We start from the raw sequence: 113191 nt of genomic DNA on the forward strand, positions 1-113191 counted from the left end.
GGCGGCGATCGTCTTGCCGCCGACGTGGTCGACGGCCAGGTGACCCGCTTCAGCGTGGACGGCCTGGCCGCGATCATGGTGTTCCAGCGGCAGCCGGGCTGGGTGTCGCTGCTGGTGCCGCTGGCGGTCGCGTCGTTGCTCGCGTTGCTGCTCACGGTGCTGGCGTGGCCGGTGTCCGCGCTGGTGCGTCGCCACTACGGCGTGCGCTACGCACTGACGGGCGGCGATGCGCGCAGCCATCGTGCGGTCCGCATCGCCGCGCTGCTGGTGCTGGCGTCGGTGTTGTCGATCCTGTGGCTGGTGGTGTCGATGATGTCCGACCTCAACATGATGACGCCGGACATGGACGGCACCGTCATCGGCCTGCGCCTGTTCGCGCTGGTGATGCTGCCCGTGGGTACGCTGGTCGGCCTGTGGAATGCGAAGAACGTGCTGGCCAGCCATCGCTCCAGGTGGGCCAAGCTGTGGAGCATCGTGCTGGCCATCGCCTTCCTGTCGCTGCTGTGGATCGGCCTGCGCCATCACCTGATGGGCTTCAGCGCCTTCTACTGACCCCTGGTGGCGACGCCGTGCCATGCGGCGTCGCCTCTTTTTTTTCGCGGAGTCCCTCATGTCGTCCCAGCCACGCCTGCGGCTTTCGCTGCGCAACGAGCCGTTGCCGCTCGCCCACCCGTTCCGCATTTCCGGTTACGTGTTCGAGGCGATGCCGGCCACCGTGGTGACGCTGGACGACGGCACCCATGACGGTCGCGGCGAAGCCGCCGGCGTCTATTACCTCGACGACGTGCCGGAGCGCATGCTGGCCACGCTGGAGTCGCATCGCGAGGCGATCGAAGCCGGGCTGTCGCGCGAGGACGCGCGCACGTTGCTGCCGGCGGGTGGCGCGCGCAACGCGCTGGACTGCGCGCTGTGGGAACTGGAATCGCGGCGTGCCGGCGTGCCGGTGTGGAAACTCGCGGGGCTGGACGGCGTGGGTCCGTTGTTGACCACGTTCACTGTCGGTGCCGATGAGCCGTCGGCGATGGCCACTGCTGCCGTCGCGTATGCGCAGGCGCGTGCGATCAAGTTGAAGCTCACCGGCGATGCCGACCTCGATGCTGCGCGCATCGCTGCGGTGCGCGCCGCGCGACCGGAGGTGTGGCTGGGCGTGGATGCCAACCAGGGCTACGTGCCCGACACGCTGCAGCGACTGTTGCCGGCGCTGGTGGCGCAGCGGGTGTCGCTGCTGGAACAGCCCTGCCGACGCGGCTTCGAGACCGATCTCGACGGCATCGACCACGTGGTGCCGATCGCCGCCGACGAAAGCATCCTCGATCTCGCCGAGCTGGAGCAGCGTCACCACCATTTCGACGTGATCAACATCAAGCTGGACAAGTGCGGCGGCCTGACCGAAGGCCTGATGATCGCGCGGCGCGCACGCGAACTCGGCAAGCAGGTGATGGTCGGCAACATGTGCGGCACCAGCCTGGCTGCCGCGCCGGCGTTCGTGCTGGGCCAGTGTTGCGACGTTGTCGACCTGGACGGGCCGATCTTCCTCGCGCGCGACCGCACGCCGTCGGTGCGTTACGACGACGGCATGGTCAGCTGCAGCGACGAGGTCTGGGGTCCGGCGGCAGCCGCATGACCCCGTCGCCCTCCAGCACGCTGATCCCCGCCGACAACGCGTTCGCGCTGCTCGCGGCCTTCTTCGCGATCGCGGTGATCGGCGCATCGCTGGAAAAGACCAGGGTCGGGCGGCGCGTTTCCGGGGTGATGTTCGTCATCGCCATCGCGATCGCGCTGGCGCATTTCGATGTCATCCCGGCCGCGGCGCCCGCCTACGGCCTCATCTGGACCTATCTCGTCCCTCTGGCGATCGCGCTGTTCCTGCTGCGCGCCGACCTCTTCAGCATCGTCATCGAGGGCGGTCGCACGCTGATCGCGTTCTTGTTCGGCGCGGTGGGCGTGGTGGTGGGTGCGTGGCTGGGCGCGAAACTGCTGGACCTGGGCCCGTTCGGCGCACAGTACGCCGCCGTGTTCAGCGCGACCTACGTCGGTGGCTCGATCAACTTCGCCGCGGTAGCCGAAGCCATCGGCTTCCGCGATCCCACGGCGCTGGCGGCGGGCGTGGCGATCGACAACGTGATCGGCCTGTCCTACCTGGTGATGGCCGGTGCCGCGGCATCGTGGGCGCTGTTCACCCGCCGCTTCGCGTGGCGCGCGGATGCCCTGGTCGACGCCGTAGCCGGGGCCGACGAGGCGCAACGCATGCCGACGGTGATCGACCTCGCGCTGGCGCTGGGGCTGGCGTCGCTGGCCTGCGCGGCCGGCAATGCGATCGCCGCCGCGCTGGGGCATTCGAGCTACGCGATCCTCTACATCACGCTGCTGATGGTGGCGATCGCCACGCTGGGGCGCCGTTGGCTGAAGTCGGTCGCGGGGCCGGAGCTGGTGGCCACGCTGTTCATGTACCTGTTCTTCGCGCTGCTCGGCGCGGGCGCGGACATCGGCGCGATGCTCGGCGCGGCGCCGGCGCTGTTCGGCTACGTGTTGATCATCTTCGCCACGCACGTGCTCTTCATCCTGGTGGGTGCACGCCTGTGCAAGCTCAATTACGCCGAGGTCATCATCGCGTCCACCGCCTGCATCGGCGGGCCGCCGATCTCGATCGCCTACGCCGTGCTGTTCGGCTGGCGGAAGCTGGCGGTGCCCGCGGTGGCCACCGGCGTGCTTGGCTATGCCCTGGGGAACTTCGTGGGGATCGGAGTCTTCGAGCTGCTCGCGCCTTGACGGGGCCTGCGCCCGCCTGCAATCGCCCGGGCGATCCGGATGCATCGATTTCCCGGGATCGGGCACGCCGCGTTTTTCCTGCTGCTGGCGGGGCTGGCGGTGATCGTTGCGGGCTTGCTGTGGCGGCTGGATGCGCCAATCAACCGGCACATCTGAATTTTCGTTGATTCTCCATTCAAGTTGACATTTCTCTGATCAGGATCAATATTCCCGATCAGGATCAATCCGGCATGCCCGATACATGGTTCCAAGAGGCCGGGCAGCCACCACGTCGCAGTTTGTTCGGGGAGAACACCATGCACGCATCCACGTCCAACCGCCCGGCGCATCGCACGCCGCTGTCCATCGCCATCGCCGCTGTGCTGGCCTTCGCGGCCGTGCCTGCGTTCGCGCAGGAGGCCGCCGCGGACAGCGCGTCGAATGCGGACGCCGACGCGAAGAAGACCACCGAGTTGCAGTCGGTGGTGGTGACCGCGAACAAGCGGCCGGAGGATGTGCTCAACGTGGCGTCCTCGATCAGCGTGGTCGGCGAGGAGCAGATGCAGAGTCTGGGCGCTGCGCAACTCACCGATTACGCCGCCTACGTGCCCGGCTTGCAGGTGGCCTCCGACGGCACGCCCGGACAGACCAGGGTCAGCCTGCGCGGCATCGCGCCGCTGTCGTCCGGTGCCACCGTGGGCACCTACATCGACGACAGCCCGGTCGGCTCCAACGGCATCTACCAGGCGGCGACGATCTTCATGCTCGACCTGCTGCCCTACGACATCGAGCGGGTGGAAATCCTGCGTGGCCCGCAGGGCACGCTGTATGGCGCGGGTTCGATGGGCGGCCTGATCAAGTACGTGACCAAGGCCCCCGATCTCGTCGAGAGCGAATTCCGCATCGGTGGCGGTGTGTCCTCGGTGGCGGACGGCGGCACCGGCAACAACCTGCGCTTCGGCGCGAACGTGCCGCTGCTGGCCGACCGCCTGGGCATGCGCGTGAGTTATTCGCGCAACAACCAGCCGGGCTACGTCGACAATTCGATCACCGGCGAAGACGACATCAACGAGGTCAGCCAGACCAGCGCGCGCCTGGCGCTGCTGTGGCAGGGCGATGCGTTCAACCTCAAGCTGACCGCGATGCGCCAGGGCATCGACAGCGACAACAACGGTACGGTGTCGCTGGATCCGGCGGATTACTCGCCGCTCGATGGCGAGTCCGATCATCTGGTGTACGTGGACGCGCCGTTCCAAAAGGATGTCGATTACTACGCGGCCACCCTGAGCTGGGACCTTGGTTGGGGCGATTTCACCTCGGCCACCGGCTACTCGAAGATCGACACCCGCGTGCGTCAGGACGTGACCGTCGACTACGGTCGCTTCACCGACCTCGGCCTGGGTCTGCCGTTTCCGGGTGCCTCGTACTTCGACACCCGTCTCGACTTCACCCAGCTGACCCAGGAATTCCGCCTGGCCTCCAAGGCGGGCCAGCGCTTCGACTGGCTGGTCGGCGCGTTCTACAGCAAGGAAAGCGGCGACAACCGCCAGCACATCCAGTTGACCCAGCTCGACGGCAGCGCACTGCCGGATCCGTTCGAGGCGATCGCCGGCGACCTGGCCACGCTCAACTTGCCGACCCGCTACAAGGAACTGTCGTTCTTCGCCAATGCGTCCTACCAGTTCAGCGAGCGCTTCAAGCTGGGCGGCGGCGTGCGCTATGCGAAGAACGACCAGACCTTCAGCCAGGACGTGACCTCGGGCCTGCTGTTGCCCATCGGCAGCAGCCCCAATGGCTCGAAGGAGAACGTGTTCACCTGGAGCCTGGCTCCGCAATTCCAGCTGTCCAAGGACACCCTGCTGTATGCGCGTGTGGCTACCGGCTACCAGCCGGGCGGACCGAACGTGAAGCTGCCGGGCGTGCCGGACCAGGTCGATTCCTCCACGCTGGCCAACTACGAGTTGGGCCTGAAGTCGCTGTTCGCCGACAACCGCGTGCAGGTCGAGTTGGCGGTGTTCCGGATCGACTGGGAAGACATCCAGGTGATCTCGACCTTCGATGGCGCCAGCGGCCTGGTCAACGGCGGCACCGCCACCAGCCAGGGCATCGAGTTCTCCTCGCTGTTCCAGCCAACCGCGAATCTTCGACTTGGCTTCAATGCGGCCTGGACCGATGCCGAATTGACCGAGGACTTCCCGACCCTCGTTGTTCCCTCGGACCCCTACATCGTCAATCTGCTGAGCGGACTGGGCGGCGACCGCATGCCGTACACGCCGAAGCTCTCTTTCTCGGCGACCGCGGACTATTTCATTCCGCTGGGCGGCAACGGCTGGGAAGCGCATATCGGCGGGGGCTACCGCTGGGTCGGCGACCGCGTCAATGGCACCACCGAGCGCGAAGTCATCCTCGATGGCGCGACCATGACCCCGGTGCAGACCACGGTCACCGCGCCGCTCAAGCTGGACAGCTACGGCGCGTTCGACCTGTATGCCGGTGTGTCCAACGACCACTGGTCGATCCGCGCGTTCCTGAAGAATGCCGGCGATCGTCGCGCCTACAGCACCGTCGCCGCGCACGAAAACCAGTTGACCGGCGTCACCGAGGAACTGGTGGCCGCACCGATCCAGCCGCGCACGTTCGGCATCGAGGTCGACTACCGGTTCTGACTCGTCGTTCCCGACGCGCATGCCCTCCGCCCACGCCGCCCGAGCCGACATGACCGAGCCACGTCCATTCCCGGCACAGGCGCTGGCCTTGCCTGGGCCGTACCTGCTGTTCCTGGGCGACACCGTCGAACCGGGCTATGCCAAGACCGCGTTCGGCCTGCGCGACTGGGCACCGGAACGCTGCTTGGGCGAGTTCGCCATCGATGGCGCGACGGTCAGCACCGGCCTTCCATCGATGACCCCCGCCGAAGCGCGCGCGGCCGGCGCACGCGCGCTGGTGATCGGCGTGGCCAATGCCGGCGGCTTCATTCCGCAGGCCTGGCAGGCCGCGCTGGTGCAGGCGATGGAAGCCGGCCTGGATATCGTCAGCGGCATGCACATGCGCCTGCGCGATATCGCGGCGGTTCGCGATGCCGCGGATCGGCTCGGTCGTCGACTCGTCGACATCCGCCAGCCACCGCCGGGCATTCCGGTGGGCAGCGGCCGCAAGCGCAGCGGACAACGTGTACTGACCGTCGGCACCGACTGCGCGCTGGGCAAGAAATACACCGCACTCGCACTCGCGCGTGCATTCAAGGCACGCGGCCTAGACGCCGATTTCCGCGCCACTGGCCAGACCGGGATCCTGATCGCCGGTGGCGGCATGCCGTTGGACGCCGTGGTCGCCGACTTCGCCGCCGGTGCCGCGGAGTTGCTGTCGCCGGATGCCGATGCGGCGCACTGGGACGTCATCGAAGGGCAGGGCTCGCTGTTCCATCCGGCCTACGCCGGGGTGTCGCTGGCCTTGCTGCATGGCAGTCAGCCCGATGTCATCGTGGTCTGCCACCAACCCGGGCGATGCGGCATGCTGGGGCATCCGGGGTATGCGCTGCCCAGCATCGAGGACGCCATCGAGATGACACTGGCGCTGGGCCGACGCACCAATCCCGGCATCCGCTGCGGCGGAGTGAGCCTCAACACCTCGCGCCTCGACGCCACCGACGCGGCCGCGCTGCTGGCATCGGAAAGCGCGCGTCTTGGTTGCGTGGTGGCGGATCCGATCCGCGGCGGCGCAGCGTTCGAGCGACTGGTCGACGCCTGCCTGGCATGAACGCCAAGCCGCCGGGCTGGTTCCAGCGCTACCTGTTGCCGGGCCTCGCTTTCAAGGCGGTGGTGATCGGCGGCGGTTACGCCACCGGCCGCGAGCTCGCCGAATTCTTCCTGCCCAGCGGCCCGCGCGGCGGCGTGATGGGCATGCTGCTGGCGATGCTGATCTGGAGCGCGGTGTGTGCGGCCACCTTCGCGCTGGCGCACGCGGCGCGCGCCTACGACTACCGCAGCTTCTTCCGCCTGTTGCTTGGCCCGGCATGGCCGGCGTTTGAAGTCGCGTACATGGTGTTCATGGTGTTGCTGCTGGCGGTGTTCGGCGCGGCAGCGGGCAATGTCGCCAACGCGATGTTCGGCTGGCCGCTGCTGGCGGGCACGCTCGGCCTGATGCTGGCGGTCGGCGTGACCACTGCCTTCGGCAGCCAGTCGGTGGAACGGTTGTTCAAGTGGGCGTCGGTGCTGCTCTACGCCGTGTATGCGGTGTTCCTGGTGCTGGCGTTGTCGTCTTTCGGCGGGCAGGTGGTGGAACGCTTCGGCACGGTGCAGGACACCAAGGGCTGGGCGATGGCCGGCATCACCTACGCCAGTTACAACGTGATCGGCGCTGTGGTGATCCTGCCGGTGGCGCGCCATTTCCTGCGCCGGCGCGATGCGGTGGTCGCAGGGGTCATCGCCGGCCCGCTGGCGATGCTGCCGGCCTTGCTCTTCTTCGTCTGCATGGCCGCCTGGTATCCGACGATCGGCAACGAAGCGCTGCCTTCCGATTTCATGCTGCGCAAGCTGGACATGCCGGTGTTCCACCTGCTGTTCCAGGCGATGATCTTCGTCGCCCTGCTGGAAAGCGGAGTGGGCGTGGTGCATGCGCTGAATGAACGCGTGGCCGTTGCGTGGGAAGCGCGTCGCGGCGTGGTCATGCCGCACGCCGCGCGCTTCGCGCTGGCGGCGGTGCTGTTGACCGGCTCGATCTTCGTCGCCGACTACTTCGGCCTGGTGGCGCTGATCGCGAATGGCTATCGCGCTCTCGCCTGGACCTTGCTGGCCTTGTTCGTGCTGCCGTTGTTCACCGTGGGCCTGCGTACCCTGCACCGGGTCGGCCCGCATCCCCGCATGACGCAAGAGGACGCTTCACCATGACTGTCTGGCGCCGTTTCCCGCAGGCCGCAGCACTTGCCTTGCTGCTGATCATTCCCGCCGCGGTGCTGGCGGAAGTCCCCGCGAACTTCGATGCGCGTGTGCTCGAAGCGATGCGCACGCATGACGTGCCGGGCATGGCGATCTCGATCGTGCAGGACGGCAAAGTCGTGCATGCCCGCGGCTACGGCGTGCGCATGTTCGGTGGCAGCGAACCGGTGGATGCCGACACCATCTTCCCCACCGGCTCCACCGGCAAGGCGGTAACCGCCGCGGCGCTGGCGATCCTGGTGGATGAAGGCAAGTTGGGCTGGGACGACAAGGTCATCGACCACCTGCCCGATTTCCGCATGCACGACCCGTGGGTGACCCGCGAGATGACCGTGCGCGACCTGCTGATCCATCGCAGCGGCTTGGGACTCGGTGCCGGCGATCTGCTGTTCATCCCGCGCACCTCGCGCAGCCGCGCCGACATCGTGCGCGCGCTGCGGCACATCAAGCCCGCCACCAGCTTCCGCAGCGGCTACGCGTACGACAACATCCTCTACATCGTCGCCGGCGAAGTGGTGGCTTCGGCGAGTGGGCAGTCCTGGGAATCCTTCGTCCGCGAACGCATATTCAAGCCGCTGGGCATGCGCACCGCGGTCAGCGACGAGGCCGATCGCTTCGCCACCGCCAATCGCGCGCAGCCGCATGCGCGGCTGGATCCGCGCCTGCGCGGGCTGGGCAAGCAACAGGTACTGCCGGAGCGCGAAGGACTGGGCCAGGTCGGTGCCGCAGCCGGCGGACTGTCGTGGAGCGCGAATGACGCCGCACGCTGGCTGCAGGTGCAGCTGGCGTTGGGCGCGTCGCCTGAGGGCAAGCGTGTGTGGAGCGAGGCGTCCGCGCGGGCGATGTGGACGCCGCAGGTGCCCATCGCGATCCAGCCGTATCCGACGCCGATCACCGACATCACCCCGCAGTTCTCGAACTACGCGCTGGGCTGGAATGTGCAGGACTATCGCGGCGTGAAAGTGGTGCAGCACGGCGGCGCGGTGTTCGGCGTGCTCGCCTTCGTGGTGCTGGTGCCGGAGCGCAACCTGGGCATCTCGCTGATGATGAATGCCGAAGACGTGGGCGTGATGCGCGGCCTGGGTTACGAACTGCTCGACCACGCGTTGGGCATGGAGCCGCGCGACTGGGTGGCGGCATTCGATGCCTGGAACAAGCAGCGACTCGCCGGTGGACTGGCTGCACTCGAGGCGGTGGGTACGCAGGCGCGCAAGGATTCGCGTCCCTCGCTGCCTCTCAGCGGTTATGCCGGTCGCTACGTCGATGCCTGGTACGGATCGATCGTGGTCGATACGCGGGCTGGCGCGCTGCGGATGGACTTCACGCATACGCCGAACATGGCCGGCACCTTGCGCCACTGGCAGTACGACACGTTCCGGGTGGACTGGGAGGATGCCTCCTTGGAGCCGGCCTACGCCACCTTCGCGCTGGACGCCGAGGGCAAGGTGGCGCGGATCACGATGAAGGCGGTCTCGCCGCTTGCCGATTTCAGCTACGACTACCACGACCTGCTGTTCACCCCGATGGCGGCCAAACCGTGAGTCATCGCCGCTGAAACGACAACGCCCCGCGGACGGGGGCGTCATTGGTGACGTCGAAGATTCCGCTTACTGCAACAGCGAGCGGAGCATCCAGGCGTACTTTTCGTGGGTCTGCAGGCGCTGCGTGAGCAGATCCTCGGTCGGTGCGTCGTCGGCGTCATCGGCGATGTCCAGCACCTTGCGCGCGGTACGGCACACCGCCTCGTTGCCGACCACGAGCTGGCGAACCATCTCGCGCCAGTCGGCGGTGTCGGTCAGGCCGGGTTCCTCGGGGATCGAACTCAGCTTGATGAACTCGGCGTAGGAACCGGGGCGTTGAAGCCCAGCGCGCGGATGCGCTCGGCGACATCGTCAAGCGCGTTCCATTGCTCGGTGTACTGCGCCTCGAACATGTTGTGCAGGGCGTTGAACATCGACCCGGTGACGTTCCAGTGGAAGTTGTGGGTCTTCAGGTAGAGGGTGAAGGCATCCGACAGGAAGCGCGCCAGGCCATCCGCGATTTCGCTGCGGTCGGCCTTGGTGATGCCGATGTCGATGCGCGGCGCGCCATCGGCGTGGGGCGCAGTGGAAACGGGTTTGGCGATTTTCTCGGCCTTCGCGGGTTTGGTGGCCTTTTCGGCTTTGGCGAGCTTCACGGGCTTTGCGGCCTTCGCACTCTTGGGGGCGTTCTCGGCCTTCTGGCTGTGGGTCTTCTTGGACATGGCGAATCCTTCGTAGAGGCGTGGTTGGGGGCGTTGCGGCGACAATAGCGGCTCCGGGGTTCCCGGATCATGAAAATTCGTACTGCAATCGATCAATGGCGTCCATCCAGCCCGATTCCAAGCACGCCTCCACCCCGTCCCCGGCACAGGCCCGGCGCGCCATCGATGGCGCACTGAGCCGCGACCGCGGGCGCCTGCTGGGGCTGTGGGCGAAATGGAACGCGAAGGCAGCCGACGACGCGCTGCGCCAGGCCTTCAGCGCGAAGCTGCAGGCCTCGGTCGCCGAGCGCGAACGCCGTGCAGCGGCATTGCCTGCGGCCACCGTGGATGCGTCCCTGCCGATCGCCGCGCATGCGGACGATATCGTCGCCCTGATCCGCAAGCACCAGGTCGTGGTGCTGGCCGGCGAGACCGGATCCGGCAAGACCACCCAACTGCCGAAGATCTGCCTGCTCGCCGGTCGTGGGGCCGCCGGCATGATCGGCTGCACCCAGCCACGGCGGATCGCGGCGCGCTCGGTGGCGCGGCGGGTGGCCGAAGAACTACAGGTGCAGCTCGGTGGCGCGGTCGGCTTCCAGGTGCGCTTCAACGATGCGGTCGGCGACACCACCGCGATCAAGTTCATGACCGACGGCATCCTGCTGGCGGAGATCCAGACCGATCGTTGGCTGTCGAAGTACGACACGATCATCGTCGACGAGGCCCACGAGCGCAGCCTCAACATCGACTTCCTGCTGGGCTATCTCAAGCAGTTGCTGCCCAAGCGCCCCGACCTGAAGTTGATCGTGACCTCGGCGACCATCGACACCGAACGCTTCTCCGCGCACTTCGCAGGCGCGCCGGTGGTCAATGTCGAAGGGCGCGGCTATCCGGTGGAGATGAGGTATCGCCCGCTCGGTGAGAAACCGGGGTCAGAGTCGACTTTCTCCCAGGATGCCGTTTCGCCGATTCCCGCGAAAGGGAAAGTCGACTCTGACCCCGGTTTCTCCGGGCACTCGATGCTGGACGGCATCGTCGCTGCCTGCGATGAAATCCAGCGCGACAAGGGCATCGGCGACACGTTGATCTTCCTGCCGGGCGAGCGCGAGATACGTGAAGCCCACCGGGCACTGGAGAAGCGCAAGTACCGCCACACCGAAGTGCTGCCGCTGTACGCGCGGCTGTCGGCGAAAGACCAGGATCGCGTGTTTCATCCCGGTTCGCAGCGGCGGATCGTGCTGGCCACCAACGTCGCCGAGACCTCGCTGACGGTGCCGCGGATCCATTACGTAGTCGATCCGGGCGTGGCGCGCGTCAAGCGCTACAGCCCGCGGCAGAAACTCGATCGCCTGCACATCGAGGCGATCAGCCAGGCGAGCGCCAACCAGCGTGCCGGCCGTTGCGGCCGCATCGCGCCGGGCACCTGCATCCGCTTGTATTCCGAGGCCGATTTCCAGTCGCGCGCGGAGTTCACCGATCCGGAAATCCGCCGCGCCGCGTTGGCCGGGGTGATCCTGCGCATGTTGTCGCTTGGGCTTGGCGACATCGAGGCGTTCCCGTTCCTGGAGCCGCCGGATTCGCGTGCAGTGGCGGACGGTTGGCAGCAGTTGAACGAACTCGGCGCGGTCGACGCGCAGCGCAAGCTGACCGCGATCGGCCGCACGATGTCGAAGCTGCCGGTCGACGTGAAGCTGGCGCGCATGCTGGTCGCCGCGACCACGCATGGCGTGTTGCGCGAGATGATCGTGATCGCAAGTTTTCTGGGCATTTCCGATCCGCGCGAGCGCCCGGCCGATGCCCGCGCCGCTGCGGATGCCGCGCACGCGCAGTTCGCCGATCCGAAGTCGGAATTCGTCGGCATCCTCAAGCTGTGGCAGGCCTATCGCGAAGCGCACGAGGAGTTGACCCAGTCGCAGTTGCGCAAGTGGGCCGACAAGCAGTTCCTGGGCTTCCTGCGCCTGCGCGAATGGTGGGAGCTGCATCGGCAGTTGAAGCTGCAGTGCCAGGAGTTGGGTTGGGAAACGGGTGAAAAACCCGGGTCAGAGTCGACTTTCCCCGAAAAAACTCATGGTTCCAAGGTGAGTGAGCGGAAAGTCGACTCTGACCCGGGTTTTTCTTCCTTCGCAGCGCTGCATCGCGCCCTGATCGCCGGCCTGCCGACCCACTTGGGCAACCGCGGCGATCGCGGCCTCTACGACGGCCCGCGCGGGCGCAAGTTCCAGTTGTTCCCGGGCTCCAACCTGGCCAGCAAGCCGCCGCCGTGGGTGCTGTCGGCGACTTTGCTGGATACCGAGAAAGTCTGGTCGTTGACCAACGCCGCGATCGAGCCCGACTGGGTCATCGCCGAGCTACCGCACCTGCTGGCGCGTCGCTACCACGAGCCGCACTGGTCGCGTGCGCAGGGACGCGTGCTCGGCAGCGAGCAGATCTCGCTGTTCGGGCTGGTGCTGGCGCCGAAGAAGCCGGTGCACTACGGCGGGCTGTTCCCGGAGGAATCGCGGGTGATCTTCGTGCGCGAGGCCTTGCTCACCGGCGAGATCAATACCCGCAGCCCGTTCCTGCAACGCAACCTGCGCACGCTGGAAGAGGCGAAGCAGGAAGAAGCGAAATTGCGCCGCGTCGGCCTGGTGGTGGACGAGGACTGGCAGGCGCGCTGGTACCTGGACCGGCTGCCGCCGCACGTGCACAACGCGCAGGCCCTGGATGCGTGGGTTGCGAAGTTGCCGAAGGAACAGAAGGGCCTGCTGGAATGGTCGCGCGATGACCTGCTGGTGGTCGACCAGACCGATGCGGCGCTGTATCCGGCGTACATCGCATTGGGCACCGCGCGCCTGGCCGTGCAGTACCGCTTCGATCCCGGCGCGATCGACGATGGCATGACGGTGGCGGTGCCGTTGCACCTGCTGAACGCGCTCGACGATGCGCGACTGTCGTGGCTAGCGCCCGGCTTCGTCGCCGACAAGGCGACCGCGCTGATCAAGTCGCTGCCGAAGGCGCTGCGCCGCAATTTCGTGCCGGCGCCGGATTTCGGTCGGGCCTTCGCGGAAGCGTATTCGCAGCCTGAAGCCGACTCCATCGAAGGCGCGCTCGCCCGTTTCCTCAAGAAGCTGTCCGGGGTCGATGTCACTGCACTGGATTTCGACGCGGCCGGCATCGACGCGCACCTGCTTGCGAACCTTCGCGTGTTCGACAGCGACGGCAAGCACGTGCTCGCCGAATCGCGCGACGTGCCCGAGTTGCGCACGCGCTTTGGCCGGCGTGCTGCCGAGGCCTTCGCCCGCCATGCCGCGCAGGGCATGGCGCAGGCCGGCCTGATCGATTTCCCGATCCAGCCGGTGCCGCTCAGCGTGGCCGGCGCGGGCGGGGTGCCGGCGTGGCCGGCGCTGCAGGACGATGGCGATGCGGCATCTCTCGCCGTGCATGCGCAACGCGAGGTCGCCGAACGCCTGCACCCGCAGGGCGTGCGCCGGTTGCTGGCGATCGCGCTCTCGGACAAGCTGAAGCAGGCGCGCCGACAGTTGCCGGTGCCGCCGAAGACTTCGTTGCTGTACGCCGCGATCGAGTCCGCATCGCCGCGGCGGGATGGCCTGAAGGATGCCGATCGCCTGCGCGCCGATCTTGTCGATGGGGCGTTCGCCGCGCTCGCGGCCGATGGCCTGCTCGCGATCCGCGATGCCGATGCGTTCGCGCAGCGTCGCGACGTCGTTGGCAAGGGCGTGTTCGCCGAAGCGATGCGCCGGCTGCAGCAGGCCGAAGCGATCCTGGGCCTGGTCGCCGAGGTGCGGGCGAAGCTGGAATCGAAGCTGATCGGCTGGGCGCGCGCGAACCTGGACGACCTGCAGGCACAACTGGACGGACTGGTGCCGCCCGGCTTCCTGCGCGACGTGCCGGCCGACGTGCTGGCCGATTATCCGCGCTATCTCAAGGCAATGTCGCTGCGTGCCGAACGCGCGCAACGCGACCCCGTGCGCGACCAGCAGCGGATGCTGGAACTGGCGCCCTTCGTTTCCGCGCTGGCGACGGCCGATGCGACGCATCCGGAAGCCGTGGCCTTGCGCTGGGATCTGGAGGAACTGCGCGTGCAATTGTTCGCGCAGGAACTCGGTGCCAAGGGCGGGGTATCGCCGAAGCGCTTGGCGGCGCGGCTGGAACGCCTGCAAAGAACCGGATGAAGGACCCGATGAGCGCTGGCCGCTTCATGGCGCGCTCGCTAAGGTACGCGCATGCACGCCGTCGCCCCCACCACGACGTCCCATGCCGCGGCCCTGGCGCGGCTACCCGCGGGCGCGCTGCCGGTGCCGTTGGCGGCATTCTGGCGCGAACATGCCGAGGCCGGCGCGCCGATGCGCGACCGCGCCGACGTCTTGCTCGACACGCTCGCGATCCTGGGCACGCTCAACGCCGATGCCGAGGTGATGGCGGCGGCGATGCTGGATGCGCTGGTCGACATCGAGCCACTCGCGGCGGCGGCCAAGGTGGAGATCCCCGAACGCCTGCAGGTGTTGCTGGAAGGCCAGCGCGCGTCCAGCCGGGTGTGGGCGCTGCATCGCGACCACGGTGGCGGGCGCAACCCGGAAGGCATGCGCCGGCTGCTGCTGGCGCTGGTGCGCGACCTGCGCGTGGTCACTATCGTGCTGGCGCGGCAGTTGTCGCGGATGCGCGCGGCCTGGCGGTTGCCGGCGGAAGAACAGCGCGCATTGGCGCAGCTCACCCGTGACATCCATGCGCCGCTGGCCAACCGGCTGGGCATCTGGCAGCTGAAGTGGGAACTGGAAGACCTCGCGTTCCGCGTGCTCGAAGCCGACACCTACGTGCGCATCGCCCGCCTGCTGGACGACAACCGCAGCGGCCGCGAGCGCTTCATCCAGTCGGCACTGGCGCAGTTGCGCGAGGTGCTGGCCGACAACGGCATCGCCGCCGACATCGCCGGCCGGCCCAAGCACATCTACAGCATCTGGAAGAAGATGCGGAAGAAGGATGCGCCGATCGGCGAGTTGTACGACCTGCGCGCGTTGCGCGTGCTGGTCGATGACGTGCCGAACTGCTACGCCGTGCTCGGGCTCGTGCACGCATTGTGGGTGCCGGTTCCGAGCGAGTTCGACGACTACATCGCAAGGCCGAAGCCCAACGGCTATCGCTCGCTGCACACCGCCGTGCTGGGGCCGGAAGGCAAGACCCTGGAAGTGCAGATCCGCACCCGCGAGATGCATGCGCAGGCCGAGCTCGGCGTGGCCGCGCACTGGCGTTACAAGGAAGGCAGCGCGGCCGGCGGTGCGGCGATGGACAAGCGCATCGCGTGGATGCGCAAGCTGCTGGAACAGGCTGCCGATGCCGCCAGGGACGGCGAGGCCTCGCCGTTGCAGGGCATGGACGCGGACCTGGCCGAGGAACGCGTGTATGCGCTCACGCCGAATGGCGACGTGGTAGACCTGCCGCAGGGCGGCACCGTGCTCGACTTCGCCTACCAGGTGCACACCATGGTCGGGCACCGCTGCCGCGGGGCGAAGGTCGATGGCCGCATCGTCCCGCTGGGTACGCAACTGCACAGTGGCCAGCGCGTGGAGATCCTCACCGGCAAGACCGCGGAACCGCGTCGCGACTGGTTGCAGGCGGGCTCCGGGTTCCTGGCCAGCAGCCGTTCGCGCGACAAGGTGCGGGCTTGGTTCAACAAGCTCGATCGTGCACGCAACCTGCAGGCCGGGCGCGAATTGCTCGACCGCGACCTCCGTCGGATGGGCCTGTTGCACGCCGACCTGCAGCCGGTCCTGGCCAAGTTCAACGCGTCGACGGTGGACGAGCTGCTGGTGCTGGTGGCGCTGGGCGATGTCGGCCCGAACCAGGTGGGGCGCGCCCTGCTGGAACTCGAACGTGCCGCGCAGGAAGCGGCGTCGCCAGCCGCATCGACATCGATCGTGCCGCCTAAATCGCATGCGTCGGCTTCGGCATCGAAGGCGAGTACGGTCACCGTGCAGGGCGTGGACAACCTGTTGGCGCAGGTCGCGCGCTGCTGCCAGCCGCTGCCGGGCGAAGCGATCGTCGGCTACCTCACCCGCGCGCGCGGGGTCAGCGTGCATCGCCCGGACTGCGCGGCGTTCCTGCGCTTGGCCGGGATCCAGCCGGCGCGCGTGTTGCCGGTGGAATGGGGCGCGCAGCGCGGTGGCCAGCAGGTCGCGATCCGGATCGAGGGGATCGACCGCAAGTGGCTGTTGAAGGACATCACCACCTTGGTCGCACAACTCGGCCTGCACGTGGCCAGCCTGCATGCCGAACCGGTGCGCGGCGGCCACGGTCAGATCCGCGTGCAACTGCAAGCGCGCGTGCCCGACTTCGGCCAACTCGGTTTGTTGCTGGCGCGGCTGGAATCGCTGCCCGGCATCGAATCCGCGCGGCGCGGATGAACCGCTTCGCCACGCTGCGTCGCAAGCGAGAAGCCTGGCTTGCGCGCTGGGGCACGCTGCCGCTGGGGTGGCGAGGCGGCATTCTTGCGGTGTTCGCGGGCCTGCTCCTGGCCTTCGTGGTGGCGATCGTGTTCCGCCAGCGCATCGGTGACTGGATCTGGCCGGATCCGCGCGCCGAGGCCCTGCGCACGCAAGCAGGCGTGGCGTTGGCTGCAGGTCGTTTGTCGGTGGCCGATGGCAGCGGCGCACGCGAGTTGTACGAAGCGGCATTGGCGCTGCAACCGGATCAGGTCGAAGCGCGCGAAGGATTGTCGCGAGTCGCCTTGGCCGCGCTGGCGCAGGCGGAGGCGCATGCACGCGCCGGCCGCGAGGCGCAGGCGCGGATCGCGTTGCGGCTGGCGCGCGAACTCGATGCGCCGAAGGCCCGCATCGATGCCGCCGAAGCCTTGCTGCGGATGGACGATGCCGCGCAGGCCGGGATCGGTGCGCTGCTTGCAGAAGCGGAATCCGCGCATGCAGCAGGCCATCTGCTGGAGGGCACTAACGCGGCCCTGCCGCTGTACCAGCGCGTGCTGGCCCTGCAGCCGCGCAACCAGCGCGCGGTGGAAGGTCGCGAGGATGCGCTGTCCGACCTGCTGCAGCCGGTGACGGGTCTGCTGACCCGCGGCGACCTGGCCGGCGCGGCATCGCGCATCCAGGCCGCCGAACGCTTCGATGCCGGTCACGTCGACCTGCCCGCATTGCATGCCGGTCTTGCCCAGGCCGTGCAGCAACGCAGTGCGCGCATCCGGCAATCGTTGCTGCGTGGTCGGCATGCAGCTGCCGCCGATGCGTGCGTGGCGTTGCGCGAGGTTGCGGCCTCGGCAGTGCCGGGCGAGTGCAGTGGTGCGGTGGTCGATGGCCTGCTCCGCGATGCCGCGGCAGCGACCGCCGATTTCCGCTTCGACGAAACGATACGGTTGCTGGCGCTGCTCGAACAGCTCGATGGCGATGCCGTGCGCGTGCAGGCCGCGCGTCGCCACCTGCAGGAGGCGCGCGCGGGTGCCGCACACCTGCCGCGCCCGCTCATGTCGCCACGGGTGACGGCGCAGGTGCGCGATTTGCTGGCCCAAGCGGAAGCGGCGCGCACCCGTGGCGACTGGCTGAGTCCGCCCGGCGACAGCGCCTGGGATCGCCTGCGCGAGGCGCGTGCGCTGGCTCCAGCCGATCCGGCGGTGCAGCGCGCCCTGCAGGCCATGCTGCCGGCGGCGCGCGACTGCAACGCCACCGCGCTGCGCGACAACGACCTCGGGCGAGCGCAGGTGTGCCTGGAAGCCTGGCGACAACTGGCCCCGGCCGATGCCGCAATCGCTGCCGCGCAACGGCGACTGGGCGAGCGCTGGCTGGCGATCGGCGAAGAACGCCTGGGGGCCGGCGAACTCGAAGCGACCGCGCGTGCATTGGCGCGTGCACGTGCGCTGGATGCCGCGACGCCCGGCTTGCAGGAATTGCAACTACGGCTGGAGCGGGCCCGTTCCGGCGCGAACTGAAACCGCGCCTCGGTCAGTCGAAGAACAGGTCGCGCACCACGTCGCGCGCGGCATCCAGCGAGAAATGCGCGGCGACATTCGCGCGCCCGTTCGCGGCCAGCCGCGACCACAACGCGTCGTCGTCGTGCAGGCGGAGCACCGCTTCGGCGAAGCCGGCGGCATCGTCGGCGACCAGCACGTCCTCGCCGTCGCGCAGGTGCATCCCTTCCACCGCGCAGGTGGTCGCCACCACCGGCAGGCCGTGCGCCATCGCCTGGTTGACCTTGCCCTTGACCCCGGCCCCGTAACGCAGCGGCGCGATCGACACGCGTACCGCATCCAGCAGTGGCTGCAAGTCCGGGACATGGCCGTGGATGCGCACGCCGGGCAACTCGGCGAGGCGCGCGATCTCTCCCGGCACATCACCGCCGACGCAATGGAATTCAAGTGCGGGTCGCGCGGCGCGAATGAGCGGGAACACTCCGCGTGCGAACCACTGCACGGCATCGACATTCGGCGGATGGCGGAAGCCACCGACGAACATCAGGCCCTCGCGTTGCGACCATGCCGGCCCCGGCACCGCTTCGCGATGCAGGTTGGACAGCACGCGCACATCCGTGCCTGGCGCGTCGATGGCCAGCAGCTCGCGCTCGACCTCGCTGACGACAAGCGTGGCGTGGGCGTCGCGGATCAAGGCCAGTTCGAGATCGCGTGTGCGCATTGCGGCGCGCAGCGCAGTGGCATCGCCAGTCAGTTCCGCGGCGCGGCGTTCGCGCAGGTAGTGCAGGTCGACGGTATCGAACAGCAGCGTCGCTTGCGGCGCGTGCTTGCGCAGCAGCGGCAGCATCTCGCTGGCGATGTAGTGGCGGCTGACCATCGCCACGTCGAAGCGCTGACCGTGTTCGCGCAACCACGCCGGGAAGCGCGCCATGCTCGGCGCATGCCAGCACTCCACGCCGAGCGCCTGCAACGCCTGCGTGTAAGCGCCGTCGGCGCTGCGATTGGCCGGCACGAACACCACGTGCGCGCCTTCCTGCATCAGCAGGCGCATGAGGTTCACCAGCCGCAGCGAACCGGAATCGCGATCCGGCTGCGGGGTGAGCGCGTCGATGACCAGCACCTGTCGTTGCCGGCGATGCAGCAGGGCAGGCGTGGGGATGCTGCCTGCAGGCAGTTGCGATGCGAGTGCGTCGCGCCAGGTGTCGGTGAAGGTCGCCTGGTTGCGCACCTGGGCGGCTTTCGGGCCCGCGTTGATGTCGGTGCCCGAAGTCGTGCCCTCGTCGTGCACGACCACGGCGGCCGGCTGGTAGAGCACGCGCAGGCCAGCGGCGCGCACCTTGAAGGCGAGGTCGGTGTCTTCGTAGTACGCGGGTGCATAACGCGCATCGAAACCGCCGAGTCGCGCGAACAAATCGCGCGGGATCGCGATCGCCGCGCCGCTGACGTAGTCGGCATCGCGGAGGTAGTTGAAGCGGCTGTCGCCGGGATCCTCGAAGCGGCCGTAGTTCCAGCCGCTGCCGTCGGCGAACACCACGCCGCCGGCTTCCTGCAGGCGACCATCCGGATACACCAGCTTTGCGCCGACCAGGCCGGCGTCCGACTGGGCCTCGAAAGTATCGAGCAGCGCGTCCAGCCAGCCCGGCTGCGGCACGGTGTCGTTGTTGAGGAAGACCAGCAGCTCGCCGCGCGCCAGTACCGCACCGTCGTTGCAGGCAGCGATGAAACCGCCGTTGCTGGCACGTGCGTGCACGCGAATGCCGTCGATCGCGCGCAGTTGGGTCAGCGAATCGTCGGGCGAAGCGTCATCGACCACGATCACTTCGAATGCGACCGTCGGCGGATGCGCGGCGATGGCGCGCAGGCAGGCGAGCGTGTGTGGGAATGCGCCGTACACCGGGATGATGATGCTGGCGCGAGGCATCGGGGAGGTCGGCACTGCGAACGGTGAAAACGCCGTCGCAGCAGGTGCATACAGCGCGTGCGCAGGGATCGGCGCGCGACGGAACTGCCGCAGCAACCGCGCCCAGCTGGCCGCCAATCCGCGTGTGCGCAGGCTGGCCCAGCCGCGCCGCCACAGGCCGAGCGCGCGCGCGATCCAGAAGCGCGCTTCGGCGGGGAGGGGCATGCGGCGGAACTCCGGCGGATTAATTCTGACTGACGACGAGGCATCGGCCTACGGCGGGCCGCGCAAACCCTGCGCTAGACTCGCCGCAACCGTACCCGGCATTGTCGCATTCCGCGAAACCGCCGCCAGCCAGGCCGCCCATGCCCCGCATCGAAGACGAAGACGACCTGCACGACGATGGCGACGGCACCGATTCGGAAGGCCCTGTTTGGCGCAACCGGCTGCTGACCTGGGGGCTCGCCGCCGCGGCTTTGCTGCTGGGCTTCCTGATCCCGTACATGCTCTATCTGAACCACCAGGTAGGCGAGCGCTTCGGCAAGTTGCGCTGGCAGGTGCCGACCCGCGTGTACGCGCGGCCATTGGTGCTGCGCTCGGGGTTGGCGATGGACGCGCAGACCCTGAAGACCGAGCTCGATGCCGCCTCCTATCGAGACGGCGACGGCAAGCGGCCCGGCACCTACGACCGCAACGGTGCGCGATGGCGGATTTCCAGCCGAGGCTATGACGATGTCGATGGCCGAGTCGCGCCCGCCATCCTGGAAGTCACCCTGTCCGGCGGCGACGTGGCGGCGATCCGCGATGTCGCCGGGAAGCGCGCGCTGCGCAGCGCGCGCCTCGACCCGGCACGCATGGCCACGCTGTATGGCCAGCAGCAGGAAGAGCGCCGGCTGGTGCGCATGGAGGAAGTGCCGGAACTGCTGGTGACCGGCTTGCAGGCGGTCGAGGATCGCGATTTCAACCGGCACATGGGCATCGACATTGGCGGCATGCTGCGCGCGGCTTTCGTCACCGTGAAATCCGGCGGCGACACCAAGCAGGGGGCCAGCACGCTGACCCAGCAGCTGGCGCGCAGCGGCTTGCTGGGCATCGGCAAGGAACAGACGGTCACCCGCAAGGTCAAGGAAATCCTGTTCGCCCTGCTGCTGGAGGCGCGCTACGACAAACGCACGATCCTGGAGGCCTATTTCAACCAGGTCGACTTGGGCCAGCGCGGCGCGCAGTCGATCCGCGGCGTTGCGGCGGCGTCCGAATTCTGGTTCGGCAAGGAACTGCAGGACCTGTCCACCGAGCAGATCGCGCTGATGATCGGCCTGGTCAAGGGGCCGTCCTGGTACAACCCGCGGCGCAATCCCGAGCGCGCGACCGAGCGGCGCAACTTCGTACTCGGCGAGATGCACGAGACCGGCCTGATCGACGACAAGGAATTCCAGCGCGCGACGAAGGCGCCACTGGGCGTGACCGAGAACGCAGGCAGCCTGGCTGCGAACCGGTTCCCCGCCTACGTCGATCTGGTGCGCAAGCAGCTGGCGCGCGATTACCCGGCAGACAAACTCTCCGGTGCCGGCCTGTCGGTGATGACCGGGATGTCGCCGGCCGCGCAGGGTTATGCCGAAGGCGCGGTGGCGCGCACGCTCAAGTCGTTGTCGACCAAGGGTCGCCCGACGCTGCAGGCCGGGGTGGTGATGACCGACGTGCACAACGGCGACGTGGTGGCGGTGGTCGGCAGCCGCGAATTCACCGAACAGGGTTTCAACCGCGCGGTTGATGCGAAGCGGCCGGTCGGCTCGCTGCTCAAGCCCTTCGTGTATCTGCTTGCGTTGGCGCAGCCGGACAAATGGTCGCTGGCCAGCACCATCAGCGATGCGCCGGTCACCGTCAGCCTGGGTCGTTCGCGCAACTGGAAGCCGGGCAATTCCGATGGTCGCAGCCATGGCACCGTGCGCCTGCTCGATGCGCTGGCGCAAAGCTACAACCAGGCCACGGTCCGGCTGGGCATGGACATGCAGCCGCAGCGGTTGGCGGAGTTGACCCGCACCCTGGCCGGGATCGAATCCGAAGGCCAGCCCTCGCTGATCCTCGGCGCGGTGGATCAGAGCCCGTACGCGATGGCGCAGCTGTACCAGTTCCTCGCGTCAGGCGGCGAGATCCAGCCGCTGCACGCGGTGCGTGGCGTGCTGGATCCGCAGGGCAAGGCGATCAAGCGCTATGACAGCGTGGCGCCGCCGGCGCAAAAGGGCGATGCGGTGGCCGCGCGGCTGGTCGGCGTGGCCCTGCAGTACGCGGTCAGTTCCGGGACCGGTCGTCCACTGGTGCGCGACGGTCTGGGCAGGCTGGCCGCCGCCGGCAAGACCGGTACCAGCAACGATGGCCGCGACAGCTGGTTCGCCGGCTACACCGGTGACCATCTCGGCGTGGTCTGGGTCGGCAACGACCAGAACAAGGAAACCGGCCTGTACGGCGCGACCGGCGGGATGCGGGTGTGGTCGGACGTGTTCGCGCGGCTGCCCAGCGCACCGCTGCGGTTGAGCGACGAGGGCCTGGACTGGCGCTGGGTCGAGGGCGGCCACAGCACCGATCCCGGCTGCCCTGGCGCGCGTCGCTTCGCGTTCGTGGCGGGCTATGCGCCGGGCTACCAGGCTTGCGTGTACGTGCCTCCGCCGGCCCTGGACGAATACGGCAACCCGATCCCCGCAGACTCCGCGCTCGACGGCGAACCCGGTGCGCTGCAACGCGCCGGACAGGCGATCCGCGGTTGGTTCGGCGGCGACGATCCTGCCAAGCAGGTACCGGTTCCCGCCGACGCGCCACCGGCCGCGCCGGTGCCGCAGCCCTGATTCCGGAGGCATCGCGATGTCGCGCCTGAGCCAGGCCGTCGGCGAGGCGCTCGGCGCCGATGCGCCGCTCGCGCAACGGATTCCCGGCTTCGTGACGCGCCCCGCGCAGCAACGCCTGGCGATGGCGGTGGCGGACGCCTTCGAGCAACGCGGCGTGCTGCTGGCCGAGGCCGGCACCGGCACCGGCAAGACCTTCGCCTACCTCGTGCCCGCGCTGTTGTCCGGGATGAAGACGATCGTGTCCACCGGCACGCGCGCGCTGCAGGACCAGCTGTATTTCCGCGACCTCCCGCGGGTGCGCGACGCCTTGGGCACAGGCATCAAGAGCGCGTTGCTCAAGGGTCGTTCGAACTACCTGTGCCTGTACCGAATGGAGCAGGCCAAGGGCGATCCGCAGCTGTTCAAGGGCGGGTTTTCCTCGCGCGAACAGGTCTCGCAGTTCCAGCGCGTGGTCGCGTGGAGCGGGCGCACGAAGATGGGCGACCTGGCCGAACTGGAATCGCTGCCGGAAGATTCGCCGCTGCTGGCGCAGGTCACATCGACCGCGGACAACTGCCTGGGCACCGACTGCCCGAGGTGGGGCGACTGCTTCGTGGTGCAGGCGCGCCAGCGCGCGCAGACTGCAGACCTGGTCGTCGTCAACCACCACCTGCTGCTGGCCGATCTTGCGCTCAAGCAGGAGGGCTTCGGCGAAATCCTGCCGGGCGCGCAGGCCTTCGTGGTCGACGAGGCCCACCAACTGCCGGAGCTCGCCGCGCAGTTCTTCGGCGAAGGGCTCGGCGCACGGCCTCTGGTCGAGTTGGCGCGCGATGCGCTGGGCGAATGCAAGGAGGTCGCGGGCTCGCTGGCCAGCGTGCAGGAACCCGCGCGCGAGCTGGAACAGGCTGCGCGTGCCTTGCGCGCGAGCATGGACAACCTGCCGGTGCGCGGCACGGCGTGGCGCGCGCTGGACGAGGTCGACATCGAGCCTGCATTCCAGACATTGGCCGCTGCGCTGCAGCGCATGCAGGACACGTTGGAACCGTTGCGCGAGGCCGCGCCGGGATTCGATGCCTGCCACCTGCGTGCGCGCGACCAGCTTGGCCGCCTGCGCCGCTGGCTGGGCGAAAAAGTGGGGTCAGAGTCGCCTTTCGAAACGAAAGGCGACTCTGACCCCACTTTTGACGACGAAGCACCACCCGACACCAGCGTGCACTGGTACGAACTCACCCCGCGCGGCTTCCGCCTGCAACGCACGCCGCTGGACGTATCCGCGCCGTTGCGCCGGCATCGCGAGGAATCGCGCGCGGCCTGGGTGTTCACGTCGGCCACGCTGGCCGTGTCCGGCGGGTTCTCGCATATCGCCCAGCGGCTCGGGATCAACGAAGCAGTCGAATTGCTCGAGCCCAGCCCGTTCGACTGGGACCGGCAGGCGCTGTGCTTCCTGCCGCCGCGTCTGCCCGAACCGGCCTCGCGCGATTACGGCACCGCGCTGATCGCGACCTTGCTGCCGGTGCTGCAGGCGTCGGGCGGGCGCGCGTTCCTGCTGTTCGCCTCGCACCGCGCGCTGCGCGAGGCCGCCGAGTTGCTGCGCGACGCGCCGTGGCCGTTGTTCGTGCAGGGCAGCGAGCCGCGTCACGTGCTGCTGCAACGGTTCCGCGAGTCCGGCAACGGCGTGCTGCTGGGTACCGCGAGTTTCCGCGAAGGCGTGGATGTGGCCGGCGATGCGCTGTCGGTGGTCGTCATCGACAAGCTGCCGTTCGCGGCACCGGACGATCCGGTGTTCGAGGCACGGCTGGACGCGATCCGCCGCGCCGGCGGCAACCCGTTCCGCGACGAACAATTGCCGCAGGCGGTGATCGCGCTCAAGCAGGGCGCCGGTCGCCTGATCCGCACCGAAACCGACCGCGGCGTGCTGGTCCTGTGCGATCCGCGCCTGACCCAGAAAAGCTACGGCAAGGTGTTCATGGATTCGTTGCCGCCGCTGCCGATCACCCGCGAGGTCGGCGACGTGCAGGCGTTCTTCGGGTCACAATCCGGCCCATGAAACTGCTCGCGTTCGAAACCGCCACCGAAGCCTGTTCCGTCGCCGTCTATATCGATGGCGAAGTGCGCGAACGCTTCGGGCTGGCGCCGCGCCGGCATGCGGAACTGGCGTTGCCGTGGGCGGAGGAGATGCTGGCCGAGGCCGGTATCGCCAAGTCGCAGCTCGACGCGATCGCGGTCGGGCGTGGTCCCGGTGCGTTCACTGGTGTGCGCTTGGCCATTGCCATCGCCCAGGGCATCGCGCTGGCGCTGGACCGGCCGGTGCTGCCGGTGTCCACGCTCGCAGCGCTGGCAATGCGCGCCGCTGTTCCCCCTCTCCCGCTGGCGGGAGAGGGTCGGGGTGAGGGTGGGCAAAACATCCTCGCCGCGATCGACGCACGCATGGGCGAGATCTACCTGGGGGCGTTCGCGCGTCGTGGCGATGACATCGTCGCCCTCGCTAGCGAAGTCGTGGTCAAGCCCGATATTGCCAATATTCCTGCAGGTGACGACTGGCGTGGCGTCGGCACCGGCTTTTCCGCTGCAGATGGTGCGTTGCCCCTGCGCCTGCAATGCAGGCTGGCCACGGTCGATGCCAGCGCCCTGCCGCATGCAGCAGACTTGGCCCGCTTGGCCGCACTCGCGTTCGCGCGCGGCGAAGCGGTCGCGGCGGAACGCATCGAGCCCGCCTACCTGCGCAACAACGTCGCCCTGACCCTTGCCGAGCAACAGGCCTTGCGCACCAAAGGTTGACGGGCGTCGCTTGTCGCCCTTGGCATTCTGGTTATGCTGCAAAGCAGCAGTCCAGAAGTGGGGTGTGGCATGGCAAACAGGAACTGGGTGTTGGCCGGCATGCTGGTGGCGCTGCCGGCAATCGCCGAAGACGTGGCCTTCGAGGGCCACACGCTGGAGGTGGATGCCAGCCGCGAAGCGCGTCCGATCATGGGCATGCGCGGCACCCGCTATTCCATCCCGGGATCGGCATCGCAGATCGTCGGCAGGGTCCAGTACTGCGCCGCGCAGCAGCCGGCGGCGATCACGATCGAATCGGTGGATGCCGAGGCCGGACGGTTGGTGGCGGGAAGTCGCGCCGCCTATCGGCAGAAAGGCCGGCGAAGCGTGCGCGCGCGGATGACGGTCGAGACCGGCGAGGGCAATTTCCTGGTCGTCTTCACTGATCTGGCGACGGCATCGGCCGATACCGGCGGCTTTGCACCGCTGATCCAGCAGGATGGCGCGGGCTGGGAAAGCGCACTGGAGGCGGTGATCGGCATCGAGCAGCCATTGCTCGACTGCATGTTCCGCTGAGCGGTCTTTCGCCGGGTTTCTAACGGTCGATCAGCTCGCCGCCGGGCAGAAACTGCCAGGTGCGTGTGACGTGCAGCACGTCGGGATCTTCCTGGGTCTTCGGCAGCGGCGAGAACGGCTGCGACAGCCTGACGATGCGGCTGGCGGCCTCGTCCAGCATCGGCACGTGGCTGGACTGGACGATGCGGATGCTTTCCACGCTGCCATCGCGGCGCACGCCCACGCTGATCACCACCAGTCCGCCGATGCGGCGGCGGCGCGCTTCGTCCGGATAGTTGAGGTTGCCGACGCGTTCGACCCGATCCACCCAGCCGCGCAGGTAATCGGCCCAGGCGTATTCCTTGGTGCTGGCGGAAACGAACTTGCGCTTCGGCCGCTTGGCATATTCCTGCGAGCGCAGCTGGATCTCCGCGGCCAGCCGCGCCATTTCGATGTCGCGGTCGATTTTTTCGCGGCCTTGCGGCGCCTGGTTGGCGTCGACCTGCTGCAACGGTTGCGGCATCGGCAGGCTCTGGGTGGCATTCGCTGAAGCCACCACCCGCGCATCCGGCGGCGGGCTTGGGCTGGGCGATTGCGCGTGCAGCGGACGCGGTGCCAGCCCGTCGACGGGTTGCGGCAGCGGGCCGGCCTGCGGGGCGGTGGGCCGGCTGCTCTTGTCGTGCTCGCCGCCACCCTGGTTATTGGCCTGGGCCAGGAAGTCCGCCTGCGCCGGGGTCAGCGGCGTCTGCGTGCGGCTCAGGATCACGTCCAGGGTGGGCAGCATCGGCGCCGCGTCCTCGACCGCGAAGCCGATGCCGAGGATCACCATCGCATGCACCAGCACCGACAGCACCAAGGTCGCGCCGAGGCGCTCCGACTCGCCGATGCGGGGCGGCGCAGGCAGCGACGCGGGGGCGGCGGCCGCGCCCATCACGCCACCGACGTGGCTTCGATGCGGTCGAACAGGGTGCCGGCGATGTTGAGGCCGAACTGCGCGTCCAGTTCGCGGATGCAGGTCGGGCTGGTGACGTTGACCTCGGTCAGGTAGTCGCCGATCACGTCCAGGCCGACGAACAGCATGCCGCGGCGTTTCATCTCCGGACCCACCTGCGCTGCGATCCAGCGGTCGCGCTCCGTCAACGGCCGGCCTTCGCCACGCCCGCCGGCGGCCAGGTTGCCGCGGAATTCATCGCCCTGCGGGATGCGTGCCAGGCAGTAATCGACCGGCTCGCCATCGACCAGCAGGATCCGCTTGTCGCCGTCCACGATCTCCGGCAGGTAACGCTGCGCCATCGCCAGGTGCACACCGCCCTGGGTCAGGGTTTCCAGGATCACGTTGAGGTTCGCCTCGCCGGCGCGGGCGCGGAAAATCGAACGCCCGCCCATGCCGTCGAGCGGCTTCAGCACGGCCTCGCCGTGTTCGCCGACGAAGGCCTTGAGCGCCTTCGCGTCACGGCTGACCAGGATCGGCGGGCAGCACTGCGGGAACAGCAGCGCGGCCAGTTTCTCGTTGAAGTCGCGCAGGCCCTGCGGGTCGTTGACCACGCGCGCGCCCTGGCGCTGGGCCATGCCCAGCAACTGGGTGTCGTGGAGGTAGGCGGCATCCACCGGTGGATCCTTGCGCATCAGCACCACGTGGCCGGGGCCGAAGTCGAGTTCCTGCCAATCGCCCAGGCGGAAATGGCTACCCTGCATGTCCTGCACCGTGAGCGGGGCGGTCATGGCCACCGCTCGCGCGCCGCGCAACGCCAGCCCGCCGGGGCGAACATAATGCAGCCGATGGCCGCGCCGCTGGGCCTCCAGCAGCATCGCGAAACTGGAGTCTTTCGCGGTCTTGATGGACTCGATCGGGTCCATCACCACCACGACGTCGAGGGGTGCGGCGTCTGTCATCTGCAGGTCCATGGCGGGCTGCGAAGATGGTAGCAGGCGACGCGCAGCGTCCATCGATGTGACGCATTGCGGCGCTTGACAGGCCGCGTGCGGGCTGGGATATAGACAGTCCGGCTGCAGTGCAAAAACAGCAGCGGGCAATGGCGGCAAGGGGAACGCATGGCGCAGCAAGACGAGACAGGCATCAACCTCCAGGGTTTGAGGGTGATGGTCATCGACGACTCGAAGACGATCCGGCGCACGGCGGAAACGCTGCTTGCGCGGGAGGGCTGCGACGTGGTCACCGCAACCGACGGGTTCGAGGCGCTGGCGAAGATCGCCGACCACAACCCGCAGATCATTTTCGTGGACATCATGATGCCGCGGCTCGACGGCTATCAGGCCTGCGCGCTGATCAAGAACAACCAGACATTCAAAACTGTGCCCGTGATCATGCTTTCGTCGAAGGATGGTTTGTTCGACAAGGCGCGTGGTCGTATCGTGGGCTCCGAGCAATATCTGACCAAGCCCTTCACTCGTGAAGAACTGCTTGGTGCCATTCGGAAGTACGTCAACGCCTGACCGGGGGGTAGGGCATCAATGGCACGCATACTGCTGATCGAGGATTCGCCGACCGAGGCCGCGGTGATGACCCAGTTGCTGGAACGCAACGGGCACCACGTGACCACGTCGGGTAGCGCGGAGGATGGCATCGCCACCTGCCGCCGCGACAAGCCGGACCTCGTGCTGATGGACGTGGTGCTGCCCGGCATGAACGGCTTCCAGGCCACCCGCGCGCTGTCGCGCGATGTCGACACCAGCCACATCCCGGTCCTCATCGTCAGCACCAAGGGCCTTGAAACCGACCGCGTCTGGGGACTGCGCCAGGGCGCCAAGGACTACATCGTCAAGCCGCCGCGCGAAAGCGATCTCATCGCGCGCATCAACGCACTGATCGGGCACTGAGCATGGCCAAGCGCGGCAAGCAGAAGCAGAAAGGCAAGCCGCAGGCGGCCACCGCCGTCGAGGCCGTGTCCGCCGCGCCGGACGAGATTGCCGCGATCGAAGCTGAGTCCGTCGAGGCGCTGGTCGTCGAGTCGGAAGAGGCACCGCAGCCCGAGGTCCAGCTGGAGCCCGCCGGCGCACTCGAAATGGTCGAGGCCGTCGAGGAGGCTTCGCCGGAAATGATCGAGCCGTCCTTGCAGCAAGCGCCGCCCCCTGCGCGCTCCAAGCCTGCGCGCCGGGTGTCGTCGCGTCCGCGCGACAAGCGCTCGCCGTTCCTGGTGCTGGCCGATTACGAACAACGCAGCCTGGCCCACGTGGCCGGCCTGCCGGAACAGCTGGATGCGCCGGGCCTGTGGCGCGGCGTGGCCTACCGGGTCGGTTCGCACCGGCTCGCGTCAGGCTTCGATGAAGTGGTGGAAATCATGCCGCTGCCGCTGGTCAGTCACGTGCCCGGCTCGCTGCCTTGGATGCTCGGCGTGGCCAACGTCCGCGGCACCCTGCTGCCGGTGGTCGACCTCAAGCAGTTCCTCGAGGGCGAGCGCACCGTGCTGCATGAAAGCCAGCGCGTGCTGGTGGTTCGCCAGCCCGGTGGCGATGTTGCCGTCACCATCGACGAGTTGTACGGCCAGCGCAGCTTCGTCGACGGCCAAGGCATCGATGTCGAATCGGTGTCCGAAGGCCGCTATGCGTACTTCATCGATCGTGCCTACCGCATCAACGAGCAGGATTGGGGCGTGTTCAGCCTCGACCGCCTCGCCCGTACTCCCGAATTCCGCCAAGCCGCCGCCTAACCCGCGGACCCATACGCAACCCGAGGTCGCAACATGAGCACTCTGATGGATTCCGTCGCCGGCAAGGGCCGCAACATCAGCACCAACTTCTGGATCTGGTTGCTGATCGGTTCCCTGCTGGTCTTCGCCGGCAACACCTTGTACGCAACCACCAAGGCCTCGCGTCTCGGTGGTGCCAGTACTGCGGCCTCGCGCCTGCAGCTGAACTCGCAACGGCTGACCAACCAGGGCCGCGATGCGGTCGCGGGCGATGCGCAGGCATTCGACGCGTTCAAGGCGACCAAGAGCGAAGTCGACGAGGACATCAAGACCCTCAACGATCGCTTCGGTGACCAGGCTGGCGTCTCCGGTCCGATCCGCACGGTGAGCAACACCTGGGATCCGCTGGCAAAGCGCGCCGACGAAGTGATGGCCTCCCAGCAAGCGGTGCTGGCATTGGCCGGCCGCGCCGACAGCTTCAGCACCAAGGTGCCGCAGCTGCAGGCGCAGTTGAACGAAGTGGTGCGTGGCCTGGCGTCCGGTGGTGCCGGTTCCGGCCAGGTGTTCACTGCGCTGCAGCAGGTGGTGACGTCGGCGGCCATGGCCCGCCGCATCGCCGAATTGCGTGCCGGCGGCAGTGGTGCCCAGGTCGCCGCGGACGCCCTCGGTCGCGACTCCGCGGTGTTCGACCGCTCGATGAATGCGCTGCGCAACGGCAGCGGCGACATTGCCAAGGTCACCGCTGCTGGTGCGGTCGCCCCGCTCAACCAGGCCGCGACCCTGTGGGCCGGCATGAAGAAGGATCTCGACGGCATCGTCGGCGACTCGCGCAAGCTGATCGGCGCGCAGGCGTCGGCCACCGCCCTCGCCAGCGGTTCGGACAAGTTGCTCTCGGACAGCGAAAGCCTGTTCGCGGCATTCACCTCGTTCGGCTCGCTGAAGGACACCAGCATCGTCGGCGGTGTCTGGGTCAGCATCCTGTCCGGTCTGTTGATGCTGTTCTCGATCGGTGGCCTGGTCTGGTCGCAGGGTCGCGCCCAACGCCTGCGCTACCACACCACCAAGGAACTCAATGACCGCAACCAGGAGGCGATCATGCGCCTGCTGGACGAAATGGGTTCGCTCGCGGAAGGCGACCTGACCGTGAAGGCGACGGTGACCGAGGACATGACCGGCGCGATCGCGGACTCGATCAACTTCGCGGTGGAACAGCTGCGTACCCTGGTGGCGACGATCAACGACACCTCCGTGCAGGTGGCCTCCAGCGCACAGGAAACGCAGGCGACCGCCATGCACCTGGCCGACGCCGCCGAGCACCAAGCGCAGGAAATCAATTCCGCCACCGATCGCATCAACGAAATCGCTTCGAGCATTAACCAGGTCTCGCGCAACTCCGCCGACTCGGCCGAGGTGGCGCGTCGCTCGGTGCAGATCGCGACCAACGGCGCTGGCGTGGTGCGGCAGACGATCGCCGGCATGGACAGCATCCGCGACCAGATCCAGGAAACCTCGAAGCGCATCAAGCGACTGGGCGAAAGCTCGCAGGAAATCGGCTCGATCGTGGAACTGATCAACGACATCTCCGAGCAGACCAACATCCTGGCGCTGAACGCAGCCATCCAGGCGGCCTCGGCCGGTGAAGCAGGCCGCGGGTTCGCGGTGGTGGCCGACGAAGTGCAACGACTCGCGGAACGCTCCTCCGGCGCGACCAAGCGCATCGAATCGCTGGTGCAGACCATTCAGGCCGATACCAACGAAGCCGTCAGCTCGATGGAGCAGACGACCTCGGAAGTGGTCGCCGGTGCCCGACTGGCCGAGGACGCGGGTACCGCGCTGGGCGAGATCGAAAAGGTGTCGTCCGACTTGTCGGGCCTGATTGAAGGCATCTCGGTGGCGGCGCAGGAACAGTCTACCGCGGCAACCGACATCACCCAGACGATGAACACGATCCAGTCGATCACTGCGCAGACCTCGCAAGGTGCGAGCCAGACCGTGCAATCGATCGGAAACCTTGCCCAACTCGCGTCCGACCTGCGTCGTTCGGTCGCCGACTTCAAGCTGCCGGCCTGAGTGCAGGCAGGAAACCAGAGGTCGGGATGAACAGCACCCACCAGGCAAGCCCCGCGTCGCGGGGCGATAGCGGAGCTTCGCGATGACCACGGCGTTGCGCGATGCCATCGACCATACCGCGCTCGGTTGGGTGAAGCCCGAGATCGACGAGACCCTGCGCCAGGCGCGGCTCGAGATCGAGGCCTTCGTCGAAAACCCGGCCGATGCTTCCTCCATGCGCGCCTGTGCGGGTTATCTGCACCAGGTGCAGGGCACCCTGCGCATGCTGGAGTTGCAGGCGCCGGCGATGGTCGCAGGCGAGATGGAACAACTGGCCGGTGCGCTGCTGGAAGGCGTGCCTGGCAGTCGCGACGACGCCCTTGCGGCGCTGATGCGCGGCGTGGTGCAGTTGCCGGATTATCTGGAACGCCTGCAGGGCGGTCATCGCGATATCCCGATCGTGCTGCTTCCGTTGATCAACGACCTGCGCGTGTCGCGCGGTGTGGATGCGTTGCAGCAGGACGCGTTGCCCAGCCTGTTGGTCGAAGCGACCGAGGCAGAACTGGAGCATGCGCGCGGCAGCCTGGCCGGACGCAATCGTGCCCTGCTGGACACCGTGTCAGCGGCGCTCAAGGAAGACCTGTTGCGGGTCAAGGACGCGCTCGACCTGCACCTGCGTGCCGGCGGCGGCAACGTCGCCGAACTGGAGCCGCAGGCGCAAGCCCTGGATCGCATCGGCGAAACCCTGGGCATGCTCGGCCTGGAAAGTGCGCGTGGCGTGATCCACGAGCAACGCAAGGTGGTGCAGGGCATCGCCGACGGCAGCCGACCGCCGAATGAAGACGACCTGATGGAAGTCGCCGGTGCGCTGATCTACATCGAGCATTCGCTGGACGACCAGGTCACCCGCCTCGGCACCGGCGATGCCCCGGGTGATGGCGACGACCAGCTGGCGCAGGAATCGCGCAAGGTCATGGGCGTGCTGGCACGCGAGGCGGCGGCCAACTTCGCCGAAGTCCGCAATGCCTTCGTCGCCTTCGTCGAAACCGACTGGGACCATGCGGTGCTGGACCCGGTGCCGCGCCTGCTCGCCGAAGTCGCCGGCGCGATGCGCATCCTCAACCTGCCGGAACCGGCGGGTTACCTGGAAGCGCTGCGCCGTTACAGCCATGCTGAATTGCTCGGTCGCAAGCAGGTGCCCGGCGGGCGTCAGCTGGACACCCTGGCCGATGCGCTGGCCGGCATGGAGTACTACCTGGAGTCGCTGCGCGATCCGCATGGCCAGCGCCAGGATCTGCTCGACAAGACCCGTATCAGCCTCGAACAGCTGCAGTACTGGCCGTTGCCGGATGACGGTGTGGCGACCCTGTCCGAAGCGGTGCCGGCTGAAGTCGCCCCGGTGCTGGAAGCGGTCGTCTTCGAGACACCGCAAGCGCCCGATGCCGCCGAAAGCTCGGCAGCCACGGTCAGCGTTCAGGCCGACGTGCCTGTGCTGAGCGCGGGCTTCGATGAAGTCGGCGATGAAATCGATGACGAGATCCGCGAAATCTTCCTCGAGGAATTCGAGGAAGAAATCAGCAACCTCGACGGCCTGTTGACGCCGTGGAAGCGCACGCCCGATGACGGCGAGCTGCTGCGCCCGATCCGCCGCGTGTTCCACACGCTCAAGGGCAGCGGGCGCCTGGTCGGTGCCAAGACCCTCGGCGAATTCAGCTGGCACGTCGAGAACATGCTCAACCGCGTTCTCGACGGCTCGCGCCCGGCCAGCCCGGCCGTGGTCGCCTTCGTCAGCCAGACCCGCGCCGCATTGCCGCAACTGCTCGCCGCGTTGCGTGGCCAAGCCAGTGGCGTGCTCGACATCGCTTCGATGGAAGCGGTCGCCGACCGCCTGGCCGCCGGCGAAGACGTATTGCTGGATACCGCCGGCAGCGCACCGGTGGCCAAAACGCCTGGCCGCGCGGCCGAACCCGAAGCCACCGCACCCGCCGCAGACACCGTGGCCGCTCACGTCGACCCCGTGCTGCTGGAGATCCTCGGCTCGGAAGTCGGTGGGCATCTGGAAACCGTGGACGCCTGGCTGGCGCAGGCGCGTGCCGGCGATGCCAGCGTCAACGATGGCTTGGTGCGCGCGATCCACACCCTCAACGGTGCTTTCGCGATGACCGAAGTGCCGTCGGTAACTGCGTTCACCGCGCCGGCCGAGGGTTACGTCAAGCGCCTGCTGACCGCCAATGCAGCGGCAGACGCCGAAGGCGTCGCCACCCTCGGCGAAGTCGCCGACGCGGTGCGCACCACGACGGCCGCGCTGCAGGCCACACCCGCCCAGGTACCGGTGTACGCCGCCCTGGCCGCGCGCGTCGCCGCCCTGCGCGACACCTTGCCCGAAAGCAGCCTGCCGTTCATCGACGCCACCGCCGAAGCTGCACGCAAGGCAGCGGAGCAGGCCGAGGCCGCCGAGGCCGAGCGCATCGCTGCCGAACAGGCAGAAGCCGAGCGCCTTGCCGCGGAAGAAGCCGCGCTCGCCGAGGCCAAACGTCTGGAAGCCGAGCGCCTCGAGAATGAGCGCCTGGAAGCCGAACGCCTGGCCGCGGAAGAAGCCGAAGCGGCGCGCCTGGCCGCCGAACAGGCCGAAGCCGAACGCATCGCCGCCGAGGAGGCCGCGGCGCGTGCGGAGACCGAGCGCCTCGAAGCCGAACGCCTGGAAGCCGAGCGCATCGCCGCGCTGGAAGCCGAAGCCGCGCGGATTGCTGCCATCGAGTCCGAAGCCGAGCGTCTTGCCGCACAGGAAGCGGCTCGCCTCGAAGCGGAGCGCCTGGAAGCCGAACGCCTTGCCGCGCTGGAAGCGGCGCGGATGGAAGCCGAGCGCCTGGAAGCGGAACGTATCGCCGCCGCAGAGGCCGAAGAGGCCCGCCTTGCCGCAGAACGAGCGGAAGCCGAACGCCTGGCCGCGGAAGAGGCGGCCCGCCTCGAAGCCGAACGCGTGGAAGCGGAGCGGATTGCCGCAGAAGAAGCCGAGGCAGCGCGTGTCGCTGCCGAGCAGGCGGAAGCCGAACGCATCGCCGCGGAAGCAGCGGCTCGCGCCGAAGCCGAGCGGCTGGCCGCGGAAGAAGCGGCACGCCTCGAGAATGAGCGCGTGGAAGCCGAGCGCATCGCCGCCGAACAGGCAGAAGCGGCCCGCGTCGAAGCGGCGCGTGCGGAAGCCGATCGCCAGGAAGCGGAACGCATCGTGGCGGCCCGCCAGGAAGCGGATCGCCAGGAAGCGGCGCGCCTGGCCGAAGCCCGTGCCGAAGCCGCGCGTGTGGAAGCCGAACGTCGTGCCGCCGAAGTCGCTGCCGCGGCCAAGGCCCGCGAGCAGGCCGCGCTGGCGGCCCTGCTGTCGTCCGCGACCTCGGCCGAGGATCCGGACGAAGCGCTGGACATGGACGGGCTGGACGCCGAACTGGTCGACATCTTCGTGGAAGAAGGCGGCGACCTGCTCGATCATTCCGATGGCTTGCTCGCGCAGCTGCGCGACGCGCCGGAAGACCGCGAGGCCATGGTCGGCCTGCAGCGCGACCTGCACACGCTGAAGGGTGGCGCACGCATGGCCGGCATCATGCCGATCGGCGAGCTGGGCCACGCGATGGAAACCCTGCTCGAAGCCGTGGTGGCACAGCGCGCCGAGCTCGGCCGCGATGGCGTGCCGCTGCTCGAACGCGGCTTCGACCGCCTGCACGGCATGATCACCCGCGTCGCGGCGCGTCGCGCAGTCGGCCTGCCGGCCGGCCTGATCGAAGAACTGGACACCCGCGCGGAAGCCCCCATCAAGGCGGTTGCCGAAGCGGTCGACGACGGGCTGATGTTCGTGCCCGCGCCGGCGCAGAAGATCGAACTCAAGCCGCTGTCCGCGCCGATGGTGCAGGACGGTTTTGGCGAAGACGACGACATCGGCATCCGTGCGCCGCAGGAGCAGGTCCGCATCCGCGCCGACCTGCTCGATCGTCTGGTGAACTACGCCGGCGAAGTGGCGATCTACCGTTCGCGGCTGGAACAGCAGTTGGCTGCGTTCCGCGGCACCGCGCAGGAAATGGAGCAGACCAACCTCCGTTTGCGCGACCAGTTGCGCCGCCTCGATTCGGAAACAGAAGCGCAGATCATCGCCCGCTACCAGCGCGAAGGCGCGGCCGGCAACGAGACCTTCGATCCGCTGGAACTCGACCGCTTCAGCACCCTGCAGCAGCTGTCGCGCGCCCTTGGCGAGTCCGCGGCCGACTTGCAGGCGCTGCACGGGTCGATGGAAGACCTGACTCGCCAGTACGAAACCCTGCTGCTGCAGCAGTCGCGGGTGAGTTCGGACCTGCAGGAAGGCCTCATGCGCACGCGCATGGTGCCGTTCGAGGGCCTGGTACCGCGCCTGCGCCGCGTGATCCGCCAGGCCACCGGCGAGACCGGCAAGCAGGCGCAGTTGAAGCTGGACGGCGCGCAAGGCGAACTCGACCGCAGCGTGCTGGAGCGCATGACCGCGCCGCTGGAGCACATGCTCCGCAACGCGATTGCGCATGGTCTGGAAACGCCGGACGCACGCCGCAAGGCAGGCAAGGGCGACGAAGGCACGATCCGCGTCGCGGTTCGCCGCGAAGGGTCGGAAGTGGTGCTGCAGGTCGGCGACGACGGTGCCGGCCTGGATCGCGCCGCGATCCGCGCCCGCGCGATCGACCGCGGCCTGATCAAGCCCGACGCGATCCTGTCGGACGGCGACCTCGACGTCCTGATTCTGGAACCTGGCTTCTCCACAGCCGAAACGGTCAGCCGCCTGGCTGGCCGTGGCGTGGGCATGGACGTGGTGGCCAGCGAAGTGCGCCAGCTCGGCGGCACGCTGGACATCACCTCGCGTCCGGGCGAAGGCACCACCTTCACCCTGCGCCTGCCGCAGACGCTGGCGGTCACCCAGGCGGTGTTCGTCAAGATCGGCGATACCGAATACGCGGTGCCGATCGCCTCGGTGCGCGGCGTGGGCCGGATCAGCCGCGAGGACATGGCGAAGGACGACGCGCTCTACCGCTACGGCGGCGAAGACTACGCGCTGCATGATCTCGGTGGCCTGGTCGGCACCACGTCGGTGAAGGCGGAAGGGCAGTTGCAGGTGCCGTTGTTGCTGGTTCGCTCCGGCGAGCTGCGCGCCGCGGTCGCGATCGACCAGGTGGTCGGCAATCGCGAAATCGTGGTCAAGGCCGGTGGTCCGCAGCTGGCCTCGGTGCCGGGTATCTTCGGCGCGACGATCATGGGCGACGGCCGCGTGGTGGTCATCCTCGACATCGCCCCGCTGGTCCGCCGCTTCGCCGCGATGCCGCGTGATGCCGCGCCGGTCGAACAAGTGGTCGAACACCGTCGGGTGCCGCTGGTCATGGTGGTCGACGACTCGATCACGATGCGCAAGGTCACCGGCCGCGTGCTGGAGCGCCACAACTTCGAGGTCGCCACGGCGAAGGACGGCATCGACGCACTCGAGCGGATGGCCGACATCATCCCGGACCTGATGCTGCTCGACATCGAAATGCCGCGCATGGACGGCTACGAGCTGGCGACCGCGATGAAGGCGGATCCGCGCATGCGCGACGTGCCGATCATCATGATCACCTCGCGTACCGGCGACAAACATCGCCAGCGCGCGATGGACCTGGGCGTGGAGCGCTACCTCGGCAAGCCGTACCAGGAAGTCGAGCTGATGCGCAACGTGTTCGAGCTGCTCAAGCTGGAGCGCGCCGGTGACGGTCAGCTGCAATGAACCGCAAGCGCGTGGTCGTGCTGGCGCGCGCAGGGACGGCGCGCGAGCGCACTGAGGCTGCGATCGTGCAGGCCGGCGCGGATGTCGCCGCCCTGCTCGATCCGGCGACCGCGAGCGAAGACGATGTGCGCGCCGCGGCACCGGACGTGTTGCTGGTGATCCTGGATGCAGTGGTCGAACAGGCACTGGAGAAGTTCGACGGCGTGCTGGGCGACCCTGCGCTCGAAATCCTCTTCGACGATGCCGACGTCGCCGCCAAGCGTGATGCGTGGGAAACCGCGCGCTGGTCCCGTCACCTGCAAGCCAAGTTGCACGGTCATGACGACGTGCTGCCACCCGCTCGCGATGCTGCCGCCATGCCGACGGAGGTGGCTGCCGAGCCGCAAGGGTTCCAGGCAGAAATGGATGCCCTGAGCCTGCAGGTCGCGGCCATGCCCGACGTGCCGCAATCGCGCCCGCCGACCTCCTCGACCGCGCTCGGCGCGGTGGTGATCGCCGCCGGCGTGGGTGGTCCCGATGCAGTGCGCCAGTTGCTCGGCGGACTGCCGGTACATTTCCCGCGTCCGGTGTTGCTGCGCCAGCGTATCGAGGGTGGGCAATACGACAAGCTGGTCCGGCAGATGCAGCGTGCTGCGCAGATGCAGGTGGTGATGGCGCAGGCCGGCGATGCGCTGCAGGCGGCTACCGTGTACGTGCTGCCGGATGGCCTGGACATCCATGCCGCCCCCGCCGGGCTGGTATTCGCGTCCACCGACGGCGAACCGGCCTACGCCGCCCTGCGCGCCGAGGACAGCGCCCTGCTCCTGCTCAGCGGTGCCGATGCGAGCCTGGTCGACCAGGCCATGGCGATGCGCCTGGCCGGTGCCCTGGTCGTCGGCCAGTCCGCCGACTACTGTTTCGATCCGGCCGCCAGCAATGCGCTGGTGGCCCGCGGGGGCGAGGCACTGAGCCTGGCCCAACTCGCCCAAAAACTGCTGCAACGCTGGCCCGCCTGAGGTTTCCCATGTCCGTTCCCATGCAGACTGTTCCCGAGCAGATCATCCGCGGCGTGCTCATCCAGGTCGCCAATGCGCGCCTGCTGCTGCCCAACGCCACCATCGCGGAAGTGCTGTCGTATTCCGATCCGGAGCCGATCGCGGACGCGCCGGACTGGTTGCTGGGGCGCACGCGCTGGCGCGGCTGGCAGGTGCCCTTGGTATCGTTCTCGCGCTTCACCGGGGTCGCCGACGAGAAGGGCGGCCTGGGCAGCAAGGTGATCGTGCTCAAGGCACTGGGCGGCGACGCCAAGCGGCCGTTCTTTGCCCTGCTGACTCAGGGCTTTCCGCGCCTGGTGACGGTGACCGAAACCACGCTCTCTGCCGAAGGCGACGAAACCGAATTGCTGGAAGGCGTGCTGGGCCGCGTCCGCCTCAATGACGACGACGCGCTGGTGCCGGACCTCGCCGCGATCGAGGAACAGATCGCCGGCGCGCTCGCTGCCGCGGCCTGACCGCGGCGCTGGGGTCAGCCCAGGTCGCCGCAGGCGGCCTGCAGGGCCGCGATCGCCGCGATGCCGGCGGTCTCGGTGCGCAGCACGCGCGGCCCGAGCTTGAGTCCTTCGTAACCGGCCGCGACCAGCTGTTCGCGGTCGCGCGGCGACCAGCCACCCTCGGGCCCGATCGCGATCGTGCAGGCTCGCAATTCCACATCGCGCAATGACGACAGGGACGCCTCGGCGAACGGGTCGAGGATGAAACCGCGGCCTTCGCGCATGCCCGCGGCCTGCGCCAACGGCTGCGGCGCCACGACGTCGGGCACCATCGCACGACAACTCTGCTCACACGCAGCCACCACGACCCCGCGCCAGTGCGCCAGTCGCTTGTCCGCACGTTGCGCGTCCAGCTTCACTTCGCTGCGATCGCTGGTCGCCGGCAGGATCCGGGCGACGCCGAGTTCGGTCGCCTTCTGCAGGATCCAGTCCATCTTCTCGCCGCGGGCGATGCCCTGCAGCAGAGTGATCCGCAACGGCGATTCGTTGCCGATGCGCCGCGCCGCCGCGATCTCCGCGCGGGCTTCGCGCTTGCCGGTGACGGTGATGCGCGCGTCGTAGTCGTGGCCGTCGCCGTTGAACAAGGTGCAGGCATCGCCCACCTGCAGGCGGAGCACGCGCAAGAGGTGTGCGGCAACGTCTTCGGGCAACGCAATCTCCTCGCCGACGTGCAAGGGCAGGTCGACGTGGCTGCGGGTCAGGCGCATGCGGTGGCCTCCAGGATGGCATCGCGGGTCACGGAAGCCAGCAGTTCCAGCTGTTCGTCGTCGATGCAGTAGGGCGGCATCCAGTACAGGGTGTCGCCCAGCGGACGCAGCACCACACCGCGCTCAAGGGCTGCGCGATAGGCGCGCAAGCCGACGCGCATGGACGAGTCGAACGGTGTTCGCTTGTCGCCACCTTGAGTGAGTTCGAACGCCATGATCATCCCGGCCTGGCGGACATCGGCCACGTGCGGGAGTTCCACGAGCGGCGCGGCGAGTGCGGTCATGCGCGCTGCAGTCGTGCAGTTGCGCGCCAGCACGTCATCGGATTCGAAGATCGCCAGCGAGGCCAGCGCCGCCGCGCAGGCCAGCGGATTGCCGGTATAGCTGTGCGAATGCAGGAAGGCGCGCTCGCGCGAATCGTCCAGGAAGCCGTCGTAGAGTGCCTGCGTGCACAGCACCGCGGCCAGCGGCAGGAAGCCGCCGGTCAGGCCCTTGGACAGGCACAGCAGGTCGGGCTGCACGCCCGCCTGTTCGCATGCGAACAGCGTGCCGGTGCGGCCGAAGCCCACGGCGATCTCGTCGGCGATCAGGAACACGCCGTGCGCGTCGCAGAGTTCGCGCACGCGGCGCAGGTACTGCGGGTCATGCATGCGCATGCCGCCGGCACATTGCACGCGTGGTTCCAGGATCAGCGCGCAGATCTCGCCGGCATGGCGCGCCAGCAAATCGCGCAAACCATCGGCTGCACGTTCGGCACAGTCGTGAGCGGTTTCCCCCGGCGCGGCCGCATAGCTGTCCGGCGAGGGCGCGAACAATGCCTCGGCCAGCAACGGCGCATACACGCGCCGATACAGCGGGATGTCGCCGACCGACAACGCACCGATGGTCTCGCCGTGGTAGCCGTTCTCCAGGGCGACGAATTTCGTGCGCCGGTCTTCGCCACGGTTGCGGAACCAGTGGAAAGCCATCTTCAGCGCGACTTCCACGCCGGCCGAGCCGTTGTCGGCATAGAACACCTTGGCCAGCGGCTCGCGGTCGGCTTGTCGCGGCGCGATGGCCAGCAGTTTCTCGGCCAGTTCGACCGCGGGTTGATGCGAGAACCCGGCGAGGATCACCTGCTCCAGCGTCATCGCCTGGGTGGCGATGGCGTGCGCGATCCGTGGTTCCGCGTGGCCGAACAGGTTGGTCCACCAGCTGCTGACCGCATCCAGGTAGCGCCTGCCGTCGCGGCCGACCAACCATGCGCCTTCACCGCGCGCGATCGGCACCAGCGGCAGCACGTCCGGGTGCTCGCGCATCTGCGTGCACGGGTGCCAGAGCACGGCGAGGTCGCGCGCCCGCCAGTGTTCCGCGGCGGCTATCATGGGGCCATCGTGAAATCCTTCCATTCGCCCATTATCGCCGCGGGAGGCGTGCCATGAGCCGACCCCTGCCCATCATCCACGGCATCACCGAGCACAACGACAGCCCCTACCGGATGGAGCGTCTGGACCTGGAGTTCAGCAACGGCGAACGCCGCCGCTACGAGCGCCTGCACGGACGCGGCCACGGCGCGGTGGCAGTGGTGCCGATGCTGGATGCCGAGACGGTCCTGCTGGTGCGCGAATACGCGGCCGGCGTGCATCGCTACGAACTTGGCCTGGTGAAGGGCCGCATCGATGCCGGCGAGAGTCCCATCGAGGCCGCCAACCGCGAACTAATGGAAGAAGCCGGCTATGGCGCCCGCGACATCCGCGTGCTGCGCAGCATCACCCTGGCACCGGTGTACATGAGCCACCAGACCCACCTGGTGCTGGCGCGCGACCTGTATCCGCAACGCCTGCCCGGTGACGAACCGGAGGAACTTGAAGTGATTCCATGGAAGCTCGAAGACCTCGGCGAGTTGATCCTGCGCGAGGATTTTTCCGAAGGACGCACCATCGCCTCCTTGTTCATTGCACGCGAATGGCTGAAGCAACATGCCGATCGATGAAACCCTGCGCGACGCGGTCATCGCACTCGCACGCGCCGCCGCCGCCGAGATCCTGGCGGTTTACGAGAGTCCTTTCGCCATCGAGCACAAGGGCGACCGCTCGCCGCTGACCGCGGCCGACCTCGCCTCGCACCGCTGCATCGTGGCCGGCCTGCAGGCGCTGACGCCGCACATCCCGGTGCTGTCGGAGGAATCGAAGGACCTCGACATTGCCGCGCGCCGCGAATGGACGACGTTCTGGCTGGTCGATCCGCTCGACGGCACCCGCGAGTTCATCAAGCGCAATGGCGAGTTCACCGTCAACATCGCCTTGGTCGAACACGGCGTGGCGACGTGGGGCGTGATCCAGCAGCCGGTGACCGGCGCGCTCTGGCACGGCGGCGAAACGGTTGGCGCGTTCATCCGCGAGGGCGATGCCGGCGACGTGGCGGTCCATGCGCGCATTCCGGCATCGAAGCCGCTCCGCATCGCCGCAAGCCGATCGCATCGCGACGAACGCACGCAGGCGGTGATCGACGCATTGCCCGGCAGCGACGTCGTCGGCTGCGGGTCGTCGCTGAAGTTCTGCCGGATCGCCGATGGCGGCATCGACCTGTATCCGCGCTTCGGTCCCACCAGCGAGTGGGACACCGCCGCCGGCCAGGCGATCCTGGAAGGCGCGGGTGGTGCAGTCCTCGATCCGCGCGGCCGCCCGTTCCGCTACAACCAGCGCGACACATTGCTCAATGGCGATTTCATCGCACTTGGCGATCTGTCCCTGCGCGACAGCTTGCCCGGATGAGTGATCCACGCCAGATCGAGTCGCTGCTGGCGATCATGGCGACCCTGCGCAATCCCGATGGCGGGTGCCCGTGGGATCTGGCGCAGGATTTCTCGACGATTGCGCCGTACACGATAGAAGAGGCTTACGAAGTCGCCGATGCGATCAACCGCGGTGACCTGGGCGACCTGAAAGACGAACTCGGCGACCTGCTGCTGCAGGTGGTCTTCCACGCGCAGATGGCGAGTGAGCAGGGCGCGTTCGAATTCGGCGACGTGGTCGCGGCGATCTGCGACAAGATGACCCGCCGGCATCCGCATGTATTTGATGCACATGGATGTGCGAATGCCGCGGGAGGCAGGATGCCGGGAGCGGCGGCTGACGAAGCGCGCAAGGAAAACGCCGACGCGCAACTGCAGCACTGGGAAGACCTCAAGCGCGCCGAGCGCGCAGCGAAGGGCGATGCCGATGCATCGGCACTGGCCGGGATCTCGCGCGGCCTGCCGGAATGGCAGCGTGCGGTGAAGTTGCAGCACAAGGCGGCCAAGGTCGGTTTCGATTGGCCGGATGCCGAACCCGTGCTGGAAAAACTGCATGAGGAGATCGAGGAAGTCCGTGCGGAATTTGCGGCGGTGGCGGCATGCCCGGATGATGTCGCCGCGCGCGACCGACTTGAGGACGAACTCGGCGACATCCTGTTCGTCTGCGCCAACCTCGCGCGGCACGCCAAGGTGGATGTCGGCACGGCGCTGCGCAGGGCCAACCTCAAATTCGAGCGGCGTTTCCGCGCGATGGAAGCGCTTGCCGCGGCGGATGGCGGCCTTGCCGGTCAATCGCTGGAAGCGCAGGATCGCTACTGGGTTCGCGCCAAGGCGGCGGAGAAGGGAGCGGCATCATGAGCAGCGGCGTGCAGCAAGAGTTCGCCAGCTTCCGCGAGTTCTATCCGTTCTATCTCGGCGAGCATCGCAACATCATCTGCCGCCGCCTGCATTTCACCGGCACAAGTTTCGCCCTGGGGTTCATCCTGCTGGCGGTGACCAGCGGCAATCCGTGGTGGTTCCTCGGCGCATTGCTGTCGGGCTATGCGTTCGCGTGGATCGGGCATTTCTTCTTCGAGAAGAACCGCCCGGCCACGTTCAAGCACCCGTTCTATTCCTTCGCCGGCGACTGGGTGATGTACAAGGACATCCTGCTCGGCAAGATCCCGTTCTGATCCCTGCGTTACGCGTATCCACGCGGCTGGGACTCACTCCGGGACACGCCGTGAATACGTCCATGTAGGCTCATCGGCGACATCCATGTCGCCGAAGGTCCCGGAGCAAATCCCAGCCACACAGACACGCTTCTGACGCCGCTGCTTCGTTGTCGAACATCATTCCAGGAAGATCAACCACGCCGCCGCCGCGATCATGGCGAAGCCGGCCCAGTGGTTCCACTTCAGGGGCTGGCCCAGGTACCAGTACGAGAACCCCGCGAACACCAGCAGGGTCAGTACTTCCTGCATGCCCTTGAGTTGCGGCGCGCTGTACACCGCGCTGCCCATGCGGTTGGCCGGCACCATCAGCAGGTACTCGAAGAACGCGATCCCCCAACTCGCCAGGATCACCTTCCACAGCGCGATGTCCTTGTGCTTGAGGTGCGCATACCAGGCGAAGGTCATAAACACGTTCGAGAACAGCAGCAGCACGGGCGGGAGCAAACGTTCGTATGGCATGGCAGCGGTCGATGTGGGCGATGCCGTTAGCGTAGTCCTTCACGTGGCATCCACCGCGCGCCCGGCATCTTTCACAAAGCTGAAGACTTATACGGAGCATGTATGCGGGCACAGGAACAGGCGGGCTTGGTTCTCATCGTCGAGGACAACCGCAACATTTCGGAAATGGTCGGCGAATACCTGGAAAGCCGCGGCTTCGAGGTCGATTACGCCTCCGATGGTCTGGACGGTTACCGGCTTGCCGCCGAGAACACCTACGACGTCATCGTCCTCGACCTGATGCTGCCGCGGCTGGACGGAATCGAAGTATGCAAGCGCCTGCGCAACGAGGCGCGCAAGTCGACGCCGGTGCTGATGCTGACCGCACGCGATACCCTCGACGAAAAACTCACCGGGTTGTCGTCGGGCGCCGATGACTACCTGACCAAGCCGTTCGCTATCCAGGAACTGGAGGCGCGCCTGCGTGCGTTGATCCGCCGCGAGCGCCGCCAGGTGGGTTCGGAAGTGCTGAAGGTCGCCGACCTGGTGCTGGATCCGGCCTCGCTGCGCGCAACACGGGGTGGCAGCGAACTGCAGTTGTCACCGATCGGCCTGCGCCTGCTCACCATCCTCATGCGCGAGTCGCCGCGGGTGGTGACGCGCCAGGAAATCGAGCGCGAGATCTGGGGCAACAGCCTGCCGGATTCGGACACGCTGCGCAGTCACCTGTACAACCTGCGCAAAGTGATCGACAAGCCGTTCGACCGCCCGCTGCTGCACACGGTGCAGAGCGCGGGGTATCGCATCGCGGACATCGCCAGCCAGTTGGGCTGAGCCACGGGACGATTGGTGGCCAGCACCCAGCGCCACATCCGCGAGATCTTCCTGCTCCAGCTGGCGATCATTTGCCTGGTGGTGGTGCTGTGCGTGCTCGGCCTGCAGGCGATGTACGGGTCGATGGCGCTGCCCTGGTTGTCGGCAGTGGCGATCGCGATCGCGCTGGGGGCGATCGTCAGCGCGACCTGGATGGGATATCGCGCGACCAAGCGCGTGGTCGCGCCGATGGAGTGGTTGTTACGCGAGGTCGCGCGCTGGGATCCGCATCGTCCGGATACCGTTGCACTGGCGCCGGGCAACGTGCCGGCCGAGGTGCAGGGCGATGCGCGCAAGATGGCCGAAGCCCTGCATGCGCTTGGCCAGCGGCTGGATACCTACGTCACCCGGGAGCGTGACTTCACCCGCGACGCCAGCCACGAGTTGCGCACGCCACTCACGGTGATTCGCGTGGCGACAGACTTGATCGGTCATGACGAAGCATTGTCGGCACGTTCGCGACGTTCTTTGGGGCGCATACAGGACGCGGCGGAGTCGATGGAATCGCTGATGTCCGCACTGCTCCTGCTCGCGCGCGACAGTGAGGTGCCGCTGGAGACCGAAGACTTCGACGTGCGCGAAGTGGTGGAGCACGAAGTGGAGAAGGTGCGGCCGGTGCTCGAGGACAAGGGCGTGGCGCTGGTGCTGGACATGCAGGCCGAACCGGTCCTGCACGCGCCGCCACGCGTGCTGCAGGTGATCGTGTGCAATCTGCTCAGCAATGCCGCGCGCTTCACCGACACCGGTACGGTCAGCGTGCGTCTGCTACACGATCGCGTGGAGATCGAGGACACCGGCATCGGCATGGATGCAGCGGCGCTCGCACGCGCATTCGAGCCGTTCTATCGCGCCAGCATCGAGCAGCCGGTGGGCCCGGGCCTCGGCTTGTCCATCGCGCAAAGGCTCGGTCGACGCTGCGGGTGGCCCTTGCAACTGGCCAGCGTGCCGGGGCAGGGCACCCGCGCCAGCATCCTGTTCGCGGCCGTCAACCGGGACCAATGACCCGTTTCGGGCGCTGGCTTGCCGGGTAGCATCCGCGCGCTGTCAACCGCGCCGGCATCCGCGCGTTCCCGACCCTTTCCGGACTCCATCCCCCGCATGAACCAGACTCGTCGTCGTCCTGCTTTTCCCCTGCGCAAGCTGGGCATTGCCTGCATCGTCATCGCCATCGCGGCAGGCGGCTGGTATGTCTGGAGCAAGCGCGGGCAGTCGGCCGATGGCGGCTATCGCACCGAGACCGTGCAGCGCGGCGACGTGCGCGTGGCGATTTCCTCGACCGGCACGCTGAGCGCGATTTCCACGGTGACCGTGGGCAGCCAGGTGTCCGGCCAGATCACCGAAGTGATGGTCGACTTCAACGACCGGGTGACCAAGGGCCAGGTGCTGGCGACGATCGATGCCTCGACCTACCGGGCGCAGATCGAGCAGGGCTCCGCGCAGATCGCCAGCGCGCAGGCGTCGTTGCGGCAGGCACAGGCCGGCCTGCGCAACGCGCAGCTGGACTACAACCGCAAGGCCGATCTTGGCCGCCAGCAACTGGTGAGCAAGAGCGACGTCGACCTTGCGCGTTCCTCGCTGGAACAGGCGCAGGCGCAGGTGAATTCGGCCCAGGCGCAGATCCGCCAGCAGACCGCATCGACCCAGACCACCCGGGTCAACCTGTCGCGCACGGTGATCCGCTCGCCGGTGGACGGCGTGGTCCTGACCCGGACCATCGAGCCCGGCCAGACCGTGGCCGCCAGCCTGTCCGCGCCGGAACTGTTCACCATCGCCGAGGACCTGGCGAAGATGAAGATCGAGCTGGCGGTGGACGAATCCGACATCGGCCAAGTCAAGGTGGGCCAGGCGGTCAGCTTCAGCGCCGACGCCTTCCCCGATCGCCAGTTCAAGGGCGTGGTCGACCAGGTGCGGCTGTCGGCCACGACCGCGAGCAACGTGGTCACCTATCCGGTGGTGGTCACCGTGGACAACAGCGACGGCACCTTGCTGCCGGGCCTGACCGTCAATGCCGAGATCGAAGTCAGCAAGCGCAGCGATGTGCTGAAACTCGCGAACGCAGCGCTGCGCTTCAAGCCGGCCGAGGGCTCGCCGCTGGCGGCGCTGCAGGGTGCCGGGCCGGGCCAGGGTGCGCCGCAGGGTGGCGGCCGCGGTGGCGCGGGCATGAGCGAAGACCTGCAGGCCTTGGCCGCAACGCTCGACCTGAAGCCGGAACAGCAGGCTGCGTTCGATGCCGCGCTCGAGCAGATGCAGCAGCGCCAGGCCGAGCGCATGGCGCAAGCACCGGCGGCACAAGGCCAGCAGGGCGGCAACCGCATGTTCGGTGGCGGCCCGCCGCGCACCGGTGGAAACCGCGGCGGCGGCGATGCCAGCATGCAGGCGCAGATGCGTGCGCGCATGCGCGACCGCTTCAACCAGCAGTTCGCCGCGTTCCGCGACACCCTGGACGACAGCCAGCGCGCGAAGTGGGATGGCGCCCGCGACGCCCAGCTGACGGCCAAGCGGGTGACCATCTACAAGCTGGTCGACGGCAAGCCGCAGTTGGCGATGGTACGGTTGGGCGCCAGCGATGGCAGCGCCACCGAGATCTCCGGACGCGACATTGCCGAGGGCGACCTGGTCATCGCGGGCGAGCAGTCGGCGACGGAGAGCAAGTGATGGCCGTTGCGGTGGCCGACGCGGCGGTGCCTGTCATCCGCACGCAGGGCCTGAGCAAGATCTACTCCGCCGGCACCGAGGCGGAAGTGGCGGCGTTGCGCGGCGTGGATCTGATCATCAATCGCGGCGAATTCGTCGCGATCATGGGCCCGTCCGGTTCCGGCAAGTCGACCCTGATGAACCTGATCGGCTGCCTGGACACACCCAGCGATGGCCAATACTTCTGCGATGGCGTGGATGTGTCAACGCTCGACAAGGAAGAACTGGCGACGCTGCGTCGCGACAAGATCGGCTTCGTGTTCCAGGGCTTCCACCTGCTGACGCGGATGGACGCCACCGACAACGTGGCGATGCCGCTGGGTTATGCACGTATTCCGTCGGCGGAACGCAGGCAATTGGCGCGCGCGGCGCTGGCATCGGTCGGCCTGGCGGAGCGCGCCGGGCATCGACCGAACGAATTGTCCGGCGGCCAGCAACAACGCGTGGCGATTGCCCGTGCGCTGGTCAACAACCCGCCGATCTTGCTGGCGGACGAACCCACCGGCGCGCTGGATAGCAAGACCGGCGAGGAAATCCTGGCCCTGTTCAAGCGCCTGCGCGACGACGGCCACACGGTCATCCTGATCACCCATGACGCCCACGTGGCCGCGCACGCGGACCGTACCTTCGTGATGCGCGATGGCGAATTGCACGCACAAACCGACGCGGAGGCCGCGGCATGACCTTCCTCGACATCCTGCGCACCGCGTTCTTCGCCCTGCGCGGCAACTGGATGCGCAGCGCGCTGACCTCGCTGGGTGTGATCATCGGGATCGCGGCGGTGATCGTGATGGTCTCGATCGGCCAGGGCACCCAGGCCGAAATCGACAAGATGGTGTCCGGCCTTGGTTCGCAGCGGCTGGACATCGGTAGTTCGGGTGGCATGGGGCCGGGCGGCGCACGCGTGGCCCAAGGCAGCCGCTGGAGCCTCAATGACGGCGACGTCGAAGCGATCCGCAACGAAGTGCCGACGGCGCAGTACGCCTCCGGCTCGCTGCGCGGCGGCACCCAGGTGGTGTTCGCCGAAAACAATGCCTCCACCCAGTGGCAGGGCGTGCAGGCGGACTGGTTCGCGATCAACGACTGGAAGGTGGCGCTGGGCGACGGGTTCGATGCCAGCGATTATGGCGGCAGCGCCAAGCCGGTGATCCTGGGCGAAACGGTGCGCACGACCCTGTTCGGCGAAGAAGACCCGATCGGCCAGACCGTGCGCTTGGGGCGGGTGCCGTTCACCGTGGTCGGCGTGCTCGGGGCGAAAGGTCAGGGCGGCTTCGGCCAGGATCAGGACGACATGGTGGTGGTGCCGCTGGAAACCGCGCGCCGTCGGCTGTCCAATTCGCAGTCGATGCCGCCGGGTGCAGTGCAGGCGATTTCGGTGGGCGTGGACGATGCCAGGAACCTGGCCAGCGCGCAGGCCGAGATCGAAGCCCTGCTGCGCCAGCGCCACAAGATCGAGCCGGGCGCGGAAGACGACTTCGCAGTGCGCAACATCAGCCAGATCGTGGCCACCCGCACCGCCACCACCAACCTGATGTCGAAGCTGCTCGGCGCGGTCGCCGGCATCTGCCTGATCATCGGGGGCATCGGCATCATGAACATCATGCTGGTCTCGGTGACCGAGCGGATCCGCGAGATCGGCCTGCGCATGGCGGTCGGTGCCGGTCCGGGCGACGTGCAGAAGCAGTTCCTGGCCGAAGCCATGCTGATCTCGCTGATCGGCGGGGTGATCGGGATCGCCATCGGCGTGGTCGGCGCGCTGGTGGTCGGCAAGCTGGGCGACCTGCCGGTCGAGCTGAACGCCAAGGTGGTGATGCTGGCGGCGGCGTTTTCGGTCGGGACGGGCCTGTTCTTCGGCTACTACCCGGCGCGCAAGGCGTCCCAGCTGGATCCCATCGAGGCCCTGCGATCGCAATAGAGGCCTCTCCGACCCGACACGCCCGGCAGAGGCGGCGATAACGGGGCTTGTGGCAAAATCCGCGGGTCGGCACGACCGACCCACCGGATGCCGCACGCATATGTCCAACATCGATCAGGCCATGCCGTCCGCAACCATCGCGCATGGCTGACTTTTACGGGCATTTGCCGCGTGGTCCCGCCGGGATCATGCGCGCGGCGATCTGGTCGCTGCAGGGGCTGCGCGCGGCCTGGCTGCACGAATCCTCGTTCCGGCTGGAAGTCTGCCTGTTCGTGGTGCTCGGCCCGCTGGGCTGGTTCCTGGGCGAAACCGGGGTGGAGCGCGCGCTGCTGATCGGCAGTTGCCTGCTGGTGATGGCGATGGAACTGATGAACTCCTCGATGGAGGCGGTGATCGAGCGCTACGGCGCCGAACGCCACGAGCTGGCCGGGCGCGCCAAGGACATGGGATCCGCGGCGGTGTTCGTGCTGATGATGAACGTGCTGCTGGTGTGGGCGCTGATCCTGGCCCCGCGCTACCTGTAATCCACGCGCACCGCGCGTCAAGACGAGAATCGAATGGACCTGAGTTTCCTGGCGTCACCCGATGCATGGCTCACCCTGGTGACCCTGAGCGCACTGGAAATCGTGCTCGGCATCGACAACCTGGTGTTCATCTCGATCGCGGTGGCGCGCCTGCCGGAAGCGCAGCGCCCGCTGGCGCGCAAGATCGGCATCGCCGTGGCCTGCATCACCCGGATCCTGCTGCTGGTGATGCTCGCTTTCCTGGCGACGATGGAGCAGGACCTGTTCACCCTGTTCGGCATGGGCATCTCGATCCGCGACATCGTGCTGATCGTCGGCGGCGCCTTCCTGCTGGTGAAGGGCACGCTGGAAATCCGCGATCTTATCGGCGGCGGCGAGGACGAGGATCCGCGCACCACCAAGTCGTCCTCGGTGTTCTGGGTGGTGATCGCGCAGATCGCGGTGATCGACATCGTGTTCTCGCTGGATTCGGTGATCACCGCAGTCGGCATCGCCCAGCACATCCCGATCATGGTCTTCGCGATCCTGCTGGCGGTGGCGATCATGCTGCTGGCGGCCAATCCGCTGGGCAAGTTCATCGACGACAACCCAACCGTGAAGATGCTGGCGCTGGCCTTCATCCTGCTGGTCGGCGCGGTGCTGATCCTGGATGGCCTGGGCACCCACGTGCCGAAGCCGTACATCTACTTCGCGATGGCGTTCTCGGTGATGGTCGAGTGGCTGAACCTGCTGATGCGCCGCAAGGCCGCAGCGCATCACGTGCCCGGTGCCGGCGAATGGTGAGGATCGAGGTTTCCACGTCGGCTTAACCCCATTTGCCCGTCACTAGCCGTTACACCGTGTCCTCGTCGTTCCAGGAGCTTCCCATGCGTGGTTTCTCGCTCGTCCGCGGCGCGCTTCTCGCGCTGGTCGTGGTCCTGCTCAGTGGTTGCGGCTACAACCAGATCCAGTCCAAGGACGAGGCGGCCAAGGCCGGCTGGTCGGAAGTGCTCAACCAGTACAAGCGCCGCGCCGACCTGATCCCGAACCTGGTCGCCACCGTGAAGGGCTACGCCGCGCACGAAGCGCAGGTGCTGACCGCGGTGACCGAGGCGCGCGCCAAGGTCGGCCAGATCAACGTGAATGCCGATGACGCAGCATCGCTTGCGCAGTACCAGGCGGCACAGGGCGAACTCAGCCAGGCGCTCGGTCGGTTGATGATGGTGAGCGAGGCGTACCCGAACCTGAAGGCCGACCAGCAGTTCATCGGCCTGCAGACCCAGCTGGAAGGCACCGAGAACCGCGTCACCGTCGCCCGCGGCCGCTACATCCAGCTGGTGCAGGACTACAACACCTACATCCGCCAGTTCCCGGTCAACCTGACCGCGATGATCTTCGGCTACAAGCCGAAGCCGAACTTCACCGTGGAGAACGAAGCGCAGATCCAGGACGCGCCAGCGGTGGATTTCGGCGCGCCGCCGCCCCCGCCGGTCGCCCCGCCAGCAACCGAAGTGCCGCCGGGCGTCGTCAATCCGCCGCAGCCCGCATCGCCACCCGTGCAGGGTGGAAATGCCCCGCAGGAAGCACCGACGTCCTGAACCCGGGACGCTGGCGATGTCGCCGATGAACGCTTGGTTGTCCGACCGACGCATCGCAATGGCGGTGTCCGTGCGGTCGTGGGCCGCATCGTTGATGCTGTTGCTTGCGCTGTGCGTATTGCCGGCATGGGCGCAATCTCCATCGAAGATCCCCGCCTTCGATTCGCCGGTGGTCGACACCACCGGCACGCTGGATGCCGCCACCCGCCGGCAGCTTGAGCAACAGGCACTGGCCCTGCAGCAACGCAAGGGCAGCCAACTGCAGGTGCTGATGATCCCCAGCACCCAGCCCGAGGACATCGAGTCCTACGCGGTGCGCGCATTCGAGTCGTTCAAGCTTGGCCGCGAGGGCGTGGACGATGGCGTATTGCTGGTCGTCGCCAAGGACGACCGCAAGGTGCGCATCGAGGTCGGCTACGGGCTGGAAGGCGCGATCCCCGACATCGCCGCCGGTCGGGTGATCCAGGAATACATGGTGCCGAAATTCCGCCAGAACGATTACGCCGGCGGTGTGGTGGATGCCACTGCGCAACTGGTCAGGCTGATCGATGGCGAGCCGTTGCCAGAGCCGGTGGCGGACAACCCGACTGGCGAGGAGCGTGGCGGCACCTGGGTGTTTGCGCTGTTTGTCGCTTTCGTGGTCGGTCAGTTCGCGCGGGCGTTCTTCGGGCGCCTGCCGGCGGGTATCCGTGCGCTGTTCGGTGGCGGCGCCAGTGGTGCGGGGGCTTGGCTGGTGTCGTCGGCCGTGCTGGTCGGCGGGATCGGTGCGGTGATCGGGTTTTTCCTCGGCCTGGCCTCGGGGGCGGTGGAGGCGGCGGTGGCGGTCGTTATGCCCGCCATCACGGTTGGGGTGGATATTCGGGCGGTGGTGGTGGTTGGGGCGGTGGAAGCTCCGGCGGCGGTTGGTCGGGTGGCGGCGGCATGTCTGGAGGCGGTGGCGCCTCGGGAGGGTGGTGATGGTCGGCATCCTCAAGCGACTGTTCACCCATCTGTTCACCGCCGATGCGCGAGGCCGTTTCCCGCCGGCGACGATGGAACGCATCGCCGCGGCGATCGACATCGGCGAGACCTGCCACAGCGGCGAACTCTGCTTCGCGGTGGAAACATCGCTGCACTGGCGCGATGTGTTGCGCGGCATGCCCGCCCGTGCCCGCGCCGAGGACGCCTTCGCCAGGCTGCGGGTCTGGGACACTGCGGCCAACAACGGCGTGCTGATCTACCTGTTGCTGGCAGAAAAACGCATCGAGATCGTCGCCGATCGCGGCCTCGCGCCATTCGTGAGCGCCGAGCAATGGCGCGGCGTCTGCGTGCTGATGGAAGAGCGCCTGCGCGCCGGCGAATTCGCCGATGGCGTGGTCGCCGGGATCGAGGCTGCCGGAGACCTGCTGGCCGTGCATTTCCCGCAGGAACCCGGCATGCCGGACGAAGACGAACTGCCGGATCAGCCCGTTTTCCTCTGATCCCCGCACCACATGCTTGGACAATCAATCGCGATGGCGAGACCGTCGGGCGACTCGCGCAGCGGTATTTCGAGCCGCGTAGCGAACGCCCGGCGGTAGGCGACATCGCAGCGAAAACCCGCTTCTGCGGCACAATAGGCGCATGCCTTACTTACACCAGATCGACCCCATCGCCCTCGACCTCGGGACATGGAACCTGCCGCTGCTGGGCAGCGTGCACCCGCAAGTCCACTGGTACGGCGTGATGTACTTGCTGGGCTTCCTCGTGGCCTGGTGGCTGGGCCGCCGGCGCATCCGCGCCGGTCGCCTGCCGGGCGTGGACGAGAACGGCTTCGGCGACCTGATGTTCTACGCGATGCTCGGCGTGGTGCTGGGCGGACGCATCGGCTACATCCTGTTCTACGACTTCGCCAGCTTTGCCGCCAGTCCGATGATGGTCTTCCGGGTCTGGGAAGGCGGGATGAGCTTCCACGGGGGGCTGCTGGGCGTGCTCGCCGCGGGTGCATGGTGGTCGCGCCGGCAACGCCTTCATTTCTTCGACACCGTGGATTTCGTCGCCCCGCTGGTGCCCGCCGGGCTTGGCTTTGGCCGTGTGGGCAACTGGATCGGCGGCGAGCTGTGGGGCAAGCCGACGCAGGGCACTGCGTTCGATGGCTGGGGCGTGGTGTTTCCGCGCTCGCTGCCGGAACCGTTCGCCTCGATGGATGCGGCCACGCTGAAGCAGCAGTTCGATGCCGGCATCATCGACACCTTCGCCCGCCATCCCTCGCAGCTGTACCAGGCCACGCTGGAAGGTTTGGTCATGTTCGCCGTGCTGGTCTGGTATTCGCGCAAGCCGCGTCCGCGCTATGCGGTTTCCGGCGTGTTTGCGCTGCTGTATGGATGCTTCCGCATCCTGGTCGAATTCGTGCGTGAGCCGGATGCGCAGCTGGAATACCTGGCCTTCGGCTGGCTGACGATGGGCCAGTTGCTGAGCCTGCCGTTGATCCTGCTGGGCCTGTTCCTGTGCTGGAAGTCGCACACCTCACCCACGTTGCAACCACAACCCGTGGATGCGGCGAAGTGACGCGCTGAGCCATGCGCCAATACCTCGACTTGCTCCGCCACGTGCTGGAACACGGCACCGAGAAAGCGGATCGCACCGGCACCGGCACGCGCAGCGTGTTCGGCTGGCAGATGCGCTTCGACTTGAACCAAGGCTTCCCGCTGGTCACCACCAAGAAACTGCACCTGCGCGCGATCATCCACGAGCTGCTGTGGTTCCTGCAGGGCGACACCAACATCGCCTACCTGAAGGACAACAAGGTCTCGATCTGGGACGAGTGGGCGGACGCGAATGGCGAGCTGGGCCCGGTCTACGGCAAGCAGTGGCGCAGTTGGGAAGGCGCGGACGGCAAGACGGTCGACCAGATCGCCTGGCTGGTCGACGAGATCAAGCGCAATCCGGATTCGCGCCGCCTGATCGTCAGTGCATGGAACGTGGCTGACCTGTCGAAGATGGCGCTGATGCCCTGCCACTCCCTGTTCCAGTTCTACGTCGCCCCTTCGACAGGCTCAGGGCAGGCTCCCGGCAAGCTCAGCTGCCAGTTGTACCAGCGCAGCGGCGACATCTTCCTCGGTGTGCCGTTCAACATCGCCAGTTATGCGCTGCTCACCCACATGGTGGCGCAGGTGTGCGGGCTGGGCGTGGGAGATTTCGTCCACACCCTGGGCGACGCGCATCTGTATTCGAATCATTTCGACCAGGCGCGCGAACAGTTGTCGCGCAGCCCGCGGCCGCTGCCCACGCTGGCGCTCAATCCCGAAGTGCGCGACATCTTCGGTTTCCGCTTCGAGGACATCGCCATCGAAGGCTACGATCCTTTGCCGGCGATCAAGGCGCCGGTCGCGGTCTAGGATGGTCGTGCAGGATCGGACCACGATCCGTGCTTGCCGATTGCTATCGGCAACGCTGCTGGCCGTTTCCTTGCAGGCATGCGGGGCTTATCAAGCCTCGACGACAGAGCCGCCTCCGGCGGCCGCTGCGCAAGCCGTACCTCCTCCGGCGCAACCGCTTGTGTTCCCGCCGGGAAGACCGCCGACGCGATTCGATCCGTCGACCAGTGATGCCTGGGTGTGGAGAAAGGTGGAGGCCCGCGAAATGCGCGGCGCAGCCAGCGCACGCGCCGCCGTGGAAGGCTTCTACCGGATGCATGTTGCTCGCAGTGCATCGGGCATTCCGGACGGCAAAGACATCGACGCCTACCGACGATGGCTGTCCGCGAGCATCGTGCAGGGCTTCGCCCTAGGCGCATTGGAGCGCGACAAGGCCATCGCTGAGAACCCCGACATGAAGCCGCCCTATATCGAGGGCGACATGTTCTCCAGCTTGTTCGAGGGCCTGACCTCGTTCGAAGTGCTGCCGCAGGCGGAGCAATCGGGCGAACGTGCCACGTTTGCGATGCGGTTTTCCTACAAGGATCGCTCGGGGCAGTCCGACTGGACGGACCGAGTCGTCGTCATTCGCGAAGACGGACGGTGGGTGGTCGATGATGTTCTTTACGGCGGCGACTGGGGCTTCGCGGCGCAGGGCAGCTTGTCGACGTCGCTGCCTGCGGAGGAGGGCAAGTGAGGCGGTTCACCGGTACCGCAAGGAGTGCACTCGTGCTCAGCCTGATCGCCGCGCTGGATCGCGACTTCGCCATCGGCAAGGGCAACGCGTTGCCTTGGCACCTGCCGGATGACCTCAAGCGCTTCAAGGCGCTGACCCTCGGCAAGCCGATCCTGATGGGCCGCAAGACCGCCGAATCGCTGGGCCGGGCGCTGCCGAAGCGACGCAACCTGGTGCTGACCCGCGCGGGCCGCGTGCCGTTCGATGGCATGCAGGCGGTGGCGTCCCTCGATGAAGCGCTTGCCATCGCCGCACGCGATGGCGACGAACTTTGCGTGATCGGCGGCGGCGAGATTTATGCGCTGGCCCTGCCGCATGCGACGCAGCTGCATCTGACCCATGTCGATGCACGGGTGGCCGATGCGGACGCGTTCTTCCCGCGTTTTGATGCAGGCGAATGGTGCGAAGTCGCGCGGGTCGCGCATCCCGCCGATGCGACGCATGCATTCGCGTTCGATTTCGTGGATTACCTGCGCGCAACCGCCACCGGCTGACCTTGCAGGCACGTTTTTCGCGTTCGCTCGGGCATCCCCGACTGACCCGGATCCCCATGCGCCTGTTGCCCGTCCTGCTTGTCTGCTCGATGTCCGCGGCGGTGGCCTGTTCCCGCTCGCCGGCACCGACCGCGACGCCCTCAGCCGAAGCCACCCCGGCGTTTGCAACGACGCCCGTCCCGGATGTGCAGGATCCGGCCGCGCCGCCCGTGGTGCCCAACCTGCTCTCGTTCGCCAACGGCACGATCATGCCGCTGCCGTTCGACGGCCTGCTGGTCACCGCGCCGATCCTGATGATCGACGGCTCCTCGATCCAGAACTGGGTCGGCGATGGCAAGCCGCAATCGTTCGTGTTCGAGCTGCCCGAAACCGCCACCATCCGTCGGCTGGAATTCGATGACGACACCTCGGGCATGGGTGGTGTCGACGCCGGAGTCAAGGACCTCACGGTGGAGGTCTCGTCGACGTCCGCGAAGGACGGCTTCCAGCCGATCTTTTCGGGCAGCCTGGCCAAAGGCGTGAACGGCCAGCGCTTCGACATCGCAAAACCCGTCGCAGGCCGCTGGCTGCGCGCGAACTTCACTTCCAATCACGGTGGCGAGTCCTACTCGCTGACCGAGATCCGCGCTTTCGGCGATGCGCCGGCCCCGGCCCTGGTCACCAGTGCCAGCGGCAGCTACACAACGGTTTGGGGCACCTGGCACATCACCCAGGCCGGTACCCCGATCAATGGCTGCTTCCAGCCGGCCGGGCTGTCCAGCTCGCCAGCGACGTTCGCAGGCGGCATTGAGGGCAACATCGCACGCATCCGCTACATCGAAACCGACGATGCCGGCACGCCACGCGAGCCGAAGGCGATGCTGCTGGTGTTCGCCCGCGACGGCCAGCGCTTCTTCACCGCCGGCGTGGACGGCGAAAGCCTGTCCGACTATGCCGAGGTGAAGCGCATCGCCGCCGAACCCGCGGCCTGTCCCGGGCGTGCCGCCGGGACGCCGGCTACCGCGATGGCGGACACGCTGGCGAAGGACGGGCGGGTGGCGGTGTACGGCATCAACTTCGATTTCAATTCGGCGACCTTGCGTCCCGAATCGACCGCGGTGCTGGAGCAGGTCGCCGGTCTGTTGCGCGATGAACCGGCGCTGCGCATCACCATCGAAGGGCATACCGACGATGTCGGCGGCGCTGCCTACAACGACGCGCTGTCCGGCAAGCGCGCGAATGCGGTGAAGGACTGGCTGGTCGTCGCGGGCACAGACGGTGCCCGGCTGGAGGCGGTGGGCAAGGGTGCCGGCTCGCCGGTGGCGACCAATGGCAACGATGTCGGGCGGGCGCAAAACCGGCGCGTGGAGTTGGCCAAGCGCTGAACACGCCCGACTGATCGCGCGAACGACTCAGGTCTGATCGCGGCGCTGCGCGCCCTGCGGCTTGTGCGGGCGATTGCCGTGCTTCGGGCGCGGCGGTCGCTGCTTGGGCGGCGGTGCGGGGACATCGCGGCCGGGCACCTGCACCACGTGCAGGGTCTCGGCATCCAGTTGCAGGGCGGTGAGCCTGCCGCCCCAGACCGCGCCGGTGTCCAGCGCGTGCACGCCCTGGCCGACGAACAGGCCCAGCGTGCTCCAGTGCCCGCTGACGATCTTCAGGTCGCGGGTGGCGCGTCCGGGCACCGAATACCACGGGTACAGACCGGGCGGCTGGGTGCCGGGTTCGCCCTTGTGCTCGAAGGCGATCCGCCCGCGCGGGCTGCAATAGCGCATGCGAGTGAAGATGTTGATGATCGCGCGATCGCGTTCTGCACCCCCCAGTCGCGGCGACCAGTCGGGGCCGTCACCGTACATGTTCTTCAGCACGCGCCGGAAGTTGTCGCCGCGCAGGCGGGACTCGACTTCGCGCGCATGTTTCTCCGCGAGCTGGGTGGTCCATTTCGGGGCCAGCCCTGCATGCACCATCATCCAGCCGAGTTCGCGGTCGACGTGCGCCAGTTCGCGCATCCGCAGCCAGTCGAGCAGCTCGCGGGCGTCTTCGGCGAACAGCACGCCCTGCAGGTCGGGGTTGACCTTGCGCTGTTCGTCCGGCGAACGTTCGCCGATCGCCAGCAGCGACAGGTCGTGGTTGCCCAGCACCACCTGGCTGACCTCGCGCAACGAATGCACCAGGCGCAGGGTTTCGATCGATTGCCCGCCGCGATTGACCAGATCGCCGCAGAACCAGATGCGGTCGACCGCCGGGTCGAAGCGGATCTTCTCCAGCAGGCGCTGGGTGACGTCGTAGCAACCCTGCAGGTCGCCGATTGCCCAGACAGCCATCGCGCGCCTCAGTGCAGCGTGCGCGGGATGGACAGGGTAAACGGCGGGATCGGCGCGGCGAAGCGGGTACCGTCGTCGGCCAGCACGTCGTAGCAGCCGCGCATGGTGCCGATGTCGGTTTCGAGTACCGCGCCGGAGGTGTATTCGAAGCCTTCGCCGGGACGCAGCCACGGTTGTTCGCCGACCACGCCTTCGCCCACGACTTCCTGCACCTTGCCGTTGCCGTCGGTGATCAGCCAGCGGCGGCCGAGCACTTGCGCGGGCACCTTGCCGTCGTTGCGGATGTGCACGGTGTAGGCGAACACGAAGCGGCCTTCCTCGGGCACGGATTGCTCGTCGAGGAAACGGGTGGCGACTTCGATGTCGAACTGGTAGTCGTTGTTGCTCATGCGCGCATTCTAGCGGCGATGCGCGCCGCGTCGCATGAAAGCAGGCTCAGGCGTCCGCAAGCAGGTTGGCCAGGCGCACGAAACCGGCAACCTCGATCTGTTCGGCGCGCGCATCCGCGCGCAGGCCGGCGGCCTCGATCGCGGCCACGTCGGCTACCCCGTTCAACGCATTGCGCAAGGTCTTGCGGCGCTGGCCGAAGGCCGCGCGCACCACGTTGGCGAAAACCCGGCGATCCGCCACATGAATCGACTCGGTGGGCATCGGCACCAGCCGCACCACCGCCGAATCCACTTTCGGTGCAGGCCGGAACGCGCCAGGCGGCACCACGAACAGCGGCGTCACCGTGCAGTAGGCCTGCAGCATCACGCTGAGGCGGCCGTACACCTTGCTGCCGGGGCCGGCGGCCATGCGCTCGACCACTTCCTTCTGCAGCATGAAATGCATGTCGCGGATCGCCGCGGCGTGGTCCAGCGCATGGAACAGGATCGGCGAGCTGAGGTTGTAGGGCAGGTTGCCGGCCAGCCGGATCTTCCCTTCGGCCGGCGCAAGCTCCGCGGTCAGCGCGCTGAAGTCCACCCCGAGGACGTCGCCCTCGATCAGGCGCAGCGCACCGTGCTCGCGCGCGGCGGCCTGCAGCGGGGCGTGCAGGTCGCGGTCGAATTCGATCGCGGTGATCACGCCGTGCCGCTTGAGCAAGGGGAAGGTCAGCGCGCCCTGGCCCGGGCCGATCTCGACCACGGCATCGCCCGGCTTCGGGTCGATCGCCTGCACGATCTTGTCGATCACGCTGCGGTCGTGCAGGAAGTTCTGGCCGAGGTGTTTTTTCGCCGGCTCGGTGAAACTGGTGCTCATGCGTGCATCCGGTGGCGTGCGAACTGCGTGCAGGTGCGGATCGCGGCGAACAGGCTGGAGGGGTCGGCCACGCCTTTGCCGGCCAGGTCCAGTGCAGTGCCATGGTCGACCGCCACCCGCGGATACGGCAGGCCCAGGGTGATGTTGACCGCGTTGGCGAAGTCGGCGTGCTTGAGTACCGGCAATCCCTGGTCGTGGTACATCGCCAGCACCGCATCGAAGCCGCGCAGCTTGCCGGGCAGGAACGCGGTGTCGGCAGGCAGCGGGCCGACCAGCGACAGGCCCTCGCTGCGCATGTGCTCGAGCGCGGGTTCGATGATGTCGAGTTCCTCACGTCCCAGATGCCCGTTCTCGCCCGCATGCGGATTGAGGCCGAGCACGGCGATGACCGGGGCGGCGATGCCGAATTGGTGGCGCAGCGCGGTATCGACAATGCGCAAGGTCGAGCTCAAGGCGTCGGCGGTGATCGCGTCGGCGACCGCGCGCAGCGGGATGTGCACGGTCTGCAGGGCGACTCGCATGCCGGGGTTGGCCAGCATCATCACCACCTGGCAGCTGGCCAGCGAGGCCAGCAGGCCGGTGGTGCCGGTGAAGGCGATGCCGCCCTGGTTGATCGCGGCCTTGTGCACCGGGCCGGTGACCAGGCCGTCGCAGGTGCCATCGAGGCACGCTTGGGCGGCACGGGTCATGGATTCGATCACCGAGGCAGCGTTCGCCGGCTCCGGTTGGCCGAACGCGGCAGCGACCGGGTGCGGGATCTCGACCAGTTCCAGGCTGCGCGACGAAGTGGGCATTTCGCCGCTGCGATGCAATGCGATCGGCAGGCGAAGGGCGCCAGCGGCGCGATGGAGGCTGGCGGCATCACCGTGGATCACCAGTTGCGCTTCCCAGTCGTGCTGGGCAGCCCGTACGACCAGTTCCGGGCCGATGCCCGCCGGTTCGCCGGGGACGAGCGCGAGCCGGGGCCGCATGTCGGCGCTGTCAGGTGCCGCTGGCGCTGCGTGCCTGCTGCTCGGGCGTCAGCGTCGTCTTTTGGGGCGTGTTTGGTGCTGCACCTTCCTGCACCGGGCTGGTCGATTTTCCTTCCGCGTTCCGCACGTCGACGAAGGCTTCGCCGCGCATCTCGCGCAGGAAACGGTTCCATTCCTCTTCCAGCTTGCGCCGGCCGATGGTTTCGCGGACCTGCGCGCGCTGGCTTTCATCAGCCGCGGCGACCTGGCGGCTGCCGATGCGTTGCACGATCACCCAACCGGCCTCGGTCTTGAACGGTGCCGAGGTCTGCCCGTCGGAAAGCGATGCAACCTGCATGCCGAAGTCGGTGCCGTAGGTGTCCGCGCCGAACCAGCCCATGTCGCCACCGCGGCGCTTGGTCGGCGCATCGTCGGAGGATTCGGCGGCCAGCTTGGCGAACTCGGCACCGCCGGTGATCCGCGCAGCCAGGGTCTCGGCCCGGGACTTGGCGGTGGCGTCGTCGGTCTTGTCGTCGACCTTGACCACGATCTGGCGCGCGGAGAACTGGGTCACCTGCTCGCCGCTGCCGGCTCCCACCGAACGGGTTTCGACCAGTTGCAGCAGCTGGAAGCCGCTGGGCCCGCGGATCGGGCCGATCACCTGGCCGGCCTGCATCTGCTGGATGGTCTGCGCGAACGCCGGCGGGATTTCGTTCAGACCGCGCCAGCCCAAGTCTCCACCTTCCAGCGCGTTCGGGCTGTCGGAATAGCGCACGGCCGCGGCGGCGAAGGTCATCTCGCCCTTGTCGATCAGCGCCTGCACGCCCTCGATCTTCTTCTGCGCAACCGCCAATTGCTCCGGCGTAGCACCATCGGGCGCGCCCACCAGGATATGGGCCAGGCGGAACTGCTGGCTGGCGGTCGCCGACGCCGTGGCCATGGCGGCGTCGACCTCGCCTTCGCTCACGTTGATGCGGCTCTGGGCGAAGCTCTGGCGGAGCTTCTGGGTGACGATTTCGTCGCGCAGGTTGTTGCGGAATTCGGCGAAGGACATGCCGTCCTGTGCGATCCGCTGACGCAACTGGTCGACGCTCATGCTGTTCTGCTCGGCCACGCCCTGCACCGCGCGCTCCAGTTCCTCGTCGCCGGCGTTGATGCCGGAATCGGTGGCGCGGGCAATCTGCAGGCGCATCAGCACCAGTCGTTCCAGCACCTGCCGTTCGAGCACATCGGCGGGCGGCAACTGGTTTTCCTTGCCGGCGTACTGGCCGCGGATGTTGGCGATGGCACGATCCAGCTCGCTGCGCAGGATCACGTCCTCGTTGACGACCGCGGCGATGCGGTCGAGCGGCTGGCTGCCGGCATAGGACTGCGCCTGCACGGTGCCGCCCAGCAGGAGGCTGGCAAGGGCGGCGGCAAGGAGGGTGCGCTTGGCGCGCTTGCTGAAAGCTGGGGTCATGGAAGGGTGTCTGCAGCGGAATCGGGCGGAGTGGGCTGGCCCGTGGCGGTCTGCGGCGGCACCAGATACAGGTCGTCGCGATTGTAGCCGAGGATGGATCGGCGCAAGGCGCGACGCGTGTCCTGGCCGGCGGAGCCAAGGCCCTTCAATTCGATCTCGAACATCAATGCGTTGCTGAGATCGCCGGCCCGATTGTGCACGTAGCGCCGGCCGACAAGCCGAACGGCGACACAACAGCTGTCCCATTGCACGCCGGCCATGGTCTCCATTGCCTTGTCGTCGTACAGCGAGTGGTAATAGCGGCCAACTACGCTCCAGCTGGCGCTGATCGGGTAGAGGAAGGCGACGTCCACCTGTTCCAGCAGCGAGCGGCGGTAGCGGTAGCCGACGTTGAACACGCCGTCGTCCGGCAGCAGGTAGCGCGCGCGCACGCTGGCCAGGTCGGTGCGGCTGAATTTCGGGTCCCACTGGTAGGACGCACCGATGGTCCAGCGATCCGTCGGCGCGTAGTTGGCGTCCGCCACCCATGCGGAGCGGCCCTTTTCGGTGATCGGCTCGCCCGGCAGGCGCACCCGCGACTCGTCGAAATAGCGGATCTGGCCGAGGCTGGCGGAGAAGCGCTCACGGCCGTCGGATTGACGAATCATGCGGGTGCTCACCGCCAGGGTCAGCTGGTGGGCGTCGGCTTGTCGGTCGGCACCGGAATAGCGGTTGTCGCGGAACAGCTGGCCCCAGCTGAAGGTCAGCGGCTGGGTGTCGAACTGCGGCATGTCGCTCTGGTCGGCGTACGGCACGTTCAGGTAGAACAGGCGCGGCTCGATGGTCTGCAGGTAGTGCTTGCCCTTGACCGTGGTGTCGCGGTCGAAGAACAAGCCGGCGTCCAGGCTGAGGATGGATTGCCCGCGCGACGGCGAACTGCTCCCTCCCGGCGCGCGTGCTCCCTCGTCGAGCGAATAGCCGGTGTAGCGATACGCCGCGGTCGGCCGCAGGAACCAGGAATTGCCTTCCAGCGGCAGGCTGATCCACGGCTTCAGGTCGATGCGCGAACCGGCATCGAAGGATTCGTGCTGGAAACGCACGGCTTCCGCGCCGATGCCGCCCACCAGCACGCCGGCCAACCGCTGTTCCCAGTTGACGTAGGCGCGCGGCAGTCGGCTGAACGGCAGCGCCGCTTCGGTGAGGGTGAAATCGGCCAGTTGCCAATGATCGGCGGTCACGCCGGCGTTCCATCCCTGGCCGCGTCCGTACACGCCGATGGCGCTGTAGGCGCTGGTCTGCGACAGCCCATCCAGACTGTTGCTGAAATCCTCGTAATAGCGCGAGTCGCTGATCCAGTTCAGGTTCGCCCGCGCCTGCCAGTGCGGCGTCAGGTTCTGGTAGGCCTGGTAGCGGATCAGGCTGCGGTCGCGGTCGCGCAGGTCGTCGTCCGGCATGTACGTGCCTTCCAGGACACCTTGGCCGCCTTCGACCAGGTAGCGGAACTGCGCACCCATCTGCACGCCGCGCGAGGTCATCAGGCGCGGGTTGAGGGTGACATCGTAGTTAGGTGCCAGGTTGAGGTAGATCGGCTGCCGGTAATCGAAGCCATTGCGGCTGGAATTGGAGATCGACGGGAACAGCAGGCCGGTGCGGCGGCGCTCGTCGGTGGGGAACATGAACCACGGCATGTACAGCACCGGCACCTTGCCGACCCGCAGGGTCGCGCCGCGGGCGACGGCCATGCCTTCTTCGGTATCGATGTCGATCTGGCGGGCGCGCAGTTCCCACTGGCGCGCGTCCGGCGGGCAGGTCGAGTAAGTGGCACCGCGCAGGGTGCCGAGCTCGCCGGCCAGGGTCACGCTGTCCGCCCCGCCGTTGCCGCGACGCGACAGCAACTGGTAGTCGAGATCGTGGATGACGTGGGTTTCGCTGCCCTGGTTGCCCTCGGCGCGGTCCGCGACCATGCGCAGGCCGGAGCCCTGGTAGCGGATGCTGCCTTCGGCGGTGTAACGGTCGGCTTCCTTGTCGAAGGTGATCTGGTCGGCACCCATGAACTGGTCGCCGCGGCGCATGGTCACGTTGCCCTGGAACACCGGGTTGGCTTCGGTGCCAGACAGCGCATCGCCTTCGATGTCGGTGGACTGGTCGGTGTTGTCGATGTGGATGCCTTCCGGCGTGGCCTGCGCTTCCACGAACGGCTTGACCACGTCCTGCACCGGGCACAAGCCCCAGTTCGGCGGATCGTCGGCGGCGTGGGCATGCAGGGAGAACGCGATGCACAGCGGCAGGGGCAGCAGGCGCAGGACTGGGCGCACGGGTGATCCGGTTGGCGGACAAACAGACGACAAGCTTGCCGGAAGCGCCCCCCACGGGCAAACCGAGGGCTTCATTCACCTGCTGGCTGCGGGAAACCCGCAGACTGTTGCGAGAATTCCTTGAGGAAGCGTGCGATGAACGACCTGCCGACCACCGATGCCGAATGGCGCGAGCGGCTTGACCCGCAGCAATACGCAGTGTGTCGTTGCTCGGCCACCGAGCCCCCGTTCACCGGCAAGTACTGGGACCACAAGGGCCATGGCGTGTATGCGTGCGCTGCCTGTGCCGCGCCGCTGTTTGCCTCGGCGGACAAGTACGATTCCGGCAGCGGCTGGCCCAGCTACCTGCAGCCGGTGTCGGCCGAAGCGGTGACCGCGCATGAAGACGATACCCACGGCATGCGCCGCACCGAAGTGCGCTGCGCGCGTTGCGATTCGCACCTGGGCCACGTGTTTCCGGATGGTCCCGCACCGACCGGTTTGCGCTATTGCATCAATTCCGCGGCACTGGCATTCACGCCCGATCCGGCCTGATCGATCGCGCTCACGCGCAAAGTGCGTCGACGTGTGCCACGCACGACTCCGCGAGCGCATCCAGGTCGTAGCCCCCTTCCAGGCTGGAGACGATGCGCCCGCCGCAATGGCGATTCGCCAGTGCCACAAGTTCGCGGGTGATCCATTCGTAGTCGCCGGCCTGTAGTCGGAGCTGGGCCAGCGGGTCGCGCCAGTGCGCATCGAACCCGGCGGAGACCAGCAGCAACTGCGGGCGGAAGTCGTGCACGGCGGGCAGCAGCACGTCGTCCCAGGCGCGGCGGAACAGGACGCCTTCGGCCTCGATCGGCAACGGCATGTTGAAGATGTTGCCGATGCCGGATTCGCTGCGTGCGCCGGTTTCCGGATACAGCGGCCACTGGTGCGAACTGGCGAACAGCACGCGCGGATCGCGCTCGAAGATTGCCTGGGTGCCATTGCCGTGGTGGACGTCGAAGTCGACGATCGCCACCCGCTCCAGCCCGTGACTGTCGAGCGCATGCAGTGCGGCCACCGCGATGTTGTTGAACAGGCAGAAGCCCATCGCCGCGTCGCAGGTGGCGTGGTGGCCGGGCGGGCGCACCGCGCAGAACGCGCGCATGGTCTTGCCGGCCAGCACGGCATCCACTGCGGCCACGGCCGCGCCGGCGGCCCGCAACGCGGCCTCGGCGGAGGCCGGCGACAGCACGGTGTCCGGATCCAGCAGGATCCGCTGCGTCGGATGGGTTTCCAGCACCGCATCGAGCAGCTCGGGGGTGTGCGCGCGCAACAGCTGACCGCGTGTCGCGCGGGGCGCTTCGTGCCAGTCGAGCGCCGGCAACCCGGAGCGGAGCGCGTCGACCACAGAGGTCAATCGTGCGGGACGCTCGGCGTGGTCGGGGCCGGTGTCGTGGGCAAGGCAGGCCGGGTGGGTGTAGACGCGCATCAGTGGATCGATTCCCGGCCGTCCGCTAGCCGCGGCGGGCGTGTTCCCACAAAACTTCCCCTTGCCCGTCTGCGCGCGCCAGCACCCGCGCCAGCACGAACAGCAGGTCGGACAGGCGGTTGAGGTAGCGGATCGCCTGCGGCCGCACCGCATCGTGGCGGGACAGGGTGACGGTGTCGCGCTCCGCGCGGCGCACCACGGTGCGGGCGATGTGGCAGCGCGCGGCGGCCTCGCCACCGCCGGGCAGGATGAAGTCCTTCAGCGCCGGCAGGTCGTCGTTGTAGTGGTCGAGGCGGGCTTCCAGCGCCTCCACATCGGCATCGAAGATCGCCGCATGGCCGGGGATGCACAGCTCGCCGCCGAGGTCGAACAACTGGTGCTGGATGCGCACCAGCAGCTCGCGCACGTCGTCGGGCATGTTGCCGGCGAGCAGCAGGCCGATGCAGGAATTGGCTTCGTCGACGGTGCCGTAGGCGATGACTCGCGCGGAGTCTTTCGCCACGCGGCTGCCGTCGCCGAGGCCGGTCGTGCCGTCGTCCCCGGTCTTCGTATAGATCTTGCTGAGGCGATTGCCCATGGGCGATCGGGTACGGGATCAGACCGTCTGCGGACGCAGCGCCGGCAGGCGCTGGCGCATCAGCTCGAAGCCGCCGAACAGCAGCGCCGAATAGAACAGGGTGCCGAGCACCGTCCACTGGAAGAACGGAACGCCGGCAACGTAGGCCGACACCAGGCCCGCCGCCGTCTTCGGATACATCGAGCCGGACACCCACACGCCGAAATTGGTGATCACGAAGAACAGCATCGAGCCGGCCAGCGAATACGCCAGCACGCGGCCGGCACCGACCTTGCCGCGCAGGCCGAAGCCCAGCACGGTGGACAGGGCGATGCAGGCGTACACCAGCAGATAGCCCGCGCTGGCGAAATAGCCCCAGTAGATGCCGCCATTGAGCAGGCCCAGTACCAGGTCGGACGCGAACATCGCCAGCAGCGGCACCAGCAGCGCCCAGTGGCGCTTGGCGAAATACGCGCCACCGAACAGGGCCACCGCCTCGATCGGCGAGAAGTTCGGCGGATGCGGGATCACCCGGGTCAGCGCGGCGACGAAGATCAGCGCGGCCAGCATCAGCGGGCCGGCGGCAGGCGTTGGGGCGTGGCTGTTCATCGGTGTCTCGGGTATGCATACAACGGAGCCGTTAGCATAACGCAATGCCGAACACCGACCGCGATGCCACAACCCCGCACGACGTGCTGATCATCGGCGGCGGACTGGTCGGTGCCAGCCTGGCCATCGCGCTGGACGCATTGCAACTGGATGTCGGTCTGGTCGAATCCACGCCCGCTGGCGCGCTGCCGGCAGTCTTCGACCAGCGCAACCTCAGCTTTGCCGAGGCCACCGTGAATGCGCTCGAAGCACTCGGCGTGCTGCCCTTGCTGCGCGCGCCGACCGGCACTATCCGTCGCATTCACGCCAGCCGCGCCGGCGACTTTGGTCGCATTCGATTGGAGGCCGGCGCGCATGGGCGCGAGGAATTCGGCCGCGTCGTCGTCGCCCGCGACTTCGGCGAAGCACTCGAAGCGCGGCTGGCAACCTTGCGGCATCTCACGCGTTATCGCCCGACGCGGTTCGTCGGCTTGGGCGATGAACGCGATGGCGTGCGCCACGTGCGCATCGCCGATGGCGATGGTGAGCGCGACATCGCCACGCGCCTGCTGGTCGCCGCCGATGGCACGCGCAGCGGCGTACGCGACGCACTCGGCATCCACGCGCGCGAACACGACTATCGGCAGACCTTGCTGGTCGCGCGGTTGCGCGCGCAGCGGCCGCCGGATGGCACCGCTTACGAGCGCTTGACGTCGAGCGGTCCGACCGCACTCTTGCCGCGTGGCGATGGTCACTACGGTCTGGTGCATGGCGTTGCCGCAGACGAAGCCGATGCGGTCGCGGCCATGGACGATGCCGCGTTTCTCGCCCGCGTGCAGGACGCATTTGGTTGGCGCGCGGGCCGCTTCCTCTCCGTCGGGCCGCGCAGCGCCTATCCCATCATCGGCTGCGTGGCCGATGCTCTGGTCGCGCCGCGCGCGGTGCTGGTCGGCAATGCCGCGCAGACCCTGCATCCGCTCGGCGCGCAAGGCTTCAATCTCGGTCTGCGCGATGCGCTGACCCTGGCCGAATGCATCGCCGCACACCCCGGCGATGCGGGGGATGACGCGGTGTTGCGGTCGCATGCCGCGCGACGCGCCGACGATCGCACGCGCACGCTGGCGTTCTCCGATGGGCTGGCGAAACTGACATCGAACGACGCGCCGTTGCTGCGGCCGTTGCGCAGCGCCGGCTTGCTGGCCGGCGATGCGATGGGCTGGTTGCAAGGCTTGTTGGTGGGTGGCGCGATGGGCTATCGCGGCGACGTGCCGGCGTTGTGCCGCAAGGTGGGCGCATGAGCAGGCGCGGCGCGCTCGACGTGGTGGTCGCCGGCGGCGGCGTGGTCGGTGCGGCCACGGCACTGATGCTGGCGCGCGAAGGCCTGCAGGTCGCGCTGGTGGAACCACGCCAGCCGCCTGCGTGGCAGCGCGACATTCGCGACCTGCGCGTCTATGCCTTCGCGCCCGACAACGCGGCGTTGTTCGCCGAGCTTGGTGCGTGGGCGGGCGTGCTCGCCACACGCGTGCAGCCGTATCGGCGGATGCATGTGTGGGATGCCGGCGGGGGCGACGCACTCGCCTTCGATGCCGACACCCTCGGCCAGCCGCAGCTGGGCTGGATCATCGAGAACGATGCCCTCGTCGATGCGCTGTGGCGCCTGCTGCCAGCGGCGGGCGTGCGCCTGCATTGTCCGGCGCGGATCGAGACGCTGCAGCAGGAGGAAACGGGTGTGCGCGTCGGCCTCGATGATGGCTTGGTGCTGGAGGCCAAACTCGCGATTGCCGCGGATGGCGGCCAGTCCGCGTTGCGCACGCTGGCCGGTATCGGCACCACCCGGCATGACTACCAGCAGCAGGGCGTGGTCGCGTTCGTCGCCAGCGAACGGCCGCATCGCGACACTTGCTGGCAGCGCTTCCTGACCACGGGCCCGGTCGCATTGCTGCCGTTCAACGACGATGGCGATGAAGAGTTGCACGGCCGCCTGGGATCGATCGTGTGGACCTTGCCGGACGCGGAGGCGCAACACCTGCGTGATGCCGAGCCGGCGCAGTTCGAAGCGGCGTTGGCTGCCGCATTCGGTGGCGAGCTTGGGGGCTTCCGCCTGCAGTCCGCGCGCGCGGCCTTCCCGCTGCGCCGGCAATTGGCGGAGACGCATGTCGCCGGGCGCGTGTTGTTGCTCGGCGATGCCGCGCACGTGGTACACCCGCTGGCCGGGCAGGGCGTGAACCTGGGCCTGCGCGATGTCGCCGCGTTGCGGGATCACGTGCGTGCGGCGAAGGCGCGTGGCGGCGACATCGCATCGCCGTCGCGACTGGCGCGCTGGGCGCGCGAAAGGCGCAGCGAGAACGCGGTCAATGCGCATGCATTCGAGACGATCAACCGCGTCTACAGCAACGACGCATTGCTGCCGACGTTGCTGCGTGGACATGCGCTGGGGCTTGCCGGAAAGCTGCCGCCGCTGGCGCGCGCCCTGTGGCGACACGCGGCAGGCGTGTAGATCCCTTTACAGCACGATCCGCAGGCCGCCGGCGCGCGCGGAGGCATGCACCGCGTCCACCACGCGCATGTCGCGCACGCCTTCCTCGCCCGGCACCAGCGGCGCGGTGCCGCGCAGCAATGCCAGCGCGTCGTTGTCCATCTGCAGCGCCTGCTGGTAGGGCGCAGTTCCGTTGCCCGCCAGGAGGATGCCGTCGCTGGTGCGCCCCTTCAGTCCGTCATAGGTCTGGAAGGGCGAGAGTTCGTACCAGCCGCGTTCGCAGTCGGCGCGCAACAGGTTCAGGTTCTCGCCGAAGCTGGTAGTGCATTCGGCCACCAGGCCATCGGCGAATTCCAGAGTGAAACGCATGGTTTCGTCCACACCCTGGAACAGGTGCGGGCGGCGGATTTCCTGGCGCGCGCTCACCGCGATCGGTTCGCGGCCGCTGGCGTAGCGCGCGGCATTGAGTGCGTACACGCCCATGTCGAACATCGCGCCGCCGCCGTGTTGCGGCAGCAGCCGCCACGGCTTGTTCGCAGGGTCGACGTCGTCGTAGGCGTGGAAACCGGCATCGGCCCGCAGTTTCAGCAGTGAACCGTACGGCCGCTCGCGCGCCATCGCGATCAGCCGGCGGGTGAGGGGGTCGTGCTGCAGGCGATAGCCGATGGTCAGCTGCACCTTGTTGCGGCGGCAGGCGTCGACCATGGCCTCGGCTTCCACGGCATTCATTGCCATGGGCTTCTCGCACCACACATGCTTGCCGGCAGCTGCAGCACGCAGGGTCAGCGGCTTGTGCAGGTCGTTGGGCGTGACGATGTAGACGGCGTCGATCGCCGGGTTATCGGCGATCCTGTCGAAGTCGTCGTAGCTGTAGATGTTGCGGTCGGGGATGCCGTGCCGTTGTTGCCAAGCAGGGATCTTGCCCGGCGAACCGGTGGCGATGCCGGCGAGATGGCAATGCTTCGTTAGCTGCAATGCGGGTGCGAGTAGCTCTGTTGCGTAGTAGCCCAGTCCGACCAGTGCCACGCCGATCGAGTCCTTGCGGCCGGGGACGTGTGGTTGGCGCGAATGCATCGGAGCGCAGCCCGGCAGGACGCTGGCGATGCCGACAGCGGACATTGCGGAAAGCAGGTGTCGGCGGGTGAGCTTCATCATCGGCCTGGCGCGTCCTGATGGCGTGGGTGGCTTGTCCCGCTGCTACTTCGCTGGCGTGGCGAACACCGTGATCTCTTCGCGGTCGTGATACAGCTGCTTCGCGCGAATGGTGAGCGGTTTTTCCGCCTGTGCCGCGAACAATTGCAGGCACAGCTGCGTTTCCTGCCAGCGCTTCTTCATCGGCAGCTTGAGGTTGAAGATCGCGTGGCGGCACCAGCCTTCGCGGAACCACGTGGCCATGCGTTCGGCGACGCGGCGCGGCTGTTCCACCATGTCGCAGACCATCCAGTCCAGTGGTTGTTGCGGCTGCCAGTTGAAGCCGTCCGCGCGCAGGTGTTCGACCAGGCCGTTGTCCAGCACGTTCTGCCGCAACGGGCCGTTGTCGATCGCCTGCACGCGCAGGCCTTGGCGGGTCAGCACCCAGGTCCATCCGCCCGGTGCGGCACCCAGGTCGGCGGCGCGCATGCCGTCGCGTAGCAGGCGCTTGCGTTCATCCTCGTCCAGCAGCACCAGCAAGGCTTCTTCCAGCTTCAGCGCGGAACGTGAGGGCGCATCCGCATGCATGCGCAACCGCGGGATACCGAGCGGCCACGGTGCGCTGTCTTCCGGGTCGCCGCTGGCCAGCAGCGCATGGTCGCCATCCAGCATGCAGGCATGCAGGCGCAGCAGCCGCGGGTTGTCTTCTTTCGTGAGTGTGCCGGCCTTGCGCAGCGCCGGGCGCAGGGCATTGCCCAAGCTGCGCGCCAAGCCCGACATCGGCTTGCCGGCATCGGAATCCGGGTGCTCCATCAGCAGTTCGCCGAAGCGGATGTCCTCCGGCAACGCTGCCTGGATCGGGCTGATGCGGTCGCGCGGATCCAGCCCGGCGAGATCGGCGAACAGGCGCAGCTTCTGCCGGGCGAACACCAGCGTCGACCACGGCAAGGCGCTGGCCATGTCATCCGCCTCTTCGCAGACGAAGACCACGTAACCGCTGTTGCGCTCGGTGCGCGCGTAGCCGGCGAATCCGGCCTGCGCGGCGCGCTCGGTCAGTTCGGCGGCGAGTTCGGGCTCGAACCCGGCGCGGCAGTAGCAAAGCAAGCCGTCAATAACGCTGTCCACCCAGTTCGCCATACGCCTTGAGCACCGCGCACGCGGCGTCGCGTTCGATGTCGCGCACGACCTCGATGCCGCGAGCGTTCAATTCGCCAACCCAGTCCGCCGGCAGCGGGCCTTCATCGAATTCGGTCAGCGCCATCACGTCCTCGGCGCGCGCGCCGATCAGCAGGCGGTCGATGCCGGCCCAGACGGTCGCGCCGTAGCACTGGCAGCACGGCTGCGAGGACGTGGCCAGGGTGATCGGGCCTATCGCGTTGTCGTCTGCGTCGCGGTTCAGGCGCAAGCGCTGGGTGCGGCCCTGCGCGAGCATGTAGGCCATCATTTCGGCGTGTGCGACCGAGCAGGCGTGCGGCACCACGCGGTTCACGCCGACCGCGATGATGCGCTCGTCCGGCCCGAACACGGCCGCACCGAACGGGCCGCCGGAAGCGGCCTCGACATTTCGCTGCGACAACGCGATCGCCAGCGCGACCTTTTCCGCATCGCTTGCGTAGGCGCGCGCGGTATCGACGTGTTCGTGCACCCACGCCGGCAAGGTCAGATGGACTTGCGCGTACAGCATCAGGCCTTGCTCGCCCAGGTGTCGCGCAGGGTCACGCTGCGATTGAACACCGGCGTGCCGGCGACGTGGTCGTAGCGATCGGCGACGAAATAACCGAGGCGTTCGAACTGGAAGCCCTGCTCGGGCGCGCAGTCTGCTGCGGCCGGTTCCACATAACCGGTCACGACCTTGCGTGACGCCGGATTGAGGTAGTCGCGGTAGGTCTTGCCGCCTTCGTCGATATCCGGGTTCGGCACGATGAACAGGCGGTCGTACAGGCGGATCTCGGTGGTCACCGCGTGCTTCGCACTGACCCAATGGATGGTGCCCTTGACCTTGCGGTTGGCGCCTTCCATGCCGGGACGCGATTCCGGATCCAGCGTGCAGTGCAGCTCGATGATGCGACCGTCGGCATCCTTGATCGCGGCATCGCAATGCAGGATGCCGGCACCACGCAGGCGCACGTCGCCGCCCACGGTCAGGCGCTTGAAGCCCGGCGGAGGGACCTCCTCGAAGTCCTCGCGCTCGATCCACAACTCGCGCGAAAACGGGATGCGGCGCTCGCCCTGATCTGGATCTTTCGGATGATTGGAGAAGGTCAGCGATTCTTCATGATCGTCCGGCAGGTTGGTCAGCACGATCTTCAGCGGATCGATCACTGCCATCCGCCGCGGCGCATGCGCATCGAGATCATCGCGCAGCGCGCCTTCGAGGATCGAGATGTCGAGCAGCGAGTTCTGCTTGCTGATGCCGACGCGGTCGACCATCAAGCGCAGCGCAGACGGCGTGTAGCCGCGGCGACGGATGCCCTGCAGCGTCGGCATGCGCGGATCGTCCCAGCCATCGACCAGCTTGTCTTCGACCATCGCCAGCAGCTTGCGCTTGCTCATGACGAGGTAGTTGAAGTTGAGCCGCGAGAACTCGATCTGCCGCGGCTTGCCGGCTTCCTTCGGCAGGTCCTGCGCCACCAGCGGTTCCAGCAGGTCGGGATTGCCGGCCAGGTCGACCCGGTCCACGCACCAGTCGTACAGCGGGCGGTGGTCCTCGAACTCAAGCGTGCACAGCGAATGGGTGATGCCCTCGACGGCGTCGCCCAGCGCATGCGCGAAGTCGTACATCGGGTAGATCGGCCATTCGCCGCCGGTGTTCTGGTGCTCGACGTGCTTGATCCGGTACAGCGCCGGGTCGCGCAGGTTGATGTTGCCGCTGGCCATGTCGATCTTCGCCCGCAGCGTGCGCGTGCCATCGGCGAACTCGCCAGCGCGCATGCGGGTGAACAGGTCCAGGTTCTCCTCCACGCTGCGCTCGCGGTACGGCGAATTGCGGCCGGGCTCGATCAGGCTGCCGCGATAGTCGCGAACTTCCTCGGCGCTCAGGTCGCAGACGAAGGCATCGCCCTGGCGGATCAGCTTCAGCGCGGCCAGGTAGTACACGCCGAAATAGTCCGAGGCATGGCGCAGGTTGGCCCAGTCGAAGCCGAGCCAGCGCACGTCGTCCTGGATGGCGCGGACGTACTCGGGGTCTTCGCGAGCGGGGTTGGTGTCGTCCAGGCGCAGGTTGCAGCTGCCGCCGAACTCCGCGGCCACGCCGAAGTCCAGGCAGATCGCCTTGGCATGGCCGATGTGCAGATAGCCGTTGGGCTCGGGCGGGAAGCGGGTCTTGATCGCCGCGTGCTTGCCGCTGGCCAGGTCCTCTCGAACGATCTGGCGGATGAAGTCGGTCCTGGCCGGGGCGGCGTCGGCGGCGGTGCTGGGAGGGGTCTGGGACACGTGGAATCGCACTTGCGGAACAGCGCGCTAGTGTAGCGGAGGCCAGCCAGATCGGGGTTTGCGGGCATTTGGCACGGGCTTTGCATGTCCCTTCACGGGGGATCCATGCGCACTGTCTACGACGCCGCGAACCTGATCGATGCCCACCTGGTCCGCCAGGCGCTGGAGGCCGAAGGCATCCCCGCCTTCGTCCGCGGCGAGGCACTGATCGGCGGTATGGGCGACCTGGGCGTGTTCGGCCTGGTCGCGGTGCTGGTACCGGATGCCGCGTGGACCGAGGCCCGGGCGCTGGTCGATGACTTGAACTTCGGCGGTATCGCGGACGACGACACGGATGCCGACGATGCGACGGGCGAGGAAACCGCCGGATGACCGTGGTCAACCGGCTGCTGCCGATGCTGGCCCTGCTCGGCGCGCTGGCGGTGCTGGGACTGGCCTTGGCCTGGCTGGTCAAGGCCGACGCGCCGATGCCCGGCGAAGTGGCGGTGCGCGTCACTGCGGGTGACGGCACGACGACCGACAGCAGGATCGTCGCTGCCCCCGGCACCGGCATCCCGCTGCAGGCGACCTTGGACTTCGACCTGCCGGCATCGAGCAATGGCCCGCGCTTGCTGTGGCTGCCGCGTGAGCCGCTGCAATCCCTGCAGTTGAGCGGCAAGGACGCGCACGGCCAGCCCTGGGCCAGCACGCCGGACGGGTTCTTCGCGCCGAAGCCGGACGACGGCTTCGCGCCTGCGGGGTATGCGGTGGTGCTGCCGGAAGGCTTGGTCGGCGCGCAGCAGTTTCAACTGGCGCTTCACTCCGCGATGCAGGCTGCGCCGACGCCGCGGGTCATGGCCATCGACGGTGCGCTGCGGCTGACCGCACGCGAGATGGTCTTCGCCAGCGCGCTGTACGCCGCCTGGGCCACGCTGTTGATCGCATCGCTGGCGCTGTACTGGGCAGTCCGCGACGTGCTGTTCCTGGCCCACGCCGCCTACACCCTGATGGCGCTGGTGTTCATGGCCGTGTTGCAAGGTCACCTCTACGCGCTGCCCGGCATGGACGCGATGGCGGCGATGGGCATGCGCGGATTCTGGCTGGCGGTGCTGCTGTTCAACCTCTGCGGCCTGTGGCTGGTGCTGCAGTTCGTCGATGCCGGCGCGTCGCGTTCACGGCAGGTGCGGCGTCTGCCGATGCTGCTGCCGCTGGTCGCGTTACCGATCGTGCTGGCGTTCCTGCCGATGCCGTCGGCGCATGCCGCGCTGCAGGTCGCCGCGCCGCTGGCCTGGATGCTGTCCGCGCCCGCCGGCATCTGGGCGATGCTGGATGGCGCGCGTCGCGGGATTCCGATGGCATTCGCCGCGGCGATCCTGCTGGTCGCGCTGTTGCTGGCCGCGGTCGCGCACATGGCGATGAACCGCGGCGTGCTGGTGGACGGCATGCTGGTTCGCCACGGCTACCAGGTGGTGCTGGTGCTGTTTTCGCTGGTGCTGTTTGTCGGCCTGAGCAGCCGGATCGGTTCGGTGCGCCGACAACTGGACGACGAAACCAGCGCGCGCCGCGACAGCGAAACCCGCCTGCGCCACGAACAGGCCCGCACCCGGCTCACCCAGTCGCTGCAGCAGGTCATGCGCGAGGTGCCGGAGGATCGCATCGCCCATGCCGCCTTCCGCCTGCTCGGCACGCATGCCGGCGAACTGCTGGGCACCGAGGACGCGCTGGTGCTGGGCGACGACTACCTCGGCGACGGCAAGCTGTTCGTCCAGGCCACCGCCAAGACCACGACGACGGCGCGCGCCGTGCAGGCCGCACGCGCGCTGGTCCGCGACCATGCGCGCAACCGCGAGCCGGTCGAGGTGCGCCTCACCGCTGGTCGTCGCAGCGACGACCCGGGCGAGGGCAACTATCTGATCGTGCCGCTGCGCGTGCAGGCTCCCGCCTGGGCGGCGTTGGTCTTGCCGGTTCGGCGCATGCTGGCCGCGGAAGACAAGGACGCGCTGGTGCAGATGGCGCGGACCACGGTGGAACAGGCGGATGCGGCCCATGCCGCGTTCCTGTTGCGGCGCACGGCGGAGCGCGACGCGCTCACCGGCGGTTTCAACCGGCGCACGCTGGATCAGCTGGCCGCGCGCGAATGCAAGCTGGCCGGCAACCACAAACCGCTGGGCGTGTTGTTCATCGACCTGGACTGGTTCAAGCGGATCAACGACACCTACGGCCATCCCTGCGGCGACGAATGCCTGCGCAAGGTGGCCGCCACGCTGCGTGCGGAATTGCGGCCGCAGGACGTGTTCGGGCGCTACGGCGGCGAGGAATTTTTGGTGTTGTTGCCGGGCCAGGATGCCGCCTCCGCGCGGCTGGTCGGTGATCGCCTGCGCCAGGCGGTGGAGGACGCAGAGGTGGACTGGCAAGGCGAAACGCTGCGCTTCACCATCAGCATCGGCATGGCCGTGCTGCGCGAGGGCGACGATCCGGAAAAGCTGCTGGCGCGCGCCGACAAGGCGCTGTACCGGGCCAAGCGCGAAGGCCGCAATCGTGTCTGTGTTGCGCCCGCTTACGTGCAATGACCTCGCGTGGGTTGCAAAGCGGGCGATCCGCCGCCATCCAGCAACCCAATCCACGCAGGAGCAAGGCGATGCTGGGCATAGGCGGTTTCAAGCAGCGGATGGTCGATCCATCACGGGCGTTGCCGGGGCGCGACACGCCGATGCCGGTGCGCAACGTCCACCACGTGAACGGAAATCCCATCGCGGGCGAGTTCGCGGGAAGGCAGTCGGTGCAGTTCGGCATGGGCTGCTTCTGGGGTGCCGAGCGCAAGTTCTGGACGCTGCCCGGGGTGTTCACCACCGCGGTGGGCTATGCAGGCGGCATCACCCCGAATCCGACGTATCGCGAAGTGTGTTCCGGCGAGACCGGCCACGCGGAAGTGGTGCTGGTGGTGTACGACCCGGCGCAGGTGTCGTTCGATGCCTTGCTGAAGACGTTCTGGGAAAGCCACGACCCCACCCAGGGCATGCGCCAGGGCAATGATCTCGGCACTCAATATCGCTCCGCGATCTACTGCACCACGCAGGCGCAGTCCGATGCGGCCATCGCCAGCCGCGACGCCTACCAGAGTCGGCTTGTCGAGGCGTGCCTGGGCGAGATCACCACCGAGATCCTGTGCCCGGCGCCAGCGTTCTTCTACGCCGAGGACGAACACCAGCAATACCTGTCGAAGAATCCGATGGGTTATTGCGGGCTGGGTGGCACCGGCGTGAGTTGCGCGATCGGCACGCGCGCTTGATCACTGGCGGGTGATCGAACAGACGTAGACCACCTCGCAGGCTCCCCCGCCGCTGTCCTCGCGGGTGAGCGAGCTGCGCCAGCGCCAGCCATCCGGTGAATTGACCTGGACCAGCCAGCCGTCGATGCGCACCCGTTCGCCGGCTTCGACATCGCCCAAGGCTGCAGCCACCCTGTCATCGGCGGGGAGCATGTGCATGTTGGCGCTGCTGCGGATGATCTCGCCCAGCGGGATCGGCGGCTCGTGTTTCCAGCTGTAGCGGTACCAACGGCCGCCTTGGCTGATCTTCAGCTGCGCGAGCACGGCGTCCTCGGTCATCCGGCCCCAGCCCAATGCGAGGTCGGTGGGCGAGAACTCGGCTTCGCGGCCGATGCGATAGTCCTCGCGGCCGAGCACGCGCGCTTCGATGCTGAAACCGGCCAACGGCTGCAAGGTCGCGCCTTCCATCGACAGCGCCGGCATCGCCGACGGGATTTCACTTTGCAGCGGCGCAGCACCGCGCGCGACCAGTGGCGGCAACGGACATGCGCTGGTGTCCGCGCGAGTGATATCGGCGATCCTCGTGTTGTCCGGGATCGGCAAGGTCGGTGCGGGATTCGACAACCACCAGCCAAGCAGCAGGCAGCCCAGCACCGCGATCACGATCCAGCGCAGCGGCAATGCCATCGGCGTGACGCTCAGTCGACCTGTAGCTGCGCGCGGGCCAGCGTGCCTATCGTGCCGGCCAACTGCTGCAGGAACGCTTCCATCGCCGACGACTTGCGCCACACCAGGCCAATGCGCCGGCTCGGTGCGGGCTTGTCGAATTTCACCAGGCGAATGTTGGCGGGCTGGACGATGGGCGCATGCACGGACAGCGCCGGCAACAGGGTCACGCCGACGCCGGCGGCGACCATCTGCCTCAAGGTTTCCAGGCTGGTGGCACGGAATCCGGATTTCTCCTGTGCGCCGGAGAGTCGGCACACGTCCAGCGCCTGGTCGCGCAGGCAGTGGCCATCTTCCAGCAGCAGCAGGGTTTCATCGGAGAGTTCGTCGATGCCGAGCGACGTGCGCGATGCCAGTCCATGCCCCCGCGGCGCGGCCAGCACGAAGGGTTCATCGAACAGGAATTCAGTGTGCAACTGCTCGTCATGCACGGGCAGGGCGAGCAAAGCAGCATCCAGCCGGCCTTCGCGCAGGCGCTGCAGCAGCACGTCGCTTTTTTCCTCCACCAGCAGCAGTTCCAGTTGCGGGAAACGCTCGCGCAGTTGCGGCACCACGTGCGGCAACAGATACGGTCCCAACGTCGGGAACACGCCGAGTCGCAACGAGCCCGATTCCGGATCCTTGCTGCGGCGCGCGGCTTCGCGCATCTGATCCACGTCGGCCACGATCCGGCGCGCGCGCTGGACTACGTCCTGTCCGGTCGGGGTGAGCATGACCTTGCGCGGCGCGCGTTCGACCAGGGTCACGCCGAGTTCTTCCTCCAGCTTGCGAACCTGGGTGGACAGGGTCGGCTGGCTGACGAAGCAGGCATCCGCGGCCTTGCCGAAATGGCGCAGGTCGGCCAACGCAATCAGGTATTTCAGGTCGCGCAGGTTCATGCGCCGTCGATCATGCCGCAGCGGCTTCGGAATCGGCCAGTGGCGCGGAGTGGCGGATCAGGTGATCGAACGCGGACAGCGCCGCGGTGGAACCCGCACCCATCGCAACCACGATCTGCTTGAACGGCTCGGTGGTGGCATCGCCGGCGGCGAACACGCCCGCCAGGTTGGTGTGGCCGCGGTCGTCGATCACGATCTCGCCACGCGGGGTCAGCAGCACGGTGTCCTTCAGCCACTCGCTGTTGGGCAGCAGGCCGATCTGCACGAACACGCCGGCCACGTCGATCCGGTGCGCAACGCCGGTGCCGCGGTCGGTGTACTCCAGTGCCTGCAGCTTGCTGCCGTCGCCGGTGAAGGCGGTGGTCTGCGCGTTCACGTGCACGCTCGCGTTCGGCAGGCTGTAGAGCTTGCGCTGCAGCACGTCGTCGGCGCGCAGCTTGCCGTCGAATTCAAGCAGGGTGACGTGCTCGACCAAGCCGGCCAGGTCGATCGCCGCTTCCACGCCGGAGTTGCCACCGCCGATCACCGCCACGCGCTTGCCCTTGAACAGCGGGCCGTCGCAATGCGGGCAATAGGTGACGCCCCTGTTGCGGTATTCGGCTTCGCCGGGCACGCCGGTCTGGCGCCAGCGTGCGCCGGGGGCGAGCACCACGGTGCGGGCACGCAGGGTCGCGCCGCTTTCGAGTTCGATCCCGACGAAGCCGCCATCTTCGGTCGCCGGATGCAGCGCCTTCGCGCGTTGCGAGGTCACCAGCTCGACACCGTAGCTGCGCACATGCGCTTCCAGCGAAGCGGCCAGTTTCGGGCCTTCGGTGTATTCGACCGACGGGAAATTCTCGATCGCCATGGTGTCCAGCACCTGCCCACCGAAGCGCTCGGTGAGGATGCCGGTGCGGATGCCCTTGCGCGCGGCGTAGATCGCCGCCGCGGCACCGGCGGGGCCGCCACCGACGACCAGCACCTCATACGGCGCGGTGTCCTTCAATGCTTCGGCCGTGCGCGCGGCGGCGCCGGTATCGAGCTTGGCGAGCACCTGTTCGATGCTCATGCGGCCGGCATCGAACGGCTGGTCGTTGAGGTAGATCGTCGGCACCGACAGGATTTCGCGCGCTTCGACTTCGGCCTGGAACAGCCCGCCGTCGATGGCAACGTGGCGGATACGCGGATTCAGCACGCTCATCGCATTCAGCGCCTGGATCGTGTCCGGGCAGCTCTGGCAATGCAGCGACATGTAGGTCTGGAAGCTGTACTCGCCGGGTAATGCCCGCACCTGCGCAGCGAGCGCGTCGTCGATGCGCACCGGATGCCCGCCGACCTGCAGCAGGGCCAGCACCAGCGAGGTGAACTCGTGGCCCAGCGGGATCGCGGCGAAGCCGACTTCGATCGTGGTGCCGATGCGACGGATCAGGAACGACGGCTTTCGCGCATCGTCGCCCGTGGCGCGGGAAATCTTCGGCGACAGCGCAGCGATCTCGCCAAGCAACGTGTCGAGCTCGCGCGCGGCGTCGGAATCGTCAAGCGAGGCGACCAGCTCGATCGGCTGCTGCAGCTTCTCGAGGTAGGCGGCGAGTTGGGTCTTGAGGTCGGCGTCGAGCATGGCGAAATCCTCGTGCGATTCGGCCGCGCGTTGCACGCGGCGGTGATACGGAAAGGGCTGCGGCCAACCGCCCGCGAGGGGCTGGCCGGAGCCCTCTCCCGTGACGGGAGAGGGACGGACTGCGCGCGGCGACAGGACCGCGCGCAGTGGGGGGTCAGATCTTGCCGACCAGATCCAGCGACGGCTTGATGGTCTTGGCACCGTCGTTCCACTTGGCCGGGCAGACCTCGTTGGGGTGCTCGGCCACGTACTTGGCGGCCTTCAGCTTGCGCACGGTCTCGGTGACGTCGCGGGCGATCGCGTTGTCGTGGATCTCGGCGGTCTTGATCACGCCGTCCGGGTTGACGATGAAGGTGCCGCGCAGGGCCAGGCCGTCTTCTTCGATGTGCACGCGGAAGGCGCGGGTCAGCTGGTGGGTCGGGTCGGCGACCAGCGGGAACTGGGCCTTGCCGACCGCCGGCGAAGTCTCGTGCCAGACCTTGTGGCTGAAATGGGTGTCGGTGGTGACGATGTAGACCTCGGCGCCCAGCGCCTGGAACTCGGCGTAATGCTCGGCGGCGTCTTCGATCTCGGTCGGGCAATTGAAGGTGAAGGCGGCCGGCATGAAGATCAGCACGGACCACTTGCCCTTCAGGTCTTCGTCGCTGACGGTGATGAACGCGCCGTTCTTGTAGGCATTGGCCTTGAACGCCGGCACCTTGGAGTTGATCAGCGGACGCGGATGCAGGGTGACGCTGGAATCGAGCAGGGACATGGGAACCTCGTTGGGGGTTGGGGTGGTGTGCTGCAACGCGACAAATCTATCGAATACAGGGTTATCGATCAATGAAATTGATTATATCGTTTCGATAGTCAATCCCTATCGGCACGCGTCCAACCCGTCTTGAAAGTTGGCGATGCGACACTGTGGCGATGGATCCAGCCTCGATCACCCTCGCTGCGCTGCTGCGTCAGGCGGCCACCACCATTGATCGCGTCGATGCCGAATGGCTGCTGGCCCACGCCCTGCAAAAGCCGCGCAGCTGGCTATTCGCGCATGCGGACCAACCGGTGCCGGCCGATGTGGCCATGCGTTTCGCGGGCTTGTGCGCGCGCCGCCAGGCCGGCGAGCCGGTTGCCTACCTGACCGGAATGCAGGGTTTCTGGACGCTGGATCTCGCCGTTTCGCCGGCCACGCTGATCCCGCGAGCCGAGACCGAACTACTGGTCGAACTGGCGCTGGCGCGGATCCCGGTGGATGCCGGAGCGCGCGTTGCCGATCTCGGCACCGGCAGCGGCGCGATTGCACTCGCCATCGCGAAGGAACGATCGCGTGCAGCGGTTATCGCCACCGATGCCAGTGCCGCAGCGCTGGAGGTCGCGCGCGGCAATGCTGCGCGCAACCACATCGCCAATGTCGAATTCCGCGAAGGCGACTGGTTCGCGCCGCTTGCTGGAGAGACCTTCGACCTCATCGCCAGCAACCCGCCATATATCGCAGAAGGCGATCCGCATCTTGGCGAAGGCGATCTGCGCTTCGAGCCACCAACGGCGTTGTCGTCCGGCGCGGACGGGCTGGATGCGCTCCGCCGGATCGTCCGCGATGTGCCCTCGCACCTCGTCGCGGGCGGCTGGCTGCTGCTGGAACACGGCTGGGACCATGGCGCGGCCGTGCGCACGCTATTGGCCGAGGCTGGCTTCGTCGATGTCGAAATCGCGCAGGATCTCGAAGGCCGAGACCGCGTGAGCCTGGGCCGGGCGGGCTGCTGAACCCCGCGCGGTAGAATGCGGGCCCGACATCGCACGGACGCCCCCACCATGCGCACGCTGTATCCCGAGATCGCCCCTTACGACACCGGCACCCTGCAGGTCGACGACCGCCACACCCTGTATTGGGAACAGTGCGGCAACCCGAATGGCAAGCCGGTGGTGATGCTGCACGGCGGTCCCGGTGCCGGCTGCAACGACAAGATGCGCCGCTTCCACGACCCGGCGAAGTACCGCATCGTCCTGTTCGACCAACGTGGCGCGGGCCGTTCGACGCCGCACGCGGACCTCACCGACAACACCACGTGGGATCTCGTTGCCGACATCGAAAAGCTGCGCGAACTGCTGGGCATCGAGCGCTGGCAGGTGTTCGGCGGCAGTTGGGGTTCCACGCTGGCGCTGGCCTATGCCGAAACCCATCCGCAGCGGGTGACCGAACTGGTCCTGCGCGGCATCTTCATGCTGCGTCGCTGGGAACTGGAATGGTTCTACCAGGAAGGCGCGAGCCGGATCTTCCCGGATGCGTGGGAGCACTATCTGGCGGCGATCCCGCCGGTCGAGCGGCACGACCTGATCTCCGCGTTCCACCGTCGCCTCACTAGCGAGGACGAAGCCAGCCGTCTGGCCGCCGCCAAGGCCTGGAGCATCTGGGAAGGCGCGACCAGCTATCTGCACATTGATCCGGACTTTGCGACGAGCCACGGTGATCCGCGGTTCGCGCTGGCGTTCGCGCGCATCGAGAACCATTACTTCGTCAACGGCGGCTTCTTCGAGGTCGAAGACCAGTTGCTGCGCGACGTGGGTCGCATCCAGGACATCCCCGGCGTCATCGTCCATGGCCGCTACGATGTGGTCTGCCCGATCGCCAACGCCTGGGACCTGCACAAGGCCTGGCCGAAGGCGGAACTGGTGATTTCCGCCGCATCCGGCCATTCCGGCTTCGAGGCGGAGAACGTCGACGCGCTGGTGGCGGCGACGGATGGTTTCGCGAGTTAGTCGGCCGGCGAGCCATCCGGGTTGCGGTCGATCATCCACAACCCGGCCCACAGCTTGAGGTCGAGTTCGAAGCCTTCGGCCTGCTTGCGCATCAGCCAGGCCGGCGCTTCTTCGCGCGGCACCGCGTGCACGGTGATGTCTTCGCTGTCCACGCCGCCGCCATCGCCGACCTTGGTCAGGTCGCGCGCACGCACGAAGGCGATGCGTTCGTTGCTCATGCCGGACGATGTCGGGCCGACCAGCAGTACGTCGACGCGACCCGGCGACCAGCCGGTTTCCTCGATGAGTTCACGCCGCGCGGCATCGACCAGGGTGTCCTGCGCGTGGTCGTCGCCGACCAGCCCGGCCGGCATCTCGATGGTGCGCGCGCCCAGCGGGATGCGGTACTGCTCGACGAACAGGACTTCATCGGCGGGTGTCACCGCGATCACGATCACCGCCATGCCCTGGCCGTGGGTGCGCTCGCAGGCTTCCCAGTGGCCGATGCGGACCAGCCGCAGCCAGTCGCCTTCGTAGAGGGTGTGTTTGAGGTTCTGGCCCATGCTCTGATGCTAACGCAGGCGAATGGCGGTGATTACCGGTGCCGCCCTCGGCTCACCGGGCACCACCACCGCCCCGCCGGAAAGGGTTCGCCGCTTAGGCTCCGCATCCGGCTCCGATGCGCGGGCGCGCACCGTCCTTGGTGCGCTCGAACCCTTTCCGGCGGAGCGGCGGCGGTGTCCAACCCCTTCGTTTTTCACGCTGAGAGCCCCGCCGCGTCCACCAACCGCTTGCGCGTCAGCGGCCCGAAGCCCATCCAGTCCGACAGCGACGCCATTTCCTCGGCATCGCCGCGACCGCGCGCGAAGCCGCCTTCCGGCAACGGCGCATCCAGCGCGATGGTGGTCAGTTGCCGCCACAACAATGCGTGCTCGCGTTGCTCGCGCAGGCGCGTGGCCATGCCCGCCGCGCCGCGCAGGCGCAGGAACGGGACTTCGTCGATGCGCGCCAGCAGCGCGTCCAGCGATTCGAAATGCGCAAGCAGGATCGCGGCGGATTTCGCGCCGATGCCGCTGATGCCGGGAATGTTGTCGACCGCGTCGCCGGTCAAGGCGAGGTAATCGGCGATCTGGTGCGCGTGCACGCCGTGCCGTGCCTTGACGCCGTCGGCACGCCAGCGCACGCCCTTGGCGAAGTCGTATTGCTCATCGTCTGCCTGCAGCAGCTGCGACAGGTCCTTGTCGGCGGACACGATGACGCTGCGGAAACCGTCGCTGCGACCGACATGCACGGCGGTGCCGATCAGGTCGTCGGCTTCGTAATCGGTATGCGCCAGGGTCACCAGGCCCACTGCCTTGCACAGCGCCTTGCACCAGGCGAACTGGCGGCGCAGTTCCGGCGGCGCGGGATCGCGGTTGGCCTTGTAGGCCGGGTAGAGCGCATTGCGGAAACAGGAATCCAGCGACTCGTCGAAGGCGATCGCGATGTGCGTCGGCCGCTCGCGTTCCAGCAGCTCCAGCAGGAATCGGGCAAAACCCTGCACCGCATTGGTGGGCCAGCCGTCGGCGTCGTGGAATTCGTCCGGCATCGAGTGCCAGGCGCGGAACACGTACATCGAGGCGTCGACCAGATGGAGCGTATTCGTCGCCGGCATCGGCTGGCTCACGCCGGCGACCAGTCCGTGAGCAGCGACGTGGGATCCGGCCGTTCACGGTCCGGCACGTCGACTTGCGGCGTGCCAATCGCAATCGTGCCGACCAGCTGTTCGTCCGGCTGCAGGCCCAGCGTGTTCTCCAGCAACGGGCGGTCGTAACAGGGCCAGCCGGTCAGCCATTGCGCGCCGTAGCCTTCGGCCTGCGCGGCCTGCAGCAATAGCAGGCAGACGCAGGACGCGGTCGAAAACCGCTCGGAGACCGGGATCTTCTCGTCATCGCCCAGTTTCGCGATGACCGCGATGGTCAGCGGCGGCAGGGTGAAGCGGTTGCGCAGCTTCTCGATCGCGCCGTCGCCGGGGTTGGACTCGCGCTCCAGCAGGCGGGCGATGGTGGCGTCGGCCAGGGCCGTGCGGGCGTCGCTGGCGATGCGCAGGAACCGAAACGGCACTCGCTTGCCGTGGTCGGGCACGCGCGATGCGCTGCGCAGGATCCACTGCAGCTGGTTGTCGTCGGGGCCGGGCGCGGCCAGTTGCCGGGTCGGCACCGACAACCGGCTGTCGAGCGCGGCGAGGCTGAGCGTGGTCGGGGGCTTGGTCATGTCGTCATGGTAACGGTGCGTGACTGTATCCACCCGGCATTCGGTAGGATGCAGCCAGTGCAGCATGGGAGCGGGCGATGGCGGTGAACATTGGCGTGGCACGCGAGAGCGCAGCGGGCGAACGGCGGGTCGCATTGACCCCGGAAACCTGCAAGAAGCTCGTGGCCGCGGGCGCGACGGTGCGGATCGAATCGGGTATCGGCGATGGCGCGTATTTCCCCGACCAGGCCTATGTCGATGCCGGCGCGCATGTCACTGCACACCCGCGCGAAGGCGCCGACATCGTCCTCTGCGTGCAGCCGCCGTCGGTCGCCGCGATCGCTTCGTTGAAATCTGGCGCGGTACTGGTCGGCAGCCTGCAGCCGCAGGCCGACCCCGCGCGAGCCGAGGCGATCACCTCTCGCGGCATCGTCGCCTTCCCGCTGGAAAAGCTGCCGCGCACCACCCGTGCGCAGGCGATGGACGTGCTCAGTTCGCAGGCGGGCATGGCCGGTTACAAGTCGGTATTGATCGCCGCGCAACTGGCACCGCGCTTCTTCCCGATGCTCACCACCGCCGCCGGCACGATCCGTCCGTCGAAGGTGCTGATCGTCGGCGCGGGCGTGGCCGGGTTGCAGGCGATCGCCACCGCCAAGCGCCTCGGTGCGTCGGTGGAAGGTTTCGATGTGCGCCCGGAGACCCGCGAGCAGATCGAATCGCTGGGCGGCAAGTTCCTCGACCTCGGCGTATCCGCAGCGGGCGAGGGCGGTTACGCACGCGCGCTCACCGACGAGGAACGCGCACTGCAGCAGCAGCGCCTGGCCGATCACCTGAAGGGTATCGACGTGGTCGTCTGCACCGCGGCGGTGCCGGGGCGCCCGGCGCCGAAGATCATCAGCGCGGCGATGGTGGCCGGGATGAAGCCGGGCAGCGTCGTCGTGGACCTCGCCGCGGAAACCGGCGGCAACTGCGAACTCACCCAGCCGGGCGAGACCATCGACAGCAAGGGCGTGACCATCGCCGGTCCGCTCAACCTGGCCTCGATGGGCGCGCAGCACGCCAGCGAGATGTACGCCCGCAACGTCTACAACTTCGTCAGCCTGCTGTTGAAGGACGGCGCACTGGCGTTCGACTGGGACGACGAGTTGCTGGCGAAGACGGTGTGGCCGGAGCGCGCACCGAGCGCTGTCTGATCATTCGCGCTGGCGCCGCTCCGGGGCCGGATGCGCTTTCAGCCAATCGGTCTTCTGTTGCGGCGTCTTCTGCCGCCACTGCGCCATGAACGCCTTGCGCTGCTCCTTGTCCATGCCGCGCATGGCATGGAACAGCGCACGCGCTTCGCTGCGTTGCTCGGGCGACATGTGTTCCCAGCGCTGCATGCCGTGGCCGGCGCGGTCGCGCTGCTCGCGCGGCATCGACGTCCAGCGCTGCGCGCGTTCGGCCATGCGTGCGCGTTCGTCGGGATTGCGGTTCCAGCGCTCGCGCAAGGGCGCAATCAGGGCGTCCCGTTGGGTCGGGGTGAGCTGATCCCATTCGGGATACTGCATGGCCACGGTGGCGGACTGCCCGAAGGCGAAGGCAGGCCAAAGGGACAAGGCAAGGACGGTGAGGCGGATCGTGCGGTTCATCGGTTACTCCATCGCGATCTGCTGGGCATCAGCGGATGCCAGCCACGCGTAGAACTCGGGGTCTTCGTCGAGCATGGTGGTGTCGGTGGTCGACGCCTGGGTGGATGCCAAGCCGCTGGCGGTGGGACTGACCGGTGCCGGCGTGAGTCCGAACTGCAGGCCGATGGCCAGCGCGCAGAGGGCGGCGAAACCGGCCGCGGCGTAGCGCAGGCCGCCGCGTGCCGGGGCAGTGCGCTCGCCGCGCAGGACGGCATTGCGTCGCTGGACGAGTTGCGCGCGCACCCGTGGGGAAATGCGTTCGACCGCGGTCGCATGCTGGTCGCGCAGCGCCTCGTCGAAACGGGCGTCGTCGCCGGGGCGCATTTCATCGGGATGGGTGTTCATCGGAATTCCTCCAGTTGCCGCTGCAGCGCCTCGCGGGCGCGCGAAAGATGCGTCTTGACCGAGCCTTCGCTGCAGCCCATGACGCGGGCGGTATCGGCCACGTCCAGTTCTTCCAGCACGCGCAGGGTGAAGGCCTCGCGCTGGCGGGTCGGCAGCGTGCGCAGGGCCTCGCTGATCCGCGACCACGCCTCGCGGCTGTCGTGGCTGCGCGAGGGATCGGGCCCGTCATCCGCCCAGTCGATCGGTTCGCCGTCCTTGTCGGTGCTGCCGGGGATGAGCCAGCGCAAGCGGAACAGGCCGCGCCGCTGGATGTCGACGATGCGGTTGCGCAGGATGCTCCAGAACAACGGGCTCCATTCCGATGCCGGCCGGTCGCGGTAGCCGAGCATCTTCATCATCGAGTCCTGCACCGCGTCCAGCGCGTCCTCGCGATGGCGCAGGCCCAGTTCGGCGAAGCGGAACGCACGCCCGTCGATCCCCGCCAGGAATTGCTCCAGCGAAGTAGGCAGGGCGGCGGGGGCGACAACATCCGTCGGCTCCGGTTCGTTGTTGAGGGCGTCTTCCACCTGGCCTAGCTTAGCGGCGACGAACAGCATGTCGGGCACTCTCGGGGCATCGCGTGCCGGGCATGGCACAGGAAGGATCGGCGGGCGTCACGACATGCAAAACGCCCATGTGGCGCGTCGGTTGACAGCGGGCACAAGCGCGCGGGCCGTGGTTATGATGCGGGCAGGCGATCGGGGAGAGGCTTCGTGGGCGACGGATTCGTGGCGCTGTACATCTTCATGCTGGCGGCGATCGCCGGCGACGTGATCATCTCGCGGGTGCCGGTGATCCTGCATACGCCGCTGATGTCCGGCTCCAACTTCATCCACGGGATCGTGCTGATCGGTGCGATGGTGGTGCTGGGACACGCCGATACGCCGCTCGAGAAGGCGCTGGGCTTCCTCGCGGTGCTGCTGGGCGCGGGCAATGCCGCCGGCGGCTACGTGGTCACCGAACGCATGCTGGAAATGTTCAAGCCGTCGCAGAAGACGGAGCCGAAGGCATGAGCCTGCTGGTGCTGGTGAAGCTGAGTTATTTCGTCGCGGCGACGTTGTTCCTGCTCGGCCTGCAGCGCATGGCCAGCCCGAAGACCGCGCGTAGCGGCATCCAGTGGGCCGGCGTGGGCATGCTGATCGCGACTCTTGCCACCTTCTTCCTGCCGGGGCTGCACAACATCGGCCTGATGATCGCGGCGATCGTCATCGGTGTGGCGCTCAACTGGGCCTGGGGCAAGAAGGTGGCGATCACCGACATGCCGCAGATGGTCGCCTTGTTCAACGGCATGGGCGGCGGTTCCGCGGCGGGGATCGGCGCGGTCGAACTGGTGCGCTGGTCGGCGGCCGGGCAGTCGCCGGGGATGGTGCCGGGCGTGCTGGCGGTGCTGGGGTCGCTGATCGGTGCGGTGTCGCTGACCGGTTCGGTGATCGCCTGGGCCAAGCTCGACGGGCGGATGGACAAGCGCTACACCTTCCCCGGCCAACAGTGGTTCAACGCGGCGGTTGCGCTGGCGGCGGTGGTGTGCGGGGCGATGGCCCTGCAGACCCTGGCGATGCCGTGGATCGTCGCGTTCTTCGTGCTGGCGCTCGCCCTTGGCGTGCTGATGACGTTGCCGATCGGCGGCGCCGACATGCCGGTGGTGATTTCGCTCTACAACGCATTCACCGGCCTGGCGGTGGCGTTCGAGGGCTACGTGCTGGGCAACGAAGCGCTGATCATCGCCGGCACCATGGTCGGCGCGGCCGGCATGCTGCTGACCCGGCTGATGGCCAAGGCGATGAACCGCAAGATCAGCAATGTGCTGTTCTCCGACTTCGGCGGCAGCAGCGGGGAAATGCAGGAGATCGGCGGCTCGATGAAGCCGATCGAGGCCGCCGACGTGGCCGCGATGATGGCCTATGCCGAGCGTGTGGTGATCGTGCCGGGCTACGGCATGGCGGTGGCGCAGGCGCAGCACAAGATCTGGGAACTGAGCCAGCGCCTGATGGAGCGCGGGGTCAAGGTCAAGTTCGCGATCCACCCGGTCGCCGGGCGCATGCCGGGGCATATGAACGTGTTGCTGGCCGAAGCCGGTGTCCCTTACGACCTGATCGCCGACATGGACGATATCAACCCGGAATTCGCCAATACCGACGTCTCGCTGGTGATCGGTGCCAACGACGTGGTCAATCCGGTCGCCAAGACCGATCCGGCATCGCCGATCTACGGGATGCCGATCCTCGACGTGGTGAACTCGAAGAACACCATCGTCATCAAGCGCGGCAAGGGCACCGGGTTCGCCGGCATCGAGAACGCCCTCTTCTATGCCGACAACACGCGGATGCTCTACGGCGATGGCGCGGGCGTGGCCAGCGCGCTGGTCAGCGAGCTGAAGGCCCTCGACGGCGGGCACTGAACCCCGCCGCCAGCGCGACCAGCAAACCAGCGATGTAAAAGGCCAGATCCAGCGGCGAGTTCGCCATCTTCAACAGCGTCCAGGCATGGTCCGCGCCGAGCATCAGCGCGGATTCCCACGGGCGCAGGCCGAAGCTCTTGCCCAGTTCGCCTGCTGCGATCCCGAAATTCGCCAGGACAACGGCCGCGGCGGTGGCCGCGAACGCCCAGCCTGCGCGACTGGCACCGGCCGGCCAGCGGGCGATCCCCAGCAGCAATACCATGTCCATCGCAGCCAGGACTGCCAGCCAGGCGCATTGGCGCTCGAAAAACAGCGCCGCCAATACCCACGCGGAGACGAATCCCAGCATGCCCAGCGCCAGCAAGGGCAGGGCGAACCAGCGTGGTGTGGGGGTGGCGTCGATGGTCATGGGCGGTCCGCGGAGGTCGCGCATCATACCCAGCGGGCAAAGGGACTAGAATGGTACGGATTCCACCGTCCAGTCTTGCCCATGTATTCCCGCAGCAGCGAACCCGTCCGTTTCGAGCGCGATTGCGCCGCCGTCCTGGTACCGGCAGGCGACGAAGTCACCCTTCCGGCCGGCACCGTGGGTTACATCACCCAGTCGCTGGGCGGTAGCTGGACGGTGTTCGTGGAAGGCAACCTGATGCGCATTGCCGGCAAGGACGGCGATGCCATCGGCAAGGAGCCACCGGCGCCGATCGCGCTTCCGGAAGGTGCCAGCGACGAGGACGTGGAAGCGCTGGTTTGGTCGCAATTGCGGACCTGCTTCGACCCGGAGATTCCGGTCAACATCGTCGAGCTCGGCCTGGTCTATTCGGCCGAAGTGCGTCCACGGGACGAGGGCGGGCGCATGGTCGAGGTGCGCATGACCCTGACCGCACCCGGCTGCGGCATGGGTGAGGTGCTCATTGATGACGTGCGCAGCAAGCTTGAAATGATCCCGACCGTCGCCGAGGCCGACGTCGAGCTGGTGTTCGACCCGCCATGGGGGCGTTCGATGATGTCCGAGCTGGCCAAGCTCGAAACCGGGATGCTCTGAGGCTCGTCATCGCCACACTTAAGGTGACCGGTGTCACTGCGTCCGTGACCATCGACACAGGCCTGTTGCGTCACTTTTTGCCCCTGCAAGTCAGCGCATTTCCGTGCTGCCACGCAGCACGCAATGCGTAAAACGGCCGTTCAGGGATGTGGATGCTGCGATGTAGCAATCCACGAAATGGCTCTGGAACGCCATTGACTACGTATGCAAGATCGCATATTGCCGATCGTTATATGCATATTCCCGACCTCGCTTGACGGTCGATAGTCTCCGCCGCAACTGTCCGGATCGCTTCGGGAACGGTTCAGCTTGCCGGGGCGATCCGCGATTCATTAGACCCCTGCAGGGGGCAGCGCGGAGAGCAGGAGTTGTCATCCCATCCGTCGCGCTGCGCGGCGATCCAAAAACATCACCACTAGGGGTAGTGCCAGTGAATCGTTCCAGCCGAATCAACATGCTCGCCACCGCCATCGCGCTCTCTCTCGTCGCGACCGGCGCCCAAGCGGCGGGCAAGGTCGACCTGCACAAGCGTGACGTCGCCCAGCTCAAGCAGCAGTACCAGTCCCGCATCGCCACCCAGGGCGTGGCCGACATGGCGCATCGCCGGCATGCCCAGTTCATGGCCGCCGATGCCGGCACCACGCTGTTGATGCGCAAGCAGCGCACGGACCGTGGCGTCCGCAATTACCGTTACGACCAGGCGTGGCGCGGCATCCCGATCTTCGGCCAGGACGTGGTCGTGAGCGAAGACGGCGCGGGCAACGTCCGCACCATGTTCGGCAACCTGATCTCGGGCCTGGACCAGGACATCGCCTCGACCACCCCCCGCCTGGGGAGAGCTGCCGCGCTGGTCGCCGGCAAGCGTGCCGGCCTGGGCAACAGCATCTCCGGCATGCTGACCCAGCGCGAGACCAACGATCTGGTGGTCTTCATCGATGACGCCGGCCGCGGCCACCTGGCCTACAAGGTCTCGTTCTTCGCCGACGGTGCCGGCGCGCCGATGCGCCCGGTGGTCATCGTCGATGCCAACAACGGCCGCGTGCTCAAGCAGTGGGACAACCTGCAGCATGCCCTGGTCGGCACCGGCCCCGGCGGCAACACCAAGACCGGCCAGTACGAGTACGGCACCGACTTCGGCAAGCTGGATGTGGCGCAGAGCGGCAGCACCTGCACCATGAACAGCGCCAACGTGAAGACGGTCAACCTCAACAATTCGACCAGCAACACCAGCAATACGGCGTTCTCGTACACCTGCCCGCGCAACACGGTGAAGGCCATCAACGGCGCGTATTCGCCGCTGAACGATGCCCACTACTTCGGCAACGTGATCTACAACATGTACCAGGCCTACATCGGGCAGGCACCGCTGACCTTCCAGCTGACCATGAAGGTGCACTACCGCACCAGCTACGAGAACGCGTTCTGGGACGGCGCCGCGATGACCTTCGGCGACGGCGCCAGCACCTTCCACCCGCTGGTCAGCCTGGATGTCTCCAGCCACGAGGTCTCGCACGGTTTTACCGAGCAGCAGTCCAACCTGACCTACTCCGGCCAGTCCGGCGGCATGAACGAAGCGTTCTCCGACATGGCCGGCGAAGCCGCCGATTTCTACATGCGCGGCAGCAATGACTGGCTGGTCGGTGCTGACATCTTCAAGGCCGCGGGCGCCCTGCGCTACATGAACAACCCGCCGCAGGACGGTTCGTCCATCGACCACGCTTCCGACTTCACCAGCGGCATGGACGTGCATTACAGCTCGGGCGTCTACAACAAGGCGTTCTACCTGCTGGCGATCAAGCCGGGCTGGGGCACGGTCAAGGCGTTCCAGGTGTTCGCCCGCGCCAACCGCGACTACTGGACCGCGAGCAGCACCTTCAACCAGGGCGCCTGTGGCGTGCAGACGGCGGCCACCGACCTCGGTTTCACCGTAGCCGATGTCACCGCGGCGTTCACCTCCGTCGGCGTCAGCTGCTCGGGCGGCGGTGGCGGCGGTGGCAGCACCGGCGGCGCACTGACCAAGGGCGTGGCCGTGACCGGCATCAACCAGACCGCGGGCAACGCGGTGAACTACACCATGGTCGTGCCTGCCGGTGCCACCAACGTGACGTTCACCATGTCCGGCGGGACCGGCGATGCCGACATGTACGTGAAGCTCGGCAGTGCGCCGACCGACTCGTCCTACGACTGCCGTCCCTACAAGTCCGGCAATGCCGAGGCCTGCACGTTCGCGAGCTCGACCGGCGGGACGTACTACATCCGTCTGAAGGCCTACTCCGCATTCTCCGGCGTGAGCCTGATCGGCAACTACACGACCGGCGGCGGTGGCGGCAGCCCGCAGACGTATACCAACGGCACCGACTACAGCATCCCGGACAACAACAACACCGGCATCACCAGCACCATCAACGTCTCGGGCCGTTCGGGCAATGCCCCCAGCAACACGCAGGTGGCGGTGAACATCGTCCACACCTACAGCGGTGACCTGATCGTCGAGCTGCTGGCGCCGGACAACACGGTGTACACGCTGCAGAACCGCACCGGTGGCAGCGCGGACAACGTCGTGAAGACCTTCACCACCAACCTGTCCAGCGAGACGATCAACGGCGCCTGGAAGCTGCGCGTGAAGGATCGCGCCGGCTCCGATACCGGCTACATCAACAGCTGGTCCATCACGATGTGATCCGCGGTCCGCAAGGACCACGTTCCATCCGATGCATCGACAACCCCGGTTCGCCGGGGTTGTTTTTTTCCACCCATCGAAACCCTGGCGCGCCTGCGCGCCGGACAGGACAGGAGTGTCTCCATGATCCGGAAAAGACTGCTGCAAGGCTTGCTGCTGGCGTCCTCCCTAGTCGCCGGAACGGCGATGGCGGGAGATGGCGATGGCACGTATGCGCGTGCGCATTCCCGCGCCGAGCTGGCATCGATGCACCTCGAGGACGATCCCGATGCGAAGGTCTACATCGTCACCTCGAACAGCACCTATCAGCGCGTGCGCAACATGGTCCGCAACGGCGTTGCCCGCTCGGACAGCCTTGGCCAGCCGCTGGTGCTCGCCGAAATCCGTGCCGGACAGTTGAGCGCGCTCAGCGAAGATATCCATGCGATGGAAAAGCGCTGCGGCGGCTATTTCGCCTTCGCCACGCGCGCTGCCGCGGAAGCCTTCCTGCGTGCAGACCGGGCAGCTTCAGCGGTCGGTCGCTCGCTGGCGGCGAGCTACACCCTCGACAACCAGGCCACCGTGAGTCCCTGGCTGCCGCAAGTCGCGGCGGCGAACATCCAGCAGACGATCACCCAGTTGCAGGGCTACCAGAACCGCTACTACAGCAGCCCGACCGGCAAGACCTCGGCGGAGTGGATCCGCGGCACCTGGCAGGCGCTCGCGAACGGTCGGAGCGATGTCAGCACCGAACTGTTCGCCTGCGGCACGTGTTCCACCCAGCCCTCGGTGATCCTGACCATCCAGGGTAGCGACCTGCCGAACGAAGTCGTGGTGCTGGGCGCGCACCTGGATTCGATCAGCGGCAGCGGCAGCAACACTGCAGTGGCACCGGGCGCGGACGATGATGCATCCGGCATCGCGACCCTGACCGAAACCCTGCGGATCGCGCTGGCCAATGGCTGGAAGCCCAAGCGCACGGTCAAGTTCATGGGTTATGCGGCAGAGGAAGTGGGCCTGCGCGGCTCCAACGCGATCGCGACATCGTTCAAGAACGCGGGCACCAATGTGGTCGGCGTGTTGCAGATGGACATGACCAACTACCAGTCGGGATCGGCGACGGCCATGCGCCTCATCACCGACTATTCCAACGCGGACCTGAAGACCTTCTTCAACCAGTTGTTCGATGCCTATCTGGTGCCGCTCGGTTACACCCGCGGCACCTACACCTGCGGATACGGCTGCTCCGACCATGCCTCGTGGACCAGTGCCGGCTATCCGGCGGCGATGATGTTCGAGGCCGGCACCGCCAGCGGCGGTTCCAACCCGAACATCCACACCACCGCCGATACCTTGGCGAGCATGGGCAACACGGCCCAGCCCAGCGTCAAGTTCGTCCAGTTCTCGCTGGCCTTCCTCGGCGAGTTGGCCAAGACCCAGGGCACGGGTGGCGGTGGCAGCGGCGACGCATTGAGCAACGGCGTGGCCAAGCCGATTTCCGGCGCGAACGGCAGCAGCCAGGTGTGGACGCTGGCGGTGCCGACGGGTGCGACCGCGCTCAAGTTCGTCAGCGACGGCGGCAGCGGCGATGCCGACATGTACGTCAAGTTCGGCAGCGTGCCGACGACGACCAGCTACGACTGCAAGGCGGACGCCAGCGGCAATGCCGGCACCTGCAATATCGCGACCGCGCAGGCGGGTACCTACCGGGTGTTGATCAAGGCTTACAGCGCCTTCTCCGGCGCGACCCTCACCGGAAGCTATACCGCCGGCGGCGGTGGCGGCACGACCCAGACTTACAGCAACGGCACCGATGCCAACATCCCGGACAACAACGCCACCGGCATCACCAGCACCATCACCGTGTCGGGTCGTTCGGGCAACGCGCCGAGCAACACCCAGGTGGCGGTGAACATCGTCCACACCTACAGCGGCGACCTGGTCGTCGAGCTGCTGGCCCCGGACAACACCGTGTACACGTTGCAGAACCGCACCGGCGGCAGCGCGGACAACATAGTCAAGAGCTTCACGGTCAATCTGTCCAGCGAAACGATCAACGGTGCCTGGAAGCTGCGGGTGAAGGATCGCGCCAGCACCGATACCGGCTACATCAACAGCTGGAGCATCACGATGTGATCCGCTGCCCGCAAGGACCACGACCCATCCGATGCATCGACAACCCCGGTTCAGCGGGGGGCTTCCTGGGATCGTTTGCAGAGGGTGGGGGCTGCCTTGCACACGGTCAGTTGGGGAATGACGCATTCGCTGCCGCCGTTCTGCAAGCGCTCCTGCGACGGCCACGCTTGCAAATTGCTGCATGCGACTTACCTGCGGTAAACGACGGTGCTAACTTGCCCCTTGGCGTGGCCATTCCGGTCATGCGGGAGACGTGCGAATGAAGATGCAGGGCCTCATGATGGTGGTGCTCGCCGGCGCTACCCTGCTTGGCGCATCCACGCTGATCGCAACCCATCGCCCGCACGCTATCCCTGCGCTCGGCGTGCATGCGGCAGAGCGCACGCAGGCCGGGCATGCTCGCGTACACCATGATGTCGCCGCTGAAGTCGATGCAAGCCTGGCTTCGCTGCCCCTGGACGGGAACCCGTTCGCACCGGTCTACATCGTCACTTCGCGCAAGACGTGGAACGGCATTCGCGGCTTCGCACGCAACGGGGCGGTGCGGCGCGACAGCGTTGGCGAGACGCTGGTGGTATCGGAGATCGCCGCGAGTCAGCTTAGCCGGGTCAGCAAGTACGTCCACGAGGTCGAAGCACGCTGCGGCGGGTATTTCGCATTCGGCAGCCGCCGCGAGGCGGATGCCTTCATCCGTTCGGATCGAGCGCGGGTGGGTATGCAGGCGCTGGCTGCGGACTACACCATCGACAATGCCACGATCGTGCAGTTGTGGATGCCGCAGGTCGTCGAGGCCAACATCTACGACACCATCAACCACCTGTCGAGCTACCAGAATCGCTATTACGCCAGTGCGACCGGCAAGTCCTCCGCGGAATGGATTCGCGGCCACTGGCAGGCGTTGGCGGGCGCGCGCACCGACGTGAGCACCGAGCTGTTCACCGAGTGCGGCAATTGCGCCACGCAGCCATCGGTGATCCTCACCATCCAGGGGAACGAGCTCGCCGACGAGATCGTGGTGCTCGGCGGCCACCTGGATTCGATCAATTCCGCCGGCGGGGGCGTCAACCAGCTTGCGCCTGGCGCCGACGACGATGCCTCCGGCATCGCCACCCTGACCGAAATCATCCGGGTGGCGCTGGCCAGCGGTTGGCGGCCGAGGCGGACCGTCAAGTTCATGGGCTATGCCGCCGAGGAAGTCGGTCTGCGTGGCTCGCGGGCCATCGCGGAATCGTTCCGCAACAGCGGCAAGAACGTGGTGGGCGTGCTGCAACTGGACATGACCAACTACAAGTCAGGGGCGGTCGATGACATGCAGCTGATCACCGACTACTCGAACGCCGGGCTGAAGGACTTCGTGGTCGACCTGTTCGATACCTACCTGGCGCCGACCGGCCTGACCCGCACCGCCTACGCCTGCGGCTACGGCTGCTCCGACCACGCATCGTGGACCGCCTCCGGCTACCCGGCGGCGATGATGTTCGAGGCCGGCGACAGCAACGGCTACTTCCCTTACATCCACACGAGCGGCGATACCCTGGCCAACATGGGCGAATCCGCCGAGCACAGCATCAAGTTCGCCCAGCTGGGCCTGGCCTTCCTGGCCGAGTTGGGCAAGAACGCGAACACCTGGCGGGCTGACTGCCGCCTGCCACCGAAGGTCGTCGTGAACTGACCGGCACCCCCGGTGCGCGGCGTCAGCGGTTACGGTTGCAGGGCTTCGAAGCGGTTCGCGTCGACGTTCTTGCGGACCTTCGCCGGATCCCAGATGCGCCCGTTCATTGCGATGTAGCTACCCGGCGGCAGCGATTGCACCGCCCCAACCGCGCAACCGATGTTGAACTCCGCGTCGGAGCCCTCGAAGCGCGCCGGGCTCAGCGCGCCGGTCAGCACGATGGTCTTGCCCTCGATGCCTGCGAGCACGCGGGCGGTCTCGACCATGCTGTCGGTGCCGTGGGTCACCAGCACGCAGGCTTCGTCCTGCGCGGCGATGGTGGCGCGCAGCAACTGGCGGTCGGAGTCGTCCACGAACAGCGAGTCCTTGCGCAGCAGCGGGATCACGTGGAAGCGGAACGCCACGCCGAGTTCCTGCAGCATGCGTCCGATCTGCGGGTCGCCGACCTGGTAGTCGGATTTCGCGTCGAAGTACACCTTGTCGATGGTGCCGCCGGTGGTGACGATCAGCAGGTTGTCCATGCGCGGATTGTCCGCCAAAACTCCTCGCGGCGACACCGTTCGGTCAGCGCGACTGCTCCAGCGCGGCACGCAGCGGATCGAGCAGCGCGCCGTACGCGGACGCACGGGCGGTGTCGTGGCGCAGCGGCTGGCGCACTTGTGCCGCGCTGGCAGTGCGCACGTTCCGCCGCGCCTCGTGCGATGTCAGGCAGGCCGGGTCGAAGCGCAAGCCGCAGTCGTCCAGCAGCGCGCGGATGCGCGATTCCGGATCGGCCAGCAGATCCTCGTATCGATGCAAATGAATTCGCGCCGGCGCTCGCCCGCGGAAGACATCCATTGCGCGTTCGCTGCCCTGGATGTGCGCGGCGATGTCGCCGAGGTCGTTGCCGAAATGCGGCTGACTGTAGAACTGCTGCTTGAAGCACGACCACGCGGTTTCCAGCGGATCGCGACGGGTCTCGATGACGCTGGCACCGGGCAGCATCGCGCGGAGGATGCCGGCGTGCTTCCAGTTTTCCGGCAGCTTGTCGGTGAAGCGTGGCTTGTGCGCACGCCAGCGTGCGGTGCGGGCCAGGTAATCGCGGCCCAGCCGATGCCAGTCGGCTGCCGTGGCCTGCGGCACCCATTGCGGATACGCCACGCCGCGTCGGATCGATTCCTGCTGGATGACGATGCCGAGATATGGCAATTCACTGGCACCTTCCACGTCGGGATGCGCTGCCAGCACCTGCTCGAACAGCGTCGACCCCGAGCGCGGTTGGCCGACGATGAAGATCACCTGGCGGCCCAGATCGGCATCGATCGGAGCGGGCAATGCTTCCGTTGCCGTGAGCGCGCGCGCGACGAATTGCTCGAACGCCTGCCGGCTCCACGGCGTCAAGCGCTTTTGCAGGGCATTCGCGGCGATGAAGGCCGCATGCGCATCGGCGTGGCGGCCCTGGTCTTCGTGCAGCTTGCCCAATGCGTGGCCTATCGCCACGCGGTCGCTGTCGGCGATGTCTCGGCGCTGCAGCTGCGTTTCCAGCATCCGCGCATCGTCGGTGTCGAGCGCGCGGGTCTTGATGTTGGACAGGCCGCGCCAGGCATCGCCGCAGGCGGGCTGCAGGCGCAATGCGTCGCGATACTGCGATACCGCTTCATCGAAGCGACCGGCATGCACCAGCGCGTCGCCCAGCAGGATCTTCGCCGGCAACATGTCCGGTGCGTGCGTGATCGCCTCGCGCAGGGCGGCGATGGCCTCATCGGTGCGGCCGAGTTGCTGCAGATTGCGGCCCAGGTTGAACCACGGCATCGGTTGCGCGGGCTCGAGTTTGCAGGCGCGATGCCAACTGGCCAATGCCGTGTCGATGTCGCCGCATGCGGACTGCACGGTGCCCAGGTCGCAGTGCAGCAGCGCATCGTCCGGCGTGAGGGTCAACGCACGCTGCAGGGTCTGCATCGCCATCGGTGCACGGCGCGTGTGCAGTTGCAGGATCGCCAGGTAGCGCAGCGGTTCCGGGTGTGAAGGTGCCTGTGCACCGGCTCGCAGCAGGAGCGGCTCCGCGCGCTGCGGCTGGCCGTCGCGCAATGCCCGCGCACCGGCATGCACCAACTCGATCACTGCCGGCGGCAAGCCGGCCATGCGCGGATCGAAGCTCATTCCGCCTTGCCGGACGTCTTCTCGCGCCGCGCGCGCGCGCCTGGCAGGCAGGCGGCATAGATGATGGCGAGGGAAAGCGCGACTTCCAGCAAGGCCATCGCGCGTTGCCCGGGTTCGGACCATGCCAGCATCACTCCGTGGCAGAACCACAGCAATGCCAGTACGCCGGCGACGAAGCCCGCGCGATGCCAACCACGCCACGCGGCGATCGCCAGCAGGAACGGCGGCAACGCGAACACCAGCAGGCCGGTCAGCAGGTGCGCATCGCGCGCGAACCAGACAATGAAGAACGCGGCCAGTGCGAGCAGCGCGAAGACCAGCGGGCGCGACGTGCTCATGCCTGCAGCCGCCTGGCGAGATCAGCCACGCGCCGGCCAAGCGCACGCGCCAGCACGGCTTCGTCATCGCTCAGTTCCGGGTCGTCCTGCGCCCCGGCGACGTGGCTCGCGCCATACGGCGTGCCGCCGCTGCGGGTGGTGCTGAGCGCGGGTTCGGTGAACGGGATGCCGCTGATCACGCAGCCGTGGTGCAGCAGCGGCACCAGCATGGTCAGCAGGGTCGATTCCTGGCCGCCGTGCATGGTCGCGGTGGAGGTGAACACCGCCGCCGGCTTGCCGTCCAGGGTGCCGCTGGCCCATTCGGCGCCCAGGGTGTCGATGAAGTGCTTCATCGGCGCCGCCATGTTGCCGAAGCGGGTCGGGCTGCCGATCAGCAGGCCGACGCACTCGGCCAGGTCGCGTTTGTCGACGTAGGGCGCGCCTTCTTCGGGTTCCGGCGGGCTGGCGATTTCGGTGATGGGTGCCACCGGCGGTACCGTGCGCAGCCGTGCCTGCATGCCCTCAACTTCGCCGATGCCGCGCGCGACCTGGCGCGCGAGTCGCGCCACGGAGCCGCCACGGCTGTAGTACAGGACCAGGATCTCGGGCATGCCGCACGCCGTCGGGAAAGAGTGTGAAGCATAGGCGATGCGGCACACGGCATGCGGCCAGAACAGGGCATCGGTTAGGCTTGCTCGATGGAGCCGCTGGATTCCCTCAACCGCTGGAGCGACCGCTTGCGCGACCGTGCGCGTGCCGGCAGCTTTGGCCGCTTCGTGCTGAAGCGTTTCCTCGGTGACCGCCTGTTCGAGGCCGCCGGCGCGCTGTCGTACACCACGGCGTTCGCGCTGGTGCCGCTGTCGATGGTGGTGTTCGGCGTGCTCTCGGCGTTCCCGGTGTTCAACCAGTGGAGCGAGAGCCTGACCAGCTACATCTTCGCCAACTTCGTGCCCAGCGCGGCGAAGGCGGTGTCCGGCTACCTCACCGATTTCTCCGCCAACACCAGCAAGCTCACCGCCGCTGGCGCGCTGGCGCTGATCGTGTCGTTGCTGGTGACCCTGACCAGCGTGGAGGCGGTGTTCAACCGGATCTGGCGGGTGCCGACCGCGCGTCCCAAGTTCAGCCGATTCCTGGTGTACTGGACCGTGCTGACCCTGGGCGCATTGGTCGCCGCCACCAGCCTGGCGCTGCTCACCCGGTTTTTTGCGCTGGCGATCTTCGAGACCATTCCCGGTCGCTGGCTGGAGGCCCTGCTGTTGCGGGTGACGCCGATGGCGATCGAATTGCTCGCCTTCGCCGCGATCTTCAAGGTCGTGCCGCACCGCACGGTGAAGTGGCGGCATGCGTTCGCCGGCGCGGCCTTGTCGGTGTTCCTGTTCGAATGCGTGAAGTCGGGCCTGGCCCTGTACCTGGGCAGCTTCGATTCGTACCAGAAGATCTACGGTGCCATCGCCTTCGTGCCGATCCTGATGCTGTGGATCTTCCTGGGCTGGACCTCGATCCTGTTCGGTGCGTCGTTCGCCTCGTCGATGTCCGCGTTCCGCTACCAGCCGGTGGCGTTGCGCTTGCCGCATGGCTACGAGTTGTATGGCCTGCTGCGCATGCTGGGTCGCTTCCAGCAGGCGCGCGCGGGCGGCAAGGGCTTGCACAGCGACGAGATCCAGCAGCTGGAGCCGATCCTCACCGACAGCCTGATCCAGGACCTGCTGGGGCAGATGGCCGCGATCAACGTGGTCAGTCGCGCGGAAAGTGGAGAATGGCTGCTGGCCCGCGATCTCGATGATGTCACCTTGGGCGAGCTGTACGAGGCCGCGCACCTGCGCGTGCCGGTCGCCGAAGCGCACCTGCCGCATCACGACGATGCGCTGGGTATCGCGGTGATGGAGGTGATCAACGGCCTGCGCATGCCGCTGCGCGACTTGCTGAAGCAGCGCGTGTCCTGCGTCTACGAACGCATTCCCGGAGAGTGAGCATGCTGCGCAATATCGTCATTCGGCTTGCGCTGATCGCGCTGGCGACAACCGCGGGCTGCAAGCGCGAAGCCCCTGCCGCTGTACCGGTGGCCGCTGCGCCGGTCGCCATGCCGCAGGCCGCTGCGCCCGAACCGGCCGCCGCGACCAATGCCAAGTTCCCGTCGTTGAAGGTGACCTCACTGGACGGCAACGCCTTCGACCTGGCCGCGCAGCGCGGCAAATGGGCCATCGTCAATTTCTGGGCGACCTGGTGCGGGCCATGCCTGAAGGAAATGCCGGAGCTGTCCGCGCTCGACGCCATGCGCGAACACATCGTGGTGGTCGGCCTGGCCTACGAAGACACCACCGAGGACGCGTTGCGCGCCTTCCTGGTGAAGCATCCGGTGGTCTATCCGATGGCGCTGATCGATGTTTACAACCCGCCGGCCGATTTCGACACCCCGCGCGGCCTGCCGTTCACCTACCTGATCGGCCCCGATGGCGCGGTGGTGAAGAAGTACACCGGCCCGGTCAGCGCGCGGATGCTGGAAGAAGACATCGCCGCGGCGGGCGGTCCCACGGCAGGCTGAGATGCCGACGGCGCGGTTCATCGTTCGTGGCAAGGTGCAGGGCGTGTGGTTCCGCGCTTCGACCCGCGATGAAGCGGCGCGACTTGGCCTGAGCGGGCACGCTCGCAATCTCGCCGATGGCAGCGTCGAAGTGCTGGCCATCGGCGATGCCGCCGTCATCGACGCACTGCAACGCTGGCTGCACGCGGGACCGCCGCTGGCGCGGGTCGATACTGTCTTCCGTGAGAATTTGCCGGTGGATTCGTTGACGAAACGCAACGACTTCGCGATCGGGTGACTTTCACATGAGCGTGTCCGGCCCCGTCTTGCGCCTTCGTTATGCAAGAATCGGGGCAGGGGCCGGAATGGACGCGGCATGATCGGCAAGTTCATCGGGGAATTGAAGCGTCGCAATGTGCCGCGTGCGGCGATCCTCTACATCGGCTCGGTGTGGGCGCTGGCGCAGGGCATTGCGCAGTTGGGTCCGGAGCTCGGCGCACCCGAATCTGCCACCCGCTGGTTCCTGATCGCCGCAGCGATCGGTTTCCCGCTGTGGCTGGCGTTTTCCTGGCGCTACGAATTCACCAGCCAGGGCATCAAGCTCGAGAGCGAGGTCGATGACAACGCGCCGGATGCGCGCACGGTCAAGCGCCGCACCGACCTGGTCATCATCGGCGTACTGGCGATCGCGGTGGTGTTGTTGCTGACCGATCGACTGGTCGAGCGCACCATGCCCGCGCAGGCCGGCCAGGTCGCGGCTGCCGGCAATTCGATCGCGGTGTTGCCCTTCGAGAACCAGAGCAGCGACAAGGACCAGCAGTATTTCTCCGACGGCCTTTCGGAGGGCTTCATCATCGCGCTGGCGCGGATCGACGGACTGCGCGTGATCAACCGGAAGTCCTCATTCGAGTTCCGCGACAGCAAGGACGATCCCAAGGCGATCGCCGGCAAGCTCGGCGTCAGCCACCTGCTGGAGGGCAGCGTGCAACGGGTCGGCGATATCGTCCGGGTCAGGGCCAACCTGATCAAGGCCGCCGACGGCAGCACCCTCTGGGCGGACAACTACGATCGGCCGTACAAAGACCTGTTCGCCTTGCAGGACCAGATCACCTCGCAGGTGGCGACCGCCTTGAAGTCGAAACTGCAGCCGGTGAGCGCGCCCAAGGCGCAAAGCGACCATCCACCGAGCGGCAATGTCGATGCCTACGACGCCTTCATGAAGGCGCGTTCCGCCACGGTGCTGGATGAGGCGGTCAAGCAATTTGATCGTGCCGTGGAACTTGATCCCGACTACGCGCTGGCGTATGCCTCGAAGGCGCGGATGCTGGTCGACACCGTCTCCAATGGCGGTCTGTCAGGCGCGGAAGCCGAGCAAGCATACGAGCAGGCAGACGCGGCGATCGAGCAAGCAGTGCGCTTGGCGCCCGATCAGGCCACGACCCGGATCACGCGCGGCTACCTGCTGATGCTGCGCGACTTCGATTGGCGCGGTGCCGAGGCCGAGCTCAAGCGCGCGGTGGAGTTGGCACCGGACGATGGCGATGCGCTTTACATGCTGGGTCTGGTCCGGGCCAGCCAAGGCGACCTGGCGCAGGCGGTCGAGCTCACCCGCAAAGCCCTCCAGCTGAATCCACGCAGCGCCGACTGGTATCGCTGGCTGGTGGCCTATCTGATGCCGCTGGGTCGGCTGGACGAAGCCGAGCAGGCAATCGCCAGGGCCATTGAGTTGCAGCCAGAGGGCATCTACAACCACCACCTGCTGGCGATCGTGAAGGTCTTGCGCAAGGATCCGGCCGCAGCGAGCAAGGCGGCTGAAGCCGAACCGCCAGGCCAGTGGCGCGACTTCGCGCTGGCCATGGCGGCGCAGATCGGGCCGGATCGTGCCATCGCCGATGCCAGTGTGCAGGCCGTCGAACAATACGAGGATGGCTGGGCGTTCCAGATGGCCCAGGTGTATGCGGTGCGTGGCGAACCCGACGCGATGTTCGAGTGGTTGCAGCGTGCATGGAAGGCGCGCGACCCGGGCATGCAGAGCCTGCTCTACGACGCCCTGCTGCTGCGCTACCGCGACGATCCGCGCTACGCCGCGTTGGCGAAGCAGGCCGGGTTGCCGTGGCCGCCGGTGTCGGCCAAGCCGGTTGCGCCGATGGCGCCGCCGGTCAAGCCTTGAACGGCGGGATCGGCTTCAGTACGCCGTAGCGTTCCTTCGCGGGCTTGCTGGCCAATTTCGGGAACTCGATCTTCGGGGTGTCGACGGCGGTATCGGGTAACCGATCCAGCAGGTCGCGGATCAATGCCAGCCGACCGCGCTTCTGGTCGTTGAAGTCGACCAGCGTCCACGGCGCATGGCGGGTATGGGTGGCCTTGAGCATGACCTCGCGGGCACGGGTGTAGTCGCGGTAGCGCTTGCGTGCCTCCAGGTCGATGGGCGACAGCTTCCAGCCCTTGAGTGGATCCTCCAGCCGCTCGGCGAATCGCTTTTCCTGCTGTTCCTGGTCGCAGCACAGCCAGTACTTGAACAGCAGGATGCCGTCGTCGACCAGTTGCTGCTCGAACTGCGGCGCGGCATGCAGGAAGGCCTCGACCTGCGCATCGCTGGCGAAACCCATCACCTTTTCCACGCCGGCGCGGTTGTACCAGCTGCGGTCGAACAGCGTGATCTCGCCTGCTGCGGGCAACTGCGCGGCGTAGCGCTGGAAATACCATTGCCCGGCTTCGCGATCGGTCGGCTTGGGCAGCGCGACCACGTGGCACTGACGCGGGTTGAGGTGTTCGCGGATCGCATTGATCGCGCCGCCCTTGCCGGCGGTATCACGGCCCTCGAAGACCACGACCAGGCGCTGGCCGGCGTGCTGCACCCAGCGCGCCATGTGCGCGAGTTCGGACTGCAACGGTTGCAGCAGTGCTTCGTAGTCCTTGCGCTTCAGTTTGCTCATCGCGCGGGCTTCCTGCTCGGCTGCATGCTGCGCGCCACTTCCAGCAGCGCGCCCTGCTGGCGGGTGTTCAGGCTGCGATAGGCGGCCAGCAGGTCGTGCTCTCCCTTGGTCCGCGCCGGATCGAGGGTGCTGGCCAGTTCCGACAGCAGCGCGCCCGCAGGCACGCCGAAGGTGCGCGCCAGCGCGTCGACCTGGTCCTTGCCGGGCAGTTTCTCGCCACGCAGCCAGGCATTCACCGTGCTCACGCCGGCGCGCGGGATGGCGGTGGCGATGTCGACCACGGTCAGGCCGCTGGCCTTGCTGAGCAATCGCAGGGTGGTATCGAGGGCCATCGTCACTCCTTGAGCCGGGGCTTCAAATTGGCGAGGTTGCAGGGCCTGGTGCGTGCGTCGAGTTGCGCGGCAATGATTTTGTCCCAGCCGGTGCGGCAGGCCGATGTGGAGCCCGGCATCGCGAACAGGAAGGTGGCGTTGGCCAGCCCGGCGAAGGCCCGCGACTGCAGCGTGCTGGTGCCGATCTCCTCGAAGCTGATCGCGCGGAACAGTTCGCCGAAGCCATCCATCCGCTTGTCCAGCAGCGGCAGCAGGGCTTCCGGCGTGGAATCGCGGCCGGTGAAGCCGGTGCCGCCGGTGACGATGATGCCGTCCACCTCGGCATCGGCGATCCAGCGCGAGACCAGCGCGCGCATTGCGTACTTGTCGTCGCGCACGATCGCGCGCTCATGCAGGCGATGGCCGGCGTCGCGCAGCGCATCGGACAGGTAGTCGCCGGAGGTGTCGTTGTCCGCCGTGCGCGTGTCGGAGACCGTCAACACGCACAGCGACAGTGGCTTGAATTCGTGGGCAGCGCTCATGCGCCGAGTGTAGGCCGGCCCCGTGCCGGCTGCATCAGTGGTGCTGCCTGGAGAACGACAGCGAATACCATTGGGTGGCGTCCTCGTTCCAGCCGGCGGCGCGATACAGCGCGCGTGCGGCGGCGTTGTCCTGGCTGGTTTCCAGCGAGATGCCCATTGCGCCGTCCTCGCGTGCGAACTTCGCCGCGGCCTCCAGCAATGCGCGGGCGATCCCTCCGCGGCGCGCTGCAGCATCGACATACAGATCATTGAGGATCCAGGCCTTCGCGGTGCGTACCGAGGAGAACATCGGGTACAGCTGTGTGAAGCCGACGACCGAATTGCCGCGCTTGGCCACCATTACGACCGACTCGCCGAAGCGCAGGCGCTCGCGCAGCCACTGGCGCGCGAGTGGCAGGTCCGGAGCCTGCCCGTAGAAGCTGCGGTAGGCGTCGAACAGGATCGCCAGGGCGTCGAGGTCGGCCGGGCCGGCGCGTGAGATCGTGGTGTTTTCCATGCTCATGGTTCCTGTGCCAGGCGGGCGAGTGCTTCTGCCTGCTGTTCCTGCTGCAGGCGCAGGACCAGCGGGTCCAGGTCGCCTTCCAGGATGTTCGGCAGGTCGTACAGGGTCAGGCCTTCCACGCGGTGGTCGGTAATCCGGCCCTGCGGGTAGCTGTAGGTGCGGATGCGCTGGCTGCGGTCGCCACTGCCGACCTGCAGCTTGCGATCCGCGGCGGTCGCGGCGGTACGCTTCTCGAGTTCGGCATCCGCCAGCATCGCCTGCAGGCGCTTCATCGCCTTGTCGCGGTTGGCGTGCTGGCTGCGCTCGGTCTGGTTTTCGACCACCACGCCGCTGGGAATGTGGGTGATGCGGATCGCCGACTCGGTCTTGTTGACATGCTGGCCGCCGGCACCGGAGGATCGGAACGTATCGATGCGCAGGTCCGCGGGATTGATCACGATGTCGGTGTCGCCGCTGGGTTCGATCGCGATGATCGCAACCGTCGCCGCCGAGGTATGGATGCGGCCCTGCGATTCGGTGGCTGGTACGCGCTGCACGCGATGCGTGCCGGATTCGTATTTCAGCTTCGCGTAGGCACCATCGCCTTCCACGCGGGCGACGAGTTCCTTGTAACCGCCGTGCTCGCCGGGATTCGCGGATTCCACTTCGACCCGCCAGCCCTGCGCTTCCGCGAAGCGCGAGTACATCCGGAACAGGTCGCCGGCGAAGATCGCGGCCTCGTCGCCACCGGTGCCGGCGCGCACTTCCAGGTACAGGCCGCCGCCGTCGCGCGCATCCTTCGGGATCAGCTGCGCCAGCAGTTCGCCTTCGAGCTGCTGCAGGCGCGCGGTCGCCGCTTCGATTTCGTCGTCGGCCAGTTCGCGCAGTTCCGGGTCGCTGCGCATCGCCTCTGCGGCGGCGAGGTCGGCGCGCGCCTGCGCTTCGGCGGCCAGCGCATCCGCCACCGGCTGCAGGGTGGCGAACTCGCGCGACAGGTTGCGGAAGCGGTGCTGGTCGGCGGCGATCGCGGGATCGGCCAGCAGGCGTTCCACTTCCTCGCGCCGTTCCACCAGCGCGTCGAGTTTGCGGCGCAGGGCAGGGGTCATGCGTCGGCGCGATCCGTGTCCGCAGCCGGGAACAGCTTCTCCGCGGCGCGGGCGAGGTCGCCGTCGCCACCGAGCGCCGCTTCGCGCAGCGCAACGGTGGGCGCATGCAGCAAGCGGTTGGTCAGGGTGTGCGCCAGCAGATCCAGCGCCTGTTCCGGCGGCATCCCGGCGGCAAGTTGCGCGCGAGCCTTGGCCAGCGCGTCCGCGCGGGCGGCGTCGCCATGCGCCCGCAGGCGTAGCAGAGGTTGCTGGCGACCGCTGGCCTGCCAATGTTCCACGAAGCGCGCGGTCTGCAGTTCGACGATCGCCTCGGCCTGCTGGGCGGCCTCGCGGCGGCCGCGGCGGTTGTCCTCGATCGCCCGTTCCAGGTCGTCGACGGTGTACAGGAACACGTCACGCAGGCCGGAGACGTCGCTGTCGATATCGCGCGGCACGGCCAGGTCGAGCAGCAGCATCGGCCGATGCCGGCGCAGCCGCAGCGCGTGCTCGATCTGCGTGCGATGCAGGATCGGCGCGCGGCTGGCGGTCGCGGAAATGACGATGTCGGCTTCGGCCAGGTGCTTGTCCAGCTCGGCCAGCGGCAAGGCCATGCCGCCGTGGCGGCTGGCCAGTTCCTGCGCGTGGGCGAGGGTGCGGTTGGCGATCAGCAGGCGCTGCGCCTTGGCCTCCACCAGATGCCGCGCGGCCAGTTCGATGGTCTCGCCGGCACCGATCAGCAGCACGGTCGACTCGTTCAATCGCGCGAAGCTTTCCTGCGCCAGCCGCACCGCGGTCGACGCCACCGAGACCGGATTCGCGCCGATGCGGGTGTCGGTGCGCGCGCGCTTGGCGGTGGCGAAGGCCTGCTGGAACAGCCGATCCAGTTGGCCGCCCAATGCGCCGGCCTCGCGCGCGGCCGACCACGCCTGCTTGACCTGGCCGAGGATCTGCGGCTCGCCGAGCACCAGCGAATCCAGCCCGCTGGCGACCCGGAACAGGTGGCGCACGGCATCGGCATCGCGATGGCGATAGAGGTAAGCGGTCAGTTCGCCGCCGGCCTGTGGATGGGTGCCCAGCCAGCCGGCCAGCGCCTGGCCGTCATCGTCCGAATGCGCGTACAGCTCGGTGCGATTGCAAGTCGACAGCAGCACGGCCTCGTGCACCTCCGGCAACGCACGCAGCGACGCCAATGCCGGCCCCAGCGATTCCGGGGCGAACGCCACCCGCTCGCGCAGGCTGACCGGCGCGGTCTGGTGGTTGATGCCGAGGACGTGCAAGGCCATGCGGGAAATCCGTTCAGGTGCCTGCGATAAGCTGCTGGCCCGATCCGTCATTGTACCGGCCCGCCCCATGCCCATCCCGCAACACGCTGGTCCACGCCTGCTGCTGTTGGCGGCATTGCTCGCCCCCGGTCTTGCAATGGGCACCTCTAAGCCAGGGCAAGCGAAGGCCGAGGTCGATCCGATGGAAGCCAGCCTTGCGGGTGAATTCGCCCTGCAGGCCGGGCAATTGCCCGAGGCCGCCCGCCAGTACCTGCAAGCCGCGCGCAGCGCCAGCGACCCGGTACTGGCCGAACGCGCCACCCGCATCGCCCTGCTGGCGGATGAAGACGCGCTGGCTCGCGATGCCTTCAAGACCTGGCAGTCGCTTGCGCCCGCGGGCGGCGAAGCGCAACAGATGGTCGCTGCCGGGCTTGCGTTGCGCGCAGGCGACAAGCGCGCGTCCCGTCGCGAACTACGGGCCTTGCTGGCCGATGGCGGCAAAGGCTGGCGCAGTGCGCTGGCGGCGCTGTTCGGCGCGGTCGGCAAGCAGCAGAAACTGGTTGTTGCGATGATCGACGGGATCGTCGATGACAACCTGCTACCCGACGACCTGCAGGCCTGGCTCGGCTTCGGCGGGCTGGCGCAGCGGCTGGAACGGCCGGCACTGGTGGACCGCATCGTCGACGAGATCGTCCGCCGCTATCCGGGCGAACCTCGGGTTGCGTTGCTGCGCGCCCAGTTGCTGCGCGAGGGCGGCAAGTTGGGCGAGGCCCGTGCGCTGCTTGCCGGGCTGGAGGATGCCGCCAAGCTTTCAACGCCGTTGCGTTGGTCGCTGGCCGGCGAATACGACGCCCTCGGCGACAGCGCCAAGGCCGCGCAGGTGCTGGGCTGGGGCGCGCAGGACGATGCCAGCCACGTGCAGCGCGCGATGTTGCTTGACAAGGCCAAGGACAAGACCGGGCTGGTCGCGCTGTATGACGAGCTCAAGCGCGAAGCCACCCACCCCAACCCGATGCGCCGGCTGTTGCTGGGCCAACTGGCGGAATTGCTGGAACGCTATGAGGATGCCCGCAGCTGGTACGCCAACGTGCCCGGTGAAGGCGTGCAGGGCATCGCCCGCCTGCGTGGCGCCAACGTGCTGCACGCGATGGGTCGCAAGCCGGCGGCCTTCGACGAACTGCATGCGATCCAGTCCGACCAGACCCTGGACGAAGACGCCCGCCGCGACGGCTACCTGCTGGAGGCCGAATTGCGGCTCAAGGACAAGGACGACGCAGGTGAACTCGACGTGTACGCGCGCGGCCTGGCCGCCTTCGCCGACGACGAGGCGCTGCTGTACTCGCGCGCACTGCTGTGGGAGCGCCGCGACGAGATAGCCAAGGCCGAAGCCGACTTCCGCCGAATCCTGGTGATCTCGCCGGACGATGTGAACACGCTCAATGCGCTGGGTTACACCCTTGCGGATCGGACCACCCGTTATCGCGAGGCGCTGGAGCTGATCGATCGCGCACGGGTGGCCGCCCCCGGCAACGCCGCGATCATCGACAGCTACGGCTGGGTCCTGTTCCGCTTGGGCAAGCCGCGCCAGGCACTCGACCACCTGCGCCACGCCTACGCACTGCAGAAGGATGCCGACATCGGCAGCCATCTTGGTCATGTGCTGTGGGTGCTCGGCGAGCGCGAGGAAGCACGCAAGTACTTCGAGGAAGCGCGCAAGATCGACCCGGACAACCGCTCGCTGCAGCGCGCCCTGCAGGCCACCGGCGCGTGAACCGGCAAGTTGTGTTGGCGGCGCTGGCCATGGTCGTGCTGGCGGGTTGCCGGGGTCTGCCCGTTGCCGATCAGGCTGCGCCGGTCGAAACCGTGATCGGCAGCCAGGCGGATTCGGCCGCGGCCATCGCCCATCGCCAGCGCGTCCTGCAGTTGGGTCTGGCCGAAGGCGATTGCACCAGCCCCGCGTGGGCGATGACCGGCCGTGTCGCGCTGTCCAACGGCAAGCACGGTGGAAGCGGGCGCATTACATGGTCGCAATCGGCCGGCAAGGCGCGGATCGAGTTGACGGCACCGGTCACCCGCCAGGGCTGGGCGCTCGATGTCGATGCCGAGGGCGCGACCTTGCATGGCGTCCCCGACGGTCCGGTGCGTGGTGCGGATGCCGCTGCGTTGTTGCGCGAGCGAACCGGCTGGGACATTCCCGTCGCTGGCCTGGGCTGCTGGGTGCGTGGTGCGTGGGCCAACGAGGCCGCGTTCGGTGCTGCCAGCGTCGGCTACGGCGAAGACGGGCGGGTGCAGCTTATCGAGCAGGCCGGCTGGACCATCGATTACGCCGATTGGAAGCTCGACGCCGCCAGCGGCGTGGACTTGCCGGCGCGGATCACCGCCTTGCGCAACACGGACCGGGTGCGCCTGGTCGTGGATCATTGGAGCGGGGACTAAGCTTTCAGATGTCCGCATTTCCGGCATCCGAGGGTTGGAGTGCTTGGCCTGCGCCGGCCAAGCTCAACCTGTTCCTGCGCATCACCGGTCGCCGGGCGGATGGCTACCACACGCTGCAGACAGTGTTCCGGCTGCTGGACTGGGGCGATGTCGTCCATTTGCGGCCGCGCAGGGATGGCGTCATCGCTCGGGTCGGTGCCGGGGCTGATGGCGTCGCTGAAGCCGATGATCTGATGGTGCGTGCGGCAGAAGTTCTGCGAAATGAGACGAATTGCAGTGAAGGTGTCGACATTGGCATCGAAAAAAATATCCCGATGGGTGGCGGCTTCGGTGGTGGTTCGTCCGATGCCGCGACCGTGCTGGTGGTGCTCGACCGGTTGTGGGGTCTGAATCTCGGCGTTGATCGGCTCGCGGCGCTCGGCCTGCAATTAGGGGCAGACGTGCCGATCTTCGTCCGCGGGCACAATGCCTGGGCCGAAGGCGTGGGCGATCTGCTCACCGCGATCGACCTGCCGCCGGCCTGGTATGCGGTCGCCAGTCCCGGAGTCCATGCCACCACCGCCGCCCTGTTCCAAGCCCATGATTTGACGCGGAATGCTGCACCCGCGAAAATAGCGGGCTTCCTTTCCGGAATATCCCCGTCAGGGGGCGTGCTCGACAATGCGTTCGAGCCGGTGCTGCGCCGCCGTGAACCCGCCGTCGAGGCCCTGTTCACGGCGCTGGCAAGCATCGGCACGCCGCGCTTGACGGGTTCGGGCAGCGGTTGTTTCGTCGAATTCGCGGATCGCGAATCCGCCGAAACCGCGCTCGCTTCGCTCCCTCCAGGCCTCAACGCCTGGTTGGCACGGGGTGCGGACAGGTCGCCATTGCTGGATGCAATGGAAGTTTTCAATGCAGGGGCGTCGCCAAGCGGTTAAGGCACCAGGTTTTGATCCTGGCATGCGTAGGTTCGAATCCTTCCGCCCCTGCCAGTTTTTGTTCGAGACGTTCGTTCGCACCATCCGTACTTTTCTGTCGCGCGACTTTTTCGCGCGGCCCATTGCACCGCCACGGTCAGAGCGCAGCGGGAATTCGAGCCATGCAAGACGATCGCAACCTCCTGGTCTTTTCCGGCAATGCCAACCGGCCGCTGGCCGATGCGGTGTGCCGCGAGTTGGGCGTGCGCCCGGGCAAGGCGCTGGTCAGTACGTTCTCCGACGGCGAAGTCCAGGTCGAGATCGAGGAGAACGTGCGCAGGCAGGAAGTCTTCATCATCCAGCCGACCAATGCGCCGACCGCCGAGAATTTCATGGAACTGCTGGTGCTGGTGGATGCGCTGAAGCGCGCCTCGGCGGCCAGCGTCACCGCGGTGGTGCCGTACTTCGGTTACGCCCGCCAGGATCGTCGCCCGCGTTCGTCGCGCGTGCCGATCACCGCCAAGGTGGCAGCGAAGATGTTCGGCGCGGTGGGCACCGACCGGGTGCTGACGGTCGACCTGCACGCGGACCAGATCCAGGGCTTCTTCGACATGCCGGTGGACAATGTGTACGCGTCGCCGCTGCTGCTCGCCGATATCTGGCGCGCGCATGGCACCGACAACCTGATCGTGGTGTCGCCGGACGTCGGCGGCGTGGTGCGTGCACGCGCCATCGCCAAGCGACTGGACGATGCCGATCTGGCCATCATCGACAAGCGCCGGCCGAAGGCCAACGTGTCGACGGTGATGAACATCATCGGCGACGTGGAGGGCAAGACCTGCGTGCTGGTCGATGACATCGTCGACACTGCC

Annotated in this window: 101 protein-coding genes, 1 tRNA gene and 4 pseudogenes (2 of these 106 cut by a window edge); 65 read left to right on the top strand and 41 right to left on the bottom strand. The window is 67.5% G+C overall.

Going from position 1 to position 113191, the window contains the following annotated elements; genetic code table 11:
• The 7 genes from H9L16_RS08530 to H9L16_RS08560 all read left to right on the top strand — a co-directional run.
• Positions 1 to 552: the 3' portion of a serine hydrolase domain-containing protein gene (locus H9L16_RS08530; RefSeq protein ID WP_187551316.1), read on the top strand. It extends 1440 nt beyond the left edge of the window; the window shows 552 of its 1992 coding nt (coding positions 1441-1992); the start codon falls outside the window, past its left edge; it ends in the stop codon at positions 550 to 552.
• A gap of 58 nt (positions 553 to 610) precedes the next feature.
• The gene (locus H9L16_RS08535) at positions 611 to 1624 is read left to right on the top strand and encodes a dipeptide epimerase (RefSeq protein ID WP_187551317.1); all 1014 of its coding nucleotides are present in this window, start codon (positions 611 to 613) and stop codon (positions 1622 to 1624) included.
• Positions 1621 to 2769: a DUF819 family protein gene (locus tag H9L16_RS08540; protein ID WP_223158130.1), complete on the top strand. Its 1149-nt coding sequence runs from the start codon at positions 1621 to 1623 to the stop codon at positions 2767 to 2769. The genes H9L16_RS08535 and H9L16_RS08540 overlap by 4 nt, the downstream gene beginning before the upstream one ends.
• A gap of 296 nt (positions 2770 to 3065) precedes the next feature.
• Entirely contained in the window at positions 3066 to 5414 is a 2349-nt protein-coding gene (locus tag H9L16_RS08545) for a TonB-dependent receptor (protein WP_187551318.1), read from the top strand.
• A 49-nt stretch (positions 5415 to 5463) separates the two neighbouring features.
• Positions 5464 to 6504, top strand: a complete 1041-nt coding sequence (locus tag H9L16_RS08550) for an N-acetyltransferase DgcN family protein (RefSeq protein WP_187551319.1) — start codon at positions 5464 to 5466, stop codon at positions 6502 to 6504.
• The gene (locus H9L16_RS08555; protein ID WP_187551320.1) at positions 6501 to 7634 is read left to right on the top strand and encodes a YkvI family membrane protein; all 1134 of its coding nucleotides are present in this window, start codon (positions 6501 to 6503) and stop codon (positions 7632 to 7634) included. Before H9L16_RS08550 ends, H9L16_RS08555 begins: the two co-directional genes overlap by 4 nt.
• Entirely contained in the window at positions 7631 to 9223 is a 1593-nt protein-coding gene (locus H9L16_RS08560; protein WP_187551321.1) for a serine hydrolase, read from the top strand. The genes H9L16_RS08555 and H9L16_RS08560 overlap by 4 nt, the downstream gene beginning before the upstream one ends.
• 66 nt (positions 9224 to 9289) lie before the next feature.
• Here the strand turns inward: H9L16_RS08560 and H9L16_RS08565 are convergent.
• A pseudogene (locus H9L16_RS08565) lies at positions 9290 to 9858 on the bottom strand (Dps family protein).
• Positions 9859 to 10019: 161 nt separating this feature from the next.
• Here H9L16_RS08565 and hrpA point away from each other — a divergent pair.
• The 3 genes from hrpA to H9L16_RS08580 are packed head-to-tail and all read left to right on the top strand — an operon-like array spanning position 10020 to position 17830.
• The gene (gene hrpA, locus H9L16_RS08570; protein ID WP_187551322.1) at positions 10020 to 14075 is read left to right on the top strand and encodes an ATP-dependent RNA helicase HrpA; all 4056 of its coding nucleotides are present in this window, start codon (positions 10020 to 10022) and stop codon (positions 14073 to 14075) included.
• Positions 14076 to 14126: 51 nt separating this feature from the next.
• Positions 14127 to 16301: a RelA/SpoT family protein gene (locus tag H9L16_RS08575; protein ID WP_425507187.1), complete on the top strand. Its 2175-nt coding sequence runs from the start codon at positions 14127 to 14129 to the stop codon at positions 16299 to 16301.
• On the top strand, positions 16298 to 17830 hold the full coding sequence (locus tag H9L16_RS08580) for a hypothetical protein (RefSeq protein ID WP_187551323.1): 1533 nt from the start codon (positions 16298 to 16300) through the stop codon (positions 17828 to 17830). Before H9L16_RS08575 ends, H9L16_RS08580 begins: the two co-directional genes overlap by 4 nt.
• Positions 17831 to 17843: 13 nt before the next feature.
• Here the strand turns inward: H9L16_RS08580 and H9L16_RS08585 are convergent, their stop codons facing one another.
• Complete coding sequence (locus tag H9L16_RS08585; protein ID WP_187551324.1) at positions 17844 to 19934, bottom strand: glycosyltransferase; 2091 nt, start codon at positions 19932 to 19934, stop codon at positions 17844 to 17846.
• A 140-nt stretch (positions 19935 to 20074) separates the two neighbouring features.
• Between H9L16_RS08585 and mrcB the strand changes: the two genes are divergently transcribed.
• The 4 genes from mrcB (at position 20075) to H9L16_RS08605 (ending at position 25861) form a co-directional block, all read left to right on the top strand.
• The gene (gene mrcB / locus H9L16_RS08590; protein ID WP_187551325.1) at positions 20075 to 22549 is read left to right on the top strand and encodes a penicillin-binding protein 1B; all 2475 of its coding nucleotides are present in this window, start codon (positions 20075 to 20077) and stop codon (positions 22547 to 22549) included.
• Positions 22550 to 22565: 16 nt separating this feature from the next.
• Positions 22566 to 24575, top strand: coding sequence for a DNA repair helicase YoaA (gene yoaA, locus H9L16_RS08595; RefSeq protein ID WP_187551326.1), 2010 nt, complete (start codon positions 22566 to 22568; stop codon positions 24573 to 24575).
• Entirely contained in the window at positions 24572 to 25306 is a 735-nt protein-coding gene (gene tsaB, locus H9L16_RS08600) for a tRNA (adenosine(37)-N6)-threonylcarbamoyltransferase complex dimerization subunit type 1 TsaB (RefSeq protein WP_187551327.1), read from the top strand. Before yoaA ends, tsaB begins: the two co-directional genes overlap by 4 nt.
• A gap of 69 nt (positions 25307 to 25375) precedes the next feature.
• A complete protein-coding gene (locus H9L16_RS08605) occupies positions 25376 to 25861 on the top strand; it encodes a hypothetical protein (protein ID WP_187551328.1) in 486 nt (161 codons plus the stop codon).
• Positions 25862 to 25880: 19 nt separating this feature from the next.
• On the opposite strand, the gene H9L16_RS08610 is transcribed toward H9L16_RS08605, so the two are convergent.
• Both H9L16_RS08610 and gshB read right to left on the bottom strand, forming a co-directional pair.
• On the bottom strand, positions 25881 to 26771 hold the full coding sequence (locus H9L16_RS08610; protein WP_187551329.1) for an energy transducer TonB: 891 nt from the start codon (positions 26769 to 26771) through the stop codon (positions 25881 to 25883).
• Positions 26771 to 27733: a glutathione synthase gene (gene gshB / locus H9L16_RS08615; RefSeq protein ID WP_187551330.1), complete on the bottom strand. Its 963-nt coding sequence runs from the start codon at positions 27731 to 27733 to the stop codon at positions 26771 to 26773. The genes H9L16_RS08610 and gshB overlap by 1 nt, the downstream gene beginning before the upstream one ends.
• A gap of 159 nt (positions 27734 to 27892) precedes the next feature.
• Between gshB and pilG the strand changes: the two genes are divergently transcribed.
• The 8 genes and pseudogenes from pilG to H9L16_RS08650 all read left to right on the top strand — a co-directional run bounded on the left by pilG (position 27893) and on the right by H9L16_RS08650 (position 38789).
• Positions 27893 to 28294 (top strand): twitching motility response regulator PilG, encoded by a 402-nt coding sequence (gene pilG, locus H9L16_RS08620; protein WP_187551331.1) that lies wholly within the window; start codon positions 27893 to 27895, stop codon positions 28292 to 28294.
• A gap of 18 nt (positions 28295 to 28312) precedes the next feature.
• Entirely contained in the window at positions 28313 to 28678 is a 366-nt protein-coding gene (locus H9L16_RS08625; protein ID WP_187551332.1) for a response regulator, read from the top strand.
• Between the two features lie 278 nt (positions 28679 to 28956).
• Entirely contained in the window at positions 28957 to 29508 is a 552-nt protein-coding gene (locus H9L16_RS08630; RefSeq protein ID WP_229796656.1) for a chemotaxis protein CheW, read from the top strand.
• Positions 29509 to 29541: 33 nt separating this feature from the next.
• Complete coding sequence (locus tag H9L16_RS08635) at positions 29542 to 31557, top strand: methyl-accepting chemotaxis protein (protein WP_187551333.1); 2016 nt, start codon at positions 29542 to 29544, stop codon at positions 31555 to 31557.
• 82 nt (positions 31558 to 31639) lie between these two features.
• A pseudogene (locus H9L16_RS16520) lies at positions 31640 to 33379 on the top strand (Hpt domain-containing protein); the annotation flags it as partial.
• Between the two features lie 1125 nt (positions 33380 to 34504).
• Positions 34505 to 37300, top strand: a pseudogene (locus tag H9L16_RS16525) (response regulator); the annotation flags it as partial.
• A complete protein-coding gene (locus tag H9L16_RS08645; RefSeq protein WP_187551335.1) occupies positions 37297 to 38295 on the top strand; it encodes a chemotaxis protein CheB in 999 nt (332 codons plus the stop codon). The pseudogene H9L16_RS16525 and the gene H9L16_RS08645, both read left to right, overlap by 4 nt.
• Before the next feature lie 8 nt (positions 38296 to 38303).
• On the top strand, positions 38304 to 38789 hold the full coding sequence (locus H9L16_RS08650) for a chemotaxis protein CheW (protein ID WP_233449381.1): 486 nt from the start codon (positions 38304 to 38306) through the stop codon (positions 38787 to 38789).
• A 14-nt stretch (positions 38790 to 38803) separates the two neighbouring features.
• Here H9L16_RS08650 and H9L16_RS08655 read toward each other — a convergent pair whose 3' ends face one another.
• Positions 38804 to 39535 carry a 16S rRNA (uracil(1498)-N(3))-methyltransferase gene (locus H9L16_RS08655; RefSeq protein ID WP_187551336.1) on the bottom strand — a complete coding sequence of 244 codons (732 nt, stop codon included), beginning with the start codon at positions 39533 to 39535 and terminating at the stop codon, positions 38804 to 38806.
• Positions 39526 to 40899, bottom strand: a complete 1374-nt coding sequence (bioA, locus tag H9L16_RS08660; protein ID WP_229796612.1) for an adenosylmethionine--8-amino-7-oxononanoate transaminase — start codon at positions 40897 to 40899, stop codon at positions 39526 to 39528. The genes H9L16_RS08655 and bioA overlap by 10 nt, the downstream gene beginning before the upstream one ends.
• Before the next feature lie 53 nt (positions 40900 to 40952).
• Between bioA and nudE the strand changes: the two genes are divergently transcribed.
• The 4 genes from nudE to H9L16_RS08680 are packed head-to-tail and all read left to right on the top strand — an operon-like array spanning position 40953 to position 43480.
• Positions 40953 to 41507 (top strand): ADP compounds hydrolase NudE, encoded by a 555-nt coding sequence (gene nudE / locus H9L16_RS08665; protein ID WP_187551338.1) that lies wholly within the window; start codon positions 40953 to 40955, stop codon positions 41505 to 41507.
• The gene (cysQ, locus tag H9L16_RS08670) at positions 41494 to 42288 is read left to right on the top strand and encodes a 3'(2'),5'-bisphosphate nucleotidase CysQ (RefSeq protein WP_187551339.1); all 795 of its coding nucleotides are present in this window, start codon (positions 41494 to 41496) and stop codon (positions 42286 to 42288) included. The genes nudE and cysQ overlap by 14 nt, the downstream gene beginning before the upstream one ends.
• Positions 42285 to 43166, top strand: coding sequence for a nucleoside triphosphate pyrophosphohydrolase (gene mazG / locus H9L16_RS08675; RefSeq protein ID WP_187551340.1), 882 nt, complete (start codon positions 42285 to 42287; stop codon positions 43164 to 43166). The genes cysQ and mazG overlap by 4 nt, the downstream gene beginning before the upstream one ends.
• Complete coding sequence (locus H9L16_RS08680; protein WP_187551341.1) at positions 43163 to 43480, top strand: Mpo1-like protein; 318 nt, start codon at positions 43163 to 43165, stop codon at positions 43478 to 43480. The genes mazG and H9L16_RS08680 overlap by 4 nt, the downstream gene beginning before the upstream one ends.
• 159 nt (positions 43481 to 43639) lie before the next feature.
• Here H9L16_RS08680 and H9L16_RS08685 read toward each other — a convergent pair whose 3' ends face one another.
• On the bottom strand, positions 43640 to 43981 hold the full coding sequence (locus tag H9L16_RS08685) for a DMT family protein (RefSeq protein ID WP_187551342.1): 342 nt from the start codon (positions 43979 to 43981) through the stop codon (positions 43640 to 43642).
• Between the two features lie 102 nt (positions 43982 to 44083).
• Between H9L16_RS08685 and H9L16_RS08690 the strand changes: the two genes are divergently transcribed.
• The 15 genes and pseudogenes from H9L16_RS08690 (at position 44084) to H9L16_RS08760 (ending at position 57511) form a co-directional block, all read left to right on the top strand.
• Entirely contained in the window at positions 44084 to 44794 is a 711-nt protein-coding gene (locus tag H9L16_RS08690) for a response regulator transcription factor (protein WP_187551343.1), read from the top strand.
• Between the two features lie 15 nt (positions 44795 to 44809).
• Positions 44810 to 45835: a sensor histidine kinase gene (locus H9L16_RS08695; protein WP_187551344.1), complete on the top strand. Its 1026-nt coding sequence runs from the start codon at positions 44810 to 44812 to the stop codon at positions 45833 to 45835.
• Between the two features lie 96 nt (positions 45836 to 45931).
• The gene (locus tag H9L16_RS08700; protein WP_187551345.1) at positions 45932 to 47488 is read left to right on the top strand and encodes an efflux RND transporter periplasmic adaptor subunit; all 1557 of its coding nucleotides are present in this window, start codon (positions 45932 to 45934) and stop codon (positions 47486 to 47488) included.
• Positions 47488 to 48210 carry an ABC transporter ATP-binding protein gene (locus H9L16_RS08705; protein ID WP_187551346.1) on the top strand — a complete coding sequence of 241 codons (723 nt, stop codon included), beginning with the start codon at positions 47488 to 47490 and terminating at the stop codon, positions 48208 to 48210. The genes H9L16_RS08700 and H9L16_RS08705 overlap by 1 nt, the downstream gene beginning before the upstream one ends.
• Positions 48207 to 49442: an ABC transporter permease gene (locus H9L16_RS08710; protein WP_187551347.1), complete on the top strand. Its 1236-nt coding sequence runs from the start codon at positions 48207 to 48209 to the stop codon at positions 49440 to 49442. Before H9L16_RS08705 ends, H9L16_RS08710 begins: the two co-directional genes overlap by 4 nt.
• Before the next feature lie 143 nt (positions 49443 to 49585).
• Complete coding sequence (locus H9L16_RS08715) at positions 49586 to 49966, top strand: diacylglycerol kinase (protein ID WP_187551348.1); 381 nt, start codon at positions 49586 to 49588, stop codon at positions 49964 to 49966.
• A gap of 33 nt (positions 49967 to 49999) precedes the next feature.
• A complete protein-coding gene (locus H9L16_RS08720; protein WP_187551349.1) occupies positions 50000 to 50749 on the top strand; it encodes a TerC family protein in 750 nt (249 codons plus the stop codon).
• An 83-nt stretch (positions 50750 to 50832) separates the two neighbouring features.
• The gene (locus H9L16_RS08725) at positions 50833 to 51543 is read left to right on the top strand and encodes a LemA family protein (RefSeq protein WP_187551350.1); all 711 of its coding nucleotides are present in this window, start codon (positions 50833 to 50835) and stop codon (positions 51541 to 51543) included.
• 58 nt (positions 51544 to 51601) lie between these two features.
• Positions 51602 to 52500, top strand: a pseudogene (locus H9L16_RS16330) (TPM domain-containing protein).
• A complete protein-coding gene (locus tag H9L16_RS08735) occupies positions 52500 to 53003 on the top strand; it encodes a TPM domain-containing protein (RefSeq protein ID WP_187551351.1) in 504 nt (167 codons plus the stop codon). The pseudogene H9L16_RS16330 and the gene H9L16_RS08735 overlap by 1 nt, the downstream one beginning before the upstream one ends.
• A gap of 142 nt (positions 53004 to 53145) precedes the next feature.
• Positions 53146 to 54069 carry a prolipoprotein diacylglyceryl transferase gene (lgt, locus tag H9L16_RS08740; RefSeq protein ID WP_187551352.1) on the top strand — a complete coding sequence of 308 codons (924 nt, stop codon included), beginning with the start codon at positions 53146 to 53148 and terminating at the stop codon, positions 54067 to 54069.
• Between the two features lie 11 nt (positions 54070 to 54080).
• Entirely contained in the window at positions 54081 to 54899 is an 819-nt protein-coding gene (locus H9L16_RS08745; RefSeq protein WP_187551353.1) for a thymidylate synthase, read from the top strand.
• 7 nt (positions 54900 to 54906) lie between these two features.
• On the top strand, positions 54907 to 55614 hold the full coding sequence (locus H9L16_RS08750; RefSeq protein WP_187551354.1) for a YqhG/Tai3 family protein: 708 nt from the start codon (positions 54907 to 54909) through the stop codon (positions 55612 to 55614).
• A 32-nt stretch (positions 55615 to 55646) separates the two neighbouring features.
• Positions 55647 to 56147 carry a dihydrofolate reductase gene (locus H9L16_RS08755; RefSeq protein ID WP_229796611.1) on the top strand — a complete coding sequence of 167 codons (501 nt, stop codon included), beginning with the start codon at positions 55647 to 55649 and terminating at the stop codon, positions 56145 to 56147.
• 56 nt (positions 56148 to 56203) lie between these two features.
• Positions 56204 to 57511: an OmpA family protein gene (locus H9L16_RS08760; protein WP_187551356.1), complete on the top strand. Its 1308-nt coding sequence runs from the start codon at positions 56204 to 56206 to the stop codon at positions 57509 to 57511.
• A 27-nt stretch (positions 57512 to 57538) separates the two neighbouring features.
• Here H9L16_RS08760 and H9L16_RS08765 read toward each other — a convergent pair whose 3' ends face one another.
• The 6 genes from H9L16_RS08765 to lptD are packed head-to-tail and all read right to left on the bottom strand — an operon-like array spanning position 57539 to position 64395.
• On the bottom strand, positions 57539 to 58450 hold the full coding sequence (locus H9L16_RS08765; protein ID WP_187551357.1) for a symmetrical bis(5'-nucleosyl)-tetraphosphatase: 912 nt from the start codon (positions 58448 to 58450) through the stop codon (positions 57539 to 57541).
• Between the two features lie 8 nt (positions 58451 to 58458).
• Entirely contained in the window at positions 58459 to 58839 is a 381-nt protein-coding gene (gene apaG, locus H9L16_RS08770) for a Co2+/Mg2+ efflux protein ApaG (protein WP_187551358.1), read from the bottom strand.
• 46 nt (positions 58840 to 58885) lie between these two features.
• Positions 58886 to 59692, bottom strand: a complete 807-nt coding sequence (gene rsmA, locus H9L16_RS08775) for a 16S rRNA (adenine(1518)-N(6)/adenine(1519)-N(6))-dimethyltransferase RsmA (RefSeq protein ID WP_187551359.1) — start codon at positions 59690 to 59692, stop codon at positions 58886 to 58888.
• Complete coding sequence (gene pdxA / locus H9L16_RS08780; protein WP_187551360.1) at positions 59689 to 60663, bottom strand: 4-hydroxythreonine-4-phosphate dehydrogenase PdxA; 975 nt, start codon at positions 60661 to 60663, stop codon at positions 59689 to 59691. Before pdxA ends, rsmA begins: the two co-directional genes overlap by 4 nt.
• A gap of 10 nt (positions 60664 to 60673) precedes the next feature.
• On the bottom strand, positions 60674 to 62101 hold the full coding sequence (locus H9L16_RS08785; protein ID WP_187551361.1) for a peptidylprolyl isomerase: 1428 nt from the start codon (positions 62099 to 62101) through the stop codon (positions 60674 to 60676).
• Positions 62098 to 64395 (bottom strand): LPS assembly protein LptD, encoded by a 2298-nt coding sequence (gene lptD / locus H9L16_RS08790; RefSeq protein ID WP_229796610.1) that lies wholly within the window; start codon positions 64393 to 64395, stop codon positions 62098 to 62100. Before lptD ends, H9L16_RS08785 begins: the two co-directional genes overlap by 4 nt.
• A 135-nt stretch (positions 64396 to 64530) precedes the next feature.
• Between lptD and msrB the strand changes: the two genes are divergently transcribed.
• Positions 64531 to 64929, top strand: coding sequence for a peptide-methionine (R)-S-oxide reductase MsrB (msrB, locus tag H9L16_RS08795; RefSeq protein WP_187551363.1), 399 nt, complete (start codon positions 64531 to 64533; stop codon positions 64927 to 64929).
• A gap of 10 nt (positions 64930 to 64939) precedes the next feature.
• On the opposite strand, the gene H9L16_RS08800 is transcribed toward msrB, so the two are convergent.
• From H9L16_RS08800 to H9L16_RS08810, 3 genes are read right to left on the bottom strand one after another with little or no spacing between them, the layout of a single operon-like run.
• Entirely contained in the window at positions 64940 to 65851 is a 912-nt protein-coding gene (locus H9L16_RS08800) for a histone deacetylase family protein (protein ID WP_187551364.1), read from the bottom strand.
• 25 nt (positions 65852 to 65876) lie between these two features.
• On the bottom strand, positions 65877 to 66428 hold the full coding sequence (locus H9L16_RS08805) for a cob(I)yrinic acid a,c-diamide adenosyltransferase (protein ID WP_187551365.1): 552 nt from the start codon (positions 66426 to 66428) through the stop codon (positions 65877 to 65879).
• 18 nt (positions 66429 to 66446) lie between these two features.
• A complete protein-coding gene (locus H9L16_RS08810) occupies positions 66447 to 67016 on the bottom strand; it encodes a DUF6580 family putative transport protein (RefSeq protein ID WP_223158131.1) in 570 nt (189 codons plus the stop codon).
• A gap of 44 nt (positions 67017 to 67060) precedes the next feature.
• Here H9L16_RS08810 and ubiH point away from each other — a divergent pair, with 44 nt between their 5' ends.
• Both ubiH and H9L16_RS08820 read left to right on the top strand, forming a co-directional pair.
• Positions 67061 to 68293, top strand: coding sequence for a 2-octaprenyl-6-methoxyphenyl hydroxylase (gene ubiH, locus H9L16_RS08815; RefSeq protein WP_187551366.1), 1233 nt, complete (start codon positions 67061 to 67063; stop codon positions 68291 to 68293).
• Positions 68290 to 69492, top strand: coding sequence for an FAD-dependent oxidoreductase (locus H9L16_RS08820; RefSeq protein ID WP_187551367.1), 1203 nt, complete (start codon positions 68290 to 68292; stop codon positions 69490 to 69492). The genes ubiH and H9L16_RS08820 overlap by 4 nt, the downstream gene beginning before the upstream one ends.
• A gap of 6 nt (positions 69493 to 69498) precedes the next feature.
• On the opposite strand, the gene H9L16_RS08825 is transcribed toward H9L16_RS08820, so the two are convergent.
• The 4 genes from H9L16_RS08825 to H9L16_RS08840 form a co-directional block, all read right to left on the bottom strand.
• Entirely contained in the window at positions 69499 to 70590 is a 1092-nt protein-coding gene (locus H9L16_RS08825; RefSeq protein ID WP_425507188.1) for a Gfo/Idh/MocA family protein, read from the bottom strand.
• 78 nt (positions 70591 to 70668) lie between these two features.
• Positions 70669 to 71715, bottom strand: coding sequence for a 23S rRNA (cytidine(2498)-2'-O)-methyltransferase RlmM (rlmM, locus tag H9L16_RS08830; RefSeq protein ID WP_187554121.1), 1047 nt, complete (start codon positions 71713 to 71715; stop codon positions 70669 to 70671).
• Entirely contained in the window at positions 71711 to 72286 is a 576-nt protein-coding gene (locus H9L16_RS08835; protein ID WP_187551369.1) for a nucleoside deaminase, read from the bottom strand. Before H9L16_RS08835 ends, rlmM begins: the two co-directional genes overlap by 5 nt.
• Positions 72286 to 74034 (bottom strand): glutamine--tRNA ligase/YqeY domain fusion protein, encoded by a 1749-nt coding sequence (locus H9L16_RS08840; RefSeq protein WP_187551370.1) that lies wholly within the window; start codon positions 74032 to 74034, stop codon positions 72286 to 72288. Before H9L16_RS08840 ends, H9L16_RS08835 begins: the two co-directional genes overlap by 1 nt.
• 105 nt (positions 74035 to 74139) lie before the next feature.
• On the opposite strand from H9L16_RS08840, the gene H9L16_RS08845 reads away from it, so the two are divergent.
• The 3 genes from H9L16_RS08845 (at position 74140) to msrA (ending at position 77302) form a co-directional block, all read left to right on the top strand.
• Entirely contained in the window at positions 74140 to 74406 is a 267-nt protein-coding gene (locus H9L16_RS08845; RefSeq protein ID WP_187551371.1) for a putative signal transducing protein, read from the top strand.
• Positions 74403 to 76583, top strand: a complete 2181-nt coding sequence (locus H9L16_RS08850; RefSeq protein ID WP_187551372.1) for a sensor domain-containing diguanylate cyclase — start codon at positions 74403 to 74405, stop codon at positions 76581 to 76583. The genes H9L16_RS08845 and H9L16_RS08850 overlap by 4 nt, the downstream gene beginning before the upstream one ends.
• Positions 76584 to 76651: 68 nt before the next feature.
• The gene (gene msrA / locus H9L16_RS08855; protein WP_187551373.1) at positions 76652 to 77302 is read left to right on the top strand and encodes a peptide-methionine (S)-S-oxide reductase MsrA; all 651 of its coding nucleotides are present in this window, start codon (positions 76652 to 76654) and stop codon (positions 77300 to 77302) included.
• On the opposite strand, the gene H9L16_RS08860 is transcribed toward msrA, so the two are convergent.
• The 4 genes from H9L16_RS08860 to ahpC form a co-directional block, all read right to left on the bottom strand.
• On the bottom strand, positions 77303 to 77968 hold the full coding sequence (locus H9L16_RS08860) for a hypothetical protein (RefSeq protein ID WP_187551374.1): 666 nt from the start codon (positions 77966 to 77968) through the stop codon (positions 77303 to 77305).
• A gap of 11 nt (positions 77969 to 77979) precedes the next feature.
• The gene (gene oxyR, locus H9L16_RS08865; RefSeq protein ID WP_187551375.1) at positions 77980 to 78885 is read right to left on the bottom strand and encodes a DNA-binding transcriptional regulator OxyR; all 906 of its coding nucleotides are present in this window, start codon (positions 78883 to 78885) and stop codon (positions 77980 to 77982) included.
• Between the two features lie 10 nt (positions 78886 to 78895).
• Positions 78896 to 80482: an alkyl hydroperoxide reductase subunit F gene (gene ahpF, locus H9L16_RS08870; protein ID WP_187554122.1), complete on the bottom strand. Its 1587-nt coding sequence runs from the start codon at positions 80480 to 80482 to the stop codon at positions 78896 to 78898.
• A gap of 154 nt (positions 80483 to 80636) precedes the next feature.
• On the bottom strand, positions 80637 to 81236 hold the full coding sequence (gene ahpC / locus H9L16_RS08875) for an alkyl hydroperoxide reductase subunit C (RefSeq protein ID WP_187551376.1): 600 nt from the start codon (positions 81234 to 81236) through the stop codon (positions 80637 to 80639).
• Between the two features lie 152 nt (positions 81237 to 81388).
• Between ahpC and prmC the strand changes: the two genes are divergently transcribed.
• The gene (gene prmC / locus H9L16_RS08880; protein ID WP_187551377.1) at positions 81389 to 82231 is read left to right on the top strand and encodes a peptide chain release factor N(5)-glutamine methyltransferase; all 843 of its coding nucleotides are present in this window, start codon (positions 81389 to 81391) and stop codon (positions 82229 to 82231) included.
• 48 nt (positions 82232 to 82279) lie between these two features.
• Entirely contained in the window at positions 82280 to 83224 is a 945-nt protein-coding gene (gene pip / locus H9L16_RS08885; protein WP_187551378.1) for a prolyl aminopeptidase, read from the top strand.
• Here the strand turns inward: pip and H9L16_RS08890 are convergent.
• The 3 genes from H9L16_RS08890 to H9L16_RS08900 form a co-directional block, all read right to left on the bottom strand.
• Positions 83221 to 83766, bottom strand: coding sequence for an NUDIX hydrolase (locus H9L16_RS08890; protein ID WP_187551379.1), 546 nt, complete (start codon positions 83764 to 83766; stop codon positions 83221 to 83223). The genes pip and H9L16_RS08890 overlap by 4 nt on opposite strands.
• A 194-nt stretch (positions 83767 to 83960) precedes the next feature.
• On the bottom strand, positions 83961 to 84857 hold the full coding sequence (locus H9L16_RS08895) for a 5'-3' exonuclease (protein WP_187554123.1): 897 nt from the start codon (positions 84855 to 84857) through the stop codon (positions 83961 to 83963).
• Between the two features lie 8 nt (positions 84858 to 84865).
• A complete protein-coding gene (locus tag H9L16_RS08900) occupies positions 84866 to 85456 on the bottom strand; it encodes a nitroreductase family protein (protein WP_187551380.1) in 591 nt (196 codons plus the stop codon).
• Positions 85457 to 85533: 77 nt separating this feature from the next.
• On the opposite strand from H9L16_RS08900, the gene H9L16_RS08905 reads away from it, so the two are divergent.
• Entirely contained in the window at positions 85534 to 86628 is a 1095-nt protein-coding gene (locus H9L16_RS08905; RefSeq protein WP_187551381.1) for an NAD(P) transhydrogenase subunit alpha, read from the top strand.
• Here the strand turns inward: H9L16_RS08905 and H9L16_RS08910 are convergent, their stop codons facing one another.
• From H9L16_RS08910 to H9L16_RS08920, 3 genes are read right to left on the bottom strand one after another with little or no spacing between them, the layout of a single operon-like run.
• Positions 86629 to 87063, bottom strand: coding sequence for a DUF3106 domain-containing protein (locus H9L16_RS08910; RefSeq protein ID WP_187551382.1), 435 nt, complete (start codon positions 87061 to 87063; stop codon positions 86629 to 86631).
• A gap of 3 nt (positions 87064 to 87066) precedes the next feature.
• Positions 87067 to 87447 carry a hypothetical protein gene (locus tag H9L16_RS08915; protein WP_187551383.1) on the bottom strand — a complete coding sequence of 127 codons (381 nt, stop codon included), beginning with the start codon at positions 87445 to 87447 and terminating at the stop codon, positions 87067 to 87069.
• Entirely contained in the window at positions 87444 to 88043 is a 600-nt protein-coding gene (locus H9L16_RS08920; RefSeq protein ID WP_187551384.1) for an RNA polymerase sigma factor, read from the bottom strand. Before H9L16_RS08920 ends, H9L16_RS08915 begins: the two co-directional genes overlap by 4 nt.
• A gap of 156 nt (positions 88044 to 88199) precedes the next feature.
• Here H9L16_RS08920 and H9L16_RS08925 point away from each other — a divergent pair, with 156 nt between their 5' ends.
• Positions 88200 to 88499: an NAD(P) transhydrogenase subunit alpha part 2 gene (locus H9L16_RS08925; RefSeq protein WP_187551385.1), complete on the top strand. Its 300-nt coding sequence runs from the start codon at positions 88200 to 88202 to the stop codon at positions 88497 to 88499.
• Complete coding sequence (locus H9L16_RS08930; RefSeq protein WP_187551386.1) at positions 88496 to 89884, top strand: NAD(P)(+) transhydrogenase (Re/Si-specific) subunit beta; 1389 nt, start codon at positions 88496 to 88498, stop codon at positions 89882 to 89884. Before H9L16_RS08925 ends, H9L16_RS08930 begins: the two co-directional genes overlap by 4 nt.
• Here H9L16_RS08930 and H9L16_RS08935 read toward each other — a convergent pair.
• Positions 89850 to 90293 carry a hypothetical protein gene (locus H9L16_RS08935; protein ID WP_187551387.1) on the bottom strand — a complete coding sequence of 148 codons (444 nt, stop codon included), beginning with the start codon at positions 90291 to 90293 and terminating at the stop codon, positions 89850 to 89852. The two genes, H9L16_RS08930 and H9L16_RS08935, sit on opposite strands and share 35 nt — an antisense overlap.
• A gap of 81 nt (positions 90294 to 90374) precedes the next feature.
• On the opposite strand from H9L16_RS08935, the gene sufT reads away from it, so the two are divergent.
• From sufT to H9L16_RS08955, 4 genes are all read left to right on the top strand, one after another.
• Positions 90375 to 90926 carry a putative Fe-S cluster assembly protein SufT gene (sufT, locus tag H9L16_RS08940; RefSeq protein ID WP_187551388.1) on the top strand — a complete coding sequence of 184 codons (552 nt, stop codon included), beginning with the start codon at positions 90375 to 90377 and terminating at the stop codon, positions 90924 to 90926.
• A 454-nt stretch (positions 90927 to 91380) separates the two neighbouring features.
• Positions 91381 to 93606, top strand: coding sequence for a M4 family metallopeptidase (locus tag H9L16_RS08945; RefSeq protein WP_187551389.1), 2226 nt, complete (start codon positions 91381 to 91383; stop codon positions 93604 to 93606).
• A 123-nt stretch (positions 93607 to 93729) separates the two neighbouring features.
• Positions 93730 to 95721, top strand: coding sequence for a M20/M25/M40 family metallo-hydrolase (locus H9L16_RS08950; RefSeq protein WP_187551390.1), 1992 nt, complete (start codon positions 93730 to 93732; stop codon positions 95719 to 95721).
• A gap of 259 nt (positions 95722 to 95980) precedes the next feature.
• Positions 95981 to 97393, top strand: coding sequence for a M20/M25/M40 family metallo-hydrolase (locus H9L16_RS08955; protein WP_187551391.1), 1413 nt, complete (start codon positions 95981 to 95983; stop codon positions 97391 to 97393).
• Between the two features lie 29 nt (positions 97394 to 97422).
• Here H9L16_RS08955 and H9L16_RS08960 read toward each other — a convergent pair whose 3' ends face one another.
• The 4 genes from H9L16_RS08960 to wrbA are packed head-to-tail and all read right to left on the bottom strand — an operon-like array spanning position 97423 to position 100460.
• Positions 97423 to 97914, bottom strand: coding sequence for an asparaginase domain-containing protein (locus H9L16_RS08960; protein WP_187551392.1), 492 nt, complete (start codon positions 97912 to 97914; stop codon positions 97423 to 97425).
• Positions 97915 to 97957: 43 nt separating this feature from the next.
• Positions 97958 to 99532: a tetratricopeptide repeat-containing sulfotransferase family protein gene (locus H9L16_RS08965; protein ID WP_229796609.1), complete on the bottom strand. Its 1575-nt coding sequence runs from the start codon at positions 99530 to 99532 to the stop codon at positions 97958 to 97960.
• A complete protein-coding gene (locus H9L16_RS08970; RefSeq protein ID WP_187551393.1) occupies positions 99529 to 99870 on the bottom strand; it encodes a DUF2069 domain-containing protein in 342 nt (113 codons plus the stop codon). The genes H9L16_RS08965 and H9L16_RS08970 overlap by 4 nt, the downstream gene beginning before the upstream one ends.
• Positions 99867 to 100460, bottom strand: coding sequence for an NAD(P)H:quinone oxidoreductase (gene wrbA / locus H9L16_RS08975; protein WP_187551394.1), 594 nt, complete (start codon positions 100458 to 100460; stop codon positions 99867 to 99869). Before wrbA ends, H9L16_RS08970 begins: the two co-directional genes overlap by 4 nt.
• 87 nt (positions 100461 to 100547) lie before the next feature.
• Between wrbA and H9L16_RS08980 the strand changes: the two genes are divergently transcribed.
• The 4 genes from H9L16_RS08980 (at position 100548) to H9L16_RS08995 (ending at position 104540) form a co-directional block, all read left to right on the top strand.
• A complete protein-coding gene (locus H9L16_RS08980; RefSeq protein WP_187551395.1) occupies positions 100548 to 101819 on the top strand; it encodes a YihY family inner membrane protein in 1272 nt (423 codons plus the stop codon).
• 14 nt (positions 101820 to 101833) lie between these two features.
• Positions 101834 to 102391 carry a TlpA family protein disulfide reductase gene (locus H9L16_RS08985; protein ID WP_425507263.1) on the top strand — a complete coding sequence of 186 codons (558 nt, stop codon included), beginning with the start codon at positions 101834 to 101836 and terminating at the stop codon, positions 102389 to 102391.
• 1 nt (position 102392) lies between these two features.
• Positions 102393 to 102668, top strand: coding sequence for an acylphosphatase (locus tag H9L16_RS08990; protein WP_187551397.1), 276 nt, complete (start codon positions 102393 to 102395; stop codon positions 102666 to 102668).
• Positions 102669 to 102746: 78 nt separating this feature from the next.
• Complete coding sequence (locus H9L16_RS08995; RefSeq protein ID WP_187551398.1) at positions 102747 to 104540, top strand: tetratricopeptide repeat protein; 1794 nt, start codon at positions 102747 to 102749, stop codon at positions 104538 to 104540.
• On the opposite strand, the gene ppk2 is transcribed toward H9L16_RS08995, so the two are convergent.
• Genes ppk2 through hemA form a run of 6 tightly spaced genes read right to left on the bottom strand, consistent with a single transcriptional unit; the run spans position 104530 to position 109008 of the window.
• Positions 104530 to 105306 (bottom strand): polyphosphate kinase 2, encoded by a 777-nt coding sequence (gene ppk2 / locus H9L16_RS09000; protein ID WP_187551399.1) that lies wholly within the window; start codon positions 105304 to 105306, stop codon positions 104530 to 104532. The two genes, H9L16_RS08995 and ppk2, sit on opposite strands and share 11 nt — an antisense overlap.
• Positions 105303 to 105638: a helix-turn-helix domain-containing protein gene (locus tag H9L16_RS09005; protein WP_187551400.1), complete on the bottom strand. Its 336-nt coding sequence runs from the start codon at positions 105636 to 105638 to the stop codon at positions 105303 to 105305. The genes ppk2 and H9L16_RS09005 overlap by 4 nt, the downstream gene beginning before the upstream one ends.
• Positions 105639 to 105640: 2 nt before the next feature.
• Positions 105641 to 106159 carry a molybdenum cofactor biosynthesis protein B gene (gene moaB, locus H9L16_RS09010; protein WP_187551401.1) on the bottom strand — a complete coding sequence of 173 codons (519 nt, stop codon included), beginning with the start codon at positions 106157 to 106159 and terminating at the stop codon, positions 105641 to 105643.
• Between the two features lie 34 nt (positions 106160 to 106193).
• Positions 106194 to 106655: a GNAT family N-acetyltransferase gene (locus H9L16_RS09015; RefSeq protein WP_187551402.1), complete on the bottom strand. Its 462-nt coding sequence runs from the start codon at positions 106653 to 106655 to the stop codon at positions 106194 to 106196.
• Between the two features lie 2 nt (positions 106656 to 106657).
• Complete coding sequence (gene prfA, locus H9L16_RS09020) at positions 106658 to 107746, bottom strand: peptide chain release factor 1 (RefSeq protein WP_187551403.1); 1089 nt, start codon at positions 107744 to 107746, stop codon at positions 106658 to 106660.
• Positions 107743 to 109008, bottom strand: a complete 1266-nt coding sequence (gene hemA / locus H9L16_RS09025; protein WP_187551404.1) for a glutamyl-tRNA reductase — start codon at positions 109006 to 109008, stop codon at positions 107743 to 107745. Before hemA ends, prfA begins: the two co-directional genes overlap by 4 nt.
• 67 nt (positions 109009 to 109075) lie before the next feature.
• On the opposite strand from hemA, the gene H9L16_RS09030 reads away from it, so the two are divergent.
• The 5 genes from H9L16_RS09030 to H9L16_RS09050 form a co-directional block, all read left to right on the top strand.
• Positions 109076 to 110758 carry a tetratricopeptide repeat protein gene (locus H9L16_RS09030; RefSeq protein ID WP_187551405.1) on the top strand — a complete coding sequence of 561 codons (1683 nt, stop codon included), beginning with the start codon at positions 109076 to 109078 and terminating at the stop codon, positions 110756 to 110758.
• The gene (lolB, locus tag H9L16_RS09035; RefSeq protein ID WP_187551406.1) at positions 110755 to 111423 is read left to right on the top strand and encodes a lipoprotein insertase outer membrane protein LolB; all 669 of its coding nucleotides are present in this window, start codon (positions 110755 to 110757) and stop codon (positions 111421 to 111423) included. The genes H9L16_RS09030 and lolB overlap by 4 nt, the downstream gene beginning before the upstream one ends.
• Before the next feature lie 8 nt (positions 111424 to 111431).
• Positions 111432 to 112340, top strand: coding sequence for a 4-(cytidine 5'-diphospho)-2-C-methyl-D-erythritol kinase (gene ispE / locus H9L16_RS09040; RefSeq protein WP_187551407.1), 909 nt, complete (start codon positions 111432 to 111434; stop codon positions 112338 to 112340).
• A tRNA-Gln gene (locus tag H9L16_RS09045) sits at positions 112319 to 112394 on the top strand. Before ispE ends, H9L16_RS09045 begins: the two co-directional genes overlap by 22 nt.
• 107 nt (positions 112395 to 112501) lie before the next feature.
• A protein-coding gene (locus tag H9L16_RS09050; RefSeq protein ID WP_187551408.1) for a ribose-phosphate diphosphokinase crosses the window boundary here: on the top strand, positions 112502 to 113191 show its 5' portion. The gene runs 270 nt beyond the window's last position; 690 of the gene's 960 nt are visible here — the first part of the coding sequence; it begins with the start codon at positions 112502 to 112504; its stop codon lies beyond the right edge, outside the window.

It is taken from the genome of Thermomonas carbonis, from assembly GCF_014396975.1.
Classification (GTDB): domain Bacteria; phylum Pseudomonadota; class Gammaproteobacteria; order Xanthomonadales; family Xanthomonadaceae; genus Thermomonas; species Thermomonas carbonis.

Coding starts and splice junctions, on each gene's coding strand:
- H9L16_RS08650 (WP_233449381.1), top strand. CDS start 38,304: ATGTCCGTTCCCATGCAGACTGTTCCCGAGCAGATCATCCGCGGCGTG.
- pdxA (WP_187551360.1), bottom strand. CDS start 60,663: ATGCGGCCCCGGCTCGCGCTCGTCCCCGGCGAACCGGCGGGCATCGGC.
- ahpF (WP_187554122.1), bottom strand. CDS start 80,482: ATGCTCGACGCCGACCTCAAGACCCAACTCGCCGCCTACCTCGAGAAG.
- H9L16_RS08915 (WP_187551383.1), bottom strand. CDS start 87,447: ATGAACACCCATCCCGATGAAATGCGCCCCGGCGACGACGCCCGTTTC.
- wrbA (WP_187551394.1), bottom strand. CDS start 100,460: ATGCCCGAGATCCTGGTCCTGTACTACAGCCGTGGCGGCTCCGTGGCG.
- lgt (WP_187551352.1), top strand. CDS start 53,146: ATGCCTTACTTACACCAGATCGACCCCATCGCCCTCGACCTCGGGACA.
- hemA (WP_187551404.1), bottom strand. CDS start 109,008: ATGGCCTTGCACGTCCTCGGCATCAACCACCAGACCGCGCCGGTCAGC.
- pilG (WP_187551331.1), top strand. CDS start 27,893: ATGGCGCAGCAAGACGAGACAGGCATCAACCTCCAGGGTTTGAGGGTG.
- H9L16_RS08635 (WP_187551333.1), top strand. CDS start 29,542: ATGAGCACTCTGATGGATTCCGTCGCCGGCAAGGGCCGCAACATCAGC.
- H9L16_RS08945 (WP_187551389.1), top strand. CDS start 91,381: ATGCTCGCCACCGCCATCGCGCTCTCTCTCGTCGCGACCGGCGCCCAA.
- H9L16_RS08980 (WP_187551395.1), top strand. CDS start 100,548: ATGGAGCCGCTGGATTCCCTCAACCGCTGGAGCGACCGCTTGCGCGAC.
- H9L16_RS08900 (WP_187551380.1), bottom strand. CDS start 85,456: ATGACCAAGCCCCCGACCACGCTCAGCCTCGCCGCGCTCGACAGCCGG.
- bioA (WP_229796612.1), bottom strand. CDS start 40,899: ATGATAGCCGCCGCGGAACACTGGCGGGCGCGCGACCTCGCCGTGCTC.
- H9L16_RS08810 (WP_223158131.1), bottom strand. CDS start 67,016: ATGAACAGCCACGCCCCAACGCCTGCCGCCGGCCCGCTGATGCTGGCC.
- ubiH (WP_187551366.1), top strand. CDS start 67,061: ATGCCGAACACCGACCGCGATGCCACAACCCCGCACGACGTGCTGATC.
- H9L16_RS08735 (WP_187551351.1), top strand. CDS start 52,500: ATGGTCGGCATCCTCAAGCGACTGTTCACCCATCTGTTCACCGCCGAT.
- cysQ (WP_187551339.1), top strand. CDS start 41,494: ATGCCGATCGATGAAACCCTGCGCGACGCGGTCATCGCACTCGCACGC.
- oxyR (WP_187551375.1), bottom strand. CDS start 78,885: ATGAACCTGCGCGACCTGAAATACCTGATTGCGTTGGCCGACCTGCGC.
- H9L16_RS09005 (WP_187551400.1), bottom strand. CDS start 105,638: ATGGCCCTCGATACCACCCTGCGATTGCTCAGCAAGGCCAGCGGCCTG.
- mazG (WP_187551340.1), top strand. CDS start 42,285: ATGAGTGATCCACGCCAGATCGAGTCGCTGCTGGCGATCATGGCGACC.
- H9L16_RS08705 (WP_187551346.1), top strand. CDS start 47,488: ATGGCCGTTGCGGTGGCCGACGCGGCGGTGCCTGTCATCCGCACGCAG.
- H9L16_RS08970 (WP_187551393.1), bottom strand. CDS start 99,870: ATGAGCACGTCGCGCCCGCTGGTCTTCGCGCTGCTCGCACTGGCCGCG.
- H9L16_RS08920 (WP_187551384.1), bottom strand. CDS start 88,043: ATGCTGTTCGTCGCCGCTAAGCTAGGCCAGGTGGAAGACGCCCTCAAC.
- sufT (WP_187551388.1), top strand. CDS start 90,375: ATGTATTCCCGCAGCAGCGAACCCGTCCGTTTCGAGCGCGATTGCGCC.
- H9L16_RS08575 (WP_425507187.1), top strand. CDS start 14,127: ATGCACGCCGTCGCCCCCACCACGACGTCCCATGCCGCGGCCCTGGCG.
- H9L16_RS08720 (WP_187551349.1), top strand. CDS start 50,000: ATGGACCTGAGTTTCCTGGCGTCACCCGATGCATGGCTCACCCTGGTG.
- H9L16_RS08820 (WP_187551367.1), top strand. CDS start 68,290: ATGAGCAGGCGCGGCGCGCTCGACGTGGTGGTCGCCGGCGGCGGCGTG.
- moaB (WP_187551401.1), bottom strand. CDS start 106,159: ATGAGCGCTGCCCACGAATTCAAGCCACTGTCGCTGTGCGTGTTGACG.
- H9L16_RS08950 (WP_187551390.1), top strand. CDS start 93,730: ATGATCCGGAAAAGACTGCTGCAAGGCTTGCTGCTGGCGTCCTCCCTA.
- H9L16_RS08550 (WP_187551319.1), top strand. CDS start 5,464: ATGACCGAGCCACGTCCATTCCCGGCACAGGCGCTGGCCTTGCCTGGG.
- H9L16_RS08535 (WP_187551317.1), top strand. CDS start 611: ATGTCGTCCCAGCCACGCCTGCGGCTTTCGCTGCGCAACGAGCCGTTG.
- H9L16_RS08560 (WP_187551321.1), top strand. CDS start 7,631: ATGACTGTCTGGCGCCGTTTCCCGCAGGCCGCAGCACTTGCCTTGCTG.
- msrA (WP_187551373.1), top strand. CDS start 76,652: ATGCTGGGCATAGGCGGTTTCAAGCAGCGGATGGTCGATCCATCACGG.
- ispE (WP_187551407.1), top strand. CDS start 111,432: ATGTCCGCATTTCCGGCATCCGAGGGTTGGAGTGCTTGGCCTGCGCCG.
- H9L16_RS08745 (WP_187551353.1), top strand. CDS start 54,081: ATGCGCCAATACCTCGACTTGCTCCGCCACGTGCTGGAACACGGCACC.
- H9L16_RS09015 (WP_187551402.1), bottom strand. CDS start 106,655: ATGGAAAACACCACGATCTCACGCGCCGGCCCGGCCGACCTCGACGCC.
- pip (WP_187551378.1), top strand. CDS start 82,280: ATGCGCACGCTGTATCCCGAGATCGCCCCTTACGACACCGGCACCCTG.
- H9L16_RS08645 (WP_187551335.1), top strand. CDS start 37,297: ATGAACCGCAAGCGCGTGGTCGTGCTGGCGCGCGCAGGGACGGCGCGC.
- H9L16_RS08580 (WP_187551323.1), top strand. CDS start 16,298: ATGAACCGCTTCGCCACGCTGCGTCGCAAGCGAGAAGCCTGGCTTGCG.
- H9L16_RS08805 (WP_187551365.1), bottom strand. CDS start 66,428: ATGGGCAATCGCCTCAGCAAGATCTATACGAAGACCGGGGACGACGGC.
- ahpC (WP_187551376.1), bottom strand. CDS start 81,236: ATGTCCCTGCTCGATTCCAGCGTCACCCTGCATCCGCGTCCGCTGATC.
- H9L16_RS08910 (WP_187551382.1), bottom strand. CDS start 87,063: ATGAACCGCACGATCCGCCTCACCGTCCTTGCCTTGTCCCTTTGGCCT.
- H9L16_RS08890 (WP_187551379.1), bottom strand. CDS start 83,766: ATGGGCCAGAACCTCAAACACACCCTCTACGAAGGCGACTGGCTGCGG.
- hrpA (WP_187551322.1), top strand. CDS start 10,020: ATGGCGTCCATCCAGCCCGATTCCAAGCACGCCTCCACCCCGTCCCCG.
- mrcB (WP_187551325.1), top strand. CDS start 20,075: ATGCCCCGCATCGAAGACGAAGACGACCTGCACGACGATGGCGACGGC.
- apaG (WP_187551358.1), bottom strand. CDS start 58,839: ATGAGCAACAACGACTACCAGTTCGACATCGAAGTCGCCACCCGTTTC.
- H9L16_RS08680 (WP_187551341.1), top strand. CDS start 43,163: ATGAGCAGCGGCGTGCAGCAAGAGTTCGCCAGCTTCCGCGAGTTCTAT.
- H9L16_RS08725 (WP_187551350.1), top strand. CDS start 50,833: ATGCGTGGTTTCTCGCTCGTCCGCGGCGCGCTTCTCGCGCTGGTCGTG.
- H9L16_RS08835 (WP_187551369.1), bottom strand. CDS start 72,286: ATGCTGTACGCGCAAGTCCATCTGACCTTGCCGGCGTGGGTGCACGAA.
- H9L16_RS08960 (WP_187551392.1), bottom strand. CDS start 97,914: ATGGACAACCTGCTGATCGTCACCACCGGCGGCACCATCGACAAGGTG.
- tsaB (WP_187551327.1), top strand. CDS start 24,572: ATGAAACTGCTCGCGTTCGAAACCGCCACCGAAGCCTGTTCCGTCGCC.
- H9L16_RS08540 (WP_223158130.1), top strand. CDS start 1,621: ATGACCCCGTCGCCCTCCAGCACGCTGATCCCCGCCGACAACGCGTTC.
- H9L16_RS08690 (WP_187551343.1), top strand. CDS start 44,084: ATGCGGGCACAGGAACAGGCGGGCTTGGTTCTCATCGTCGAGGACAAC.
- H9L16_RS08685 (WP_187551342.1), bottom strand. CDS start 43,981: ATGCCATACGAACGTTTGCTCCCGCCCGTGCTGCTGCTGTTCTCGAAC.
- H9L16_RS08765 (WP_187551357.1), bottom strand. CDS start 58,450: ATGGCTGTCTGGGCAATCGGCGACCTGCAGGGTTGCTACGACGTCACC.
- H9L16_RS08710 (WP_187551347.1), top strand. CDS start 48,207: ATGACCTTCCTCGACATCCTGCGCACCGCGTTCTTCGCCCTGCGCGGC.
- H9L16_RS08845 (WP_187551371.1), top strand. CDS start 74,140: ATGCGCACTGTCTACGACGCCGCGAACCTGATCGATGCCCACCTGGTC.
- H9L16_RS08935 (WP_187551387.1), bottom strand. CDS start 90,293: ATGACCATCGACGCCACCCCCACACCACGCTGGTTCGCCCTGCCCTTG.
- H9L16_RS08850 (WP_187551372.1), top strand. CDS start 74,403: ATGACCGTGGTCAACCGGCTGCTGCCGATGCTGGCCCTGCTCGGCGCG.
- gshB (WP_187551330.1), bottom strand. CDS start 27,733: ATGACAGACGCCGCACCCCTCGACGTCGTGGTGGTGATGGACCCGATC.
- nudE (WP_187551338.1), top strand. CDS start 40,953: ATGAGCCGACCCCTGCCCATCATCCACGGCATCACCGAGCACAACGAC.
- H9L16_RS08605 (WP_187551328.1), top strand. CDS start 25,376: ATGGCAAACAGGAACTGGGTGTTGGCCGGCATGCTGGTGGCGCTGCCG.
- H9L16_RS08895 (WP_187554123.1), bottom strand. CDS start 84,857: ATGCCGGCGACGAATACGCTCCATCTGGTCGACGCCTCGATGTACGTG.
- H9L16_RS08625 (WP_187551332.1), top strand. CDS start 28,313: ATGGCACGCATACTGCTGATCGAGGATTCGCCGACCGAGGCCGCGGTG.
- H9L16_RS08585 (WP_187551324.1), bottom strand. CDS start 19,934: ATGCCCCTCCCCGCCGAAGCGCGCTTCTGGATCGCGCGCGCGCTCGGC.
- msrB (WP_187551363.1), top strand. CDS start 64,531: ATGAACGACCTGCCGACCACCGATGCCGAATGGCGCGAGCGGCTTGAC.
- H9L16_RS08545 (WP_187551318.1), top strand. CDS start 3,066: ATGCACGCATCCACGTCCAACCGCCCGGCGCATCGCACGCCGCTGTCC.
- H9L16_RS08555 (WP_187551320.1), top strand. CDS start 6,501: ATGAACGCCAAGCCGCCGGGCTGGTTCCAGCGCTACCTGTTGCCGGGC.
- rsmA (WP_187551359.1), bottom strand. CDS start 59,692: ATGAGCACCAGTTTCACCGAGCCGGCGAAAAAACACCTCGGCCAGAAC.
- H9L16_RS08860 (WP_187551374.1), bottom strand. CDS start 77,968: ATGGCATTGCCGCTGCGCTGGATCGTGATCGCGGTGCTGGGCTGCCTG.
- H9L16_RS08990 (WP_187551397.1), top strand. CDS start 102,393: ATGCCGACGGCGCGGTTCATCGTTCGTGGCAAGGTGCAGGGCGTGTGG.
- H9L16_RS08800 (WP_187551364.1), bottom strand. CDS start 65,851: ATGCGCGTCTACACCCACCCGGCCTGCCTTGCCCACGACACCGGCCCC.
- H9L16_RS08995 (WP_187551398.1), top strand. CDS start 102,747: ATGATCGGCAAGTTCATCGGGGAATTGAAGCGTCGCAATGTGCCGCGT.
- H9L16_RS09030 (WP_187551405.1), top strand. CDS start 109,076: ATGCCCATCCCGCAACACGCTGGTCCACGCCTGCTGCTGTTGGCGGCA.
- H9L16_RS08655 (WP_187551336.1), bottom strand. CDS start 39,535: ATGCGCCTGACCCGCAGCCACGTCGACCTGCCCTTGCACGTCGGCGAG.
- H9L16_RS08955 (WP_187551391.1), top strand. CDS start 95,981: ATGAAGATGCAGGGCCTCATGATGGTGGTGCTCGCCGGCGCTACCCTG.
- H9L16_RS08715 (WP_187551348.1), top strand. CDS start 49,586: ATGGCTGACTTTTACGGGCATTTGCCGCGTGGTCCCGCCGGGATCATG.
- H9L16_RS08965 (WP_229796609.1), bottom strand. CDS start 99,532: ATGAGCTTCGATCCGCGCATGGCCGGCTTGCCGCCGGCAGTGATCGAG.
- H9L16_RS08825 (WP_425507188.1), bottom strand. CDS start 70,590: ATGTCCGCTGTCGGCATCGCCAGCGTCCTGCCGGGCTGCGCTCCGATG.
- H9L16_RS08700 (WP_187551345.1), top strand. CDS start 45,932: ATGAACCAGACTCGTCGTCGTCCTGCTTTTCCCCTGCGCAAGCTGGGC.
- H9L16_RS08930 (WP_187551386.1), top strand. CDS start 88,496: ATGAGCCTGCTGGTGCTGGTGAAGCTGAGTTATTTCGTCGCGGCGACG.
- H9L16_RS08785 (WP_187551361.1), bottom strand. CDS start 62,101: ATGACCCCAGCTTTCAGCAAGCGCGCCAAGCGCACCCTCCTTGCCGCC.
- prfA (WP_187551403.1), bottom strand. CDS start 107,746: ATGACCCCTGCCCTGCGCCGCAAACTCGACGCGCTGGTGGAACGGCGC.
- yoaA (WP_187551326.1), top strand. CDS start 22,566: ATGTCGCGCCTGAGCCAGGCCGTCGGCGAGGCGCTCGGCGCCGATGCG.
- H9L16_RS08905 (WP_187551381.1), top strand. CDS start 85,534: ATGGCGGTGAACATTGGCGTGGCACGCGAGAGCGCAGCGGGCGAACGG.
- H9L16_RS08610 (WP_187551329.1), bottom strand. CDS start 26,771: ATGGGCGCGGCCGCCGCCCCCGCGTCGCTGCCTGCGCCGCCCCGCATC.
- ppk2 (WP_187551399.1), bottom strand. CDS start 105,306: ATGAGCAAACTGAAGCGCAAGGACTACGAAGCACTGCTGCAACCGTTG.
- H9L16_RS08760 (WP_187551356.1), top strand. CDS start 56,204: ATGCGCCTGTTGCCCGTCCTGCTTGTCTGCTCGATGTCCGCGGCGGTG.